The organism is Endozoicomonas sp. 2B-B (genome assembly GCF_053470045.1).
In genome coordinates, this window is record NZ_JBLZMU010000001.1 from 2,143,379 (window position 1) to 2,258,721 (window position 115,343).

The window sequence follows — 115,343 nt, forward strand, 5'->3', positions numbered from 1 at the left end:
ATTGGTATTGATACTCTGGTTGAGCAATTCGCAGTTCAGGCTCTTACTGCCAGAACCTTCAATAATGTAGCTTTTCAGGCCACCACCATGACGGATGATGGGTGTAACGCTTCTCACCCAGAAAGAAGGTTCGGGCCTAAAGGTGCGTATTACCGATAACAGGGTTTCACGTACCATGGGCAGGTGATGTACGTGCTGATGGCCATCAACAAAGTCGGGGGCTCTGCCGGTAGCGTCGATAAAATACTGATATTGTGCCGTGACTTCTTCCAGCAGGGCGGTCCGGTCCAATAAGTGAAGATGGCTCTTGATTAAAACCTGATTCAGGCTGGGGAGTCCGTCTACATAGGCGGAACTGAGGCCATTGCCTTCAGTTAAATTAAGATGCAGGCCAATATCAACCTTTTCCTGAATGGTCGTCAGGTGGCTTGCCTGCTTTATCCAGTCCGGACCAGTGACCAGACAACTGGTGGCCTGAATTCTGCCGAGAATGGCCAGCTCCAGAATAGCTTCCGATACCCTTGGGTGAATCCCGTAATCATCTGCGCACAGTGTTATTCTTTTCATTTAAAGGCCCAGTATTTGCTCAGGGTATAAGTGACCAGGGGAATCGTTGTCAGGACGATAAAGCTGGCCATTAGATAATTCAAACCGGTGTAGGTTAACAGCAGGGTATAAAGCCCCTGATTGAGCACAAAACTGCAGAGCAATTGAACCAACAGGAATTTCAGCAGAGTATTGCGAAGTACATGTTGCTTGTGATTAAAAGTCCACAATGAATGACCCAGGTAACTGACGACAAAGGCCAGAATAAAAGCGGCAGGGTTCGCCAGTAGCGGGTTTACTTGAGTCAGGTCTACCAGAAGCCAGAGTACAAAAAGGTGAACAGCTGCAGCAGTACTGCCGGTTATAATAAACTTAATCGGCTGCATTGCTATCCTTCTGATTCTTGAACCCCAGTTGTCGCTGTATCAAGTATCTGGGGCGTTTTTTTACTTCGCAGAAAATACCGGCAATGTACTCACCCAGTAACCAGAGAGACAATAGCTGTATGCCGCCAATAAAGGTGATGGCGACAATAACCGTGGGCCAGCCCGGCAGGGGGGCGCCGAGAACAAGAGTCCGAAAGATGATAAAGAGTGCGTAAAACACCGAGATGAATGAAATAATCAGTCCAAGCCCACCGACAATCCTCAGTGGCAAAGTAGTGAATGCTGTAATGCCCGAAAGAGCCAGACTGGTCAGTTTGCCATAACCCCAGCCGGATTGCCCCGCCAGCCGGTTTCTGACCTGAAAGGGAAGGCCGATGCTCTTGTAACCTACCCAGGCATAGATACCTTTCATAAAGCGACTGCGTTCAGGCATGGCTCTGAGGGCATCGACCACCACCTTGTCCAGTAGCCGAAAGTCGCCTGCGTGAGCCGGTACATCAATGCCTGTGCTGGAGTGCATGATTCGATAGAAAAATTGTGCGCCTTTCTTTTTCAGGAAAGATTCATTTTCCCTGTCCTGGCGGACGCCGTAGACCATCTGGTAACCTTGTCGCCAGTAATCAACAAAAACAGGGATCATTTCCAGAGGGTGCTGAAAGTCTGCGTCGATCAAAATCACAGCGTCACCGGAAGTGGCATCAATTCCGGCAGTCAGTGCGGTCTCCTTGCCGAAGTTTCTGGATAACTCAATCAGCTTGATCCTCTCGTCATTACAGAAGGATTCGACCAGTTCGACCGTTTTGTCGGTACTGCCATCATCCACCACAATAATTTCAAGATGCTCGGTGATCTCTTCAAGCTGTTTAATCAGTGCTTCCATGAACCGACCAATGACCTGGCTTTCATTGAAAACCGGCACCACACAGCTAAGTAAGAAGTTGTTAGAGGGCATTTTGTCTCCGGCTCGATAATTTATAGGGTCATGAGTTTCGCTTTCCATCCTTGAACAGGGAGCGATATATCGGGCTCATGGCTACATTTAATTGTTATTATTTATCGGCTTGGCACTCTTTACAGTGAGGCTCAATTCACTAAGCTGCAGGAAACGAACAAGGTTATTCATCAGTAAAATGCTTTTTTTCTTGGTGTTGACAGAGCATTCCTGACTCGCGCTTGTGACCAAAAATTGAGCAAAGTTCTACACCATAGTGGTATGGTGTCTCTGAAAAAGCAAGTTGCGGTCAGAGTTTTAAAGGACTGACTCAGGATTGCGTGAATCCTTGCCTTCATTAGAAGAATCTTTTAGCTGGGGCATTCTGTCAGTTCGGGCCACAGAAGCATGACCAATGTCCTGTCGTCTGATACGGTATAGTCCGGATTTTGAGATCATAAACAGACCCTGTGACGGAGTAGCTATGAGAAAGGAACATCTGATTGCCCTGGTATTTGGCTTTGGGATTCTGGCCGTTGCCGCAGGGCTTTATCTGATGCAACCCGCTGATGAACCTGGGCAGGTAGATAGTAACAATGTGCTTGTTGAGACTCCCTCTGAGCCTGAGGCAGAAATCAGGGCAGCTGAAGACGACGATGATTTCCCGTTGTCCAATAATGGTGATGTAACACGGATTATTATTGATGATGAGGCTGGGGATATCGGTGACATTTTGTCTGAAAAGGTTCTGATCAATGACGAAGTGGTAGACCAGAGCGAACTGGATGAGCTGGATCACTGAGATATAACGAGGCTTATTGATTGATTACAAGATTGTGGGAAATGTCTTACAAAGTCTGGTGCTTTCTTCCTGCATTCTGCCCTTCAGCAGCTTGATATGTTGAAGGTGCATGGACAGCAAATTCACACGGATGTGAACCCATCATGGACAGTCGGGTAGTAACCCTGAGTCTCCCCTCAGGGTTTTTACCCTGCCCCTGCCTCTGAATTGATCAGCAATAATCCAGAACCTCAGTGAAGTCTTCTTACCGAGATGTTTGAGCATCTCCCTGAAAGTTGGGATGGATTTATAGAATGTCACCCTTCATAGAACCCGAAACCCTGGCAGCCCTGCTAACCGTCCCTGGGGTTGTCGTGCTTGATGCTCGCTTCAGTCTTGCCGACCCCAAACTGGGACAGACTCTTTACCTTCAAGGATATATCCCCGGTTCTCGATACATCGATCTCGAGAAAGACCTGTCTGCTCCAGTGGTTCCCGGGAAAACTGGCAGGCATCCCCTGCCGGAGCCTGAGGTGTTTGCTGAACATTTGAGAACCCTGGGTATCAGCAAAACCACCCATGTGGTTGTTTATGATGACGGTAATCATGCTATGGCTGCCCGAGCATGGTGGCAATTGCGCTGGGTTGGCGTGGAACCTGTTCAGGTTTTGCATGGCGGTTTCAAAAGATGGTCTGCTGGCTGTTATCCTGTAACGACTGAAACGCCTGCTATCACCCCCTCTGACTTTATGGCTGATGTTAATCACGGCATGACAGTCTCTGCCAGTGAGGTTATGGAGCAGTTGCAAAGTCCGGTTTTTCGTTTAATAGATGCCCGTGCTCCTGAGCGTTTTGCCGGAGAATCAGAGCCTCTTGACAGTAAAGCAGGTCATATTCCCGGGGCGATCTGTTATCCATTCACTTCCAATATGGATAATTCAGGTTCTTTTCTTTCCATAGAACAGTTACGAAAACAGTTGGGAGTTCTGATGGTCGATGGACTGGAGCCCGTGTTTTACTGTGGCTCGGGTGTTACTGCCTGTCATAACCTTCTGGCTATGGAATACGCTGGTATGCCAGCTGCCAAACTCTTTCCGGGTTCATGGAGTGAGTGGATTACTGATGACAGCAGGCCGGTAGCAACCGGTTTGGGTTGAACCCTGTGTCTTTTGGACTGGATGTTATCATCACAAGCGGCTATTGACTGAACTCTGTATACTCTGCTCTTTTCAGTGAATGCGTTAAGGGCAGAGAGATGGGCAGCAGTTATAGATTCCCGATTGGCACGCCTGGTCAAGTATGGGGCAAGGAAGAACGTAAAGTCTGGTATGAACAAACCACCATCAAGCGTGAATACCAAAGGGAAGTCGTGCCCAAAATAATGGCTTTGAAAGAGCATTATGATGTTGAGCAGTATGGTGCCCTCTCCTACGATGTTGAGCGTTTTCCTTTGTATGCCATCAGGAGTCGAAACTGGAACACTGACAAGCCCGTTGTTCTGGTGACCGGTGGAGTCCACGGCTATGAAACCAGTGGTGTTCACGGTGCGTTAAAATTTCTGGAAGTTGAGGCTAAAAACTTTGTAAGCCACTTCAATATCCTGGTGGCGCCCTGCATCAGCCCCTGGGGTTATGAAACCATCAATCGCTGGAATCCCAATGCCATTGATCCTAATCGTTCCTTCTACAAAGACAGCCCGGCAGAAGAGTCCACCAACTTGATGAAACTGTTGGCAGGTTTGGAGCAGGAAGTATTGGTTCATATTGATCTGCATGAAACTACGGATACGGATGAAACTGAATTTCGTCCTGCTCTGGCAGCAAGGGATGGCAAAGGCTATGTGGAAGAGGGAATACCAGATGGTTTCTACACAGTGGCTGATACCGAAAACCCTGTTCCCGAATTCCAGAAGGCGGTGATTGATTCCGTCAGACAGGTGACGCACATTGCACCCGCAGACGATCAGGGAAAAATTATTGGCTCCCCGGTGATTCAGGAAGGTGTGATCCACTATCCTATGAAAAAGCTGGGTCTTTGTGGTGGTATAACAAACTGCAGGTTTGGCACCACGACTGAAGTTTATCCGGACAGCCCAAAAGTAACTGACGAAGAGTGCAATGATGCCCAGGTGGCGGCTATTGTCGGCAGTCTCAATTATGTAATGGGTCAGCTCTGACTATGAGCCTGCGTTTCCTGCAGCAGGCAATGACGGCAGGAAACATCAACCGCAAACAAGCTTCAAGACAGCTTCAGATTGACAGGCTACAGGATCACCGGCGCAGCGGCGTCAGCTCGCGAATGTCTTTTTCCATAGCCAGCTTACTGACGACCTGGTTCTGGCTGGTAAAGCCTGAGACAGACATTTTGACTTCGTAGTGGCCTCGCTCCGGAACCAGTTCAGCAGAAAAGTTGCTGATCTTGAGGCCCTCTTCTGCACTGGAGTTCAATACTTTCTCAAGGCTGTCGAGGCTACCTGTCGTGACCAGTCTGAGTTTGAGTTCGCTCACTGTCTTCTCCTTTTTTTCGTGACGCTTTATTTCGCAGTGGCAAAAAAAAGCCCCCGGACCTTCTCTTGGTGCGGGGGCTGTGTTTTCTGCTTTTAAGCTATCCACGACAGACCCCGCGACACATAATAATGCCGCGTTTCATAATGGTTTTGGTCATGGATCGTGTGGAATTCATGGTCGCTAATGCACCAGGCTAAATTTCAGTGCACTGTATACCAAATTTTTCAATTGTGTGTAAAGGCTTTTTGTTGAAAGGCTGAAAGTAAAAAACAGGCTATTCTTTTTGATACAAGTTCGATAGAGATTGGGCTTTGTCCAGTGATTTCATGTAAAATGGCCTGTTATGTTCATGAAGAAATACGACGCCTCGAGAGGAGTAAATGAAACAATGGCAAGTTGATAGCTGGAGAGAAATGCCTGTCATCCAGCTGCCGGAATACCCCGATCAAGATCATCTTAAACAGGTGGAGCAACAGTTACACCGCATGCCGCCGCTGGTCTTTGCCGGTGAGGTAAGAGCGTTGCGACAGAAGTTGACAGCTGCTACCGAGGGCAAAGCGTTTCTATTGCAGGGTGGTGACTGTGCCGAGAGCTTTCTGGAGTTCTCAGCAGATAATATTCGGGATACCTTCAAGGTCCTGATGCAGATGGCCGTCGTGCTGACATTTGGCGCCAGTTGTCCTGTCATCAAGGTGGGCAGGATGGCTGGACAATTTGCCAAGCCCCGTTCGTCTGGTACCGAAGTCATAGAAGGTGTTGAGCTGCCGATTTATCGCGGCGACATCATTAATGCTATGGACTCCACAGTAGAATCCAGAATTCCTGACCCCGAGAGAATGCTTAAGGCCTATCATCAGGCGTCATCGACTCTGAACCTGCTCAGGGCTTTTGCCCAGGGCGGGCTTGCGTCTCTGGAGCAGGTTCACGCCTGGAATCTGGATTTTGTCGCCAGCAGTCCACAGTCTGAGCAGTACAGTCATCTGGCTGATCGAATTGATGAAGCACTTGATTTCATGAGGGCCTGCGGTATTTCTTCCGAGCATTCCAGGGTGATCAGTGAAACGGACTTCTACACCTCCCATGAAGCTCTTTTGCTGCCTTATGAGCAGGCCATGACCCGTCAGGACAGTCTTTCCGGTCACTGGTACGACTGCTCGGCACACATGCTCTGGGTAGGCGACAGAACTCGTCAGGTTGAGGGGGGGCACGTTGAATTCGTTCGGGGTATTAGCAACCCGATTGGTCTGAAGGCGGGTCCAACCATGCCTCCTGAAGATCTGATTCGCCTGATTGATCTGATCAGCCCGGACAACGAAGCTGGTCGCCTGAATGTGATTGTGCGCATGGGCGCAGACAATGTTGAAAAACACCTGCCAGAACTGATTCGTGCTGTCGAGAGGGAAGGGCGTCAGGTGTTGTGGAGCTGTGATCCGATGCACGGCAACACATTCAAGGCCTCCAACGGTTATAAGACGCGTGAGGTCAGCCGAATTCTGCGTGAGGTGAAACAGTTCTTTGCGGTTCACCAGGCAGAAGGGACCTATGCGGGTGGTGTTCACTTTGAAATGACTGGTCAGAAGGTAACCGAGTGCATTGGTGGTTCCCGTGCCGTAACCGAAGACTCTCTGGGTAATCGCTATCATACTCACTGTGATCCAAGACTGAATGCTGATCAGGCGCTGGAACTTGCTTTCATGATTTCCGACACTCTGAAAGACTGTCGAAAACTGCGTGAAAGATGACCACGATGATGCAGTTGGACAGGATCCTTCGAGGGGGTAGTGAATGGCATTGTTACTGCTCAACTCAGCACTGAGGAATTGGAGTTGATAATATCTTTACAGGGCATCTATGCTTCGGAAGGAAATTTTCCCAGTCTGACTAAAAAAATAACCATGAGCGAAAAAACATTTTACATTAAAAAAAGGTCCTTCCTGTGCAAGTTCTTGGTTGTCTGTTTTTTAGCTGGTTGAAGTTTTGTGGCAAATACTTTTGTCAAAGGCGAATCATTTTGGTAGATTAGCCGCCGTTCCGTGGCGAGGCCTCAAAAGCCTGTCACGAGATAGAGACGGGGTATAGCGCAGTCTGGTAGCGCGCCTGCTTTGGGAGCAGGATGTCGGGAGTTCGAATCTCTCTACCCCGACCAGTTTCTTGCAGAAGTAACCTGACTTCTGGTCAGAACACGGGGTATAGCGCAGTCTGGTAGCGCGCCTGCTTTGGGAGCAGGATGTCGGGAGTTCGAATCTCTCTACCCCGACCAAATTCTTGCAGAAATTTCACGGTTTCTGGTCAAAACGCATCGGGGTATAGCGCAGTCTGGTAGCGCGCCTGCTTTGGGAGCAGGATGTCGGGAGTTCGAATCTCTCTACCCCGACCATTTTTTCCTCCTTTTTTTCTGTCTATAGTTGTTGTGTAACAACCAACAAAATATTCACAGAAGAAGCTCCATGGCGATTTTAAAACTGGTTCCGGAATCCAATCCTGCTTTAAGAACTCCCACTGCTCCTGTTACTGACTTTGGTCCGGCTTTTCAGAAAATCGTGGATGATATGTTCGAAACTATGTATGCCGTTAACGGTGCCGGGCTGGCTGCTACACAAGTTGGTCTGGGGATGAGAGTGGCGGTAATTGATGTCACGCCTGATAAAAGTCAGCCTCTGGTCATTGTAAATCCTGAGATTATTGAAAAGTCGGGTGAACAGAAAATGGAGATGGGCTGTCTTTCACTGCCGGGCTGCTGGGCAGCAGTTAAGCGGGCAGGCTGGGTCAAAGTCAGGGCTCAGGATCGTCATGGTGAATTTTTCGAGATGGAAGGTGAGGGTATCCTTTCAGAAGCTTTTCAGCATGAAATCGACCATCTGGACGGTGTATTATTTATTGACAAACTCTCGGCTCTGAAGCAAAAAATGGTACGTCAAAGAGCACGTAAGGCGCTGAAGAAGCATGAAAGAGGTAATAAATAAGGCCGCAGACAGATTTGAATCCAACATGTTTTTGACTCTTGATCCTATAGAAGGTTTGTAGGCTGGAAAATAGACGTGTTTTCATAGTAAACCGAGCCTTGTTCATTTCAGAGTGCATTTATTAATAAACTAAAAGCAGCTTCCTTTCGGCAGAATGAATCGCTTTAGTCTACTTTAGATAAGGTCGTGTTTATTGGCTTGGAGTTACTGTTTTGCTCATTAAAAAAATAAAGGAGTTTGCTCGAACGGGACGTCGTTCATTATTTATAGCTTTTATTGTTTCTATCCCCTGGACTACTGCTGAAGGATCAAACGGCTTGATTGTTCAAGCTCTGGCGATAAACGCTTTTCTTGATTATCTCTATAATCTGCAACAGGGTAATCTGGAAGGAGAAAATGATTCTTCCAGACCTTTTACTATTGGTCTGGATGGGCCTTCCGGAGCCGGTAAGTCTACTTTTCTTGATCAATTTACTCAGGAGCTTCGAACTTCTTCGGCACTTTATCAACGATCACATTCGGAGCTGTCAGGCAGGGTCTGCAGTCTGGAGACACTGGGGATTGATACCTTTCTTCATTCCCGTGCCGACCGACGTGAAATGTTCAGCCATCTGGGCGATGGCGCGTCAGGGAACAACAATGGTGAGGAGTATCGGGCAGAGCTTAGAGATAGCTGTCTGGCAGCGATAGCCCGGGGGGATTCTTTTCGGTATGCCCCTTATTGTCGCCATCTGGAAGGTCAGCTGGGTCCTGAAGAAGCCCGGCGTATCACCTGCGATATTCTTATTATCGAAGGTACTCATGTGAATGATCCGGGGGCTCGGGCTTCCATTGATCACGCCCTGTTTCTCGACAGTGATGATAATTTAATTACCTGGAATATGTGGAAACGGAACTATCTTCTGGGTAATCGAACGAAAAAAGAATTATTTGCAATCTTGCAGGTTTTGTTTGAGCAGTTTAAAACCTGGAGAAGAAGAAATGCTGACCTATCGGACATTCATTTTTATTGGCATACGAATAACGAAGTTCCTGAACTGACAGAAGAAACTATTGATTCAGAGCTGCCAGATCTGGCTCGACAGTTGCGACTTCATCATTTTAACTCAGGCTATGCCCTGACACGTCTTTTTCAACAGAATTCATTAGATTCGGAAGTATTAAGCAGTCGTATGCGTCATCACTTCCAACCTTTCATGTCCAGTAGAAGTCTTGTGGCGATGGAACATGAAAGCTTTCTTTCGTTTGCTAGAATGTTGTTGGAACCATTAAGGCTGACTCTTCACGAGGTCCATCATGGCAATGAGTGTTTATTTGTTTCACTGAACGCTATTCTACCAAACGATTATTTGAATCGGGAGCGTGTCATTGTCCTGTTGAGACAGTTATGGAAAACCTGGGAGCAGAATAATCTGACTGATGCCCAGAGAAGGCTTTTAAGCTGGATTGCTGCAGATATTGAAGCTGAAGCTGATTTTCTCTCAGAAGGGAATCTGGGCGGACTTCCTACTATTTTGATGACCTGGGCAGCCCTGCTGGGGTCGGATCATCCACCTGATAAACCTTTGTATCTTATGATCCGGTTGGGCGGTGTTATACAGGTCTGGAGCCTTAATCTGGACGGCACCATCAGTGAATTGGATGCTGTTCCTGAAGTTGAGCCGGTGCTGATCTACGATGGTGTTAATCGCTGGATGTTTGCAACGTCCGAACAGAATATCCTGAATAATGTGCCCGGTGTGCTTCCAACGACGCTCTCCACTGATGGTGGTACTTTTAATGATGATGGAGGTCATGACGATGACTCAGGCTTCTATTCTTCTTCCAGTTCCAGTTCATCCTCTTCCCTGTCATCATTCTTGAGCTCATCGGGCGGTCCTATCCGCCAGATTGATGACATGGTGATTGGGGGTAATTTAACCGAACCTGAGCCTGAGCCGTTGTCCAGTTATATTATTTCGCCAGGATTGATAATGCATTCTCGGTAGTAGCCTGTGCGATCTCTTTTGTAGAGCTGGAACGTAATTGTGCCAGATGCTCAAGGACAACAGGTAATAGGGTGGGAGTGTTCCTTTGACCCTGATAGCCTGACATCGGCATTTCCGGGGCATCGGTTTCCAGAACAATACTACTCAGGGGTAACGAGGTGGCCAGCTGGCGTGTTTTTCTGGCCCTCTGGTAGGTAATTGTACCGCCAAACCCCAGTTTGAAGCCCAGTTCAATATACTGTCGGGCCTGTTGTTCACTGCCAGAAAAAGCATGTACGATGCCACCTTTCTCCGGTTTAATTTGCCGGATTTCTTTAAGGATTTCATCGTGTGCTTTCCTGCAGTGCAGAATGACAGGTAGCTTAAATTGATCGGCAAGCTCAAGCTGCCTGATAAAATAGTAGTGCTGTTGCTGACGGTCCGAGTTGGTCAGCGAGTAGTCCAGGCCTATCTCACCCACAGCACAAACCGTCTCGGAATGACGTTCCAGGAATACTTTCAATTCATCAAGGTGTTGAGGTCTGTGGCTTTTCAGAAAATAAGGATGTAGTCCGAGTGAGACAAAGCGTCGCACAGAATCGGGCGAATCATTCACTTGTTTCAGAACTCTGGGCCAGTAACGCGCTTCCGTTGCCGGGATGCAGATTGAGCGGACACCTGCGAGCCAGCATTGTTCAAGGGTTTCATCCCGGTCCTGGTCGAACTCGGGAAAGTCCAGGTGACAATGGCTATCAAACAATTCTGGTATAGGGGACATAATGTTCATAAAGTTGGTCATGGGGCTTCAGTCTGTTATGTTACCCCGATGAAAATAAAGCAGTACATAGGGTTGGGTGTTTCGCTGGTGCTGATTGCAGTACTGGTTTTTATACCTCGCTACTTCAAGTCGGAATCTGAAACAGGGCTGACCGGGCAGAGCTTCCACAAGAGATGTCTGGTGGCTGAAGGCTGTCGACTGACAACAGCAGACAGCGAGATTGAGCTGAGAATAAAGCCGTCAGGTCTGCCGAAGCTGGAGCCGCTGGATGTTGAAGTTCTCCTGAGAGGCCTGTCAGCAGACAGGGTTACCATGGAGTTTTTTGGCCGGGATATGCCGATGGGGTTAGCTCCTTTTCCACTCTACAAGCAGTCCTCTTTTTTTGGGCCTTCGGTATTCAGTGGCGTAGGTAACCTGACTTTTTGCACGGTTGATAAAGATATGACCTGGCTGGCCAGACTGGTGATTGAATCAGGTTCCGAAGTGACAACAGTTGTTTTTGAACTGGAGACTTGAATTATGAAGCTATTGGCAATGGCTACGTTGGCCATTTTCGCAGGCATGTCACCTATAGCCCTTCAGGCGGCAGATGTTGAGATAAAGGATCAGTACGCAAGAGCGGTACCGGCTGTTTCCACAAACTCTGCGGCTTTTCTGACTATTACCAACAAAGGTAAAGAAGATATCAAGCTGGTCTCTGCCGACAGTGATAGTGCGGTTCATGTTGAGCTGCACGGTCACAGGCATGAAGGGAATATGATGAAAATGTTCGAGTTGAAAGATATTGATATACCGGCAGGTAAAACTGAATATCTCAAAAGTGGTGGCAATCATATCATGCTGATGGGTTTGAAGAGGCCATTGAAAGCCGGTAGTGAGGTTGATGTCACCCTGCATTTCTCTGACGGAGACGCTGTGGATATAAAAGTGCCGGTAAAGGATCTTAGTCACGAAACCAAAGATATGGCCCATGGCAGTGCCACGAAGCATGGCGAGATGGATCACGGCTCAGTGGATCACAGTACCATGGATCACTGATTCAGAAGTCATCGTGGCCTGATCCTGTCACTTCACTTTAAAGCGAAGTGGCAGGATTCAGGAGAGCTCAGTGCTCGCGGGTGGTCCTGAAGCTAATATCCGGGTAGCGTTCCTCTGCCAGAGAGAGATTGACACGGGTAGGAGCCAGGTAAGTCAGGTAGCCACCACCATCAATCGCCAGATTGTCAGCGCATTTGCGCTTGAATTCCTCCAATTTACGTTCGTCCGTACAATCCACCCAGCGGGCAGTATTGACATTGACCGGCTCGTACATAGCCTCCACCTTGTACTCATCCTTAAGGCGGCGCATAACGACATCAAACTGGAGTACGCCGACCGCACCCAGGATCAGGTCATTATTGTTCAGAGGCATGAACAACTGGGTTGCGCCTTCTTCTGAAAGTTGTTGCAAGCCTTTCTGGAGCTGCTTGAGCTTCAGAGGGTCTCTCAGGCGAACGCGCTTGAAAAGTTCGGGGGCGAAGTGTGGAATCCCGGTAAAGCGGATCTCTTCGCCCTGGCTGAAAGTATCGCCAATCTGGATAGTGCCGTGGTTGTGCAGACCGATAATGTCACCGGAGATAGCTTCCTCGACATGGGAGCGATCACCTGCAAGAAAAGTGACAGCGTCGGCAATTTTTACATCTTTGCCGATTCGCACATGCTTCATTTTCATATTACGGGTGTATTTTCCGGAACAGATGCGCAGGAAGGCAATGCGGTCACGATGTTTAGGGTCCATATTGGCCTGGATCTTGAATACAAAGCCAGAAAATTTGGCTTCGTCCGGCTCCACTGCCCTCTGATCTGTTATACGAGCCAGAGGCGCTGGAGCCCACTCGGCAAAGTCGTCCAGCATTTCACGGACGCCAAAGTTGGCTAGGGCAGTACCAAAGAAAACAGGCGTCATCTTGCCAGCATGATAGGCTTCCAGGTCAAACTCATGACTGCCGCCGCGAACCAGTTCCACCTCATCGACAAAGTCTTCATGAATATCACCCAGCAGCTCTTTGGCTTCGTCCGACTCAAGACCCTTGATACGAATATCGTCGGGTATAGTATGTCCCTGGCCGGGGGTGAAGACGTGAATAGTATCGGTGTAGAGGTTATAAACCCCCTTGAAATTCTTGCCCATGCTGATCGGCCAGGTAATGGGAGCACACTGAATTTTCAGGATGCTTTCCACTTCGTCCAGCACTTCAATCTGGTCCCGGACTTCACGGTCCATCTTATTAACAAAGGTAAAGATTGGAGTGTCTCTCAGACGACAGACCTCCATCAGTTTAATGGTCCGGTCTTCGACACCCTTGGCGCCGTCAATCACCATCAGGCAGCTATCCACTGCTGTCAGGGTTCGGTAGGTGTCTTCCGAGAAGTCTTCGTGTCCGGGAGTGTCCAGCAGGTTGACAGTGCAACCTTTGTAAGGGAACTGCATAACCGAGGTGGTGATCGAGATACCTCTTTCCTGTTCCATTTTCATCCAGTCAGAAGTAGCCATACGACCGCTTTTACGACCTTTTACAGTGCCGGCCATCTGGATAGCACCACCCAGAAGCAGCAGCTTTTCTGTGATGGTGGTTTTACCGGCGTCCGGGTGACTGATGATCGCAAAGGTTCGACGCTTTGCCACTTCGGGGGATAATCCACTCATTGATGTTTTGCCTGATTCCAGAGCTTGAAAAAATGGCGACATTATATCCGCTCTGTTGCGCAAAGCCAGAATCATCATAAAAGATTGAAATCGGATGTTGTGCTTGATAACACAGGACTTTTGGCGAAACCGGTCGATAAAGTTGCGAGGAGATTGATGATAAGGAAGTGAGTGTTTTGAATCCATCGCAACGGACTTTGCAATGCTTGCAACCCCTGCTGGACAGAGGGCAGGATGAATCCAGTGACATTTCTGTCAGAGGCAAGTGGCGAGGCCGGGAGGCCGAGTTGCTGCCGCTTCCTGTCAGAGAGCTGAGGGAAGGTGAAAAACTCAGTGCCAGTGAAGGTACTACGGCATTTGTTTTCAAGTACGGCAGTTTTGTGGAAAATCAGCTTCACAATGATCTCAAAAGCAAGCCGCTGAACCAAAGAACCATTAAAAAGCTGGAAACACGGGCCACAGAGCTGTTAAGGGATGTCAGGAAGCTGAATTGCAGCAGTATAGAGCTCTGGCTGGATTCCGGTATGGTGGCAAAAGCGTTTGAGACTGCGACACCTTTTAAGTGGCGATCTCTTCCTGCACACGAACAGGAGCATCTTAAGGAAGTCGTTCAGTTTCAGCTCTCTGGTCATACCGATTATCTGAGTCAATCAAAGGCTCTTGAGCTTGCGGTAAAAGTGGTCGGTCAGCATGAATCTATCTTCTCAGCCAATATTCCCGAAACAGCCCGCTTTCTCACCAGTGAAACAGAGGAGGGACATACTCTTTTTCCCGGTCAGCTCAGGCTCTGGGCCGAAGAGCACTTTGATAAGGACAAAGTCCCGGGAACTCCGATAGAAGGTGATGATCTCTATATCAGCCAATACGAGATGGAGCTGATAGGTAATGCCGAGTATTACACCAACCGTGTTTCTGGGCTTCTTTCCGGTTCCCCATTGGAGCGTTTGCAGAACACCAGTTATGCCGAACAGGCTGAAGAGGCCAGAGAGCTTGCCAAGCAGCTTATCAAGACGCTGGATGCACTGGAACGACATTCACAAAATTTGCCTGCCCAATTGCAGCAGGCTCTAATCCATGATCTGGTGGGGCAGCTCGATGGTGTGTTGGATTTTATCGATCAGCTGGAGGTCAGTGACCAGGAGAATCCACTGGGGCCGCAGCAGTGGAAAAAGTTTAAATGTCTGGAACTGATTTCCGCAATTAATGTTCTCAAGAATGAAATTGAGCATGAAAGTGCACTCATCAACAACTCAGGCAAGGAAGGTCTATTCAGCAGAAAGAAAACCAGCAAGCTGGCAAAGCTGGAGGTATTGCATCAGACGTGGAGTGACCATTTTGACCGTATTCAGGAAGGAACAGACAATGATCTTCCTCCAGCCAGAGCGAAGCTAACCGGAAGAGCTTCCCGCGCTGACACCCTTCCTGTGGTTGATGCAAAGGCTTATACCGCCTGTATATTGAAGCGGCTGGGAGAGGTGGGCCTGGATAATGCCAGCAAGAAACTGAAAGAATCACGCAGTCATGTGCTCTCAACACTTCAATGGGAAAAAATCACTACCCATCTGGATGTGAGGATTGAAGGGCGAACCCGGCATTATGAGAGTCAGCTGACCCCTGCTTCGCAAATGAAATGGGGAGAAGGTGCAAAAGATATCTTTGAGCATTCTTATGAGGGTATGGGCAGTCCTTCGACTGCAACCAGTGAACGCGTTCATGCCGTCAATATGGCGCAATCTGAGCTGTCCACTGCAGAAAAGGGGAACAAGAAAGTTCTGTTCAAAGGATTGCGTTCCGGAACTCTCTCTGCCTATGGGATAAAAGAAAAAGAGCCTCGACTTGAAGCAGCCAGAAACCGGGCCAGGGAGTTGGTGACGGCGGCTGTAAAACAGTTTCTGGATGATAATCCCGGCTATCTGACATCGGGGCAGCCTGTTCCTTTGAAGATGCTCTCCACGTCTATGCTCAGTGCCGACAAACTGAGGCACTATCTGCATATTCATGATGATGAACTGAAGATGCAGAGAGAGCAGATCGCTGCCCTTAAGGAAGTTCAGAAAGAACTCAACGATGGTAAGCCATTGGTTATTTCTGATGCCAAAGGCGAAAAATATCAACTCAGAGTCAATATGAAGCTGGCCAACACTAATTATGGTGTCAATTCACTTTCATTGGGTGGTCTGAAGTCCGTTGTCCGTCCCTGGGGTGAGGCCAAGCGGGTTAATAATGAGGGGCTTATTGAACTGATGGGCTCTTTAGACCAGTTCGATCCTGTTGGCGGTTGGGTAGGCGACTATCTGGCAGGCTCGGCCCCGGAGCAATCCAAGCAGATTGTTCGTATGCTGGTTGAACAGATCAGGGATCTTCATGTTTCAGGCGACTATCAAACAGAAGGCGAAGATGCCTATAAGATGGTTGAGCGAATTCAGTTGCTGGCATTCAAGATAGGCGCAGTGGGTCATATCAATTGTAAGAGTGGCAAGGATCGAACCGGAGAAGCCGACGCCTCGATCAAGCGCTTTGCTGCTGAAGTGGAGGCCAGAGGCTATGTCCCGGACCCCCGCAAACCCGTTAGCCGGGAGGATCGTAACCTCAGTCAGGCTTTCCAGTTTGGTTCAGGCAATCTTGAATTGCAGCAAATGAACATCAACATGCCCGGGTTCAAGACGCAGTTGAACAAAAAGCGTCTGGGCGAATTTGCTCATAAGCTTGCTCATAAGGCCCGGTTTAAAGTGAAATAAGTACTCAGCCATACGGAATCGAATATTTCTGGCTTATTGGGCAGGTGCTCTGCAAGGCGCAACGACGGGAACATAGCAAGCTATGTGACCAGAGTTGCAACGCAGCACGACTGCATGGATGCAGGAGCTAGAGCAACGCAGGAGCAGTTGCCGCGAGTGCCTGAACAATAAGTCAGAAAATATGATTTCGTATGGTTGAGTACTTAACCACCGAAAATCTTGCGGGTGTGAACTCTGCCCGCCTTGTTTTTCCCGGTGCTAAACAGCATGAGAGCCTCCAACTGCTAAGCCAGGTTTCAAAGCTTTCTCAAGTCTGTCATAGACAGAAAGTATTTTGGATCTGTCTTACGAGGCTTATAGGTTGACTAGTCCTTTACTGACATCTGCAAATAACCCTCTTTCTACAAACATGGTTGTCTGTTGTTTTAAAAAGCATATCAGTTAAGCCGAGTTTGGTAGCTGTTTTATATTGTGGTAAGTGGCCACCTCAGAAAATACTTACTAGAAACCTAAATCGAAACCGCCATCTAGATCGCTAAAATCGAGGTTGCCTAAATCGAGGTTGCCTAAATCGAGGTTGCCTAAATCGAGGTTGCCTAAATCGAGGTTGCCTAAATCGAGGTTGCCTAAATCGAGGTTGCCTAAATCGAGGTTGCCTAAATCGAGGTTGCCTAAATCGAGGTTGCCTAAATCGAGGTTGCCTAAATCGAGGTTGCCTAAATCGAGACTGTTACCCAGACCGCTTAAATCGATGCTGTCACCGATACCGCTTAAATCGAGACTGCCTTGATCAAGAACATCTCCAATGACTGAATCTGAAATTGATAAATTTCCTGTGACAGTAGACGGAGAAAGATCTCCGCGCACATCACCAGTATCAGATGAATATCTGCTACCCATATTGACGGGATATTCAGGGCTTAATAGGGCAGCATACACATAGGGCATCAAAAACCCATCTGTTGGAAAAAACCAGGCAGTGGGACTCATTTGAGCCAAGCTATGGTAATAACTGCCAAGCTTCTGATGGTGCAACGACAATGAGTTGTCTAATTCTTGCTTTTTCTGGCTCACAAGTTTATCGAACTCATGGGATTTAATTAAGACCTGAGCGTCAAGCTTGCGTTTGATATTTGCGATGGCAGTTTCTTTTAAATTCTGACATTTGTTTTCTGCGGTTGGATAAGCTTTGATCTTTTTAATCTCTGTATTTATTATTTTTGGTCTCCGTATATGTTTTTGGTAAGTCCGTGGGTTCATATGTGTTTCATTAAAAAATTTGTCGATTAGTTCTTCAGCGCTTTTTCTCATTTTGTCTGTGGGTGCTAGTATCATAGCTTCCAAGGAAAGCGTAATAGCCTTTTTTAAAGGTATTTTTAATCTATCTGTGTCATGACGACTTCTAATGTGGCGAAAACTAAGATCAGCTTTTTCAAATTTCTCGGTAGCTTCTTTAATTTTTTCATTGTAGCGTGTGAGAATACTTGGTTCTCTAATTAGAGTGCTAATTTGATTTTGATAATTAGCTTTGTGTGAGTCAATAATCTTTTTAATCTGTGACTGACTGTTTTTATTAAAAACTTTTCTTGATGCATCTACGGTTTTATAAAACTGTTGATGGATTTTTTGTTCAATAATGTTTTTATGAAGTTTCCTGAGGTCAACATGGTCTGGATTTATTGCTAAAGCTTTAAGGCAGAAGGTGCTCTTGTCTTTATCAAAAGCTGTATGTTTGGTGAGTCGGTAAAAGTGCTCGAAACTGACTGCCTGGGATACCACTTTTTTATACAAGATATCGAAATGTTTTGAGGAATGTGGATTTAAGGCAGTGACTTTATCAAATGTAAGAAGTGCATCATCAAAGTCTTTAATAAATGTACACATCTTATAGAATAATCTGTCGGCAACCTCATCTCTAGTAAATCCGCCCAGTCCAGCAAGACTTACTCTGATAAAAGCCTTTATCCCGGAAGCTAATGAGTCGACCTCGTTGGTTAGTAAAGAAGATGCCTTTTTGAGAATTATTTTTTTACTGTCTTCATGAATAGCTTCCATCTTCTTATTAAGTAAAAACAATGGTTCACTGGATACCTCTTCAGGTAAATCTTCTATTGTTTTTATCATATGCTGAATAAGAAGATTATGCTTTAAATCTGACAGGATTCTTATATTTTCTTCATGATTTTCAACGAATTCTATTAACGACTCCATAGTGTTGAGTGAATCAAGCTGACGGCACATATTAGCAACGGCTATGTCGTGCAGTGTTGCATTCAGATTTTTAAGAAGCTCTAAGTTGCTTTGTATTCTTTCTTGCCCCCACGTCTGCCGATTAGTGCGAAGATGATCCAGGCTTTTTTGCTCTTTCTGTATCTTTTCATCGACCAAACAAGAAACCCTGTATATCAACTGGAGAGTCTCGGTATTACCGGAGTGAGGGTGTTGAGCCTGGTCCTCGTCAAATAACCTCTTTAATGAGTCCTTTAGCGGACAGATCGTATCGGGGAATTCAATGAACTCAGATAGCTCTGAGTAAACGAGGTTCAGTAGGGGGCTGATACTGGAAAATGATTGGGTGGCACGCTTCAGATTATCTTCCAGGAGCGTATATATATTCTGTATTTGTTCATCAAGTCTATTCTGTAGCCTGACGTATCTTCTGTTATCGTGTCTGTGTATGGGCCACTTAAGATTCTCATCTATATTAGATTTCAGTGTTTCCAACGCCAATTTGTTGCGCTCATAAGCTTCCAAAGGCTTATCCTTATCGGCATAAGCTTGAAAGCTATTCCGATAGCTATCAATCTGGCGTTCAATTTCACTAAGGCCTGAATGCAACCGAACAAAATTGGGTAGCAGGCATCGAAAACATGATTGATCAATGGTTGCAATTCTGGAGCGTCTTTGCAGTCCGGTACTTTGTGGTCCACTTGTTAAGGCCGAAGAATCGATGTTCACAAGGGGCAATACTGAAGTAGTTTGTTCTCCATGATTCTGGGATGATTGCCATCTCGTATCAGTCTTTGTTAAGGAAAAATCATGTATCATAGTAATCTCCAATTTGAGCGTGAGTAGTCAGTTAGAAACAGACGCTGAGAAAAGTCGATTAATCAATTCTTGCTAAGTGGTTCCTCAGTTGTTTTCGAGTATTTCTGACCATAATGACGGGTTAGACTGTGATTTCATGAAAATGTTCCCTACATTTTTCTGTTATTTTCTCATTACGTGAAATCTTTGCTGCATTGCTGATGAAGCCTGTCCTCCAACCTCTGATCCTGCCATCGTTGCTTCACTCAAAAAAGGCATAAACTGCTCCCGACATCCTGCGACGGTAGATTCAGGTCAGGTAATTATCAAACCGATGGGTTCTGAGGTGCAGCTTGATCCAATAAGAGGTTGGGTGGCTGACCAACAGAAGGTGAATCTGCTTGTCAGCTGCTCATACCCGATGGTTTAGAGTGAAATAAAGGTTCAGTGCCTTGCAGGTGGATAGCATCCACCTGAAGAGAGAAGCTGTTCGGCAGGCTAGCAGCCTGTCGGACTTAAGACTGTCCTACTGCGGTTGCAATAAATTGGTCTAAAAATCTCTGTTTCTTCGTCAAATAGCTCGCTATTCTCCTCAGAAACAGAGATTTTTATCCTCAATTTCTTGCAATCCTCGCTACGGACGCTTAAGTCCGACAGGCTGCTAGTGTTCAGAATGTTCTGGCCACAGCAAAACGTGCCAGGTCTTCCGTAGCGTCACGATACTCGCAGCAGCATGCAGGTGCCATCCAGACCGATAGCGATTGTTTCCACGGGCTCGGTAAGTGATGGCAAGTCGTAGCGAGTGTCTTTCTGGTCTTCGACTAACGCACCTAATCTGTCGGATAAATGCTTGATGTACGAGTTTGACAGCACTCTTTGATGATTGGTTTCAAAATCTTCTTTTACAGCAGGAGCAGGCATCTGACTGTATTTCCAGGCAAGAGTTTTGGCAAATTTGGGTGTAGCAGAGCCAACAATCCCAGTGCGAAGATCAATCGGTGCCAAAGTACTTCCACCCCTGACCCCCTGATAAACAGAACGTTCCATGGGTACGCGCCCGTATAAGGTTTCGTAGTGCTTTAGCACTTTTCCCTTATAGCTGCTCCACTTCTGCTGGTTAACGACGATAGGTTCTTTATTAGGGGGCTCAAATAGCTTCAGTAACTCTTGAGTTCCGAGTTGCCCTGCTTCATTCAGTGCTCTCTGCAAACCATCTTCAAGATTCAGCATGTTCCCAGAATCGTTAGGCACCTCAATCTGCAGGACAATAGTTTTCTCTCGGCGGGCAATAATAGAAGCAGGCATGACAGGTTACTACTATGAAAAGGTGTTTCCATAATAGCTGTAAATTAAGTGTACATTTGTTTCAATCATTCAGAGAGAGCACCCAAAGCTTCCAGGAAAAAGGTGCTCTTGTCTTTATCAAAAGCTGTATGTTTGGTAAAAGCTGTATGTTTGGTGAGCCGGTAAAAGTGCTCGAAACTGACTACCTGGGATATCACTTTATCATACAAGATATCAGAATATTTTTTTGAGGTATGTGGATTTAAGGCAGTGACTTTATCAAATGTAAGAAGTGCATCATCAAAGTCTTTAATAAATGTACACATCTTATAGAATAATCTCTCGGCAGCCTCATCTTTGCTAAATCCACCCAGTCCAGCAAAACTTGCTCTGATAAAAGCCTTTATCCCGGCATCTAATGAGTCGATCTCGTTGATTAGTAAAGAAGATGCCTTTTTGAGAATTATTTTTTTACTGTCTTCACGAATAGCTTCCATCTTCTTATCAAGTAAAAACAGTGGTTCAGCGGATACCTTTTCAGGTAAATGCTCTATTGTTTTTATCATACGCTGAATAAGAGAGTTATGGTTTGAATCTGACAGGGTTCTTATATTTCCGCCATGATTTTCAACGAATTCTATTAACGACTCCATAGTGTTGAGTGAATCAAGGTGACGGCACATATTAGCAACGGCCATGTCATGCAGGGTTGCATTCAGATTTTTAAGAAGCTCTAAGTCTCTTTGTGTTCTTTCTTGCCGCCGCTTCTGCAGATTAATGCGAAAATAATTCAGGCTTTTTTGCTCTTCCTCTATCTTTTGATCGACCAAACAAGAAACCTTGTATATCAACTGGAGAGTCTCGGCATTACCAGAGTGAGGGTGCTGAGCCTGGTCCTCGTCAAATAACCTCTTTAATGAGTCCTTTAGCGGACAGATCGTATCGGGGAATTCAATGAACTCAGATAGCTCTGAGTAGACGAGGTTCAGTAGGGGGCTGATACTGGAAAATGATCGGGTGGCACGCTTCAAATTAGCTTTCAAAAGCGTATCTATATTCTGTATTTGTTCAGCAAGTCTATTCTGTAGCCTGACGTATCTTCTGTTATCGTGTCTGCGTATGGGCCACCTGAGATTCTCATCTATATTAGACTCCAGTGTTCTCAATGCCAATTTGTTGCGCTCATAAGCTTCCAAAGGCTTATCCTTATCGGTATAAGCTTGAAAGCTATTCCGATAGCTATCAATCTGGCGTTCAATTTCACTAAGGTCAAAATCCAACCGAAAAGATTTGGATAATTTGGGTAGCAGGCATCGAAGGCATGATTGATTAATTGCTTCAATTCTGGAGCGTCTTTGCAGCCCGGTACTTTGTGGTTCAGGTGTTAAGGGCAATGAATCGATGTTCACAACCGATGAATCGATGTTCACAAGGGGCAATACTGAAGAAGCGGTTTGTTCTCCATGATTCTGGGATGATTGCCATCTCGTATCAGTCTTTGTTAAGGAAAAATCATGTATCATAGCAATCTCCAATTTGAGCGTGAGTGGTCAGTTAGACACAGACGCTGAGATAAGCCGATTAATCAATTCTTGCTAAGTGGTTTCTCAGTTGTTTTCCAGTATTTCTGACCATAATGAAGGTTTAGACTGTGATTTCATGAAAATGTTCCCTACATTTTTCTGTTATTTTCTCATTATGTGTTTTGCCCCCTTCGATTCGGATGATAAGAAGTCGTAGATCAAAATCTGATAGATGAATAAAATGAAGGGCTTATCAAGCTGATGGGTTCTGAGGTGCAGCTTGGTCCCATAAGAGTTTGGGTGGCTAACCAACAGAAGGTGAATCTGCTTGTCAGCTGCTCACACCCGATGGTTTAGAGTGAAATAAAGGTTCAGTGCCTTGCAGGTGGATAGCATCCACCTGAAGAGAGAAGCTGTTCGGCAGGCTAGTGCTCAGAATGTTCTGGCCACAGCAAAACGTGCCAGGTCTTCCATAGCGTCACGATACTCGCTGTCAGGCAAGGCCTGCAGGCAGGCAATGGCCTTCTCAGACTGTTCTCTGGCTATGCGGGATGTGTAATTCAGCGCTCCACAGGTGCGAACCGCCTCAACAATTTGATCAATCTTATCCAGACCACCCTGTTCAATAGCTTCCCTGACCAGTGCTTTTTGCTCCGGGGTGCCCTGGGAGAGAGTGAATATCAGGGGCAGGGTGGGTTTGCCTTCTGCCAGGTCATCGCCGAGGTTTTTTCCCATGTCTTCGCTGTTGCCCTCATAGTCCAGCAGGTCATCTACCAGCTGGAATGCCATGCCCAGATGATTGCCAAAATCTCTCAGGGATTGTTCAACCCTGCTGTCCACATTAGACAGGATCGCTGCAGTATGGGTAGAGGCTTCAAAGAGCATGGCGGTCTTACATCGGATAACATCCATATACTGTTCTTCTGTCACGCTGGCATCGTTGATATTCATCAACTGCATGACTTCACCCTCAGCAATGATATTAGTGGCATCAGAGAGAATCTTGAGCAGCTTCATGTTGTCCAGACTGACCATCATCTGAAAGGCTCGGGAATAGAGAAAGTCGCCCACCAGAACACTGGGAGCATTACCCCAGAGCGCGTTGACCGTATCGCGACCTCGGCGGAGGTCCGACTGGTCCACGACATCATCGTGCAGCAGCGTTGCGGTATGGAGAAACTCGATGATAGCCGCCAGTGGGATATGGTCCTGTCCCCGGAAGCCTGTGGCGCCTGCGGTCAGCAGAACCAGAAGGGGTCTGAGCCGTTTGCCTCCGGACTGGATTATGTACTGGCCAATTTTGCTGACCATGACAACATCCGAGTGCAGTTGTTCGGCGATGTACTGGTTAACCAGAGCAAAATCTTCGCTGACAACGGTTTGAAAGGAGTGCTTGTTGCGTTCAGGCATAAGGCTGCTGCAGAGATAGGGAAATCGAGCATCGTAGGTAGAGACCACCCGGCTGTCAATAGCTGTATGACTTTGGTGCTTATTTCATGGGTATCATCCCCAGGGGTCATAAAGGATAAATCGGGGTTGCCAGTCGGATTGCAATTCCTTAGAATTTGCGCCCCTGTCTTACAATCTGACTGAGAATCCGGGCGGCGGTCCATTTTGTCATGCTTTTGAGCTCTGTTTTCAGAGTTGATCAGAAGTTTATGCGGCGCAGCCCACCTTGAAGTGATGATCAGATAGACGTAGATGGCATTGAAAATTCCGGTCTGAGTACCCTAGTCTTGTTTTCTTGAACCAAAGCCTGGATCTCGCCGGATGCCTTTGACAAAGAGGCTATTAAGGATTTTCGGAGATAAATATGTACGCAGTTATCAAAACTGGCGGCAAACAGTACCGTGTTGCTGAAGGCACAACCCTGAAGGTTGAAAAACTGGACGTAGCTGCAGGTGAAAGCCTGGATATTAACGACGTTCTGCTGGTAGCTAATGGTGAAGAAGTCAAGATCGGCGCTCCTGTTGTTGAAGGTGCCAAGGTGACTGCTGAAGTTGTAGCTCATGGTCGTGGTCCAAAGATCAAGATCATAAAGTTCAAGCGTCGTAAGCATCACCGCAAGCAGATGGGCCACCGTCAGTGGTTCACTGAGCTGAAAATTACCGGCATTGCTGGCTAATGATCAGGCCTTTTGATTGCTGAAGCCGCTCAAGGCTGATTAAAAGGGCATGGCTGATGGACTGGAAACAGTTCGTTAAATACTTCCAAGGTCTGCATCTGGTGTGGTAGCCGGCTGTTTGACCGAGCTAAAAGGAGAGCAGCATGGCTCACAAAAAAGCGGGTGGTTCTACTCGTAACGGTCGCGATTCAGAAAGTAAACGCCTTGGCGTTAAGCGTTTCGGCGGTCAGGTAGTCAACGCAGGTAATATCCTGGTTCGTCAGCGTGGCACCAAGTTCCACGCGGGTGAAAACGTCGGTATTGGCAGGGATCATACCCTGTTTGCCAAGGCTGACGGTAAGGTTGTTTTTGAGGTTAAAGGTCCTCAGAAGCGTAAGTACGTTCGCATCGAAGCTGCGTAACAGTACTTTTCTGGTGTTTACCCCCTGTTGAGGGTGGCGCCACGGGAAAGCCCTGCTTTTTGGCGGGGCTTTCTTGTATATGCGTAAAGTGATTTGAGTGGTGTAGACTCCTGAAGTTGAGTGTCTGGAGGTCAATGCTTTTCTTTTGCTGCAGGCATTTGGGTGAGTATTTATCTGCAGGCATTGGCCGTCTGAAGTCATTGCTGCGGGAGGTTTTGAATGAAGTTTGTCGATGAAGCCACCATCAGGGTTCAGGCTGGCAAAGGTGGCAATGGCTGCCTGAGTTTCAGGCGAGAAAAGTATGTTGCCAAAGGGGGGCCGGACGGTGGCGATGGTGGTGACGGAGGCAGCATCTATGTGGTTGCCGGGAACGACCTGAACACGCTGGTGGATTATCGCTATCAGCGCAGCTATCAGGCAGAAAGTGGTGAGTCGGGTCGTGGTCGCAATTGCTCCGGTGCCAAGGGTCAGGATCTGGAATTGCCAGTGCCTGTGGGTACTACGGTTGTGGATGATGAAACAGAAGAAGTGATTGGTGATCTGACACACGAGGGTCAGAAATTACTGGTGGCCCAGGGTGGCTGGCATGGTCTGGGTAACACCCGCTTTAAATCCAGCGTCAACCGTGCTCCGAGGCAGACAACCAAGGGTTCTCTGGGTGAAGAGCGTTCGCTCAGACTGGAGCTCAAGGTTATCGCTGACGTGGGGCTTCTGGGTATGCCCAATGCGGGTAAGTCTACCTTTATTCGCTCAGTCTCTCATGCCAGGCCGAAAGTAGCAGACTATCCCTTTACCACGCTGGTTCCTAATCTCGGTGTGGTGAGTGTGGAGAAGCATCGCAGTTTTGTTATCGCTGATATTCCCGGTCTGATTGAGGGGGCTGCCGATGGTGCGGGTCTGGGAATTCGATTCCTTAAGCATCTTTCACGTTGTCGTGTACTCCTGCATTTGGTCGATGTGGCTCCCTTCGACGAGAGCGATCCTGTGCATGTGGCAAATGCCATTGTCGATGAGTTGAAAAGTTTCAGTCCGGCTCTGGCTGAACGTGAGCGCTGGCTGGTGCTGAACAAGCTGGATTTGTTGCCCGAAGAGCAACAGCAGGAGATCTGTGATCGGGTGATTGCAGAGCTGGGCTGGGAAGGACCTGTATACAAGATTTCCGCAATCTCTTCCCGGGGTACAGAAAAGTTGGCCCAGGATCTGATGTCTTACATTGAAGAGCGTAATCTTCAGGAGAGCGAAGACGCTGAACTGGCTGCTCAGGAAGCAGAGGCCCGTCAGAAGCTGGAGCACGAAGCCAGGGGGCGTATGCGTGAGCTGGCGGAAGAGAGAAGGCAGCAGCGTCTTGCCAGAAAAGCTGAAAAAGCGGCTCGGGACGATGATGATCATGACGACGATGATGATGATGTTGAAGTCTTCTACGCACCTTAGAAGCTGTGGCAAGAGAAGCGAGCAAAGCTGAGCCACTTTATAACTCAGTATCAGCAAAGCGCTGCACTGTTGTGACAGCCTTCTCAGGTTCAGAAGGCAGTGCAGAAGAGAGTGCAGGAGAGCAACATGAGTGAGCGTAGCAGGCTGAAAACAGCCCGACGCTGGGTGGTCAAAATAGGTAGCGCCCTGTTAACGGATGAAGGGCGTGGTCTGGCTATTGATCAGATAGATGGTTGGGTCGATGAGTTGTGCGAACTGCGTAAGCAAGGTGTTGAGCTGGTTCTGGTGTCATCCGGAGCTGTCGCGGCTGGCATGGAAAAGCTTGGACAAAAGGAGCGACCGACCGCTCTGAACGAGCTTCAGGCTGCGGCTGCCGTGGGGCAAACGCGACTCGTTCAAACCTGGGAGAGCAGCTTTCAGAGGCATGGTATCCAGCCGGCTCAGGTGTTACTGACCCATGCGGACCACAGCAATCGTCAACGCTATCTGAATGCTCGCAGCGCCTTGAGAACACTGCTTGATATGGATGTGGTTCCCGTCGTTAATGAGAACGATACCGTTGTGACCGATGAGATTCGCTTTGGTGATAACGATACTCTCGGTGCTTTGGTGGCCAACCTGGTGGAGGCTGATGTCCTGGTGATTCTGACGGATCAGGAGGGTTTGTATACTGCTGATCCTCGTAAAGACCCCGGGGCGAGACTGGTGAGTGAGGCCAGGGCCTTTGATTCGTCCCTGGATGTTATGGCAGGTGGTTGTAGTGGTCGTTTGGGGCGCGGTGGTATGCAAACCAAGCTTCGGGCGGCTCGTCAGGCGGCGGCATCTGGTGCGGCAACGGTTATTGTGGGCGGCAAGATTGAGAGTGTCATCCGTCGCCTGTTTGAACAGGAAGCTTTGGGGACCTTGCTCACTCCGGATCATGAGCGATTGGCTGCTCGCAAGCAGTGGTTGCAGGGGCACATGAAGACCTCAGGAAAGCTGGTTCTGGATGCGGGTGCCGTTGATGTGCTTAAAAACCAGGGCAAAAGTCTTCTTGCCGTGGGGGTAAAGGCTGTAGAAGGTCACTTCCTTCGGGGCGAGATGGTGGCCTGCATTGATGAGTCGGGTCAGGAAGTGGCCCGTGGCTTGATCAATTACGGGGCTGATGATGCCCGGAAGATCATGGGCAAACCCAGTCACCAGATTGGTGAGTTGTTAGGTTATTCAGGTGAGCCCGAGCTTTTGCATCGAGATAATATGGTGCTTGCTGGGCATTGAGTCAGGTATGGGATCAGATCGCAACTCATTGAGGTATTCGTCTTTATGATCTGATCCCGGTTTCATGGACACCGGTATAATTATTGTCAATCCTGTTTCTTTTTCCACAAAAAGGATGCTGCTCTTCCCAGATGCCCACCAAGCCAGGCGGTTTTTCGAGCAATAAATCCTGAATGTTTGGCGGCCCAGTGAATCATGAAAAAATTAGTGGCGACAAATTTCTTGCCGTAGTAAGGCCAGTTTCTGGCGCTGATGGCGCTGTAATTTTTATCGTATTTGAAAATAGGGATGCAATCTTCCAGCGGGTAGCCTGTTATGCTTTCGAAGATGATGTTAAACGCTGCCTGACCAAATGAAACGCCCAGTGCCTGTGTTGTGCCCATGCTCAGATATTTGGCCGCTGCCAATTTGATAGCGCTGAATGTAAATGCAGTGGCTGCAACCTGCTGGGTCAGAATAGCCCATGAGGTTGTTGCCACCGTGTTATAATCTGCCTCCGAAGCACGTAGCTTCTCATACTCTTCTTTAACTGCCTCTGCGGAATAACCATTGGTGTCCCACTCATCTTGAAACTCGCCCCCTTTGTTTTGTTGAAAGAGCAGACCTGCCTGGGCGGCAATGCCGGCGGTATTCAGCGCCAGAATGGTGAGTGAATTCCAGATGCCTGTTTGCTGGAACGAAATTCCCAGGCCGAGTGCCAGGATGTAGTAAATGGTGTATTCAGAAGCACCACTTGCGGCGAATACCAGAGGTGGAAGCAGGAGAAGCGTGCCGCTATTTCTGTTCATATAATCACTGATTCCAGCGTTAGGTATGCCGGAATCTTTTTGATAGAGAGCCTGAGCCTTTCCGGGTTCCATCAGGATCTCTTTTGAATTCTCCGGGGAGACGGTGCGGTAATAAAACTCATGATCCCCTTTGCGGAATAAGTTGGACGACTTTTCAGTCTTCGCAACAGCGTCCGCGATCTTCCGGAAGGCTTCCTGATCGTTGTCGTTTGCAGCAGGCTGGCTGCCAATTTTGACTTTCTCCATGATTTTTGAAATTTCGCCGGTGCAAACGACCTTGGGATGCAAAGGGTGGTCGGATATCGTCTTTTGCACGAGTGCGGCAGCCTCGACGGGATTTATTTTGTAGTCAAATCTGGCTATCCCCATCTCGGTAATTAAATCGGTCGTTGTGCCTTTGGGGGCACAGAGCACCAGAGTGATTTCCGGAGGTAGGGCTGGCGTCGCGTAAGAGAACGTTGCTGCCAGGCTGGTGAAAGCGAGTAAGATTAACGAATAAAAATGCCGCATGGTTAAGGTCCTCGTTGAGAGGGGGTAGGAAGAAATAATGCGGAAGTATAGTTGTGAATTTTAAGTTTCAATTTGTAAAGGCATAAAAAAAGCCGGTGAAAACCGGCCTTTTTGTTATGCCCTTGCTATGCAAGGGCTGGCAATTATGCAGACAGAGCTTTGATCTGTGCATTCAGGCGGCTCTTGTGGCGAGCAGCCTTGTTTTTGTGGATGATGCCTTTGTCGGCCATGCGGTCGATCACTGGAACAGCCGCAGTGTATTCAGTTTTAGCCAGTTCAACGTCTTTGGCTTCGATGGCGCGAACTACTTTTTTGATGGAAGTGCGAACCATGGAGCGCAGGGAAGCATTGTGAGTACGACGCTTCTCAGCCTGACGGGCGCGCTTCTTGGCGGATGGAGAGTTAGCCATTTGTGGTGCTCCTAAGAATCTTAATTAACCATTTGCACTGTTTTTAAACAGGGCTGCTTCGGGCACCCTGTTGGGAGTATGGTGTTTGCCGCGTCACAAATGAATCCCCCGGGCAAGGGTCTCACCAGTGCCATACCCATACAGTCAAGTCGCGGAATCATGCCTATTTGGACAAGGGTTGTCAATAAGGCTTCCTGGCGCTATAGCGTGCAAACCCGAATGGTGAGGCTGTTAATAACTTTGACAACTCAGTACTATTATCGGTTTTTGATCGTTTGAGCGACCTGAATGTCCACAGAAAACTTATCAGACAGTCCTCAGAAGAGTGAAGCTGAGGATAAAACACCCAGTTTGCTGAGGTCGAGCCTGGTCGTGGGCATAATGACCATGCTTTCCCGGATTTTGGGGTTGGCCAGAGATGTGGTTATTGCTGGGTATTTTGGTTCCACATCGTCAGCAGATGCGTTTTTTGTTGCCTTCAAGATTCCAAATTTTCTTCGTCGACTGTTTGCTGAGGGTGCTTTCTCCCAGGCATTTGTGCCGGTGTTGTCAGAGTATCGTACTAAACGCAGCTTTGATGAGGTACGCTATCTGATCAGTCGGGTCAGTGGCACTCTGGCAGGTTTGCTGCTGTTGGTGACCCTGGTCTGCATGTTGGCCTCTCCCCTGTTAATCCGCCTGTTTGCTCCGGGTTTTATGGATTATCCCGAAAAACTGTTGTTGGCTCAGGAGATGTTGAGGATTACCTTTCCCTATCTTCTGTTGATCTCGCTGACGGCTCTGGCGGGCTCCATTCTGAATAGTTACAACCGCTTTGCAGTACCTGCGTTTACCCCGGTTCTGCTGAATCTCAGCATGATTGGCTCTACTGTATTGCTGTCGCAATGGTTTGATGAGCCTGTCATGGCTCTGGCCTGGGGTGTGGTGATTGCCGGCGTGTCACAGTTGTTATTGCAAATTCCTTTTTTATTGCAGATTCGCTTGCTGCCAGCTCCCGGGTGGGGACATAAGCATGAGGGTGTAAGGCGTATCATGAAACTGATGATTCCAGCGTTGTTTGGGGTGTCTGTCAGTCAGGTCAACTTATTACTGGATACGGTGCTGGCGTCTTTTCTGGAAACCGGGAGTGTCTCCTGGCTTTATTACTCAGACCGTTTGTCTGAACTGCCGCTAGGTGTTTTCGGTATTGCTATTGCCACAGTGATTCTTCCAAGCCTCTCTCGCAAGCATGCTGATGACCACGGAGATCAGTTTTCCAAAACCCTGGACTGGGCAATTCGTCTTGTCCTGTTGATTGGCGTTCCGGCGGGCATTGCGCTGTTCATTCTGTCAGAGCCTCTGTTGGCAACATTGTTCGACTACGGTGAGATGCAGAACCGGGACGTTATTATGGCGGGTATGAGTCTTCGGGCTTATTCCCTTGGATTGATTGCTTTTATGCTGATCAAGGTGCTTGCACCCGGCTACTTTGCCCGTCAGGACACCAAAACTCCGGTCAAGATTGCCATCATTGCGATGGTGGCCAATATGGCTTTTAATCTGATGTTGGTTTTCTGGCTTAAACATGCGGGTCTGGCTCTGGCTACTACCCTGTCTGCTTTCCTGAATGCCGGACTATTGTTCTGGGGGTTAAAGCGTTCCGGTGTATTCACTCCTGAATCGGGGTGGTGGTTGTTCTGCGGGCGACTGATCTTTGCCAATCTCGCAATGGCGGTGCTACTGCTCTGGATGGCGGGTGACGCTGCCTGGTGGCTGGATGCAACGCTCTGGCAGCGAGTGTTTGAAATGGCGAAAGTGGTTGCTGCCGGGCTTGCTGTTTACGCAACGGCCTTACTGGTTGTCGGTTTGCGCCCTGTTCACTTCAGGCATTAATGAGCAGTGTCTGGCGGGCAGTTTTTTACTGTCTGTCAGGCTTCCTTTCAGTACTTTTCCGGGCGACAGATTCAACCCGGGAAAAAAGAGCGGTGATTTGATGAACATGGCTCTTAAGTACAAAACGCTCCTGAGATATAATCCCTGCCTTTGCCAGCCTAACAGAGAATAGACCGCCTAATGCAGTTGATTCGCGGAATGCACAATATCAGACCGGAGCATCGCGCCTGTGTTGCGACTATTGGTAATTTTGATGGTGTTCATCTTGGACACCGGACTATCCTGGAGACACTGCGGCAGCAGGCTTTCGAGTTGGATGTCAGGATTTGTGTGATCACTTTTGAACCTCAGCCCCGGGAATATTTTCAGGGCGATCAGGCACCGGCAAGACTGACTAACCTGAGAGAGAAACTGACACTTCTGGAAGAAGCCGGTGTAGATCAGGTACTGTGCCTGCCTTTCAATCAGAAACTGCAAAACCTGACACCGGATGATTTTGTTATGAAGGTGCTGGTGGATGGACTGGATATACGCTATCTGATAGTGGGAGATGATTTCCGTTACGGATTGAAGCGGCAGGGAAATTTTGCGCACCTGAGAAAGATGGGCGATCAATTCGGGTTTGAGGTGTGCGACACCCGAACGGTATCTATGGATATGGACCGTATCAGCAGTACCCGGATTCGTGAGCAGTTGGCGAGTGTGAGTCTGGATGCGGCAGAGAAATTGTTAGGACGTCCCTTCACCATGATGGGGCGTGTTACAAAAGGCCAGCAGTTGGGCAGGCAGTTGGGCTTTCCAACTGCGAATATACGTGTCTGCAGGCGGACACTGCCTATACAGGGAGTGTTTGCAGTCAGGGCATGGTTCGATGGCCGAAGCTATGATGCGCTGGCTAACCTGGGTGTCAGGCCAACCGTGAATGCCACCCGTGCCATGCTGGAAGTGCACCTTCTGGACTATCAGGGTGACCTGTATGGCCACACCCTGCGGGTAGAATTTATCAAGAAGATCCGCAGTGAGAAAAAGTTTGAATCGCTGGATGCTCTCAAGGCAGCGATTGCTGATGATGTGGAAGCCGCAAGAAGCTTCTTTCATCAATGAGCCGGATTCAAAAAAGCTGTTTCACGAATACTCAGAAAAACAGCTTGTGAGAAGATTGCTGAGAAACATCGTCTGGAACTTCCGGGCGGGTTTCTTGAAACAGTTTGGGATGACGAGCTTTGGGCCTGTTTGTCTGGCCCGCAAGACGTGTGATGATGAGATCCAACTATGACCGACTATAAGCATACATTGAACTTGCCGGAGACTGATTTCCCAATGCGTGGAAATCTGGCCAAGCGTGAGCCTGAAATGCTCAAGCGCTGGTACGACGAAGCGCTTTACGAAGAGATTCGCAAGGTGTCCGAAGGTCGTGACAAGTTCATTCTGCATGATGGCCCTCCTTATGCCAATGGCGACATCCATATCGGTCACGCGGTCAATAAAATCATTAAGGACATGATCATCAAGTCCAAAACCCTGAGCGGTTTTGATGCTCCCTACGTGCCGGGCTGGGACTGCCACGGCCTGCCGATTGAACATAAAGTGGAAGGCATGTTGGGCAAGGCGGGCGATAAGGTTGATTTTAAAACCTTCCGTGCCAAGTGCCGGGAGTATGCCGCCAAGCAGGTCAATGGTCAGCGTGAAGATTTCAAACGCATGGGCATCCTGGGTAGCTGGGATAAGCCTTACCTGACCATGGACTTCCAGACCGAAGCCGACATTATCCGGGCCTTGGGTAAAATAGCCGACAACGGTCATCTGGTGAAAGGTTATAAGCCTGTTTATTGGAGTGTGGTTGGGGGGTCTGCATTGGCTGAGGCTGAAGTGGAATACCAGGAAAAAACCTCTACCCAGGTTGATGTGCGTTACGCCGTTCTGGACGAAGCTGATCTACTGTCTGCTTTTGATTTTGACAATGATGGCAAAGGTAATGAGCAGGGTGAAGGCGAAGTAGCCGTTGTTATCTGGACCACAACGCCATGGACTCTGCCATCCTCCCAGGCAGTAACACTGGGTGCAGAATTGGGTTATGCACTGATTCAGTGTCAGGTCAACGGTCAGCCTGCACGACTGATTCTGGGCGAACAGTTGGTTGAGTCTGCCATGCAACGCTACGGTATTGAAGACTACACTATCATTGCCCGTAGTCTGGGAGCCCGGCTTGAAGGCAAAAAAGTAGCCCATCCATTCTATCATCGTGAAATCCCTCTGATTCTGGGTGATCATGTCACCACCGACGCCGGTACCGGTTCTGTACATACTGCACCTGACCATGGTGTCGATGACTTTAACGTTGGTAAAAAGTACGGCATTGGCACACTGAACTATCTGGATGATGCCGGTCTCTATCGCAGTCATGTTGAACGTTTTGCCGGAGAGCATGTTTACAAGGTTGATCCAAAGGTTGTTGAAACGTTAGAAGAAAATGGTCGTCTTTTGGCTCAGGCCAAAATGGTGCACAGCTATCCACACTGCTGGAGAACCAAAACGCCCCTGATTTTCCGTGCTACACCGCAATGGTTTATCAGTATGGAAAAAGAAGGCCTGCTAAACACAGCCATGAAATCTCTGGATAATGTCAGGTTCACTCCAGACTGGGGTCGTAACCGTATGGAGTCCATGCTGGGCCAGAGCCCTGACTGGTGTATCTCTCGTCAGCGTACCTGGGGTGTGCCCATTGCTCTGTTTATTCACAAGGAAACCGAAGAGCTGCATCCTGATACCTCTGCACTCATTGAAAAAGTGGCCTTGAAAGTCGAGCAGAAAGGTATGGATGCCTGGTTTGATCTGGAGCCTGCTGATCTGTTATCAGCAGAAGATGCTGAGCAGTATGTGAAGGTGACAGACACTCTGGATGTATGGTTTGACTCCGGTGTCACCCACTACTCTGTGTTGGATCGTCGCGAAGGTTTGCAGTCCCCTGCAGATATCTACGTAGAAGGATCTGACCAGCACCGTGGCTGGTTTCAGTCTTCCCTGAAGACCGGCATTGCTACTAAAGGTGTGCCACCCTACAAGCAGCTTCTGACCCATGGCTTCACGGTGGATGCCAATGGTCGCAAGATGTCCAAGTCTTTGGGCAATGTTATCGCTCCCCAGAAGGTATTCAAGTCACTGGGTGCAGATATTTTACGTCTCTGGGTGTCTGCAACAGACTACACCGCAGAAATGACCGTGTCTGATGAAATCCTCAAGCGCACGGCAGACAGCTATCGTCGTATTCGTAATACGGCTCGTTTCCTGCTGTCTAACCTAAACGGCTTCAACCCTGAAACCGACAGTGTAGCCTGGGATGATATGCTGTCTCTTGATCGCTGGGCCGTTGACCGTGCCATGGGTCTGCAGAAGGAAGTCATTGACGCCTATGACAGCTATAACTTCCTTAATGTTTACCAGAAAGTTCATAATTTCTGCTCTCTGGATTTGGGTGGTTTCTATCTGGACATCATCAAGGATCGTCAGTATACAACCCGGTCAGATAGTCTGGCGCGTCGCAGCTGTCAGACGGCTATGTTCCATATTGTTGAAGCCTTTGCCCGGTGGATTGCTCCCATCACCAGCTTTACGGCCGATGAGATCTGGCAGTCTATTCCTGGCTCGCGCAGCAAGTCTGTTCTGCTGGAAACCTGGTATGAAGACCTGAAAAGCCTGGAAGGTGATGAATTGGGTGCAGATTACTGGAACTCTGTCATGGCCGTAAAACACGCCGTCAATAAGGCGCTTGAAGATGCTCGTAAAGAAAGTGTGATCGGTGGCGGATTGGAAGCAGAAGTGACCTTGTTTGCCAGTGATGAGCTGTTGGAAACGCTGGGCAAACTAGGCGATGAACTGCGCTTTGTCCTGATTACTTCCAAGGCTGAACTCAAGCCTCTGCCTGAAGCTGTGAAGGCTGTGGATACCGAAGTTGAGGGTTTGAAGGTTGCTGTTCGCAAGTCAGTGCATGAGAAGTGTGTTCGTTGCTGGCACCGTCGTGAAGACGTTGGCACTATTGAAGCACACACTTCACTCTGCGGGCGTTGTGTTGAAAATGTTGACGGTGAAGGTGAGGCCAGAAGGTTTGCCTGATTGATCGTCATGAATCAGAAATGCCCGATAGCGTTCGGGCATTTTTTTCATTCACTGGTGCTCTATTTTTTGACTGCATGAACAGTCAGACGGACAAGGAAAAGTCACCTTCTCCGGTTATAGACATAGAGCTTTATCTTCTATTTCGGTTTGTAACCATATCGACATTTATACGACTCGGCATAAGATTTAACTGGGACTCACTAAAACAGATTAAAAGGGCCTCAACAGTATGAGAAAAAAATCATGGGGAATGCTCCACTGGTTGTGGATAAGTGGAGTGGTTCTGATTCTGGATCAGGTGGTCAAGCATCGCATTGTGGACAGCTTATACCTTTATGAGCAGGTGCCTGTCATTCCTTCCTTTTTCTCGCTGACTCTGGCCTATAATACTGGCGCCGCATTCAGTTTTCTGAGTGATCAGGGTGGCTGGCAACGGTGGCTTTTTGTGGGGGTAGCATCCGTCGTCAGCCTGATGTTGGTCGTCTGGCTTGCCCGAATGAAGAGAGAAGAAAGTTGGCAGGCCTGCTCAATGGCTCTGATACTGGGAGGTGCACTGGGCAATCTTTATGATCGAGTCATGAATGGTTACGTGGTGGATTTTCTGCTGGTGTATCATGACGGTTGGTATTTCCCGTCCTTCAACCTGGCGGATATGGCCATAACCTCCGGTGCAGCCATGTTGGTTCTGGATATCTTCCGGCCTCAGCATAACAGTCATAGCTGAGATTATGCTGGACTATGGGGCGCCTGGAGTCTTTAAGATGGCGGCAATCGTTGTCTGTGTATGAATGGATTTTTCGAAAGCGGGTATAGAAAAACAATGTCTGATGTTGTGGTAGGACCGGGAAGGCAGGTAACACTGCACTTTGCCCTGAAACTGGAAGACGGGCAGGTGGTAGACAGTAATTTTGATGGCCAGCCTGCTACATTTGTCGTGGGGGATGGGAACCTGCCTCAGGGTTTTGAGCAGGTGATTTATGGCTTGTCCGAGGGTGACCAGGGCAGCTTCAGAATCCCACCCGTCGGTGCTTTTGGTATGCCAAATCCCGAGAACATCAGGGAGTTTACCAGAGACACATTCTCTGATGATATGGAGTTGCAGGTAGGTTTAGTCGTTTCTTTTGCTGATGCCGCCAACTCTGAGCTGGCTGGCGTCATCACCGGTTTGACAGAGAGCCATGTTGAAGTGGACTTTAATCATCCACTGGCGGGTAAAGAACTGTTGTTTGAAGTGAAGGTTCTGAATATCACTCAAGCGATTCATACACCAGAAACTCATACACCAGACAAGAGCGCAGAGGCATGAAAATCAAGCTGGCAAATCCCCGGGGATTCTGTGCAGGCGTTGACCGGGCTATCGACATCGTAAACCGGGCTCTGGATGTTTTTGAGCCTCCTGTTTATGTGCGTCACGAAGTCGTTCACAACAAGTTTGTGGTAGAAAACCTCAAACAGCGTGGTGCCATATTTGTCGAGGAGCTCCATCAGATACCGGATGATTCTATTGTTATTTTCAGTGCTCACGGTGTCTCCAAAGCGGTCGAAACAGAGGCTGCGCGTCGTGGTTTGAAAGTCTTTGATGCCTCTTGTCCTCTGGTCAAAAAAGTCCATATGGAAGTTGTGCGTTACTCCCGGGATAGTATGGAGTGTATTCTGATTGGTCACGATGGACACCCTGAGGTGGAAGGTACCATGGGCCAGTACGACGACTCTAAAGGCGGGAAGATGTACCTCGTTGAAACAGAAGACGATGTTCGGAAACTGACAGTGAAAGATCCGAAACATCTTGCTTATGTTACACAGACGACACTGTCTATGGATGATACCGCCAGGGTGATTGATGCACTGAGGGTCAAGTTCCCTGAAATTAATGGGCCGCGCAAAGACGATATCTGCTACGCCACTCAAAATCGTCAAGATGCCGTGAGGGCTCTGGCATCCGAATGCGATGCAGTCTTTGTGGTAGGTTCGGTGAACAGTTCTAACTCCAACCGCCTTAGAGAATTAGCCGAAAGAACAGGCGCATCAGCTTATCTTGTTGACGGAGCCCAGGATATTCAGCCTGAATGGTTGGAAGGCAAACAGAGTCTGGGCATTACCGCAGGCGCTTCAGCCCCTGAAGTGCTGGTAAAAGGTGTCATCAATCGGTTGATTGAATTAGGCGCCGAAGAGCCCGAAGAACTGGAAGGGGAACAAGAGAATATTGTTTTTAGCATGCCCAAAGAGCTCCGGATGGTAGAAGTCTGACACATCCAATTGGTCAGGCATCAGGCATTTGCATCGATTTCGTTTCCGGAACAGCTGGCTGGTTCTGAATGCTAAACCCGTTCCTCAATGCTCTGGTACAGCCCTTGCTTAAAAATAGCCTGTGAATAGTTATCTTTTCAGGGATATAGAGTGTTACAGGCTATGGATTCAGTGTTGTTGATTGGAGACCGTTCGGCTCGACTGTCTGTTTTAAACCAGGCACTGAATGAGTTTGGCTACCAAGTCATTAAACGACAGGGGCAGAATGAGGACCTGCTGACCCTTGTGCCCGACCTCTCGCCCGATATTCTGGTGATTGGTCTGGATAAGCCTGCCCCCTCACTTCTGGAAAAGCTGGCTCTGATCAACAAGACCTCTCCACTCCCTGTCGTAATGTTTGTAGAGCAAACCACTGACAACATCGTCCAGCAAGCCACACGATCCGGCGTTAATGCCTATATCGTGGCTGATCTGCAGCCTCAGCGCCTCAAAACCATTATTGATGTGGCCGTTGCCCGTTTTCAGGAATACCAGTCATTGAAAGATGAGCTGGAGCGGACCCGGAGTCGTCTGGAAGATCGAAAGTTACTGGACAAGGCCAAGGGGTTGCTGATGTCCAGACAGGGGATCAGTGAAGACCGGGCTTATAAAAAGTTAAGAAAGATGGCTATGGATAACGGTAAAACTCTGGCAGCTGTGGCCAGAAATGTTATTGATGTTTTCAACATGCTGGAAGAAAAAGCGTCATGATCGGAAGATTGCTCGTTGTTGGTGCGCAATTTCAGTGTCGTGCACCAAACCGAAATAACAATGAAACAAAATTGAAAAAAGATCAGAGTTAGAGGCCGAAATTAGTTGGCACGAAGAATGCTTTAACTCAGCTACAACAATAAAAAATGTTTCTGCCAAGGGCGGCAGGAGCAGGCATTCGCAACAAAGACGTTGTGAAAGAGAGCAAAGGCGCTCATCGCTATCCGGAAAAATTTCCAGGTAGCGGTGGGCGCCTTTTTTTTTACATGGATGTACCGAACCCCTGAAATGCGTGATGACAAGGTGATGGAGCGATGTATGAGCCAGAGCCGAAAAGGCATTTCAGGGGGCGGTGCAGAATAATAAATCTTTAGGTAGCAGGGCAGTGAGCTATCAGTAGAGATATTTGGAGTGACAAATGAAGTGGTTCAGACCCTTTAAGTCGGTGGCAATGAGTGCCCTGATTAGCGTCAGTGGTCTTGTGTCAATGCAGGTAAATGCCGAGTTGGGTTATCCAGAAAAAGAAGAACTGAGGTTTGGTTTTATCAAACTGACGGACATGGCACCTATAGCCATTGCGTACGAAAAAGGCTACTTCGAAGATGAAGGCTTGTACGTCACCATAGAAGCTCAGGCAAACTGGAAAGTATTGCTCGATGGCGTCATCGATGGACGGCTCGATGGCGCGCACATGCTGGCCGGTCAGCCTATTGCTGCGACCATGGGTTATGGTACAAAAGCGGAAATCATCACTCCGTTTTCCATGGATCTGAACGGTAATGGTATCACTGTTTCCAATGAAATCTGGAAACAGATGAAACCGAATATTCCCAAACGGGCAGACGGCAAGCCTCAGCATCCTATCAAGGCGGATGCTCTGAAACCCGTTGTTGAAAAGTACAAAGACGACGGCAAACCATTCAACATGGGTATGGTCTTCCCGGTCTCCACACACAACTATGAATTAAGATATTGGTTGGCAGCGGGTGGCATTCACCCCGGATATTATGCTCCGCACAAGGGGGATACCTCAGGTCAGATTAATGCTGACGCACTGCTATCGGTGACTCCGCCACCTCAGATGCCAGCCACTATGGAGGCGGGTACTATCTATGGTTACTGTGTAGGTGAGCCCTGGAACCAGCAGGCTGTCTTCAAAAACATCGGTGTTCCTGTTGTAACGGATTACGAAATCTGGAAAGACAATCCGGAAAAAGTGTTCGGTATTACCAAAGCCTTTGCCGAAAAATATCCCAACACCACTATTCGTCTGACTCGCGCACTGATCCGTGCTGCCAAATGGCTGGATGAAAACAACAACGCCAACCGTCCTGAGGCTGTGAAAATACTTTCCCAGTCCAATTATGTAGGTGCTGACTACGACGTGATTGCCAACAGCATGACCGGTACTTTCGAATATGAGAAAGGTGACAAACGTGAAGTACCTGATTTCAACGTCTTCTTCCGTTACAACGCTACTTATCCCTACTACTCTGATGCGATCTGGTATCTGACCCAGATGCGTCGCTGGGGACAGATTTCTGAAGATAAACCCGATTCATGGTACGTCGACATTGCCAAGAAAGTTTATCGCCCGGATATCTATGAAGCAGCTGCCAGGTCCCTGATCGAAGACAAATTGGCCAAGGTTAGCGACTTCCCGAACTTTGCAGAAGAAGACGGGTTCAGAAATCCACAGACCCACTTTATTGACGGCATCGTCTACAACGGCAAGAAGCCTAATGAGTACATCAACAAGTTCAGTATTGGTCTGAAGCAGGGCGACAAGATTTGATTTTGTTGTGAATGGATCAGCCTTGTGGTTGATCCATTCAAGCTCGGGCTGATGATTTTGAAAATACAGCCCCATCACGATTTGTGCACTGTTTTATGTTCTGGGATGGGCTGAATTTTCCGCTCAAGGCTGTTTGGGGGAGAGAACCAACATGACAACTGAAACTGCGTTGGCCAATAACAATACTAACAAGCCAATTATTTCTGAAAATCTTAAAACAACAATAATAATAACTTTTAAAACCCTGTTGATTCCTTTTGCCGGCATCCTGGTCTTTCTGATGATTTGGTCAGGGGTCGCCAGCAAAATTGATACATCACTGGGCCAATTTCCCGGACCCTCGGCAGTCTGGGAGCAAATGGGGTCGCTCTATGAAGAACACAGCGCCGAACGATTCAAAGAGCAGGCCTTCTATGAGCGACAAGAGAAGCGTATCGAAGCCAGACTGGCCAAGGACCCGGATTACGTACCCAAAATTCGTGCCTACACCGGTAAAGAAACGTTTCTGGACCAGATCTTCACCAGCCTTATCACTGTGCTGAGTGGATTTGTCCTGGCAGCAGTCATCGCCATACCCCTGGGGATTGCCATAGGACTGAATAAAACCCTGAATGCGGCAGTGAATCCTGTTATTCAGATTTTTAAACCGGTTTCTCCCCTGGCTTGGCTACCTTTGGTGACCATGGTCGTCAGTGCTGTGTATGTCAGTCCTGACCCTTTGGTAGCCAAGTCCTTTTTAAATTCCATGATTACCGTCACGCTCTGTTGTCTGTGGCCCATGGTAATCAACACTTCAGTGGGCGTTTCTTCCATTGAGAAGGATCTGGTGAATGTCAGCCGTGTGCTGAGACTGCCAGCCCTGAAGCATGTGCAGAAAATTGTTCTGCCCGCTTCCATACCGATGATTTTCACCGGTATGAGATTGTCGTTAGGGGTTGCCTGGATGGTTCTGATCGCTGCGGAAATGTTGGCTCAGAACCCCGGTCTTGGAAAGTTCGTCTGGGATGAGTTCCAGAATGGCAGCTCCAACTCTCTGGCCCGGATTATGGTGGCCGTTATCGTCATCGGGTTTATCGGTTTTCTGCTGGATCGCACCATGCTTCAGCTGCAGCGCTTTGTCTCCTGGGACAAGGCCGGCATAGTCAGTTAATTCACGGAGGTGACGGACATGAACTCTCAAAAAGCAGCGGGCACTCTATTAGATATAAGCCACATCGACATGGTGTTTGATACACCAAAAGGACCTTTCACGGCACTCAAAGGCGTGGACCTGAAGATCAGTAAAGGAGAATTTGTTTCGCTGATTGGTCATTCGGGGTGTGGTAAGTCAACCGTATTGAACATTGTTGCCGGGCTTTACCAGGCCACTACCGGGGGTGTAGTCCTTAACGGTAAGGAGGTCAGGGAACCGGGACCGGAAAGAGCCGTGGTGTTCCAGAATCATTCTCTGCTGCCCTGGCTGACAGCCTATCAGAACGTTGAACTGGCGGTTAAGCAGGTATTTGGACGCTCAAAAAGCAAGTCTGAAACAAAAGAATGGATAGAGCACAACCTGGAATTGGTGCACATGGAGCATGCCATGCACAAGCGACCTGATGAAATTTCCGGAGGTATGAAGCAGCGTGTCGGCATTGCCAGGGCACTCTCCATGCAGCCGGAAATTTTGTTGATGGATGAACCCTTCGGTGCTCTTGATGCCCTGACCCGGGCTCATATGCAGGACTCTTTGATGGAGATCCAGCAGGAGCTGAATAACACCGTCATCATGATTACCCATGATGTGGATGAAGCCGTACTGCTCTCGGATCGTATCGTCATGATGACCAATGGGCCAGAAGCCACTATTGGCGAAATTCTTGACATCAATCTGGAACGTCCCAGAGATCGTCTGGCTCTGGCAGAAGACCTTGAGTATACCCGCCTGCGCTCTGAAGTATTGAAGTTCCTCTATGAGAAACAGCGCAAGGTGGAAAACATCAGCAAGCATAAAAAGAAAAAAGAAGCTTCCAGCAGTAAGGAAAGCTTTCAGGCCGCGTAGTATCCGGGGGGATATAACGCAGCTCAATCAACAATAACAACAATAAATCAGCAATGAGCGAGAAAAATAATTTTTTGTCGTCCATGCGATAAAAGGCTTTTCACAACAAAAAAACGGAGTTTAAGTCCTTGAAACACACAAAGGTAACATTACTGGCAGCGGCTATTGCGGGGGCAGCTGCTGTCTCAACAACTCAGGTTCAGGCTGACGAATTTATAGAAGCGCTTACCGGCGGAGAGGCGTATGGTGACTTCAGGCTCAGATACGAGAGTGTTAATCAGGACAATACCCTTAAAGATGGCAAAGCACTGACCCTTCGCTCTCGACTGGGATACAAGACAGGGGATTACTACGGTTTCTCTGGCCTTTTGGAATTTGAAGATTCAAGGTCTATAGCGGGTATCGAAGATTACAATGATGCGGTTGGCAATGGTGCTGACTATTCCGTGATTGCTGATCCTGAAGTGACTGAAGTCGATCAGGCATTTATTCAATATAAAATGGAAGGGCTGACAGCCAGGCTCGGAAGACAGGTTATCGCTTATGATAATCAACGTTTTGTTGGGCATGTGGGCTGGCGACAGGATCGACAAACCTTTAATGCATTCAGCGCTGATTATATGCCGGTTGAAGGACTGTCACTGAAATACGCCTACATCAACAAACGCAACCGGATTTTTGCGGAAGAAAAGGATCTGAGATCCAAGGATCATTTGCTCAATGCTTCTTATGCCACACCCTTAGGAAAACTGACCGGCTATGCATACTTGCTTGAGTTGGATGATGATACCGACAACAGTAGGGATACCTACGGCGTGAGACTTTCAGGTTCCACAGATGTCAGTGACCTGAAACTCCTCTACACCGGAGAGTTTGCCACTCAGGAGTACGAATCAGGTTCAGATAAATACGATGCCAATTTCTACTTTGTCGAGGGTGGAGTAGCGATATTCGGTATTACCACCAAAGTGGGTTATGAAGTTCTGGGCTCCGATGGTGGCAATTATGGCTTCTCGACGCCACTGGCTACTGCTCATAAGTTCAATGGTTGGGCGGATCAGTTCCTGAGCACTCCTGCTCAGGGTCTTAAAGATCTTTATGCCACAGTTGGTGGCAAGCTGTTTGGTGGTAAGTGGTCGGCCACCTATCACGATTTCAGTGCTGATGAAGAGACCTCCACTATTGAAGATCTGGGTAAAGAGATCGACCTGGTCTACAGCAAGAAGTTTGGTAAGCACTATAACGCGGGTGTGAAATATGCCACCTATACTGCAGGCGATGATGCTGCTGGTAAGGTAGATACCGATAAACTCTGGTTGTGGGTGGGTTTAAGTTTCTGATAATAACGAAAAGGGAAGCCTGAGCTTCCCTTTCATAAAATAGTTATTGATCCCACATTCAATCCAGCGTATCGGATGTCCAAAATACGATATTTATCGTCTACTTACCCAATTCTCTATCTGAAGTTTTGATACTCTTTCATAGTCTTGTAAATTTTTGGTTGCCACAATAAGTCCAGACTGACCGCATACCCTGCTATCAGTGTATCTGCAGGTATAGATGTAAATGCATGTGTCGATGAGGTGTCTGATCATGTCACAGAAATGTGGGTCTGTTATTTTGGTGTTACAACTCAGGAAGTTTCGCTATGACTTTTCAAACGAATTCTGCTTTCAAACCCAGAATGATAGGCGCTGTGCCTGTTCTTGAAATCGACAACCCTTTTGCCAAAGCTATGATTTCCCTGCAGGGAGGGCAGGTTTTAAGTTATCAGCCAAAAGGTCAGGAGAAGGTCCTCTGGATGAGCCCATTGGCAGACATGCTTGAGGGAAAAGCGATTCGTGGTGGCGTGCCCGTTTGCTGGCCATGGTTTGGTCCTCGACAGGAAGGAGGCCCCAATCACGGTTTTGCCCGTACAGAGCTTTGGAAATTTGAGTTGACTGACACGCTGGAGACTGGCGAGACTCGAGTTGTTTTGTCATTACCCATTGACAGTATTCCGGAATGGGATGGTAAAGCAGGCCTGACTATAGAGATTATTGTTGGCAAAACACTAAGAATCAGTCTGACCACGAGAAACACTGGAGCAGGAAAAGTTGAAATCAGTCAGGCGTTGCATACTTATTTCACCGTATCAAACACGGACCTGATCTGGATTGAAGGACTGGATGGCAAGCGTTACCTGGATGAGACCGACGACAGCAGAGCCTGCATTCAGGAAGGGGATGTGATCATTCAGGGTGAAGTCGACAGAACCTATATTGATGATAGCGAAGCCTGCATCCTTCACGATCCTGGTTTGGGAAGAAAAATCACCATCAAAAAATCCGGCAGCAACGGCACAGTCGTCTGGAACCCGGGACCTGTTCGGGCAGAAAAAATGCATGATGTGCCTACTTTTGATCATAAGTCTATGGTTTGTGTGGAAACGATAACGTTGCCCCAGGTTTCTGTTGGGCTGGAACCGGGGGGGAGTCATGTTATGGTGGCTGAGATTTTTGTGGGGTGATTGTTTTTTTTGGAATGGAGCCCTCAGGTTTAGAGGGCTTTTTCAGAATTAGTTATCCCAGTTTGCGTTTCTTCTACCCAGTGAATCAAGCGTCAGGTTTCCATCAGCGGCCTGTGCACCTTGGGGTATGGCAGTCAGTGTGTATCCATTTTGACAGCCACCCACAGCACAGGCGGCAGAAACAGAATACCACCCATCCTCAGTCATAAATGGACTAGTGGCATGGCCAAGTGCCGTCATATCGGTTGTATAGACTTTATTGTCTAAAAAAAACTGCTCCTGTTGACCTGCTGCTTGCAACAAAGCCGTTTGACCTTCTGATCTTCTTCCATCGGTGAGAAAGGCTTGATAACTGGGAAATGCTATTGCAGCCAAAACGCCTACGATTGCAACTACAATCATAAGTTCTATTAGTGTAAAGCCATTATATCTGTTCATTGTATTTTGATTATTGATCATAGTGAGTGCTTCTTTACTGCTGCTCTACCCAACCGTAACGGTATAATCCTATTTCGCTTGGGATACCATTATATCCGGTATTTAAGTCAACAAGATTTTTTCCGGCACCCGGTGAAAAGATAGTGGCATCACCGGGTGTACCGATGACGGATAAGGCTGTTTTTCTGACCCAGCTATCATCTTCTTGTCGGATTGCACTGGCAGTGTGTAAATTTAGAACATAAAAATAACTACTCCCTACACCAGGAGTACAAATATTAGCTCCGGGATTGCTGGATGGTGAGTAGGTACTGAATAGAAGCTGTCCTCCATACACTTGTCCCGTTGTTGTTGTTTTCTCTCCAGTAGATTCAAGCTGAATATACCAACCATAGGAGCCTGCCAGTTGACTCAGAGCCTCCTGCTGCTCAATAGCTGTGCCTGTCTGAATGGTATTGGCTGTTGCATTATACAAATCGGAATGCCTTATTGTTGCTGGAGGCGTGGTGCACCCATTGCAGTCTCCGGACTTGTAGTAACGATAAAACAGGTTTTTATCTCTGAGAACATAATAGTGATCAAGATTTGTTTCTGTAAGTGGGTTGGCACGGTTACCAGTTCCAAGAACGACAGCATCATAGGCTGTGCCTCTATGAACAGTTCTAACTATCTCAGGCTGATACATAAACCTCTTGTCATCAGTTGAATCGGGTGAAGGCTTAAAGCTCGAGGCATCAGCTCCCAGCTCTGCAAATTTAAAGATTGACCAGATCGCCAGTTCATCACCCTCATCATTGTAGTCTTTTCCGATATCAATTCGGAAAACATTCCCTCCTGAATCAGGTACATAAACCCTGTCAACCAGACCATCACCATTGCTGTCGAGGACTGCGGGTGGGGAAGGTACACTCCATTTTAAATCACTGTATTCAAAACGGGTTGCGTCGTTGTCATTGGTATCATCTGTATCGGGTGCAGTGAACGACTTTATAAGGCTGCCGGTTGCAGCATCAACAAAGTAAATGCCACGACCTCTGGTTGAGTAATAGCGTTCATATCTGGTCTCACCATTTGAGTCGACAATTTCCTCTCCTGTGCGATCATCATCTTTACCGTTAATTTCGTCACCGTCGTATCCTGCGCCAATAGCTAATGCGTATTTATAATATATGGTTTTTGCAGCTGTACTTCCGGAAACTGTCTCTTCCACGAATCGGTGGCCAGGTAAGATAACAGGTACTGGAGGTGCCCAGCTTTGGCCCATTTCTTCAAAGCCAGGGGTTGAATTATCAATTCTCCACAAGAGTATTGGAGGGGCTTCCGGGTCAGTCACATCAATAGCATAGTAACTTGTACCTCCTCGCCTCATGCCAAAGAACAGGATCATTCGGTCTTTGTCAGTTTTCTTGATGCTACCGTCGTTGTTTACATCAAGACGCAATAAACTTATCTGACCATCCAGTCCGTAAGGGTGAGGTACATCATCAAGATTTTCATAGAGTGACGGAACGATAGGAGCACTTTCTTTGGCAAAGAATGACCAATTTTCTCTGACAGTATTTCCTTGATCTTCTATAAAATGGAGCTGACCAAAGTTGGTACCAAACACTATTCGTATATCAGGATTGGTTTGTGTATAGGCATTGGTTCTCGCTCCATAGTTCAATGTTACAGGTCTGGAGTGGAGAATATCTCCTAATACCCACTCTCTGTTAGATCCACTGGCATCACTTCCACCCTTTAGCCAGCTTATCAGATTTTGCGCGCTATAGGTCTTGCCTGAAGCAATGTTAAAACTTGAAGCGGGAATGTTATCAAGAGAGCTAATTTGCTCGGAGCCATCGGAGTCAGCAATATTTGTATAGAATGTACCCCGGCTGGTGAGCAGTTGTTCACCCAGACCACCACTTTCCACCTGATCACCATCATTGATTGTTCCCCAGTAGGTAGAAGCGCCATCATCAATTTGACTGGAACCTTCTTTCAAAGCCTGATCACATCCACGATCAACGACAGTGCCCACGTCATAGTCATCGCCATTTCCACATCCGGGAGTTTCTGTCTGGGACTTGAAAACTTTCAGTTTTTTGATGTTACCCGTCCAGCGAGATGATTCTGAAGGCAGGAACATCGAATAATAGGCGTTATCAAGAGTTTCTGTTCTATTAAAGCTGTTAACAGCGACAGCGGGTGAAACAAATGTACTGCTTCGTTTCAAAATTTCTTTGATTGCTCCTTGAAAAGCCGAGGCTATATCATCAACGGCTATACAGCCAGATTCTGAGTCTGTATTACTTCCAACGGTAGTGTAACAAACACCATTGCCCTCTCTGGCAGTGTCATAGAGTAAGCTTTGGTCTGTAGCAAAACCAATAGTATAAGTGTAAGCTTTCTGACTACCTGTAGATGAGTTTCCGTCTAAGCCTGATTCTCCTGGATTGGCGAGATACTTTGCAAGTTTAGGTAAACAGTTCTCATGGTCGTTTCCTTGATAATCTTTATAGACATCACAGCTCCCGATTCGATCTGTCCCATTGATTCTCAAATTTTTTATAGCATTGTTTCTGGAACCGTCCTGCGAAGGTTCTCCATCAGTCATGTAGATAACATACAAATTCTGGCAGCTTCTGATAGGAGAAATGTAATTGCCGTTGGACTCTACTGAGGTATCTCTATTTGAAGAGTTTTGGCCAAAATAAATAGATCCCCCGGTAAGGTATCGATAAACCTCATAAAAAGCATCACAGAGCGGGGTCCATGTCTCAGGTTGAATGCTTCCTATTAAATTGACCAAATTCTGAGTTTGGCTTGAGTTACGTTCTCTTACACCACTATATATGTTTCCACCATAGTTGCCAATAGAGCCAGTACTTGAATTAAAAACAGATAGACCAAAATCGATTTCGGTGTTTTCATTGATCAAGTCCTTAATAGCTTCACGAGCGAGATCAATTTTTTTATTATTAGGATGATTGTACCAGTTAAGAAAATTTCCTTTGCAAGAGTAAGCCCAATACCAATATGAATCTGCTTCGTAGCCATTACACTGAGTTTGATCAACCTCACTTATTGGTATCCAGTCTTCCACCGTATAGTATTGTTCGGGGTTAGAATATCCATGGTCTGGATATATGACTGAAGAGTCAAATGGTACTTTGTTATCCATACTTCCTGAATTATCAAAAATGACAAGCACTTGAGGGCGTTCATTATTATTTATGTTGCCGCCAATAAATATATCAGTGTCATCAGCACCAGCAGTGAAACTCAGCAGCAAAGAACTCAGGATTGTGATTTTTCTCACTATAGAAGATATGTACTTCTTGGTTTTAAAGAGGATCATGCGTCTAATACTTTTATTTTAATTTGACCTAGTTTGACTGAAAGTTGTCACCTACCGTGACAGTACGACCTTCATCAAGGCCAAATGTTGAGCCGCTTTGGTCGCCCAGTAATCCCTTGTAGCTATTCATCGCAATCGAAGTTCGAATCCCGGACTGCTCCCTTTCAGCTTCCAGACGATAATATTCAACCGAATAATTACCAACGCCGCTGGCATCTTCTTTTCTGGGAGTATTTGCAGTTGTTGTTAGATAATTAGCAGAGGTATCAGAAGCAGTATTGCAACGATGATTCTGGATTTCAGCGCTGGTTGAGCCCGCAGGCGCTTCCGTTGGATTATAAGTATTTTTGGGGCTTTCTCCGGGACACTGATTTGGCGTTAATTGATCCATACCGAGTGCATTGACTTCATTCAATTCTCCTTGAGCTTGATTAAATGTCAGCGTTTTAAGTTCCGCATTAGCCAACTTCCTCGGTGACAGGTTCGAATAGTTTACAGAGGTGACAGCCACTGCAGTCAGCATAAGCAGGAATAATAGTGAGGTAAGCAGAATCATACCTTTTTGCGACAATGAATAACTTCTATGCATGGGTAAATTACCTGTATGCCTGATTGTATAGGTAGACAGTGGTACTGGCTAAGATACGGTGACGGTTGTCATTAGGTGCTGCAACAGTGATATCCCCCATCAAATAAGAACGTGTATCTTGATAGCCCGGATCATTGTCACTCGTGGTAAGAATATAAATGGTGGCTGAAATAACACTATTCCATTGATCTGCAGTCCAATTTTGTGTATTGGTCGGTACACCAACATACCGATTTACCTGACCATCCTCGTTATCGTCAATACCTAAAACTACCCTCATGCTTTCTACATTGTTTGCAACAGTATCTGTGACAAGGCTATCGTTGATGAGTCTTGTCAACTGAAGATTGTTGTTAAAAAGATAAAAAAGACTGAACTGATATTCCCTGATTATTTCGTCTTCCGGAGTCGCAGGTGGATTAGTTCCTCTGAAGAGTTGGCCTTGTTGAGTATTGGAAAAAATATAATTGGTGTTTGCCTGAAGCTGGTTGACGCCATTGGCAGGATCGAACTCCAGTGCCGGGCCTACTGCACCTTTGAATAAAATCCAGTCAGACGGAGAGCCGGCATTTACGGTGTAATTCCCAACTTGGCCAACTGCACATCCAAGAATATCGGCAGAGGAACGACCTGCAAGAAAAGGGGTCAGCGAGTTATAAACAGCACCGAGGTTATCACAGTCACTATTTGCGGGGTTTATAGAAAGGCCGTTGGTATCCAGACTTCCTATTCCAAGACCGTTGCCGTATCCAGCTGATCTCAGGTGTTTTGATATTACCGTAAGAGCCGTTCTACTGTTGTCATTAAGATCAACTCTCTGATTACTGTCTCTTTGTATTGTGAATGTATTGATATATAAAATACCAACACCTGCTAAAAGAAAAAGAGATAGCGTCATGGCTACCATGATTTCTATCAGGGATAAGCCAGATTGGTTATGGAGCGAATTTAGTTGGCTTCTCATGAGCACTATCCCTTAGCTTATAGTTGTATCAACAACCATCAATCTGCGTAAATCATTTGCATTGCCGCCGTTATAATTTGGACTATTTGTGCCACAGGTCTGCGCAGCATTACTATCCGCTCTCTGAAACTTGCCTCTCCAGGCAATCACAAGAGTGACATCATCATCGTTGTTGACTGTTATACAGGCTGTGGGAGAAATAAGACCACCTGCGTCGTTATTGTTCAGTTGTATAGAGCTACCGAAAAGATAGGTGCTCCACTCCCAGAGGTCATAGGCTGCAAGTTGAGCGGGAGTGCAGTCGGAATTGTTCTGATTGCAGAGTGTTCCCGGCTGGTTCAAGGCGGCAGCAATATTGCCCTGGTAGTTAGCAAGTCCTTGGGGATTGGCAGTCATTCTGGCCAGAAGGTCGTTTGTGAGCTGAAGGGCTATTGATCTTTGCTGTACTTCCTGAACATTCTTCTGGGATTCACTGACCAGACCGGCAACACCAAGAAGGCCCACAGAGATAATGATTAATGCCACTAAGGTTTCAATCATAGTGAAACCTTTTTTCTGATGCTTGCTGTTGCCTCTTCCCTGATAAGTTGTCATCACTTTGGTCCCTCACTAACAGTAATTGCGCCGCCTGCTGATATATTTATGTTTACTTCGTTGTCTGAGTCATTGTGGTTGACGACAATAGCTGTGTTATTAATCGTTAAGCCTCTTGGGTCAAAGGTGTAGCTTGCTGAATTGTTAGTAATATTTGTAGAGCCCACGAGAGCGGGTAACTCTTGGATAGCGGCGCCATTAGCAGAAACACTTGCTCCTCCAAGCCAACTATTGACTGGTGTAACAACGACAGGAATTCCGCGGCTAATGGCTTCAGAACGAGCAAAACTAAGAATACTGGCAATATCCTGACCATGGGAGCGAACTCGATTATTAGCAATGGACGATTGCATGGATGGAAACGCAACAGTCGCCAATATGGCCACAATGGCTAATGTGATCATCAGCTCCACCAGTGTGAAGCCATTCGTCTTGGTTTTGGGCTGAACATCCATGAAAAAGCATTTCTTCTTGTATTTATTTTTCTTCTTTTCGCAAGCCGCAGGTAGTGTGATGATCCCTGCATGGCCGAGTTGAACACAATGTTTTTCCAGTTGGCAGTAGATACCGATAAGCGGTATTTCATCTGGATGAGCTGTTATAAGTACCTGCCACTTTACGTCCAGCCGCAATCTTTTATCCCTGAAAACCAAGCGGTTTTTGCCATTGGTCGGTTGAAGCGATCTTGCTATCCGAGTTTCTTACAGTGCTTCTACGGTTTGATATCAGAGACAACTAAAGTGCAGTTAAACGATGAGAAACCTTCTTCCCAAAGTATCGAAGCAGAGAACTGATTATGGTGTTCGGGTCGGGCCAAAAATGGAAAAGCAGGGCAGGGATGACGCTTCCTGAAATGCTGGTCACACTGTCTGTTTTTGCGATTCTTATCACTGTTGCAGCTCCCTCTTTCAAAGATGTACTGGCAGATCGTCGTGTTGCTGCTAATACCCAGACACTGTTCGGCAGTACGTTGCTGGCCCGAAGTGAGGCGATTAAACGACGAAGTCCTGTTTCGATTTGCAAGTCCAGTAATGGGTCTGGGTGTGATAACTCACTGACGAACTGGAGCACAGGGTGGCTGGTGTTTGCAGATGAAGATGCTGATGGTGCTCTCGACTCGGAAGATCAGTTAATCAGGGTCTTTGGAGAAACGGATAATCTGATTTCCATACAGTGGAATAATGGCAACACGCTGGGTTTTAACCCTCATGGACAAGCCCGGCTGGCAGGTACATTTACTCTTTGCGAAGCCAATTCGAGTGGCTTTGAAGTCAGGCAGATAGTTCTGAGTCTCACCGGGAGAGCAAGGGTGTCAGAGTCGGGAACCTGCAACTGAATAGACTGTGAAATCTACTGAGGTGCGTATGAAAGGAAGTACACGCAACCTGATCAACCAGCTGTATCAGAAGGGTATTGGCCTGATCGAGGTCATGGTGGCTCTGCTGGTGATCTCCGTCGGTGTGTTGGGCATGGCTGGCCTGCAAACCAAAAGCCTCCAGCATAACCAGTTGGCTTATCTCCGCTCCCAGGCTGTCATTGTTGTCAACGATATGATGGATCGTATTCGTGCGAATAAAACAGTCGCAGCTACGGGCAGTGATTACATTACTTTGGAAACAGAGCATGTTGCCGCTGCCTGTACGACTCAGGAATTTATTAATAGCTGTGAATCTGCAACCTGCAGTGAGTCACAGTTAGCAACCTATGATGTTCAGCAATGGAAATTTCAGCTGGCCTGTCAGCTACCCGATGCTACAGGCTCTATTGCCATAGAAGATACTTCCTCAGGCCGTGTTTATGTCATCACTCTGAAATTCAATGATTCCCGAAGTGCCCAGGCAGCACGTGAAGTGGTGTTGAGGAGTGCACTATGAATAGAGAGGGGGTGAAGCAGGCAGGGTTATCACTGGTAGAGATGATGGTCGCCCTGCTGTTGGGGTTGATTCTTATCGCGGGTATTGGACACCTTTTTTTGAGTGCCAATCGCACTTACATGCTACAGGATGAACTTTCCCGTATTCAGGAAAATGCGCGCTTTGCCATTGATTTGATGGCGCGGGACATTCGCATGGCTGGTTCTACAGGATGCCCTGTCAGTGCAGATCTTGCCAATGCCCTATTTACCAGCACGGATGATCGCACCTGGATGGCACACTTTGATAAGGGCATTCTGGGTGTCCCCCAGGCCAATCATTCCTCAGTCGACAGCAATGCTATTTCAGAGAGTGTTGTCATTCACAGGATTGATCAGGAAAGCGGGCTGAGTGTTATCAGTCACAATACCTCAACGGCCAGAATGACGCTGGCGGCTCCTCATAGTTTTAATTCGGGAGATCTTCTGGTTGCGGTTCGCTCTGACTGTCAGGGGGTCTCCGTTTTTCGTGCCGGAGCCAATACCAGTGGCTCAACGGTCTCTCACGAATCAGCTTCCAGTGGCAACTTGTATAACTGCACCAGCCAATTGGGTGGAAGCTATAACTGTCTGACATCCGCTGCGGACGCCAAAGCTGAGAGTCATACCGGTTCACAGGTTTTTCCTCTGTCTTCTGTCGTTTACTACCTCCGGGACAGTAACGGTGTCCCGAATCTCTATCGCAGGTTTGCCGGAGAAACTTCCTCTGGAGCGATTAATTCAGCTGAAGCGCTTCTTGAAGGTGTAGAAGGTTTAAGTCTGCTTTATGGCTATGACAGTGATGACGATGGCATTGCCAATCAATATCGAACCGCTTCAGAGATAGGGTTGTTCAGTCTTGATTGGCAAAGTGTGACCAGCGTTCGTATGGAGATGCTGTTTAGAAGTTTTCAGGAGGTGACGGACACCCCTCAGTCCTATTTTTTTGCCGGAAACCGCATAACACCCTCGGATAATTTTTTACGTCGATCTTTTGTGATCACTATGGAGTTGCGGAATCGAATTCCGCAGTGAGGATCGTTCAATGAAAAGCACAATGAAGTCTCAGCAGGGAAGCGTTTTAATGGTCAGTCTGGTGCTGCTATTGATTCTCACAGTAGCCGGTATTACTTCGATCAGGTTGACCAGCCTGGAAGAGAAAATGACCGGTAACTTTCGAAATGAACAATTAGCCTTTCACTCTGCAGAAGTGGCAGTGCTCGAAGCTGAAAATTACATTGCCAATTCCGTTTTTTCCCTTTCCAGTTTTAATTCAGGCTGCAGCAATGGGCTTTGTTTCAGTGGCACTGAAATTACCGATGCAGGAACCTGTGAAAATGGCAGTGACAGGCCCTGGGAAGATGAGTCTGTCTGGTCTTCCTCTTCAAGACATCGAACGACGGTCATTAATCTGGAAGGTATATCTGCTCAGGCTAAATACATCGTTGAGTTCCGGTGCTATCTACCCAAGGAAAGTGATGGCCCTGTCCCCGACCCGGGCAGTTTTACTGACTGGGCGCAGTTTTATCGGATTACCGTATTGGCAACGGGTGGTTCTACAGATGCCCGGGTCATGCTGCAGACTACTTATAAAAAAAATGACTAGCAGAGGCTATAGCTCAAGGAGTGCAGTCATGAAGATGAAGCAAATACTGATAAACAGCCTGTCTGTTTTGTCAGTCTGGTCCACTTTGGTATCAGCAGATCCCTCATCGAATCTCTATTCATCGGTGCCACCTCTGTTAAGTCGAAGCTCGGAACCTCTGGTTATGTTGGTGATGTCGGTTGATCACGAGCTGTTTAAAAAAGCCTACCCGGATTACTCGGATCTGGATGGTGATGGTCAGTTGGATGTGACCTATAAAGACGACTTCGAATACCTGGGGTACTTCGACAGTCAGTGGTGCTATTCGTACAGTTCGTCGAATGGGCGATTTTCACCGGTTGCACTGGCAACCGGTACCCATAGTCACTTCTGTGATACAGCAAATGCACCATGGAGTGGTAATTTTCTGAATTGGGCGACCATGAGTCGAATGGATGTTTTGAGAAGGGTGCTCTTTGGAGGTAAACGGTCTTCTGATAGTTCATCTCTGACCGTTCTGGAAAGAGCCTATTTGCCCAGAGATATTCATGCTTTTGTCAAAGTATACAATGGCAGTGATCTTGCCAGTCTGACTCCTTACAGTGGTTCTGTGAGTTTTTGTAATCTGGCGACCAGTGAACTTGGTGAACCAAAGGTTCGTATTGCCAGTGGTCAATGGCCGCGCTGGGCGTCTACTGAAGTGATTCAGTGCCAGTGGAGTGCGTCTAACAGTCCTTCCAGCAGCTATGAGTTAGCAGAAAAAACGGTTCGGGTTGAATCCTGTGTAGCAGGTAAAGATGCATCAACGTCGGTTCGTTGCAGAGAGTATTCTAATGGCAACGCCAAACCGGTGGGATTGCTGCAACGCTATGGTGAAGATGGCAGTCTCCGGTTTGGCTTGATCAGCGGCAGTTACGACAAGAATATTTCTGGTGGCTTGCTGCGAAGAAATATCTCCAAAATTGGTGGTAACTCGTCGTCTTCTGATGATGAGGTCAATGTATCTACCGGTATTTTTAACGGCTCTGTCAATGGCATCATACAGCACATCAACAGCTTCAGAATTGCCAGATACAGCTACAGTCAGAATAAATATACCGACTGCAGCACTTATGGCATTTCCATTGATACCTTTAAATCAGGGCGTTCAACTTATTCAAATCGTCATTGCAGCAACTGGGGGAATCCACTGGCTGAAATGTATCTGGAGGCTCTAAGATACTTTGCCGGTCAGTCATCACCCAGCAGTGCTTTTGATACCAGTGTTGATGATCAATTTGTGTCAGGACTGTCGACCGAGTCCTGGATTGCCCCCGTCACTTCAGCCAACGCCTGTGCCAACTGTTCAATTATCCTGTTGTCCAGCGGACTGAACTCTTTTGATTCCGACGAACTCTCCAGTAGTGCCGATTTGCCTGGCTTGTCGGGTACTGCCAGTGTGAATAGCAAAACCGATGAAGTGGGTGAGCTTGAATATAACAATAACTTTGCTGGTAACTATCTGGTTGGAGGTACAGGTAGCACACGACAGTGTACAGCCAAGTATCTTAATGGGTTGTCAGAAGCCAAAGGCCTGTGTCCTGAGTTGCCTCAGCTGGAGGGGAGTTATCAGGCGTCCGGATTGGCGTTCTATGGCAACCAGACCGATTTGAACACTACTCTTGATGGTGTGCAGAAAGTCAAAACCTATGCCGTTCAATTGGCAGAGAGTATGCCTAGCTTTACCCTGAATGCGGGTGGTAAGCCTGTCACTTTCCAACCGGTTTGTCATACCAGCTCCAACTTTGGTTCTGGAACGAATTTCTCTGGCAGTGGTAGTGACTGCACACTCACTGATGTAGTGGTAGAGAATACAGTACTGAACTCTGATGGTGAGGTCGTGGAAGGCAGCTTGCTGTTTACCTGGGAGGACTCTCTCTGGGGTAATGATTTTGATTATGACGCTTCCTCACGCATTAAGTTTTGCGTTGGAGCCCAGTGCTCAGACACTTCAGATTCAACCCTGCGTGTGGGTAGTTTTGGCAGTGACCAGGTGCGAATGGCTGTCCAAGTAGATGGTGTTTATGCCGGATTGAACCTGAGGTTCAGTTACACAATGACTGGTACTTACGACGATGGATTACAAAACGATTTTGTCTACAAAGGGCAGACGGATTATGAAGTGAGTAACTTTACGGCCAGCGGCAACTCAGCAGGTCGGCTTGAAAAACCGCTCTGGTTTGCGGCCAAGTACGGTGGCTTTGTTGATCTTGATGGTGATGGTACGCCCAGGTATGACGAAAATGGCGATGGGATTTCAGATGATGACCGGGAGTGGGATAGTCGGAATAATACCACCGGCTCAATAGGCGCAGATGGTTTACCTGACAATTATTATTTCGCTCGTAACCCCAGCCAGTTAGAAGCTCAGCTGGGGCAAGTGTTGCAGGATATCGTCAGCAGGGTGTCCTCCGCCACCAACGCGGCACTTTTTTCGAACAGTCAGACCGGCGCAGGTGTTCTCTATCAGGCGCTGTTTCAACCCGTTATGGAGTACAACGGTAAGACCATTTCCTGGGGTGGTATGCTTCACGCGCTCTTTGTCGACAGTAAGGGTTTACTTCGCGAAGACAGCAATGGTAATGACAAGCTTGATGATTATACGGTCGATAAAGTCGTGAAGCTGATTTTTGACCCCAACTCCAACCAGACTCTGCTTCAGAGATATTCCACTTCAGATTCTGGGGTAACACTGACGCCCGACGGCGCTCTTCAGTCCCTGAATCAGCTGGATGCAATCTGGGATGCCAGAGATCAATTATCTAGTCTCTCCAACGTCACCAGTCAGCGTACCTTCAGTTCCCTCGCTTCAGGTGGCCGCCATATTCTGACCTGGCTGGATGAAGATAATGATGGTGTTGTTGATATCGGTGAAACTCTGCCACTGACGCCTGATACATTCAGCACAAGCGAGGGTTATCTGGGGGTTTCAGCTTCTGAGGTTGCCAATGTCATCAACTATGTTCGCGGTGAGGAGATCTCCGGAACCCGTCCTAGAACCATTGACTACGATGAAGACGGAGACGATGATGTCTGGCGACTGGGTGATATTATTCATTCAACACCACAGCTGGTGTCTTCTCCAGAAAGTCGGTTTGATGCCCTCTATTCCGATACCACCTATACCTCCTTCTACAACCAATACAAAAACCGTCGGCACATGCTTTACGTAGGGGCTAATGACGGCATGATCCACGCTTTTAACGGTGGCTTCTGGGATGACAGTCAATACGGCTATAACACAACGGGGGATAACAGCGAAGTCAGCCATCCACTGGGTTCTGAACTTTGGGCTTATACGCCCATGAATCTGTTGCCTCATCTGCAATGGTTGAGAGAGCCGGACTATCCCCATGTTTACTACATGGATGCAGAGCCCGTAACTTTCGATGCCAACATTTTTGACAGTAATGACAGTGATTATCCCGGCGGCTGGGGAACCGTGCTGGTGATGGGTATGCGTCTTGGTGGCGGTGATTATGAGGTGACTTTGGGTGGGAATAACAAAACACTTCGCTCTGCCTATGTAGTGCTGGATATCACTAATCCAGAGGAGCCCCCTAAACTGCTGGCGGAAATAACCCATCCGGAACTGGGCTTTACCACTTCTCGCCCTGCTCTGGTAAAACGTCGTGTGGCCGCCAAAGACAGCCAGGGTGAAGATGATTGGAGTCAAACACCTACGACGAATGAATGGTATCTGGTTTTTGCATCAGGACCCATCGGTACAGGGGAGTCTGGCATACGAACGGCACTGGATGACGGGTCGAGTAATCAGAATCTGAAACTCTTTGTCTATGATCTGAAAAGTAAAGCTTTTGTGTCGGGCATGGCGCCGATGGATTCAGGGTTTTCTCAGGCGTACGGAGGTAATATTACAGCCGTGGATTGGGATCGGGATTATAAAGACGATGCTGTTTATCTCGGAGCAGTTGCAACAGGTGCATCGACTTTGGCTGGCAAACTTATGAGATTGCGTCTGCAAAACACTATGGCCGACTCAACACTGACAACACTTCTTGATACCGGGAAGCCGATTTCAGCCGCCCCTGTTGTGGCCTCAGACAAGCGTGATCATTGGCTTTATGTAGGGAGTGGAAGACTACTGACGTATGATGACAATCGCACAACACAAGCACAGTCCTTCTATGGTTTCAGGGAACCAAAAGATAGCAGCGGTGCTTTAACCTACAATGCGGTGTCTTTATCAGATCTGGTCAATACGACGGACGTTCAGGTCTACACCAATGGTAACATCAATAAAAAAACCAGCAGCGGCAATGTGGCTTATACAGTGGACTCCTCAATCGTCAGCAGCTTTACTGCGCTTCAGTCAGTGATTGCGGCCAAGAGTGGCTGGATGATTGATTTAGAGGGTGATGGTGTTATTCCCGCCGGGCGGTCAATCACCTCGGCTTCCCGATTGTTTTCTCTGATTCTGTTCACTGAATACAAGCCATCAGCAGACAGTTGCCGTGTGGATGGTTCCAGTACTCTGGTCGGCTTGCATTACCAGACGGGGACAGCATCACCCGATCCCGTTCTGGGTGAGCAGGATCAGGGCGATCAGGCCAGCGCTGATCTTTCCATAAAAAGAGTCAATCTGGGGCTGGGCTATGCATCGTCTCCCGTTATCCATCAGGGGGCTGGTGGCAGTCGATCTGCGGTAACCCAGGGCGCCGGGGGGAGTATCAGTAGTCACGAACTGAATTACCGTTTCCAGACTTCTGGCAGAATGTCATGGCGACAGATCTTGAGCATTCCCTGGGGAAGCGAATGATTCCATCGATCTCTGGTCTTGCCTTTCTTTTCGATTGGATAAAGCCATTATTCTGCATCCATAAAGACCAGATAACGTCGTGAATCCAGACCTATTTTTTCGAGATAGGCAAGACCATAGCTTCGCACTTCTTCAGGGGAATAATCTTTGGATGCCTTGATGTCAGCAGGAACGGGTTCCAGAGGTATATTGTCACGCCGACACTGGTGGATATATTGAAACCAGGCCTGCAAGAATTCATTGACCAGTTGTACCTCTTCAGCTGTTTTCGGACAGCGGAAAAAACGGAATTCCATTGTTGGAAGTGCATTGATGGCAGCTGTTCCGTTGATATGTAATAACGAGATCGCCATGTACTTTTCTGCAGCACCTGCAAGTGCATCATCTTCTTCACATGGCATACACCTCCATTTCCCGGTCATATGCTGAAAGTCGGTCATCTGAACAAATCGACTGTAAAAACCAGTAAACTGTTTCAGGTTTTCCATTTTTTCTTCATCGGTTGCTCCTTGCAAATTGCTGCTGCAATAATCCCCATCCATTAGTCTCGTATTGTAATGGGCAATCATTTGATTCATCCTGACTATCGCGATATCCTTCAGCTTCTCAAAATCACTGAATGTTTTATGCCATTGCGCCTCGCTATCTGAGACAATCCGTTTTTCATTACCGAAAAATCTGAGTAAATAGGGGTTGTTTTGTAATTCACATTCGATTGCCATGATAATTGCGGGATCACCGCCCGTTGCGCTCAACACATCAACATGTTTGTGCCCGGAGCTATAACTGATGACCCTATTGTTGCGCATGAAGTTAATCGCACTAATCACCTTTTTAAAGCAGTCATGGGCTTGTTTATCATCTAAGTGGTATGGCTTGCAGTTTATCTCAAGACACTCAACTGTATCCACAAACGAGGTAATCTCAAAATCACTGTTCAGGGTATACCGCCTCTTGTATGGTTCAATCCAACCAAGGAACTTAAAGCCCTGCTCTTCAAGGTGCTCTCCAAGAGGAAACAGGGCTTTACGCCTCGCTTCACTTTTTGAGCCCGATAAAGTGTTAATATAGTATTCGAACTCTTTTCCAAATTTAAGGCATGGACTCATCAATGGATACCCGCTGCTCCCCACGAATTCAGACTTTTTGGCAAACAGGTTGTCAATAACATGCATATAGCGTCGTTCAAATATTTCTTTCATTATCGATTTGTTGAATGTTTCGCGCAGGTCATCATCGATGCGTAAAACACACGACAACAAATTATTATTGAGACTGTCAGCAGAAGCTTTGGCAATCTCAATAAAATGGGATTCATGTTTGTAAATAAAACCAAATATAGCGATTAGCTCGGAAAACTTGCCGTAATGTGACAGGATAGTTTCAAAAAATTCAAACAGTTCCCTGCGAAGAGCCCAGGGTATATTATCGCAATTCTTCCAGACTGGGATATAACCGGTTTCCGCAAGATAATCAATCAGCATTTCAGAGAGATCATAATTAAGACCTTCATGTTTAAAATAGTTCTCGTTAGATTTTACTCCTTCTGAATGCTCTTGAAATATTTTCTTCAGGACATCACAGATCTCAGTAACCCGTCTGGCTTCGATTGTCTGGTCTGGCAAATATCGATTTTGTTCTCTTGCAAAAAAACCACGGTCTTCCTGGAGGCCCTCCTTGTATAATATAAAACCGATAAAAATATTGAGTGCCTCATCGGTTTTATCATCCTCCTTCGTTTCTTCAATCTGGTTTTCCGGTTCTTTAACGTCAGACTTTTCGATGGTTATTTTTTGATAATGCAATGTTTTGATAAGGTTCTGCAGCGTTTCCCGAAGATGTACAGCTGTGGACAGTGGCGTCAGGTAAATATCATGACCTGAAGCGGATACTGGGCCAGGCCCGTCAAAGAGGGCAAGGTTAGAAACCTTGCGCTGTACAACAGGTTGCTCTGAACCCGTGTAGTGATGTTCGCGATTAGCTGGTAAATAAACCTCTGCCGCGTTGTTGCTGCCAGGCAGTCTGGCAACGCTGTCCTGTAGCGAGTAGGGCTCATTTCCGATGGTGGGGCCATTGAAGGCTCCAGACTGCGATATATTCATATACTTAATCCCTGAAGTATTGTGTTCCTTGAGTATATTTTGACCTTTAAATCCAAAAAAAGTTCAAAGAAAGACAATAAAGACTGATGAGCTAGCTGCTTGAGAAAATCAGGAAAAGTGAGTCGGCGGCATATGCCGATTATTAATGACTGATTGCTAAATTCTGGTCGCAGTGATAAAAATAGCCTCACAATACTGCATATAAAAATCATCACAATAATAATAAGGAAAGAAGATGAAGCGGAAAATTCTATCTGCGGCTGTGGCTGCAGTCGTATCTTTTGGTGCTCAGGCCGAGCAGCCCTTCAGTGACTTTTACGTGTTTGGTGACAGCTTGCTGGATACAGGCAACCTGTCTTATGCGACAAATGATGGCGGAGTCATAGCGACTGAATTGCTGGCTAAGGCCCTGGGATTGGATATTGATACTCTTGCCAATGGCGGTAATAACTATGCAGTCGGGGGCTATCAAACCGCCGATGTTCTGGATTCTATTGTTGGTGGGGTTGCCCTTCAGGATGATGCAAATACTGTTACGGTCAGTGGAGGAAGCAATTTTAATTCTTACTTGATTGATAACCCTTCGGCCTCTGGAAATGCACTTTACTTGCTCGATGGTGGGGGGAATGATTTACGGGGAACATGGTCGAGCGCGCCCGATCAAGCGGCTGCGATTCAGGCATCAGCCCAGAATATGGCTACAGCGGTGGGTGCTCTGAGTGCTGCTGGTGCCAACTATATTATGTTGGCAAATTTGCCTGATATGGGGCGGATTCCGCTTACACAACTGGCTGCTCTGAGTGATCCGGCTCAGGCCACTGCGGCAAGTACTGCCGCTGCCGGTTACAATCAGGCGCTTGAAATTTTTGTCAACCAAACCGGTGCCAATGTCATACCGGTAGATTTTCAGGGTTTCATTAATCTTATTGTCAGGGATGCTGATCAATTTGGCTTTGCCTCAGGCGTGGATGCAGCTGTTACCGGCGCTGCAATCGATCAGGTGTACACCTGTTATGACAATGGTTTGGCGGGCAGTACTGGTCTTTCAACCTCATGCTTCGAGCATCCGGTCTATGGGGTTGATGGCACTGCTCCGGACCCTGACAGCCTGATTTTTAATGATTTTTTGCACCCCACCGGCAAAACCCATGCTCTGGCTGCAGATTACATGGCGGATATCATTATAGCCCCCAGAAAAGTGGGGTTGTTACCGCAGATGGGCTTGAGTGCAGCTCGCAGTCAATTCAGTGCAGTTACCAATGAAATGCGTCAGTCCCGCTGGAAGGATGTAAAAAGTGGCTGGTTTATCAGTGGCGCTGCGGGTGCCAATGAGCTGGATGGCGGCTTAAGTCCTGACGATGATCGTTATTCATCCACTGTGGGATTGATCAAAGGCCTGGATGACAACCATTTTTTGGGTATTGCTGTTACTCTGGGACAGAATGAGCTGGACGTCGATGGTTCATCGTTTGAGGCAAACAATTATGGTCTGAATATTCTTTATGGTTATCGTGAAGGTGCCTGGTTTTTAGAAGGTGCACTGGGTTATACCAATATGGACTATGCAGATCTTGCGCGTGATTTCAATATAGGTTCGCAGTCTTATACTGCCAAAGGGGATACCGAAGGCCATGCTGTTGGTCTGGATCTTCTGGCTGGCTATAACCTGCTTGATGAATCGTCGCAGTTTGTTTTTGGTCCCGTTCTCGGATTACAAGCCATTCATGCTTCTGTTAACGGTTATACCGAGAGTGGCGGAGAAATTTCCAATTACAAATGGGGGAATCAATCCACAGAAAGCATGCAGCTGCGTGCCGGTTTTATGGGTAGTATGCAGCTCACGGATACTATTGCCTTCAACGCCGAGATGTATCATACCGATGAGCAGGAAGGTGGCTTTGAGAGCATTAACGTCACCAATACCAATCTGAATTTTGGGCAGTACAACTTGCCTGGAGCCTATGTGGATGAAGGTGGCTTTGCTACGGCTAATCTGGGCGCCGTTATGGAATTGGGCAATGGCAAGTTGGGGCTGAATTATAACTATAGCGGTCAGGGTGATGGCTCTGAGCTGGTCAGTTTGACGTATTCGGCTGCTTTCTAATCCGGGACGTGACCTTTCCATAAAAAGAGTCAAACTGGAGCTGGGTTACATCGTCTTTCGTTATCCATCAGGAAGCCGGAGGCGGTATCAGCAATCACGAACTGAATTCACAAACCTCGGGCAGAATGTCATGGAGACAGATCTTTGGCATTCCCCGGGGAAGCCCTTAATCTCCCGATTCGTGTCAATTCTTTGAAGCCTTTTTTATCAGGTGCTATCCGGCTCACACCTGGATAAGCCGACTGTCATTCCCTGAATCTCTGGTCTTGCTTTTTTTCCTATAGTTGGAGTGTCATTCAGCAAAGGAAGTAGGTTGTGTTCAGGCATCGCTTCGCAATTACCCGGCCCGGGCTTGTGAAAGGGCTGACCCTTATCGAGATGATGATCACCATTCTTTTGGTCGGCATCATTAGTTCCATAACGGTGTCCCTGGATTCGCTTGTGCAATCGTTTCGATTGGATTTTTACAATCAACGTATTTTCAGTAGTGTGGTGGTGGCTCGCAGTGAGGCGATAAAAAGAGGCGTGAATATCAGTCTCTGTCGAAGCAAAAACGGCACAAGTTGCGATACTTCAGGCAGCAACTGGAAAGCAGGCTGGATGGTTTTCACTAATCCCAACAATAACAGTTCGGTTGATACGGGTGAGGACGTTATCAGGGTATACGGAGAAATTGACAGTGATGTCACGATTAATCTGAATGCCGGTAACACATTGACATTTACCCCCAGGGGCAGCCCTTCAGTGGTGCGAACTATCAGAGTTTGTCCCACGGGAGGATTGGGCACTCCAATTAAAACCGTATCGGTCACAACGACTGGACAAATTCGAAAATCTTCTTCCACAGGTAATTGTTGATGGAAGCACACTTAAAAGCACATACAAAGACGTACAGAAAGGTTCCACAGAGCAAAGAGAAAGGCTTTGGTCTCATAGAAGTGTTGATAAGTGTGGTGATTTTTATGGTAGGCATTCTTGGGATGGCGGGAATGCAGGCTCAGGCCACCAGAGCAACTCAAGACAGCCTGCAACGTTCTCAGGCGCTCTGGCTGGCGAATGAGATGTCTGAACGTATGAAGGTGAATGTTCAGGGGGTGCAGTCAGGCCGTTACCAGAGTAGAGCCCAGACCGCCAGCAGTAATCTCTCATCCTATTGTGCCGGGCCTGCTCCCAGACAATGCCTTGCCAACACCTGCACGGCTGATGAAATGGCTGATTTTGATGTTCATGATCTCATGTGCCGAAATGCCAGACTATCCGACCAGCAGATGACTGTCAGCTGTTCAGCCAGCCCCTGTAATTCTGGTGCAACGGTGTCGATAACCCTTGAATGGGAAGCCAGAGGCGGCATTGGTAGTTTGTTTCTGGCTCAGAAATCACTGACTCTGAAATATCTACGGTAATGATCAGAAAATCCTTATTCCGACAGCAAGGACTGTCGCTGATTGAACTGATGCTGGCACTTGTGATTGGTTTGTTAGTCAGCAGCACCTTTTTAAAACTGATGTTGAACAGCAGTCGTTCTACTTATTTTCAGGAAGATCTTGCCCTGGCACAGGAAAATGGGCGGCATACACTGTATTTGCTGGGTCGTGCTGTAAGACAGGCAGGCTACAGCGATGAAGTGAATAGTCTGGTGCTGCCATTCTTTACTGGCAGATGTGGCAGCGCTGCGCAATGTACATTTGATGGTGGCGGTAACAACAGTGATCAGGTGGCTGTCCAGTTTCTACCTCAGAACAGTGAAGATTGTGCAGGCAACACCGTTCCGGCGAACGAGCTGACGGCCAATGTTTACTATGTGGCTCCTGATCCGGCAAATAATAATATTGATACCCTGTTCTGCCGGGGCTACAACCCGGCAAACTCTATAGCCAGAGGTGCAGCCAGGGCTGTGATCACTGGTGTTGAACGCCTCCAGGCTCTTTATGGCGTTACCCACAATAATACAAATAATGTACATCAGTATCTGTCGGCCAGTACGGTCAGCGACTGGCGGGATGTCAGAAGTATCAGATTGGGTGTACTTGTGAATTCTGGTCAGCAGACTCGGTCATTTGAAAAGCGAACACGGACGTATAACATCCTGGAGAGTGGCACTTTGACCCTTAACGATGGACGCCCCCGATATGTCTTTACCACAGCCTATAAACTTAACAACGCCGGATTCTAGTATGAGGTCTATTCACAGAGCCAGGCAGCAAGGTGCGATCATGCTTATGACCATGATCATTATGCTGGTGATGCTATTTTCGGGTTTGTTTGTTATGGAAATGGCTATTTTTGAAGAAATGGCGGTCAGCAATGAGCAGAAAGGATTACAGGTCTATCAGGTAGCGTACAGTGAGTTGGATGGACAATATAAATACCTTATCGACAACCCCAGTGTTTTAATGGATGCCAGGGCCGCTGATGTCAGCCTTACCATTGTACAGGATCAGACAGGTTGTTCTAACCACACTCAAATCTGCCAGACTGCCACGCTCCGATATATCGGTGAGGTACCACCACCTCCGGGTTACAGCCTGGGGAAATACATGGGGTTAATGTTCGAAATTGATAGTGTCGCTACTTTGGTCAAGGCAGGCGCACAATCCAGTCAGACTCTGGGCTTCATCTACGTGACCACACTTTGAATCAATCTGAAGGCTGTGCTGCCGATGGAGAAGTAAGAGCGCGTGACAGAGGATTTCCCCTTTGATGCATCATCTACTTCTTACATTGTTTCTCAGTCTGCTGTGTCTTTCAGAGGTAAACTCTGACGACACGGATCTTCTGATCAATGCATACAATAATGGCCAGATTGATACTCTGGGGTTTGCGGCACCCGCATCGGTCAGTGATGCTGCAAACGCTCTCCAAAGCTCTGATGAGCTCTATTATATCGTGCTGCGATCTGTTAATGGCCCCAGCTGGCGCGGCAACCTCAAACGTTACCGGGTGGGTTCGGATAATAAGGTTTATGATGCCAATGGTAATCTGGCTATCGATTCATCCACCGGGTTTTTTACCAGCGCTTCCAAAAGCTTTTGGGGAAACGCTAATGATGGCAGCAATGTTACTAATGGCGGGATGGCTGCTCATTTGAGTCAAAATCGGCTGGTGGTTTCCAATATTATCACTGGTAACAATCTCATCCTGAGTGTTTCGGGTAATCGTGTCAGTGAGAATAATTCAAGGATTACCACCGGGCTTCTGGCTTTGTCCGGGAGTGGGTCGGCAACGAACCGCACCAATGTTCTCAAGTGGGCCAGAGGGGTTGATGTTGACGACGAAGACAGTGACGGTTCCATTACGGACAATCGAACCAGTATTGGTGATCCACTTCATACCCAGCCAAAAGTGATCACCTATTATAAGAACAGTGTTGGCTCAGTGGTGGATCGAACTGTCTATTTCACCACCAACGACGGCTTTTTACACGGTGTAAATACCGCTAATGGCAGCACCGAGTTCTCATTTATTCCTAAAGAGTTGCTCGTTAACCTTAAACTCTACAAAGATAATCTGGTAGGGGGGGGGGACCACTATAGCGGCCCATCTTCCGATGCGGGTTGTGTCTGGGACTACCAAATACCCGGTAAATGCATTCCCGAGTATTGGTGCAGTTATCAGTATCGTTTTTTAGATCTTCATCATACACAGAGTTGCCGTCTTAAAAATAGCATACCAAAGTCGGACGGTGACTGTTACTATAATTATTCTCTTTCTGTGCCCCCGCAAACCTGTTTAGAGCCTGAGTTTTGTGAGTATCGCTTTAAGTTTGGTGATGTCCTCCTTGATCAGAGCTGCAGGCTCAGGAGCACCCCTCAGATACCGCCTCCCCCTGTGAGTAAGCCGCCCAAGCCCTATGGCATGGATGGCCCGATGACGGTATGGATCGATGATGCCAACGGTGATGGCGATGTGCTTCAGACTAATAATGGCAGTCCCGATTCTGGAGAGCATGTCTATCTTTATCTCACCATGAGGCGCGGCGGCAGTAATATCTACGCTCTTGATGTTACTGAAAGGAACAGTCCGGTATTGAAATGGGTGATTCGAGGGGACCAGGACAGGGACAATCAGGCAGATAGCATTGCAAATAACCCTGATTTTCCTGAATTGGGCCAGACCTGGTCAGCCCCAACGCTGGCAAAGGTTCGTTTTAATGGTTCTGACAGACAAGTGCTGTTATTTGGTGCTGGCTACGATCAGGATGCTGATGAACAGACGACGATCGGCAATAATGACATCGGCCGGGCCATCTATATGGTGGATGCCGAAACAGGCCAGAAGCTCTGGTCTGCCGGTAACAGCGGTACCAACCTGAACCTGTCGGATATGGATTACAGTATTCCTGCTGATCTTGCGGTCATTGACATCGACAACGATGGGCTGACGGATTACTTTTTTGCGGTGGACATTGGCGGTCAGGTCTGGCGATTCGATGTTAACCAGAATAACAGCGGAGCCTGGAACTTCGCCACGGGAGGGCGAATTGCCAACTTCTCTGGCAGCTCCAGTGCCGATGCCCGACGGTTTTATGAAAGGCCGGATGTTTCGCTGTCAAGATCGGTTGATCATTTGAACATTGTCGTAGGCAGTGGTTTCAGGGCGAAACCTCTGGGGACTCAGGTCAATGATCGGCTTTATGTATTCAGGGATCCCAACATTTACGACGCTCCTGCCAGTTATAACTACAACAATGGTTCAGTCATTGATGAATCAGCGCTCTACGATGCCACGGCCAACCTTGTACAGCAGGGGAATGGGGTTCAGCGGGCAACGGCCCGCAGTTCTTTGGGTAGCTTGAAAGGCTGGTATATCCGCTTTGAGGTGTCTGGAGAAAAGCTGCTGGGCAGGCCCACTGTGTTCAATAATGTCCTGACCCTGACTACCTATGCGCCTGGTGGCGGGGGTAGCAGCTTTCTTTATGTGTTGAACATTGATAATGCCAGTGCAGTGGTTGATCTTGATGGCAATAGTCAGGTTGTTAAAGGCGACCGCAAGAGACAGCTACGCTATGATACCTTGACGCCAGCGCCCGTCATTCTTAACCGTAGCAGTCAAGGCGCAGATATCTGTGTGGGTGGGGAGTGTTTTCAGGATATTCTCAGGGAAGCGGGTTCGATACCTTTCCACAAAACGTTCTGGAGGGAAAAACAGTGAGAAAGGTAAAGGGATTTACACTACTGGAAATTATTATCGTGGTGGCCATCATCGGTATTCTCGCTGCAATCATTGTCCCGTCGTACAACGAACATGTCATGCATTCCCGACGCAGCGAAGGCATATCGTCCCTGTTGACGATTATGCAGCAGCAGGAACGCTATTTTACCGAACAACTGGCTTATACTACTGATCTCTCAAAATTGGGCTATGCCATCAATGGTGCCAATGAAGTGGTGTCCGAGAATGGTCATTACTTAATCAGTGCAGCTGCGTGTTCTTCTATGACTATTTCACAGTGTGTATTACTGACTGCGACCCCTCAGGGTGTTCAGGCCCCGGACGGTAACCTGACCATCAATAGTCGTGGTACACGAACGCCACTCGGTTCCTGGCAATAGCTCTTTCCGGTTCACCAACATTCTGAAAACGCTGTCCCGGCACTGTCAAAACCGGCTTTGACCCCAAGTTGATTTAAGGTGATGGTTCGACAGTCTGCATCTTCAAATTGGTTGCTGCTGCTGTTTGCTGTGGCTGTCAGGGTATAGGTGGTATTGGTGGCCGTTACGGCGATGGTGTAGTGCCCGTCCGGAGAAGTAGCTCCACCAAGATTGTTGATATCAGTAGTATAAGCATTGTCGTAGGTGTAGAACTTCTCCTGTTCTGCGGCCGCCGTCGTCAGGGCGATATGGGCGTCTGTCCTGCGACTTTCAAAGACATATTGCTGATAGGATGGAATGGCAACCGCAACAATAATGCCGATGATAGCAACGACGATCATCAGCTCGATCAGACTGAATCCATTGCCTATAGTAGGCACTGGCTCGTTATTCATAACTCAGCTCCTTAGAATTATTTCTTCTGGCACATGGCCGTTTACGCTATAGCCTTCCTACTTGGGGATATTAAATATCTGTCGCCAGGATTGTCGGCCATCATCTGTCAGTGTGTATTCCAGATCGGTGCTGGAAATATTACCGGCACCGCCCTGGATAATAATGCTGGTTTTGCCATCAATGCCCTGGTGGACTAACGGAGCCGGTGCCAGACCTGCTCCCAGGCTGATTTTCTTTTCCGATACCGTATCGTCAGTGAAACCACCCGGAGTCAGCACTTGCTGGATACTGGCGGGTATTGCCGTGCCGGTCTGATAGTGCAAAGCATTTAGAAAGCTGGTGCCATCCACCAGACACTGATCAGCAGGTGGTTGGTATTCGGTGAACAGCAGCAGGGCAAAAGCATTGGCCGGCGAGCTAACACTTTTACCGCTGGGATCTTTGCCGTCATGGATCAGTCGGTTTTTCCAACCGGCTTCGGTGGTCAGGGTGTTGCGCAGGGACTCAAAGTTACTCACTGTCGTACCCGGCGATACGGTAAAGCCGGATTTCAGGTCACCATCGGCTTCCACTTGAATATCCGTGGTATCAATCAGGCTGGCAAAAGGCACTGTGCCATAAGAGAATACATCACCGAGCCTGGGCTCTTTTACGCCAAAAAAGAATTCCTGCTGAGTATCCTGACTGTCTGCCCGGGTCAACTCACGACCCGTACCGACAAAGACCCAACGCTCATTATCGCTGTTGGTTACTGCCGTAGGGCGGGCGGTAACAGGGCGCTGTGGGCGGGTTAAGGTGCCCAGTGTCCAATTAGCAGCCAGTGGGTCTGCCAGGTTGATCCTTAGCAGTTCGCCACTGAGATTGCCTGCGGTTTCTACACTGCCAAAGTAGATGGCATCGTCATAGTAATCCTGATCCCAGTCCACGGTGGCCATGTTGCCGGCATAAGCCTGTGCGATACCACTGTCCATCGGGTTAAAAGCGCTGAGAAAGTTTTTGTTTTTCAGGTCATAGACAAACACTTTCATATTCTGGTCACTGGTGGCATCGCCCAGAGCTTGTCGTATACCGCTGGATCCTGTGCCCGTCGGACCTGAGCCAAAGGCCAGATACCAGTTGTTTTCGGTGGGGAAATTATAGTCTCCGGAAGCGTTGGGTTTTCGCCGTTGTATCACCACGGGTCGGCCTGTGGTAAAACCCAGCTCCGGATGAGTAATTTCTGCCATCAGTTTGGGAGGCTTTTCCGGATTAGTAATATCCAGCATGACGTAGGCAGAACGCATGGTCCGGGTCACACTATTGACTGAAGCGTCAATCGGCCCGCCGCCCAGTCGCATTCCCATGATCAGTACGGTTCCCCAACCTTTGGGGTGGTCAACATCCGGGGTGAAAATATTGGCATCAAAAATCAAAGGTTCGCCATCCATGTAATAAACATGGGGATAATCCGGTTCTGACAGCCAGCGAAGATGGGGCAATAAATTCATCGGTGTGTATGCCCAGAGTTCTCCACCCAGAGGGTGCTGAGTTTCTGAGGGATCATGATTCAGGTCAAAGCGCTGATTGTCTTTGTCCCAGAAACCGGCATTGAAGGCATGGATCATGCCATCGTTGGCACCGAGATACACGACCTGGCGGCGGTTTTCGTAGTGTTTCAGAAAATCGATAAAGGTTGAGTCGTTGCCGTTGAAAGGTTTGCTGTCAGAGTAATATCCTTCCGGTTTCGACACGGCGACAGGATTGGAGTGAATGATGTCGCCCAGACGCCATACTTCCAGGTCGCCATCATTGTCGATATCCACAGAGCGGGAGCGATAACCCGTCTGGTCTTCGCCACGAATGAATTTAACCAGCTTATCCGATTCCGATGCGTTCACACCCAAATAGTCGCCGTTGCTGCCTGTGAAGGTGGCAGAGACAAAAGGCTGTTCCTCACCGACATCGACACGGCCATTATTATTGGCATCCAGCCAGGTCAGGATATGACGGCCAGTGTTGGTCAGCGCCGTATAGTTTCTTTGACTGGTAATGTTGTTGATTTCCGTCAAACGTTCACGAGCATCCCAGACAGGTTTCAGTGAAGTCAAATCCGCGGTACTGCCATCAGGCGTCAGTGTTACACCGTTATCAGAAGAGGTATAACGTTGAATAACAGTAGAATTTCTGATGGGGTCAAAAGACAAGGTCACAACCCGGTCAGTCGAATAGTCATCCAGCGTCCGGTTACCATTGGAGTCTTCCCGGAAGTGACCTCTGGTATCAACAAATAAACTGTGCAGCAGTCCAACCCAACTGATTTCAAGGTTATTGACCGTTATTTTGGGGCGGAATAGCCCCTGAATAGCCGAGCCTGCACCGCTGGCACTGTTAGAAACCAGCGCAGCACTGGCACCGGAAGATATACGGCTGGCGATGTCCTTAAAAACCAGCTCCAGCTGGGTTCGTAACAAAGATGGATTGCTCGCCAGAAAAAAATTGTCGGGAATATTGTCGGCGCCCAGTTCACCTGTTGCGTTATTTCTGATATCCCACTCTCTGGAATCATTGTCAGGCACTCCATCACCATTGGCATCATGATTGGGTGTACCGTCATTATCCAGGTCGTTGAAGCCTCCATATTTTGCTGCCAGCCTCAGTGGCTTGGGCAAAATACCCGATGCCGTGCCAGTCGCCACATAGGTGTGAGTCACTGGCGTTCCGGGACCCTGGGCAGCTCCACCACCGGGGCCAAAGGCGTAGGGTGACGCTATACCATCATCATTGGTACCAAAAATACTGTGGGAAAAAGTGTAACCTCCATTAGAAAACTTCCCTTCGAAACGGGACGTGACCTGAATCTGATTGCCGGTGATGGCGGGTGAGCAGGCATTACCAAGGCAATAGGCAATACTGGAGCTGGCGTCATAATCATTGTCACAGCCTTCCTGGCAATCTTCCCAGATAAACGTGTATTTTCCTTTTTTGCCGTCTGCCGTCTGCTCATCAACCACAAGGTCACGGAAAGAGCCGCTGGAACTGATCGGTTGGAAGCTGACGGTCCTGTTGTTGACACTGGCGCTAAGGGAGGGAAGGCTGTCAGCCAGTTGAATGGTATAGGTCTTAATATTCTGGATACCATCAAGATCGGTTCTCAGGTCTGTTGTTTGAGCGTGATAAGCCAGACCCGAAACTGCGTAACCCCCTTCTTTGTTCGGAGCTTCAGGGCAGATACCGACGGCATCTGAAAGATTAGACAGGGACTTTGCTGTGCAAAGGTTGTTACTGCCACCGTAATAATAATTACCTGAGAGGTTGCCATTGTATTCAATGTCACCGAGATCGTCGGTTATGTTAATCAGGTCATTGATATTGCTCATGCCTGTGACATCAGAGATGCTATTGTCTAAATCATCCAGGTCATACACATTGGTGCCACTGGATATAAGAATGATGGCACAGCTGGCGCAGTCATTGGCCTGAGTCATGGGTGTCACCCAGGCTTCGTTGGTCATGCCCCGTCCGGCGTCTGAGGTGCTGAAGTCAGAAGAACCTGCGTTGCTTCCCGAGAAATACCTGATGGCCTCAAGATAAATTTCTGAAATCGGGTTACGCCATGCGGTCAAACCAATGGCATCGATATTGTGAATAATACCCTGAACACTGGTATTAAAGGTGCCATTGGATAGATTGATCTCATCCTCATTTGGATCGGTATTACCTGCAAATTGTCTGATATTGCGCCGCAACAGACCACCTGAGCTGTTGCGACCATAACTTCCGGTAATAAGACCAAATTGAATCTGATTTTCTTCGCCATAGCCTTGGAGCAGGCCAACGGGCTTGGGAACACCGCTGGAGTACTGTTTGCAACGCCCGGTATTATTGCCATCTTTGCCCGAGACACAAGCTTCTACCTGGACAGTGTGGGTCGCCAGTTCAGCACTTCTGGCAGGACTGAATGCATTTCCCCACTGACATTGGTTGATTTCTGTAGTGGCCCAGCGAGGAAACTGACCCGCTGCGATTCTCAGTGACGGTGCTCCAGCCCAGAGACTGCAAAAAGAAACCGGCGATGAATACGGAGTGTATTTATCAATGTCTGCACCGGAATAAACTTTGGCAAAAGCACCACTGAGGTTTGTAGAGAGGGAAGACCTTCTAAGCACTGTCTGTGTGGCAGAGTCCGTTGACCGATGTCCACCGTAGAGAATGACTCTCAGTATTTCCATTCTGGACATGGACACCCAGTTCATAAAGTTACCACTCCATGGGGCTGAGGCGTCCTGGCAGAAATGTTGATTGCTACCCGTAGCTGGCAATACGGGTTGGTACATCTTGTCCGAGCTGCTGTATGCGTAGCACCAGTTACTGTCAAAGTAACCGATGTAATCAAAGTCGTCCTTGTAAGTTGAATCGATCAGGCCATCGTCATCGAGATCGATGTAGTCTGAATAAGCTCTTTGAAAGAGTTGCTGATCCACTGGCATCGCCAGCATAACCAGAGGCGGTGAAAAGGTGCTGCCCTGGTTGGGCGTTGCAGCATAGTCCGAGGCGGCTGCGATGGCCTGTTGCAGGAAAAGGGGCTGGAGCAGGAATGTCAATAAACAGATTTTTAGCGAAAACAGAGATAAAGGCTGTTTTCTGGCTGCAAAAAGCGCAGACGGACTGATCCCTTTTAACACGAACACTGTGAAATCCTTATCCCTTTTAACACGAACACTGTGAAATCCTTTTTCTTCTGGTTCACCGTTTGTAGGTGGACTGCAACATGACCTGACTATTGAGGTTATCGACCGAAGAAAGCACGGTTACACGGTAAAGCTTTGACCAGTCGGAAGGGTTGGCGGGGTTGGGGGTGACCCCAAACAAGACTCTTGGAATGTAGCAGAGGAATTCCACCGTATAGCGGGCTGAGGTTCCTGAAGGCAAACTGGTGGCAGCAATGGTTTTGCTGGCATCAGCCCAGAGGGCGGCACTTTTCCAGGGGCTGGCATTCCCGGCCCGACAGCTGATAATGCTGTTACGGTCAGAGCCATTGAAGCACAGGCCATTACTGCAATCGCTGGCGAACGTGTTGATATCGTTGCAACTGCTCTGGCTTTTGATACAGCGTTCGGCTTCCAGCAGTGCGGTTTCCGCAGCGATAAAAGCGGTCTGATGAGTCCGGTAGCTGGCTGACATTCTTTGCTCAAGGCTTGAGAATTGAACCGCCGTCAGAGTCGCCATCACCATGAGTGTAAAAAAAATCATGGTGTAGAGCAGAGCGGTTCCGTCTTCATCGTGACGTCGTCTGATATGACTCATGATTATCCACTGTTTCTCAGGGCCATGGTCATGACATATTCCTTGCGTAAGAAGCGATCCGACTGAGTGACTTGTTGACCATCGAAAAGATAGGTTCTCGGGGGCGCAGGCGGAGGTGCTGGAACAGGGAGGATTTCGGTTTCACTGCGCGTCAGCAGATGAATTCGGATGGCGGTGGTTTGCAGCCAGTCAGCATGGCGAAAACTGCGATCACCGGCGCTGATATAGCGATTAGTGACCCCGTCGTTATCTGTGTCCAGGCCGTAATGAATTCGAATATCCTCAATGCCGTCCACTATGGCCAGTGCTGAGGCATTGCCTGCTTCTTTTCGGAACAGGGTAGGCAGGCCGTTATCCGGTTTCACAAAATAACCCACAGATTCCAGAGGCTTCAAATAACCGGGATTGAATGACAGAGCGCCGGAAGGCGTCGAGCCGTCATAGCAGCGAAAACTGCCCTTGAGTTGAGCGACACAATTCTTGAAATCGCCGACACCGCTGGTGGTATGGGTTACGGTACTGCCGCCGATGGAACTCAGGGCTATCAGGGCTACCTGAGAGCAGTCCTGACGGGTTATCACCGCAGCACCGCCGGCCGACAGGGTCGAACCAATGTTGCGGTCCAGTGTCAGGGTGGATGTGGATGTGTCATGGTTGGTTATAGCAAAAACAGTGTCGGGATTGGCTTTGAAGATCAACAGGCTTTCTGAAGTGGCCTGAGCGTCCATCTTTGACTGCGTGTCAGAAAGATTCATCCCCTGTGTCGGTTGTTCAGCAGTCAGCCATTCATGGGTAGCGCTGTTTTGAAGCAGGGCATTACCGATTGAAGCATCGGTATTACAGCCTGTGTAGCCAGCGACACGGACGTCATTGGAGATGGAGTTGACAGCAATTCTGGCCGCTTCCTGCATTAGCCCCAACTGAAAGTTCAAGCGATTGGAGTTATTGCTGCTAAGAAAAACCTGAGTGACCGAGGTAATGATGAAAATACCCAATAACATCGAAATCATCAGTTCAATCAGGCTGAGTCCTTTTTGCCTGGGGCTGTTCATGGTTTATAGCGTGCTCCTGAGAATTACCTGACGGCGGGGCTGTTGACCTTTGCTGTCATCAAAAAAAACTGTGATGGTGTAGTTCCGACCCTCTGGTGTATCGGTTTTGACAATTGAGCCATCTGAATCAGGGAGCTGAGTGTCGAGAATGAACTTCCACTGGGCTACGTCATAGCGGGCCAGCTCTGCAGGTGTGCAATTTGCTGTGTCGCAATCATCGGGATAGGCTGCGGGCACATTGCCGACACTGGCCGAATAACCGGGCCCATTCAGGGCATAGACCGGGTTGGCTTTGATCCTGTCGAGCATGTCGTAAGCAAGAATGTTGGACAGAGAGTTGAAGTAGGCAATATTGTTGTAACTGATGCTTCGGGTTTGTAAAGCAGCCATTCCCAAAAGGCCAGAGGCCAGAATGACCACTGTGATCAGAACTTCCACCAGAGTCATACCTGCCTGAGAGCGATTTGAACTCATGGACAGACCACCGAGTCAGTTGAGCGCACCCGACCAGACAGGTTAATGGTGATACCTCTGGCGACCTTCGATGTTGTCAGGCTGTCGCAAATAAGAAAGCTGCCTGAACTGGTGTTATTGACAGTGCCATCTCCCTCAAACACGATTGGAGTGCTGTTGCTCCAGGTGATTGAGGCGATGGAATCTGTTGTCTGGGAACGTCTCAAGGTATCGACTCCTGCATCAAATAGGCCGTTACTGTTTTCATCGGTGAAAATGATCCAGCCTTGACTCCAGAGGGTTGGGTCTGCTGCGCAGGTGGTCCCGTCGGTGGATGCACAGGCAATGGTATCGCTGCCGGTTTTAACGGCTTCACTGCGGGTGTAAAGCAGGTTTGACAGCAGGTTTTGCTGAATGTTTGAGAAACGGATGGAGTTAGACATTTCTCTCAGTTGTGGCAGTCCCATGGCAACAATAATCGCAGCGATCAACAGAGTGATCATCAGTTCAATTAATGAAAATCCCTGTTCTCCAGGCTCAGGGCTGTTTATTGCTCTGGCTTTATGATTGTTTGACTGCTCCATCGCACCTAACCGGTTTTTAGCGCTTATCTGATCAGTCTAGAAGTGCATTTTCATGATCTGAGTATAGGGTCAGAGAACCTGTAGAATTATTTACAAAGAAGCCAGACGGATAAAAACAAGGTGTTTTTTTGGCAGGGGCTAATGATTTCAGGCGTATGGCAGTTATAAGAATGAGATAAGCCTTAAACTCTCGTTGAATCAGGTCAATGCCATGGAGCAGGAAAAAAGGGATACTGTCCGGCTGTTGATAGTGGATGCTTCTTCTGAAGAAGCCGAGGCACTGCTGAATGTCTATCGGGATGCCGGATACCCGACCCGTGCTCATCATGTCAACGCTATGGAAAGTCTGGATGAAGCCCTGTCCTCTCATCAGAAATGGGATTTGCTGATTATCTCATCAGCAGACTTGCCAGAAGGATTAACAATCAGTTCAGTGCTTGATCGGGTTGACCAGCAGGGCAGGGATATTCCTGCCATCGTGTTGTCAGAAGAACAGGAAGAAGAGCAGGAAGAAGAACAGCTGGAATGGCTTAAGCTGGGAGTAAGAAGTGTCATTACCCAGGATAATGATGAACTGCTTCTGCTGACTTCTGATCGGGAAATTGCCGACCTTAATACCCGGCGTCACTATCGACGCATGAGTGTTGCCCTGAATGAATCAGAGAAGCAGAGGCGTCACCTGTTGGATGATCAGATCGATGCCATCATCTACATCAGTGAAGGTCAGATTAAATACTCAAACCCGGCATTTAATGAGCTGGTAGGGATTGATGGCAACGCCAGTCTTGTCGGTAAACCCTTTACTGATCTGGTTGCAGACAAAGATCGCAGGGATGTGGGTGACTTCCTGAACAGTATCGAAGACAGTGGCCGGGCACTGGCAGCCATTCAATGTCCACTGCTGGCTGATCGGGATAAGGAAGTGCCGGTCAGGGCTATAGTCAGTCCTACTTCCTATGAGGGGCGTTATACACTGAGCGTTTTGGTGAGAACCCGGGAATCCGAAGGAACTTCGGAAGTTGGCCAGAAAGACGTTGGAGTCGCACGTCCCGACACTGAAACCCATCTTTATGATAAAGAAGCTTTCAAGGAGCAGATGGATGTTGCCATGCAGAGAGTGGTCGCAGGCAAAGACCAATTTGCCTTGCTCTGTATTACTCTCGATTCACTGCGGGCACTTCATGCCAAAGGAGGCAAAAGAGTCAGCCAGCCTTACTACAAGGAAGTTAGTTCACGTCTCGGGTTGGTGTTGATAGAACATCAGGCTGCCAGTTGGAGCGGCGACTGTATTATGGCTCTGGTTAAGGCCAGTGATGAAAAGGCAGTGCGGGAGCTGGCCGATCAAGTTATTAAGGGCGTTACACAAGAGAGAGTCACACTGGGAAGAAATGAGCTTCCAGTCAAGCTGAGTCTGGGGAGTGTCATACTGACCGATTCCTGCAGCGATCTTAATACTCAGCTGGTCAGAGCCCGTCATGCTGCCACACAGGCTCAAAAAGAAGGTGGCGGAAAGATTTGTTTCTTCCAGAGACGTAAGGTTAATACGGTCAGTTCTGTGGAGAAGCATCTGGCAGGCATGGTCAGTCAGGCGTTGAAAAATGACAATTTCAAATTGAAGTACCAGCCTGTGGTCAGTCTGAAAGGTTCTTCTGAAAAGCACTTTGAAGTTCAGCTGCATATGTTGGATGCCAGAGGTCGTGAACATGACTCACTGGCATTCCGAAACAAGCTCGATAAAAATGCGCTCTGGAGCAAAGTCGATCGTTGGCAGGTCATAGAAGCAGGAAAAGCGCTTCTGAGCCGAACCCGCACAAAGGATAAAATCCGACTCTTTATGCACCTCGGCGGTAACGCCATACTTGAGAAGGAGTTCCTGCCCTGGATGGGCGTTGCACTTAAGGCAGCAGGTATTCCTGCTTCATCAGTGGTTGTGGAAGTCAGTGAGCAGAATATTGTCCGCTTCAATAAACAGGCACCGGACTTTTTCAAGGCGGTCAAGGAGTTGGGTTGCAGTACTGGAGTGAGTGAGTTTGGCTGTAGTTTGAACCCTATGGAAACCATTGCCTCAATGACCCTGGACTATATCAAGGTTGATCCGTCTTTCACCAAAGATCTGACCAGCGAAAATCAGGGCGAAGAACTCAAGAAAATGGTTCAGGCGCTGTCGCAAAAAGGTCAGAAAGTGATTGTTCCCCAGGTCCAGAGTGCTGTTGAAATGGCACCACTGTGGCATACCGGTGTTGATTTCATCCAGGGCGACTTTCTTCAGGAGCCTGCAGAACATATGGACTTTGATTTTGAGGGTGATTTCTAGGCCATAATCATGGATCATTTTGAGTTTTACACCGGCTGCAACATCGTCGAAAATAGCCTGCTCTCAAATTCAAGATTAAGGCATCAGGCTTTTCAATGTCAGCGAAGCTCAATATCGTCATGGCTCAGCTTAACCTCAAGGTGGGCGACATCGACGGCAACACCCAACGGGTGATCGAATCGGCTGAAGAAGCCCGTGATCAGCATCATGCCGATCTGGTGGTTTTTCCTGAATTGACACTTTGTGGGTATCCTCCTGAAGATCTGTTACTCAGGCCCAGTATGGTGTTAAGAATTGAGCAGGCCATCAGCAAGCTCAGTGTGATTAAAGGCGTTGACCTGGTGATTGGACTGCCCGCCATGGGGGCTCATGGTTTGGAAAATCAGGCCGTGGTGTTGAGAGACGGTCAGGTGGTGGCCCGATACGCCAAACAACATCTGCCGAATTACCAGGTTTTCGATGAAAAACGCTATTTCATGCCGGGACAGAAACCCTGCGTCTTTGAGTGTAAAGGGGTAACGCTGGCACTGACTGTCTGTGAAGATCTATGGTATCCCTCTTCAGCCCAGCAGGCTGCGGATGCCGGGGCCGAGCTGATTTTGAGTCTCAATGCGTCTCCCTTTCACAAAGATAAGCAATCTATCCGTTACCAAACCATCCGCAGCCGTTGTCTGGAAACGGGTCTTCCTGTGCTTTATGTCAACCTGCTGGGTGGTCAGGATGAACTGGTGTTTGACGGTGGCTCTTTTGCTATGAACGGCAATGGGCAGGTTGCTGTCAGGGCCGATTACTTTGCTGAAGGTCTCTACACAACCCGTTTCGACATAGTAGACAAGGCTTTTGATCAGGAAGACGTCGCAGAACTGCCAGGCCTTCATGAAAGGGTTTACAAAGCTCTGGTTACAGGTGTTCGTGATTATGTGAATAAAAATGGCTTCAAAGGCGTTGTTTTAGGTTTATCTGGTGGTATTGATTCCGCTCTGACTCTGGCCATTGCCTCTGACGCCCTGGGCGCTGAGCGGGTGCAGGCGGTTATGATGCCATTCCGTTATACCTCAAACATGAGTCTGGAAGATGCCCGTGAAGAAGCCGATATTCTGGGTGTCGATTACTCCGTCATGCCCATTGCACCGATGTTTGATGCGTTTATGGAAACGCTGAGTGCCCAGTTTGAGAATACCCAAAAGGACACTACAGAAGAAAACCTTCAGTCCCGTTGCCGGGGCGTTATGCTGATGGCTATTTCCAACAAAAAAGGTTACATGGTCCTCACTACCGGTAACAAGAGTGAAATGGCGGTAGGCTATGCCACGCTCTATGGTGATATGTGCGGTGGTTACAATGCCCTGAAAGATGTGCCAAAAACGCTTGTTTTTGAATTGTCCGAGTACCGAAATTCTTTGGGCTATGTGATTCCGCAACGAGTGATCGATCGCCCGCCTTCCGCCGAACTGGCACCGGATCAGGTGGATGAAGACAGCCTGCCTCCCTACGATGAACTGGATCGAATCATCGAAATGTATGTGGAAGAAGATAAAAGCGCGGAAGCCATTATCGAATCCGGTTTTGACCGGGATACTGTCTATCGGGTGCTGCGCCTGATTGACGTTAATGAGTTCAAGCGTCGGCAGGCGGTGGTCGGGGTTCGCATTACTCCCCGTGGTTTTGGGCGAGACCGCCGATACCCGATTACCAACGGATGGCGTCCGGGCATTTGAGGGTCCGGGCAAAACCAGGCTTCCCCAATAGGGCTCATGCGTTTGCCAAAGCCATGTAAGTCTTGTGAACCTCATCCAGCTGTTGAAACAGCTGCTCCAGAGAGCCGCTGTTATCAACTACGTCGCTGGCTTTCTCCAGCCTCTGTTGCCGGGAGGCTTGCCTGGCCATAATGGCCCGGGTTTGTTCTTTGCCCATGCCGTCCCGACTCATGGTTCTTGAAAGCTGAATGTCTTCAGGGACATCGACAACCAGAATGCGATCGGTGAGCGCATGTTGATCGGTTTCCACCAGAAGCGGTGAAACGATGATGGTGTAAGGAGACTCAGACGCTGCCAGTTCCTGAATAATTTGATGACGGATCAAAGGGTGCAGCAGCTGTTCCAGCCATACACGTTCGCTGTCGTCATTGAAAATAATATCCCTGAGTTTTCTTCGATCCAGTGTACCTTCATCAGTAAGAATATCCTGACCATGTCGTTCTGCAATTTTTTGCAGAGCTGGCCGACCGGGTTCCACCACTTCTCTTGAAGCCTGGTCTGCGTCCACCACGGTAATACCGAGACTGGAAAAGTAGTCGGTAACGGCTGTTTTACCACTGCCGATGCCGCCCGTTACGCCAATAACCAACTTACTCATGCTCAGCTCACAGCCCCATAATCTGCAGATAAGATTGAACCAGTGTTTCCCCCCAAAGCAGGGCAATAAAACCGGCAGCGGCCAGATAAGGTCCAAAAGGAACAGGTTTGCTCCGTTCCTGTTTTTTGAGAATGATCAGTACCACTGAGACAATGGTTCCTACCAGTGAAGACAGCAGAATAATCAGTGGCAGCATTTGCCAACCTATCCAGGCACCGAGCGCAGCGAGTAGTTTAAAGTCACCATAGCCCATACCTTCTTTGCCCGTCAGCAGTTTGAATAACCAGTAAACAGACCAGAGCGAAAGATAACCGGCAGCAGCACCCAGCACTGCGTCCTGCAACGGAATAAATAATTCAAAGCTGTTGGCCAGTAAGCCCAGCCAGAGTAAGGGCAGGGTAATGCTGTCTGGCAGCAGTTGGGTGTCCAGGTCAATCATGGTCAATGCCAGCAGGGACCAGACTAAAAAGCAAAGTAAAACTGTCTGGAGAGTGGCGCCAAAGTAGATACCAACAGCAACGGTCAGCAGGGCAGAGATCATCTCAATGATCGGATAGCGGGCAGAAATAGAGGTTTTGCAGGAAGAACAACGACCTTTCAAAAACAGGTAGCTGATAACCGGAATATTTTCCCAGGCCCGAATCTTGTGACCACAGCCTGGACAGGTGGAGTCGGGCTTGATCAGGTTATAAGGCTCCATCTCAGTGGGCACCTTGTCCGGATGAAGTGTTTCCAGACAATCCAGCTTCCACTGACGTTCCATCATCACCGGCAGGCGCAAAATAACAACATTGAGAAAACTACCGACCAGAAGGCCGACCAGAGTCAGGGTCAGGTAGAAGTAAGTGGGCGAAGATTGCAGTAATTCTATGAGTGCCATTAGTCAATAAATCCGGTTTTCTTAGTATTAAAGTGCCACTCGTTCAGGTTCAGAGGCGCATTATAATTCGATAGCAGCGACACTTTGGCTCATGGCTGTTTCTGGGGTTACTCTACTTGATTTTTGGCGTCAGTGCATTCTTGGGTGCAGTCTCAATTGAGCTGTCGGGCTATCCTCTGAAAGTCTTTACGGCCTGCCAGCGACTCAGACCATAATGACAATGTATTAAAAATACTGACAGGTGCCGGAAACTGTTACCAGCCAAGGCACCCAATATAGTCAGTGTGGATTTGTCTAGAGTTCTGCAGCAATCGCTTCAAATGCTGCCAGTCGCTCACTAATGCCTTCTTTTTAGTCAACCCAGGGAACAGAGCGATTAACGGATGGTAAAAGCTTTTTCAATAATAAGTATCTAACCAGTTGGTTTCGCATATTCTGGACGGCGGCTTTTTCCACCCTTCTGCGTTCCAACTCTGGTTGCGTAGCTATGGCTACGCGCCCGTCGTTGCGCCTTGAAGGATGAAAAAATCCACTCGCCAGAATATGCGAAACCAACTGGCCAGGTACTTATAGCGGCTTTCCGTTCTTCAGAATAACGAGGAACGATAAACTGTCTACCGCCGACGGTTTTATTAGTAGATTAATTAATAACCGGGACAATAATCATGACACAGCGGGTCCGCCTTCAACCGCACGCCTGAGGTGCGTCGGTTGGAAGGCTTTGTTAGTTGCATCCCATCCTGTTTAAAATATCATGATGATGCCGAAAATATATGAATATTAAATGGAATTCTAAGCGTTATGAAAAAATATAGATACATTTCTCTATCATTAATCCCTTTATGGCTTTCAGCTGACAGCACAATTCCAAGCGATGGTGATAATAGATTCTGGAAAAGCCCATATGAGCAAAGTATCACTGAAATAGAAAATGAGGATAAAAAGCATAATTTAAATAAATATATTTATACAGAGCTTTCTAAAGAGAGTTATTTATATGTGAATGTTAAAAATAACCTTGAATTAGAAATCAGTAATAAAGCTGATTTTGAAGGACAATCTAAATCATATCGAGATAATTATTCTAGATATTCCAAGACAAATTTCAACAAGCCAAATATTCTTAAAGCAGCTCTTTCTTCTGTTCCAAATGCCTCTGAAATTGATGGCAATGCAATACATGGATTGAAAAATATAGACTTTATTCTATCGGGAGGAACCTGGAAACCCTATTCGCTGGCCGTTGCAAAAAATCATTTGGCATTTTCAAAAGCAAGACGCACTAACTATAAGTTTGTATTGTTTAGCCAGAATAGTCAGGATGATGACTCAGTAGATTTGATGAATTGGATGCAAGGTATGCAGCCTTATTGGGGGAAAATATTTTTAATTAAGAAATTCCTGAAAGAGGGTCGGGTAAAACCTGGGAAATGGATTGCCTGGATTGATGATGACATTGTGATCAATGATTTCAAGAATGATCAAAGCCATCTTGATAAAATAATAGATTCAGTTGAAGAGAAAGTTTGCATTATAACTTCTCGGGACTACTGGTACTATGAAGAGTCAGATTTCTTAGATGGTGGTCATTTACCGAATACAGGCATTATTATGGTTAAGAATACAAGTTATTGCTCTGATATTGTAGGGCAATGGCTTAATTATGGAGATGACCCGGCTTTGGGAAAAAACACTCAAGAATATACGCTCCACGAACAAGAAGCCTTAGCTAAGCTTAAAAGAAATTTCGGTCGAGGATCTTCAGTTATCAAATTTATTAGAAACAGGACTAGAGATTGGGATTTTAATACATTTAAAAGATTTAACCATTTTTACAATGGTAGCCAGGCAAATTACAATTCAGATACAGAAAATGAAAGAGCCATAGCTGCACTTATTAATGATGCATATATTCATCACACTGGCATGGCTTCTCTTTATAGGCTTGCACTTATAGCTCACTCACTCTTTGAAATTTCAGGTAACTACCCCCGTATCCAAAATGCTGACGATGACAGCTAACTCCCCGCACAGCGGCTACGCATAAGCGCAGGCCACGACCTGCTTTACATGCGCTCATTTTATCTGGCTTTTGTAAACTGGAACGCAGTGCGTTCCAAATTGAGCAGGATCCACTATTTTCGTGTCGGTAGTTTAATCCACCATAAGTACTCAGCCATACGGAATCGAATATTTCTGGCTTATTGGGCAGGTGCTCTGCAAGGCGCAACAACGGGAACATAGCAAGCTATGTGACCAGAGTAGCAACGCAGTCAGAGTGCCTGAACAATAAGTCAGAAAATATGATTTCGTATGGTTGAGTACTTAACATGCTGTAGCTGCCTTTCATCACCCCGATTGATATTTACCTAAAATCTGTTGTCAAAGAAATAAACAGACATTCAGGTACACCAACATGTCTCAAGCTCAATACCAGTCTAAGAACCTCAACCACCTTGGCTTGGTTGCCGCTATGTGTCGGAAGTTAAGATAGCCGAATATATTGATGCCCGTATCACAAATGACTCCGATGTTCGTAATGTCACTATTGGACAAGCTGTAGTTGCAATGATCATCAATGGCATGGGCTTTACGGGGCAAACTCTGTACATGCTCCCTGAGTTTTTTGAGGATAAACCGATTGACCTCCTTATCGGGGAAGGTATACAGGCTGAACACTTGAACGACAAGGTACTTGGTCGGGCTCTCGACAGTTTGTACGACGCTGGTGTTAGCGACTTGTATCTCAATCTGGCCGTCAAGGTCGTCAATCATCTGAAACTTCCTTGCAAGGCATTAAATCTGGATGGCACCAGCTTTCATGTGGATGGAGTTCATGACAATCCAGACCAGAAAAAAAAGCCCTGCCAGAACCCAGCAGCAAGATAGGTATTTTTCTGTTTCCAGGGGCTTAGTGTATTAACGGTCAATAATCAGGAGGAACATGTGGTTGGCTCGAAGGAAAGGCAGTGGACGATCTATGTCCTCACTGCCAGCCGTTGGTTAGACCACAGACCCCAACTGGAAGATAGGCAAGTACATGGCAATAATAAGACCACCAACCAGCACACCAAGAACCGACATGATCAAAGGTTCCATCAAACTGGTCAGTCCATCTACCATGTTGTCGACTTCGTCTTCGTAAAAGGTAGCAACCTTATCGAGCATTTCATCCAGAGCGCCGGATTCTTCACCAATCGACACCATCTGAACGGCCATGGCAGGGAATATGCCGGAGTTTCTCATGGCAAATTGGAGTTGCTGACCGCTGGATACGTCTTCCTTGATCCGTTGGGTAGCATCGAAATAGACGACGTTACCTGCAGCACCGGCAACCGAATCGAGGGCGTCCACCAGGGGGACACCGGCGGCAAACGTCGTCGATAAAGTCCTGGCAAATCGGGCTACCGCTGATTTATCAAGAATAACACCAATCACCGGGATCTTGAGGGTGATTCGATCCATTTTGTCTCTGGTTGCTTTGGACTTCTGCAACAGTTTTTTGAACAGGAATCCGAAGGCGACAAGAACGGCTATCGCCAGATGCCATGAACTCTGAACCACTTCAGAGATACCGATAACCAGCTGGGTAAAGGCAGGCAACTCGGCTCCAAACCCCTGGAATACTTCCTCAAACTGAGGCACTACATAGACCAGCAGAATACCGGTTACGATCATCGCAACACCCACGACTGCGATGGGGTATTTCATTGCTTTTTTGATTTTTGCCTTGAGGGCCTCGGTCTTCTCTTTGTAGGTGGCGATTCTGTCCAGCAGTGACTCCAGAGAGCCTGACTGCTCACCGGAAGCGACCAGGTTGCAATAGAGGTCATCAAAATGAATGGGATGGTTTCTCAGAGCGTCGGCCAGGGTGGAACCACCGGCAACATCATTCTTGATTTTGCCAATGAGATCTTTCATGGCAGGCTTTTCGATGCCGTCAGAGGTAATATCAAAAGCCTGAAGCAGGGGTACACCTGCTTTCATCATGGTAGCGAGCTGGCGGGTAAACAGGGCAATGTCCATGGGCTTGATCTTGCCGCCCTTTGTGCCCAGTGACATACCTTTTTTTCTGACTTTTGTGGTGCTGATTCCCTGCTTACGGAGTTCGGCCTTGACCAGGGCAATACTACCACTCTGGATTTCTCCCTTGACCTTCCGTCCACTCTTGTCCTTACCTTCCCAGACGAATGTGGCTGTTTTTGTTGGTTTTCGTGCCATATCTAGCCAGTTCCGTAGCTTCTTTTATCATTCTTGTTGAGCCACCGCGATGCAATGGCGCTGAACCGCTGTTAACGGAGTTCGCTATAGGGGGTTCATTATAGCGCTAATGGCTTTGTCGGCGAGTATTGTACGAGACCTTAGGGAAACTTTATAGGAAGTAGAAAACAAAATCACAAAAAGATGACAGAAGTCTTCAGAACGGTTGTAAAAAGCCGGTGACTATTCTGCTGTAGCGGGTTTGCCGCAGAGGTTTTTTTTACCAGTGAAACCTTTGGTTTTTGACAGAAAAATACGCTTGCTTTCTTGAACTATCACTTTCTTTGTCTACTTTTCCAATCTAATAAATCAAAAACACAAGACAGAAGACATAAAACACAAAACAGATGTAAGGAAAAAATTTTGAAAAAACCACTCTCTTTGGCACTGCTGTTGCTGATGCTCTCTCTGTCTGTGATTTGTCAGGCCAGATCATTGAAAGGAAGTTTTGTTGTCGAGTTTGAACAGAGTGGCGTTTATCCGGGCGAGAGCTTTTCCATAGAGTCTGGCGAGCATGGATTGTCTGACAAGCCGTCATACGGTGTCGACGCCGATTCAGGATCAAATTTGCCAACTGATAACGAAGCATTCAGTCTTGGCGGTTACGGAGTGAAAACGTCTTTTATTGAGTCGATTTCGTGGCAACTGATTTACGCTACTAATCTGCTGGTTGCTTACGAACTGGTTCTGACCACCAATGGCACCCCTGACTCTAAACCCTACTCACGGCTGACTGCAGAAGCACTTGCTGCTGTAGGCGCGCTTTTGAAAAGCTGTTGGAACGCCGATTCACCGTTCTATAAATCGTTGGGTCAACTGGAGGCAACTCAGGGTGACCCGTTTGCGGTCACCACTATGATGCTTCCTGGTCACAGTCAACAACAAAAAGCGCCATCAGCAGAAGCATCGTCCTCCAGTCAGCAAGCCTCAGGAACAGCAACCCCCCAAGCTTTTTCCAGCTTTTGGTCTTCAGGCTCAGGCGGCGGTAACGAAGGCCCTGGACAACCCCAGCATACTTTGGGTTTAAATTGTTTTGTCGATTCCTGCGCAGGCGTCTGTAAACTCCCTCAAATAATCGATATTAGCGAGCCAGCTGATTGGTCGCTGGGTCCTCTGGAGAATTCGACGACCCACACTTGTTATGATCATGAGATGGCAGAAACACAACCCTTTGAGCAACCTCATACATTTAAATTTACGTTTACGATGGATGACCCAACAAATAGCTGCACGCTGCATCCAGAGGCAATCTTTACAGGTGATGCCTGGGGGGCAGACGACTACGATCCAGTAACCTGTGGATGCGGGGTAGTCTGTATGAATCATGAGGCTCTTTTGAAGCACCAAAAAAGAGAACACAATACCGGGCGTTCCGAGCAAAGTCAGAATTTCAAAAGAAGGCGCTAAGTACTCAGTCATACGGAATCGAATATTTCTGGCTTACTGGGCAGGTGCTCTGCAAGGCGCAACGACGGGAACATAGCAAGCTATGTGACCAGAGTTGCAACGCATCACGACTGCATGGATGCAGGAGCTAGAGCAACGCAGGAGCAGTTGCCGCGAGTGCCTGAACAAAAAGTCAGAAAATATGACTTCGTATGGTTGAGTACTTAAGGGCCCAAAGTGTTCAACAAACTTCTCTTAGCCATTTCATTCATCCTCATAGCAGCAGTCTACTGAGGTGGTAGTGTAGTCGTCCAGGTTCAGGGCAGTGAGGCAGCGTCCCCAGACGCAACCGGTATCAAGAGCATGGATTTTTTTTCGCTGACTGTTGCCTTCCAGGGCGGCCCAGTGACCAAAAATAATACGTTCCTTGTAGACCGGGCTGTCAGGAAAGCTGTACCAGGGGGCGAATGTCTCTGTGGCAGATGCTGTCTTGTTATCGAGGTCAAGCCGACCGTATTGGTCACAAAAACGCATCCGTGTCAGGTAGGCTGCGGTCAGTTTGAGACGAGCTCGACGGGTATAGGCCTCTTCCATAGAGCTGATGGAGTCTGATTTGAATAAAAACTGAAGAAACTCCTGATAGTTTTCTCCCTGAAGGGCTTTTTCCAGCTTGCCTGCATAAAGGCAGGCCTGCTTCAGAGTCCAGATCGGGGGAATTCCGGCATGCACCATGGTGACTTTGCGTTTTTTATCATGATGAATCAGTGGGCGGTACCTTAACCAATCAAGCAGTGAGTCCCGGTCAGGGGCGCTGAGTAGAGGGGCTAATGTGTCTTTCCTTTTAGATCGGCGAACGCGTGCAGCAACAGCTAGCAGGTGCAGGTCATGGTTCCCCAGAACAGCAGTACAATGGCTACCGAGACTTTTCAGGTAGCGAAGCGTGGCCAGTGAGTCGGGGCCACGGTTTACCATATCTCCCGCCACCCACAATTGGTCACGGCCAGGCTTGAAACGGACTTTGTCAAGCAGGCGTCTGAGAGGTTCGTAACATCCCTGGATATCACCTACGGCGTAAACGGTCATTAACTATAATCTCCTGAACCTTTCAATGTGGAACAGCAATACATGACTTATAAAGGTTGCTGATTTTTAACATCAAATTGAGGAATGCCTGGTGGAAATGCCCAAAGGCTTTTCCTGATCAGGTGTCTGTTTCAGGATAAGCTTCTGACCGACTCGAAAAAATATCCTTTTCTTCGTTGGCCGGATGGAGGTTCTTCTCCACACTACTGAAAACTGTATTTCCCTGCTAATAGTAGTAACTCAGTGAGCAGCGGGCATGCAAGCTGTCTTGCTGTTTAGCATTTAATAGCAGCTTCTCACGGTGAAAAATTGTTCATCCCCGAGGGTGATGAACAATTGTTTCAGTCGTTCATGGCAGATGTATGCAGATAGTTGGCGATGGCAACAAACTCGGGCAGCGTCACCGTTTCAGGGCGACTCGCTGGGTCAATACCCAGTTCAGTGAGTGCGTCGGCAGAGATCAGCTTTTTCAGAGTGTTTCGCATGGTTTTACGGCGTTGCTGGAAAGCTTCCCGAACAATCCTTTCCAAAAGGTTTACGTCATCCGCCGGGCAAGGTAACTCATTATAAGGCTCAAGTCGTACAATGGCTGAGTCAACTTTGGGGGCTGGTTTGAAACAGCCCGGGCCCACAACGAACAGATTGTCTACCTTGCAGTAGTACTGGGCCATGATGCCCAAACGCCCATAGTGCTTTTCACCGGGCTGCGCTGCCAGTCTTTCCACAACCTCTTTTTGCAACATAAAGTACATATCGCTGATCAGCCCCTGGAACTCAAGCAGGTGGAAAATCAGGGGGGTGGATATGTTGTAGGGCAGGTTGCCTACCAGTCTAAGTGTTTGACCCTCTTTAATGAGAGAGGAGAAATCAAACTTTAGGGCGTCTCCTTCGTGAATTCTGAACTCAGGATTCAGGCCAAACCTGAGCTTCAGAGTCGGGATCAGATCTCTGTCCAGTTCAACCACGTCCAGTTGCCCGGCAGCGTCCAGCAGAAATTCGGTCAGTGCACCCTGACCTGGGCCAATTTCCACAATTCGGTCGCCCGCCTTTGGGTGTATGGAACGGATAATCCGTTGAATGACACCGTGATCGTGCAGAAAGTTCTGACCAAATCGTTTACGGGCCTTGTGGTAGGGAATTTCAGCCATGCTTTTGACAAACTAAACCAGCAACAGAGGGGGCGCTATAATAGCGGCAGATAAGCCATTTGGCTAGGAGCCTGACCGAGAACAGACTGCCCTACGCGGCAACTGCTCCTGCGTTGCTCTAGCTCCTGCATCCATGCAGTCGTGCGGCGGCAGCAAATTGGTCTGAAAATCCGCTTTTGTTCGTCAAATAGCTCGCTATTCTCCTCACAAAACCGAATTTTCATCCTCAATTTTCTGCCGTCCTCGCTACGGGCGCTATTCTCGGTCAGGCTCCTAGCAGCCTGTCGGACTTAAGACTGTCCTACTGCGGTTGCAATAAATTGGTCTAAAAATCTCTGTTTCTTCGTCAAATAGCTCGCTATTCTCCTCAGAAACAGAGATTTTTATCCTCAATTTCTTGCAATCCTCGCTACGGACGCTTAAGTCCGACAGGCTGCTAGTGAACCATATCGAGAGCATAGCGGATAGCGGTAAACAGGCTGCCCGAATCGGCTTTTCCAGTCCCGGCCAGATCCAGAGCCGTGCCGTGATCGACAGAGGTACGAATAACGGGAAGCCCCAGGGTAATATTGACGGCATTACCAAAGCCTTTGTATTTCAGAACCGGCAAACCCTGATCATGGTACATCGCCAGAACAGCGTCAGCATTTTCAAGATATCTCGGGTTAAAGAGCGTGTCGGCTGGCAGAGGACCTATCAGATTCATACCTTCATGGTTTAACTGATCCAGTACCGGAATAATGGTTTCTATTTCTTCCATGCCAAGGTGACCCCCTTCTCCAGCGTGAGGGTTAAGACCGCAGACCAGAATTCTGGGGTTCTCGATGGTAAATTTTGTCAGCATATCCCTGTGAAGAATTCTGATGACTTCTTCCAGAGAAGATTGTGTGATAGCAGACGAGACATCCTTAAGTGGCAGGTGGGTGGTGGCCAGAGCGACCCTGAGGCCTTCGGTTGCCAGCATCATAACGACTTTTTGAGTGTTGGTTTTTTCGGCTAGAAATTCGGTATGGCCACTGAAAGGAACACCTGCGTTATTGATCACTTCCTTGCTGACAGGAGCGGTGACCATGGCATCGAACAAACCGTTTTGACAGCCTTCAATGGCATAGCTCAGCATTTCCAGAACGTAGGGGCTGTTGGCTTCATCCAGCTGTCCGGCTGAGCAGGGTTTGGTCAGGGATACAGGGGCAACCAGAAGAGTTCCTTCTCTGGCAGGTTCTTTTTCATCAGGGTTGAATAATTCAAAGGTTATATCCATTCCCAGAGTGTCTGCACGCTGCGCCAGAAGCTCAGGATCGGCAGCGACCACTGTTTGCACTGGCAAATTCTGGTAAGCCAGTTGCAGGCAGAGGTCGGGTCCGATGCCCGCAGGCTCGCCGGAGGTAATGATCAGTCTGGGCAGTGTGTTGCGTGTCATAAGTCAGCCATGAGCCATGAAAAATAGAGTGTGTGCCACAAAAGAGAGTCTACAAAAAAAACAACGCCCCGGAAAACCGGGGCGTTATTCTTCTCGGGATGTCTCAGAGTCGTATGTCTATGTAGCTCTGATCTCTGATTTCACGTAGCCACACCTGAAGCTCTTCTTCAAACTTGCGGTTGCCCAGAATTTCACGCACTTTGTTTCTGCGGACCTTGTCGCTGATGTCTGAATTACGTTTACCCAATACCTGCAGAACGTGCCAGCCGTATGAACTCTTGAAGGGGTCGCTGACTACTTTTTCAGGCGTTTCTTTCATGGCTTTCTGGAATTCCGGAACCAGAGTCTTGGGAGAAACCCAGTTCAGGTCTCCGCCATTGAGAGCTGAGCCAGTGTCGTCAGAATAAGCCTTGGCCAGCTCAGAAAAATCTTCACCTTTCTCAATTCGGTCATAGAGGCTCTTGGCAAGCATCTGCGCTTCAAGATCGCTGCGAATTTCGTTGGGCTTGATCAGAATATGACGAACGTGTATCTGATGTTCCATATGCTTCTCGTTACCACGAGTGTCGATCAGTTTGAAGATATGAAAGCCACCAGGGCTGCGAATTGGTGCAGATACTTCTCCGTCTGTCATCTTCAACGCCTGTTCAGCAAAAAGAGTTGGCAGCTGATCAGCAGAGCGCCAGCCCAGATCGCCACCATTTAAAGCGTTCTGGCCGCCGGAGTAGCTGAGCGCCATTTCGGAAAAGTTGGCACCCCTGTCAAGCTGAATAGCAATATTGTTGGCTTTCTTTTCAGCTTCCCGAACCTGATCAGGTGTCGGATTGTCTGGCGTGGCAATGAGAATATGGCCCAGACGATATTCAACTTGCATGCTGGCCTGTCCTTCCGGCGACTTGAGGAAGTTGTCCACTTCCTGCTCGCTGATCTGGATACGCTCGGCAATCTGGCGTTGACGCACCCGGTTGATGATCATCTCGCGACGAATTTCTTCCCGGGCAGCGGCGTAAGACAGGCCGCCTGATTCAAGATTTTTCTTGAAGGCTTCAACAGACATACCGTTTCGCTTGGCGATTTTACTGATGGCGTCATTCAAAGCCCAGTCATCAATTCGGATTCCACCGCGCTGACCCATCTGCAGTTGCAGGTTTTCAAGAATCAGCTGGTCGAGCACCTGCTTCTTGAGGATGTTGTCAGGAGGCATGGGAATATCCCGACTGTTCAACTGACGCTGAACAGCTTCGATACGGTTGTTCAGCTCGCTTTCCATCACCACGTCTTTGTCGACGACGGCAACAATGCGATCCAATGGTAGCGACTTGGCGTTAGCCGTACCGCCGACTACTGCAAGGGTGCAGCAGGCGGCAAAGAATAGACTCTTCAATCCCGTCATCATTACTTCTCGTGAATCTCGTAACCTTGGATACCTTGCAAGTATTCCGTTCCGGAGCTGCCAGTGATATTACCCAGTCCACGCAAGATGAACTGGAAGAAAACACCGCTCTTCGGATCAGGGTGGTCGATATTATCGTCTGTTTCGATCCATGAACGCCAGAAAAATCGAACCTGATAACAGCAACTGTTGTATTCGACGCCCGCAAGACTCTCCAGGTTCCTTTTGTTGGTTAAATCATATTGCCAGCGACCCAGACCAACCCAACTAGTGGTTGCGGGGATCGGCCAGGCAAAGGACAGGTCGGTCTGCTTCACGTTGTTATCAGCAGTTTCAAAGATTGGATTGCCATTCTGGTCGGTGCCGATCTGAATATTTTGTCCATCTTTGTCTTGAACATAGCGATCAACCTGATCCCTGAAACGGAAACCGAGGTTCAGAGTCTTGCGCTGTTCAGGCTGCCAACGATAGTAGAGACCATAGTTGTCCAGACGATTTTCGTTGGTATTCCAGGAGAAATCCTGTCTCACACTCATTGTGCGATTGAAATTGTAGATGAATTCCGATGCCAGGGGAGAGGTTGGATCGGTCAGTTCACTTTTGAGTCTTTCATCCATGGCGACAAAGTTTTCATCAATGTCCTCAGCCGGAACTTTCTCGTAGCCTAAATTGTTGGCTATGTAGACTTTGCGATCCTGGAAATAGACAATCTGGCCAATACCAAAACGCATCCGTTCAAAACCATCGTCTTCAATCAGGCGGGTGGTAACACCCAGAGAGAGCTGGTTGGCATCGCCAATACGATCATAGCCACTGAAGCGGTTATCGAGCCACAGAGAACCGTAGGTGAAGCCCATGGCGGCGGTGTCGAAAATCGGGTTGTATTCCTGATTCTCGACATAAGGCACATAAAGGTACTTGGCCCTGGGCTCCAGAGTGTTTGTGAAGTCAGTACCGAACAGGTTGGTAAAGCGCTCAAAGTAGAGGCCACTATCCAGGCTGAAGGAAGCCGCTGTGGTATTCGGAGATTTGGTAAAATCATTCGGGTCGATGACAGATTGACCATAGGCTCCCTGAAGGTCGTTGATCACTTCACTTGCCACCAGATTGCTGAGGCTGTAGTTAACACTTCGAACCTTTACTTCAGGTGTCAGGAAGCCCCAAATGGTCTTCATTGGGTAGCTGACACCTGCCTGACCGAAGGCCCGACCCCCTTCGGCTTTTTTGATACCGTAGCCTTCGTCGTAAACACTTTCTCTGATATCCGGATCACCAAAGTCCGGATGCTGAATCTCTCTGACGAAGCGCCAGTCTTTATCCCGACTGAACTGGGTGTAATCCGCCAGGTAATTGACCTGCAATGTTTCTCCTGCTTGCCAGTTACCACTGAAGACCAGCTGTGGAAGTTTGTTATAGGGGTCATCAGCCGTCTGACTCATGTTCTTGAACTGGTGAGCATTGAGACTGAAGGTCCAGTTATTGTAAGTACTGCCGCCCAGGTATTGGGTGCCTATCTTCTGATTCAACGGACCAGAACTGGACAGGTTTAGATTGGTACCAAAGTCTTCAATATAATTTTTGTCACTGGCGTCGGCATAGTCGAGCTCTGCCGTCCAACGTTCAGAAAAACGCTGTTTATAACGCACATTGGCCAGCCAGCGTTCCTGATCGTAATAGGGGTTTTCTTTTTCCAGCTTGTCCTTACTGGTTAGCCCGGCAATACCTGCTTCACCTTCTCCGCTTGCATTCATATAGCGGAATTGGTTTTCCAGCAGCAGGCCACGCCTGGACAAAATGCGAGGCGTGATGGTGGCATCGTAATTCGGGGCAATATTCCAGTAATAGGGCAGGGTAAAGTCGATGCCGTTTTCACTGTCTGAGCCTATTGTCGGGTACAGAAAGCCGGATTGACGACGATCATCAATGGGGAAGTACATGTAGGGGGCATAGAAAATGGGTAGCCCTTCGACCCGAATAACAGCATTTCGCGCTGAACCAAAACCGGTATTGGGGTCAAGAGTGACATTACTGCCAGTTAGCAGCCAGCTTTCATCACCGGGGCGGCAGGTGGTGTAAGAGGCATCTTCGAGCACCAGTGTAGAGTCTTCGTTGCGAATGATTTGTTCGGAGTTCCCTCTGGCATGGGCTCCATGCATGGCGTAACTGGCATTCCTGATGGTAGCCCGGCCACTATCGAGCAGCATATCAGCGTAATCACCTACCAGCAGGGTGCCAGGCTCACGGTAGACCACGTTGCCTTCGAACTCGGCATAGTTGGTAGCGCGATTCATTCTGGCCGTATCACTCTGGATCTGACGATTGCCCTGTCTGATAGAGACGTTGCCGGTAAGAGTTCCTATGTCATTTTGACCAAAAGAGGATTCATCTGATTCGGCAATGATGGGTGCTGTATCAGAGTTGCCCGTGAAGTTTTTACCAGGACGGGCAGGCTCTGAATAGTCACCTGTGCACCAGGGCGTTGCCTGATCCAATGCTTTTCGTTCATTCTCGCTGAGCTGGGATTCAGGCACCCAGTCTAGCGTTTCCCTGAGGTTGGCGCGGCTGTTGCCGGTTACGACAGTCGCTGTTTCACTGCTGGCTTTCTTTCGAGCGGATTGGGTCACAGCCGGCGCAATGGGGCGAGACGCCCGATTCATAACACCAGGCTCCATCGGCTCGGCAGAACAGTGCCAGCCGGACCCATCCGGGCTGGCTTTACAGCTCCAATGATCATCTGCTGATAGTGTGGATTCGGCATAAACCCTGACAGTCGGTTGGCTGGCAAGCAGCACGGAAGCAATCGCCAGAGTTAATGTTGCCGGTTTGAAAGGTAGAGGGTATTTCTCCATGAGCTCAACTTTCCCGTGCCGTTCTTGTTACCATGGTTTGAAGGTTTTTTGCACAACTCCGGTTTATGTCGGAGCGTGACAAAACGGCGTGCCATGGTTGATGGCGGTTTAAATCTGCTCTGTCATGCGTACAGAGAACCTTGTTACTCAACCTGCTGCCGGAAGCAGCATTTCCTATCAATAAGGGCATCTGTAAAGCAGTGTTTCGGGTCTTGTGTGTGGTTATCATGATCGCCAGCTGTTCTGAAAACATGAAAGTTCAGGTCAGTCTCTGTCAATTGCTGGCAGACCTCTGGAAATCGTAGAGCGAACATCTGCTTTTTACCATGAGCTATTGTCCGGCTGATTGTTTCAGGCGGACAGTGATTTTGCCCGAAGACTTTGCATTCCATGGCTTGTTGACAATTTATGACTGAGCCCGATTGCTCATGCAGTAAACAATCAGTAGGGTCAGTTATATCACTGTTACTAGTCTGTGTTACTCTGTCTTTCAGTGCAATACATTTCAACACCTTGATGTTAAACCTTCAGTTGTTCAGTCCGAATATTGCATAGACATTCAAGAGTAAAAGAGGCATAAGCAATGGAGCCTCTGAATCTGTAGGTGGCCTCTCAATCAACACAGGACATGTAAAGCAAGTGACACCCTCTCCAAACGATCGTCTGCAGCAATTAAAGCATTGGGCGTACAAGGCTTTAACGCCGGTCCAGGCTACACTCGACCGGGCTGCCCAAATGATTCCTGTGGGTGGTGATGCCGGCTTCAGAAATTATTATCGATTGCAACTCCCTGAAGGCTCATTGCTGGCAGTAGACGCTCCACCAGAGACTGAAGACTCCCGTGCTTTTGTTGCCGTTGCGGGTTTGCTCAAGGCTCAGGGAGTCTCTGTGCCAGATGTACACTCGGTTGATTATCAGTCAGGCTTTATGCTGGTGGATGACTTTGGCGACACCCTGTTGCTTCAGGCCCTCAATGATAGCAGTGCTGACGAGTTTTATGGAAAAGCGCTGGATATTATTTTGCAAATCCAGACCTGTAAGCCTGACACACTCCCCCCTTATAGCCGTGAACTGTTGATGACAGAGCTGGAAATCTATCCCCAATGGTTTCTGAAAGAATTGCTGGGGTTGGATATTGAAGGCACTACCGGCAGGCAACTCAACCAGCTGTTTGAACTGCTTACCGAGACAGCTTTGCAACAACCCAAAGGGGTCGTTCACCGTGACTTTCATTCCAGAAACCTGATGGTGCTCTCGCAAGGGAACCTGGGGGTCATTGATTTTCAGGGAGCCCTTCATGGTCCCGTGTTGTATGACGCTGTTTCTTTGCTGAAAGATTGTTATATCAGCTGGCCCAGAGACAAGGTGGAGAGTTGGTTAAAGATGTTTATCAAGTCTCACCCTCAGTTGAAAGATGTGAATTTTGAAACCAGCCTTAAATGGTTTGACTGGATTGGATTGCAGCGACACCTCAAGTGTCTCGGAATATTCTCCCGACTCTGGTTCCGGGATAACAAGCCTCAGTACCTGCCAGAGATACCAATGACCTTTGCTTATGTCATGGATGTTTGTGAACGTTATCAGGAGCTGGATTTTCATGCCAAATGGCTCAAGCAGTCTGTGGCACCGATTCTTAAAGATTGTATTACAGCTACACGGAAAGAGACTGAACAGTGAAAGCAATGATTCTGGCTGCCGGCCTGGGAAAAAGACTCAGGCCACTGACTTTGGAAAAACCCAAGCCACTGGTGGAAGTGGCAGGTAAACCACTGATAGTACATCATCTGGAAAAGCTCTCGGAGACTGGCTTCACAGACATAGTAATCAATCATGCCTGGCTGGGAGAAAAACTGGTTGCGGCTTTGGGCAAAGGCAGCCAATGGGGCTTGAATATTGAATATTCAGCGGAGTCTGAGCCTCTGGAAACAGGTGGTGGCGTGTTCAAGGCGTTGCCGCTGCTGGGGGATGATCCTTTCCTGCTGGTCAATGGCGATGTTTATACTGACTTTGATTTCCAGTCTTTACCAGATACACCCAAGGACTTAGCTCACCTGGTGTTGGTGGATAATCCTGACTTCAAGAAAGTCGGTGATTTTGCCCTGGACAGTCTTGGACGGGTTCATAAGGATGGTAAGAACAAGCTGACTTTCAGTGGGCTGAGTGTATTGTCACCCGAACTCTTTGCACATTGTAAATCCGGCGTCTTTAAACTCGCACCCCTGTTGATTGATGCAATGGCCTCGGGCAAAGTGGCGGGAGAACATTATCACGGACTCTGGACTGATGTCGGCACAGTGGAACGCTTGCAGAGTCTGGAAGGACATTTAAATCAGAGCAGGGCAACATGACGGCAATTCTGATCGGTGTATTCATCGGTTTTGTGTTTGGAGGACCTTTCGGGGCGTTTTTGGGTGGCTTGGTGGGCGCCTGGTTGAACCGTAATTATATTAATCCCAATCAACGCCACGGTGGCGGTCCCGGGGGGCATTTTAATCGTCAGCGCGCCCAGAGTGCGTTTTTTCAGGCCACTTTTCTGGTGATGGGCAAGTTGGCCAAGGCTGACGGTAGAGTCAGTGAGCATGAGATTGAAATGGCATCGGCCATTATGAATCAGATGCGTCTCTCACCGGATCAGCGTGAGGCTGCAATCAATCTTTTTAACCAGGGTAAGCAGCCTTCGGCAGATATCAGTGCCGCCCTGGCTGAGTTTCGCAAAGTCGCAGGTTCAAGTACCCTGCTTCCCCTGTTTCTTGAAATTCAGCTGCAGGCTGCATACGCTGATGGCAGCCTGACTCAGGCTGAGCGGGTTGTTTTCAAACAGGTATGTGATCAACTGGGTGTCAGCAAGATCAGTTTTGAGTTGCTTCACAAAAGGTTTCAGGCTCAGAGAGCTTATTATCATGCCGGGGGGCATCAGGGTGGCGGCTGGGCACGTCCAGACAGTGGGAAAAGTCTCTCCAAAGCTTATGAAGTGCTGGGGGTTGAGTCTTCTGCGACAGACAGTGAAGTGAAAAGAGCCTACCGCAAGCTGATGAGTCAGCACCATCCAGACAAGCTGGTGGCCAAAGGTCTGCCCGAAGAGATGATGGAAGTTGCCAAGCAGAAAACCCAGGAAATCCAGGCGGCTTACGACCAGATTCGAGAGCACCGGAAAAGTAAGTAATTCTGGTGTATTTTTGTAGGGAACTTCCTTAAGAGGGAGAGGGCTAATGTTTCTCTCAAGTGCAGAGCATGGATTGCCTACAGTGTCGGAAGGGACGCCACCTCTCTCAGGAGATTCTTCCATTTTTATCACCGAGTTGGTCGACCATGAAAGAAAGTAAAAATGAAACAAATGTGCAAAAGAGGTTGCTGAGTGAGATAAAGCAAGTACCTCCTGAATTCCTGCCGGCACTGTTGACTATTGTTCATAGTTTTCGTGAGAGTGTTGCCTTCGATAGTGCAGAAAATTCGTTTGAAAAAGGCTGGAAAGAAATAACTGAAAACGACCTCAAGCCCATAGAGGACCTGTGGCAAGGTCTTGAGCATTGATAAAGCTCCAATACACACCAGAATTCAAACGCTCACTGAGCAGGTTATTAAAAAAATACCGCAGTCTTCGAGAAGACCTGGAACCGCTTCTTCATAAGTTGGCAGCGGGTCAAACACCCGGCGACAGACTTCAGGTGTCCGGAGCCGTTTTGTATAAAGTCAGGATAAGAAACAAGGATACGAAGCGAGGCAAAAGCGGTGGTTATCGAGTCATTTACTATCTGAAAGCCCAAAAAGATATTATTTTGGTAACCCTCTATAGCAAAACGGAGCAGTCAGATATTCAAGTCAGTGAGATTCAGAATATAATTGACCGTTACCTGCGATAGTTCAGACTAGTGTCTGTCGATTAAATAAGTCACTTGGAAATATTATGAGATACCTTTTGACTGCCTTGTAAGCTCTACTCGAAGATTCGAGAGCACCGAAAAAGTAAATAATTCGGGAGCATTTTGTCAGGAACTTTCCCAATAGGGAGAAGAGGACTAATGTTTCTTTCAAACGCAGAACACGGAATGCCTGTTGCATTGGAAGGGACGCCTTCTCTCTCTCAGGAGATTCTTCCATGAATATTGTCAGACAACGATTCATGTACTGGCACATTCCATCCACGACCCGGGTTGTTTTGAAAAGAGAGCGTACTGAAGGCTACTGCTTTTATCCGCTCAAACGGGTAAAGCAAGTACGGAGTTCTGTGAGGTATATTCGCTGTCTGATTTATGAACCTTTTGCAAAAACCATATGGGATCGAAGAGTCACTCTGAGCTAAGCTTCAGCAAACTGGCAGGTGCAGCCATTGCAACCTGCCAGAAACTTTTCACCATGAAATCAGGCTTTGCTCCCTTTGAGACCAAACCATGTGAGGTAAGTAAATCCGATCAGCGGAATAATAAAGGCCCAGCCAATCCCCGCCATATCTGAAATCCGCCCCATTATCGCGGTGAGCACCGCGCCACCAAGAATGGCCATAATCAGGCAGCTGCCACCTAGCTGAGTGTCCTTACCCAGCCCAGCTACAGAGAGGCCGTAAATGGTAGGAAACATCAGTGACATGCATCCGGAGATCACCACCAGAGCGTAAATGCCAGCATAGCCAGCGCTCATCATTACAACGATAGTCATAACTGCCGCAACAGTGGCAAGCCCCCCCAGTAAATTGGCAGGTTCGATATAGCGCATCAGAGAGGTACAAAGGAAGCGACTGCCACTGAATAACAGGATTGAATAGAGGTAATAGGTTGATGCTTCTGCCTCGGTGCCTCCGACATTATTCATGACATAACGAATTGTCCATGACCAGCAGCCAATTTGCGCCCCCATGTAAAGAAACTGCCCCAGTACTCCACGGATAAATATTTTCTTTTTGAAGAGACGGCTAAAGGATTTTGAATAGCTGTATGCTTCGCAAGCATCTGCCGCTTTTGGCATTTTACAGAGCGCTATAGACAGACAGCCTCCCAGAATGATGGCAGCCGTCACTATGTATGGCTCCATAACAGCCATTAATTCCCGGGACTGGATGGCCTCCAGCTGGGCAACCGGCATTGCTACCCGCTCTGCGACTGAAGCCGGGTTGAGCTGGCTCAGGATATAGAATTTCCCGATCAGGACCCCGACAATTGAACCTAAAGGGTTGAAGGACTGGGCGAGGTTCAATCTCTGGGTAGCGGTCTCTTGTGGCCCCATGGCAATAATGTAAGGGTTGGCACTGGTCTCCAGAATGGAAAGTCCGCCAGCCAGTACAAACAGGGCTGCCAGAAAGTGGGAATATTGCATAGTCTGGCTGGCTGGGTAAAACAGCAAGGCGCCAAATGCAAACAGACCCATTCCAAGCAGCACACCGGATTTGTAAGAAAACTTTTTTATGTAGATGGCGGCAGGAAGGGCCAGGCAAAAGTAAGCACCGTAGAAGGCGGTCTGCACCAGGCTGGATTGAGCATCGCTTAAGGTGAAGACCTTACGGAACTGGGCGATGAGAACATCGGTCATGTTATGTGCCAGCCCCCATAAGGCAAAACAACTGACCAGCAATACAAAGGGAATCATTAATTCTTTTGGGACAAAAGGCGACCTTGCCCCGGTTGCCGATTTGCCATCGATAGACCGGGTTGTAGATAATTCACTCACAACATTTCTTCCCCTGACAAAAAATAAATCAAACCTCCACCCGGTAATCAGCAATCAATGCTCTCGCAAATCTCACGTTGCTTTTCCGGGAACAGGTCGTGGCGCTAATAAAAAGCTTGCATGGTGTATGTGTAAGAAAGACATCTGATGCATTGTTGTAGCGTATTAAATTAATACATTCCTTCACGTTATGGCTGTCCTGATCGCATTCAAAACCAGACAGAAGACAACATAGATGGCAGCTTGCTATCTGTTGCCTCAGTGGCTTTTCGATGTCTTTCCGGGAGGGGAGTATAGTCAGGAAATTCAGTTATGCATGACAGCTATGCCCGGACTGGTTTCAGGCTCAAAATGCATGGCTCGGGGGCATGCTCGTTTGAGCCCAATACTCTGTTTTATGACAAAATCGGGTCGTGCGGTTGCGACAGGTATTCTCTGGATTGCATCTCTTGCAGACGACTGATGGTGCGCTGGAATTCAAAGTTCAGCCTGCCGGAGGTATAGAGTTCAGGCAAGGGCGTTGCAGCGGTCAGAATGAGCTTGACGTTGCGGTCATAGAATTCGTCCACCAGATTGATGAAACGTCTGGCCTGATCGTCTTTCTTCTCGCCCATCTGGGGTACATTTTCGAGAATGACGGTTTGGTAAAGGCAGGCCAGCTCTATGTAGTCGTTCTGGCTTCTTGGACCGTCACAGAGTGCCCCGAAACTAAACCAGCCTATGTCTTCGCAGGTGCGTTCGCTGTTGATGGCTCGGCCCGCTATCTCAATGACGTCGGCTTCCCTGCAGTGGCTGATGTCTGGTGCAAGGTCATCGAATGTTTTCTGCAAGTGCAGATCAGCTTCCGCTCCCAGAGGGCTGAAGTAAGTGTCTGCCTTTTCCAGCAGGCGCAGGCGATAGTCGGTGCCACCATCAACGTTGATCACCAGGGTATGCTCTTTTATCTGGTCAATGGCTGGCAGGAATCGGGCTCTTTGTAAGCCGTCTTTATAGAGTTGATCGGGTACCACGTTGGAAGTGGCCACCAGTGTAATGCCCCTTTGAAAAAGTTGCTCAAAGAGTCCACCCAGAAGCATAGCGTCGGTGATGTCTGAGACAAAGAACTCGTCAAAGCAGATGACCCGTGTTTCGGCAGCCAGTATTTCTGCCACTTTATCCAGGGGGTTTTTTTCTCCGGACAGCTTTTTCAGTTCACCGTGAACCCAGCGCATGAAGTGGTGAAAGTGCATGCGTTTTTTCTCGGAGAACGGGAGGCAGTCATAAAAGGTGTCCATCAGATAGGTTTTGCCCCGGCCAACGCCTCCCCAGAAGTAGAGTCCACGAACAGTATGGAATTCTTTGCCGGCAAAAGGGTTGATGCGCCTGAGCAGGGAGTTGCGGGGAGCTTCAGCGGTCAGCTGATCAAAAAGACGCTGGAGATGCTGAACCGCTGCTTCCTGAGCCGGGTCATAGCTGAAGCTGTCTTTCTTTAAGTCCTGCTGGTAACGAGATTCCGGGGTCATGCTAGTCATACAGTTGTTATTTCACCAGGTCCGTTGTTTACGGGTGTCATATCCAGGGTTGTTGAAACAGTTCCGGCCCATTCCTGTATCGGCAGGCATAAGTCGAGCTGCCATCATTACCGCAGTCTGGAATAACGGAGCACAATGTATCCTTCCGGCTTCAGCAGGACAAGGTATGTTTTGGCATCCCGATGTTACACAACCGCTCTATACTTTGCGCATAAAAGATTATAACTTTGACAGCAATAAAGGACGTGAAATGTTCCACCCAATGAGGCGATGCTGTGGAAAATGTGAATGTACTTTGGTTTTTAGGCAGTTTGGCATTTCTGGCGGGTATGACCGGTGGCGCACTTTTGTATCATCTGTTGGCAGGCCCCCGTTCGGATCGAGGCAAAATGGAAGCTCAGCTGATCGAACTGGAAGCTGATTTCAAGCAGTATCAGGATAACGTAGCCGATCATTTCAACACAACGGCTCACCTGATCAACAAGCTGACGGACAGCTATAAAGATGTCTATGAGCATATGGCTAACGGAGCCGATTCACTGTGTAACGATGACAGAGTCAAGAACAAGCTCAGTGATTCTCTGATCAGCAGCACAGCTCTGTCGTCGGGTCAGATTCCCAAGCGTCATAGCGAACGTGCGAAGCCTTTGGAGCAGCCTCTGGACTATGCACCCAAGACGACAGCTCCGGATGAGAAAGGCACCTTGTCTGAAGACTTCATGGTAACAACTGAAGCTCAAGAGGCGGTGAGTAGCCAGAAAACCTCCTGATCTCTCTTAAGCCTGCAAGCCGACAACAGAAGCCGACGCAAGACTCCACCCTCCGCTCCCGGGCCGCGACCCAAACGGCCTGAGAGTACGGCAGAGCTTTACGACAGCCTCAATGGCGGGGCACTGTGATCAGGACAGAGAGTCAAGGTATTTTTCAGCATCCAGGGCAGCCATACAGCCAGTGCCGGCAGAGGTAATAGCCTGACGGTAAACGTGATCCATAACGTCACCCGCAGCGAATACGCCTTCTTTGGAAGTCAGTGTTGCGTTGCCTTCTGAACCACTGTTGACTTTAATGTAGCCGTCTTTCATTTCCAGCTGGCCTTCAAAAATACCGGTATTCGGTGTATGGCCGATGGCAATGAAGCAGCCTTCAGCGTTGATTTCGCGGGTCTCGCCAGTATTCACATCCTTGATGCGAACGCCTGTCACGCCCATGCTATCTCCCAGTACCTCATCCAATGTGGCATCAAGGGCCAGCTCCATGTTGCCGTTTTCTACCCGGTCGATCATCTTGTCCTGCAGAATTTTTTCTGCACGGAAACCCTTGCGACGGTGAATGAGTGTCACTTTCTTTGCAATGTTGGAAAGATAGAGGGCCTCCTCGACAGCAGTATTACCGCCACCCACTACCACGACGTCCTTGTTTTTGTAGAAGAATCCATCACAGGTGGCACAGGCAGAAACCCCTCTGCCCTTGAAGGCTTCTTCACTGTCCAGGCCCAAGTAGCGGGCGCTGGCACCCGTGCTGATAATCAGGGAATCACAGGTGTAGGTATCGCTACCTTTCAGGGTGTATGGCTTCTTGCTCAGATCGACTTCTTCGATATGATCAAAGATGATTTCGGTACCAAAGCGTTCTGCATGGATGCGCATATCTTCCATCAGGCCGGGTCCCTGAAGACCTTCGGGGCCTCCTGGCCAGTTGTCCACGTCGGTAGTGGTTGTCAACTGCCCGCCCTGTTGCATACCAGTGATCATAACCGGCTTCAGGTTTGCCCTGGCAGCGTAAACCGCAGCTGTATATCCTGCAGGACCGGAACCCAGAATCAGCAGCTGGACGTGCTTGGCTTCACTCACATTTTACTCCTCGTTCAGGAATGACTGTCAGAGACAAAGAAAATCTCTGACGGTAAAGGATTCATAATTCGTTAAACTGTGTGAATAATAACGGCTTGTGCTGACGAGAACCAGAATCTCTTCAGCGATTGGCCTTTGTTCGTCATCAACTTCACTGCCAATTGTCAGCAGTTGTGTAACATCAATAAAAGGAACTCTGCTATGCCATCGCCTGCACCGGGAAGTGGACCCGGTTATTTCCTCAAGGGTCTATCCTATCTTCCCGATCCGGCCATCCGCCTGTTTGTGTTGATTCCCCTGACCGTTAATATTCTGGTGTTTGGATTCCTGATCTATTTCGGTCTTCAGCAAATGAGCGTGCTGATGGAGCAGCTGCTTAACTGGTTGCCTGACTGGCTGTCTTTCCTTGAATTCCTGCTCTGGCCCCTGTTATTCCTGGCCATGCTGGGAGTGGTCTTTTTTACTTTTACCATCGTCGGGAATTTTATCGCGGCACCCTTCAATGGGCTTCTTGCCGAAAAAGTTCAGAACCTTCATGGCAAGTCAGACCTGCCGGAATACGAGTTGAAAGACTGGCTGACCCTGTTACCCAGAGCCGTAGGCCGGGAGGTCAGAAAACTCATCTACTACCTGCCCAAGGCTGTGGTTCTGTTAATTTTATCCTTTATTCCCGTGGTGAACCTCGTCACCCCTGTGCTCTGGTTTCTGTTCAACAGCTGGATGATGTCGATCCAATACTGTGACTATGCTGCGGACAACAGGGGGGTGTCGTTTAATGATATGCTGGAACGTCTGAAGCAGGATCGAAATTACGTCTGGGGTTTTGGTACAGCCGTCACTCTGGTTATGCTGATTCCTTTTGTCAACTTGCTGGTCATGCCAGCTGCTGTCGTAGGATCGACGCTGCTTTGGGAAGACAGGATTGAGTAGTGCAACAGGAGCCTTTCGGGCTAAGGAATCTGATGATAGGCTTAATTCAGTTTTTCGACTCAAAGGCCCGGAGGTCAATTAATGAGCTGTCTTTTCTGCAAGATAGTCGAAGGGGAGATCCCCGTCGACAAGGTCTACGAAGACGACGATGTTCTTGCGTTCAGGGATATCAATCCCCAGGGCCCCGTTCATGTTCAGGTCATTCCCAGGAAGCATATCGCAACACTTAACGATGCCACTCCGGAAGATCAGGCAGTTTTGGGGAATATGGCGCTGGTGGCCAGCCAGATCGCTAAAGATGAAGGTTTTGCCGAAGACGGCTACAGAACGGTGATGAACTGTAATAGTCATGGCTGTCAGTCGGTTTACCACATTCATCTCCACCTGATTGGTGGTCGTCAGATGAGCTGGCCTCCGGGCTGACGAGCCATGCCTGTGACTCAGGCTTCAATAATCTCAAAGCTGTGGGTGATTTCTACATCACCCTTACCCAGCATCTTGGCAACCGAGCAATACTTATCTGCAGACAGTTCTATTGCACGCTCAACATGGGATTCTTTTACTGCAGTGCCTTTAACGACAAAGTTGAGGTGAATTTTGGTAAACACAGCAGGTACTGCATCGGCACGTTCAGCCTGAATATCGACGTGGCAGTCAACGACCTTCTGGCGAGCTTTTTTCAGAATACCGATCACATCAACAGATGAGCAGCCACCCAGGCCCATCAGGATCAGTTCCATTGGGCTGGGTGCGGATTTAACCGCTCTATCTGCGTCCATGACAACGGAGTTATTACTGTCAGTCAGTCCCAGAAAACGTTCCTGATCCACCCATTTGACTTGTGCTTTCATTACAGCGTCTTTCCTTTCTTGAAGAGGGCTCTCAGTCTCAAACCCACAAGCTGTGAAGGTCGGGAGCTTGGGATGGAGGCTTCATAAGAGCAGCCAGAAAAATATCCCCATCGTCTTTTATCCAAATCCAATGGGTATCAAGCCGCTATCTTACCTCAGCAGCAGGATGTCAGGCTAACCATCCTGTTAATGTACGCTCTGTGAGCAGGAGCCATAACGGCTCTGGCTGATAAGAAACGTGATGCTGGTGAGTCGGAAGCAACATAATAACGGTCGGGAATGTCAATGAGTTTTTTTGGAATAAAACCATAAAAAGCCTGTTTTTTAAGGCACTGTATTAAGTAAACCCGAATAAGCATGGCTATATTGCTGTTTTACAATCCCATTTCTCCTGGAGTTGGCAATCATGTTCAATAAAGTCAGTGCGCTATCGGGTGTAGTAGTCGTGGCAGCTACGCTTTCTGCCTGTACCTCCAATGAAAGCTATACGGTCATGGTGAATCAGGTTTCTCCTTCCGGTGTAGGAGCAGAACTGGGAACAGTGACTGTTTCTGAAGCCTCCGGAGGAGGGGTGCAGTTGACACCCAATCTTTATGACCTGCCGCCCGGAGAGCATGGTTTCCGTGTTCATGAAAACCCCAGCTGCGAACCGGGCTCCAAAAATGACGTGATGCAGGCGGCCCTGGCAGCCGGAGGTGCTCTTGATGATCTGCCCATGCTTGATGTAGACGACAAGGGCTTCGCCACAGTTCCGGTGGTTGCCAAGAATTTGAAACTGACTGATCTGAAAGAGCGCTCGCTGGTTATCCACTCCGGCACTGCTGTCATTGGCAATAACACGCCAGAAGGCGCCGATTCAAGGATTGCCTGCGGGGTCATCAAGTAGTTATCCGTTGGGCATTGAGAGCTTCTGCTTGAGCAGACGAAACCCGGGCCAGGAGCCTGTCGGACTTAAGCGTCCGTAGCGAGGATTGCAAGAAATTGAGGATAAAAATTTCTGTTTCTGAGGGGAATAGCGAGCTATTTGACGAAGAAACAAGGATTTTTAGACCAATTTATCGCAACCGCACGACTGCATGGATGCAGGAGCTAGAGCAACGCAGGAGCAGTTGCCGTGTAGGACAGTCTTAAGTCCGACAGGCTCTTGGGGGCTGGAGGCAGTATTGCGACAGCCTCTGATGCCTGGGTAGAAAACAGTTTGATCTTGGCTGCTGGTCCTCAATCTAAGGCGTTAAAGGTATTGACTAAACAGTTTTTTCAACCCGTCACCCGGATCTTCCTGACGCATAAATGCTTCACCGACCAGGAAGCTGTTTACACCCTTCGAAAACATACTATCCACGTCTTCTGTTGTATGGATGCCGCTTTCTGTAATCACTTTTCTGCCTTCCGGAATCTCAGTAAGCAGAGAGAACGTATTGTCCAATGTGACTTCAAAAGTATGCAGGTTTCGGTTATTGATGCCCAGCAATGTACCTTCCAGAGGTAAAGCACGTTCCAGCTCATCGGCACCATGGACCTCTACCAGAACATCCATCCCCAGGTCCAGGGCAGTACTGCTGAACTCCTGAAGTTCACCGTCTGTGAGACAGGCAGCGATCAGCAGGATGCAGTCTGCACCAATCATGCGGGATTCATAAATCTGCCATGGATCGATCATAAAGTCTTTGCGCAAAACTGGCAGGGCACAGGCTGAGCGGGCTTCCTGAAGGTAGCTTTCAGCACCCTGGAAAAAGTCCCTGTCAGTCAATACGGACAGGCAGCTGGCGCCCGCTTTTTCATAGCTCCGGGCAATGCTGGCCGGATCAAAATTTTCGCGAATCACCCCCTTGCTGGGAGACGCTTTTTTGATTTCGGCAATGATCGATGCCTGCCGGGCTTCTGTCCGGGCTTCCAGGCTTTTGGCAAAGCCACGGGACTCTTCAGTGTGACGGGCTCTGGTAATAACCTCCTGCATGGACAGTGTTGCCTGACGCTCTGCGACTTCTTCACGTTTTCTCTCAACAATTGTGTTGAGGATGGTTGGCATAGACATTGTTACCCCTCCGCAATCACTTGTGTGAAGCTGGCCAGCTCACGCATTTTTTCCAGGCCCAGCCCGCTGGCAATAGCATCCTGTGCCATGGCTATCCCTTCCTGCAGACTGGTGGCGACACCGGAAACATAAATGGCCGCACCAGCGTTCAGCGCGATCATGTCTGCCGCTTTGCTGGCGTATTCGCCTTCCCGTTTACCCAGGGCGTCCCTGATTAGCGCCAGTGAGTCCCCGGAACCTTCTACACTCAACCCGATCAGGCTCCGGGATTCAATGCCAAAGTTCTCTGGCTTGATCACGTATTCATGAATTTCGCCATCTTTCAGCTCAGCTATAAAAGTTTCGCTGGCGATACTGATTTCGTCCAGACCATCCATAGAGTGTACGACCATGATGTGCTTGTTGCCCAGCTCGCGCAGAACCTCGGCCATAGGGCGGCAGAGTTCACGGGTAAACACACCGATGACAAGGTTTTTTACACTGGCGGGGTTGGACATAGGTCCCAGGATGTTGAAGAAGGTTCTTATGCCAAGCTCTCTGCGGACACCGACAACGTTTTTCATGGCGGAGTGGTGAGCCGGAGCAAACATGAAGCCTACGCCCACATGTTCAATACAGCGTGCTACCTGTTCAGGACTGATGTCCAACTGAATGCCTGCTCTTTCCAGCAGGTCAGCACTGCCGCTGGAACTGGATACTCCCCGGTTGCCGTGCTTGGCAACAGAGGCACCGGCGGCGGCGGCGACAAACGAGGAAGCTGTTGATACATTGAACAGGTGTGCACCATCTCCACCGGTGCCGACAATATCCACCAGGTGGTCAGCGTTAACTTCAACCGCAGTAACCATTTCTCTGAGTACCTGGGTAGCCCCGGTAATTTCTTCAATGCTTTCGCTTTTCATGCGCATGGCGGTCAGGAATGAGCCGATCTGGGTATTGGTGCACTGGCCTGTCATGATGTCGCGCATGATGCTCATCATCTCGTCACGGCTCAGGTCAAGATGGCTGACAGCGCGGGAAATGCCCTCTTTAATATTCATGTAATCTGGCTCCAGTCGGTGTTCTCAATCGTTCGTCTGAATGTCTGTTGTCTATGGCCTGGCTTCTGTCACCAAAGGCTTTATTGCTTCAGGATTGCTTCAGAAAATTTTCCAGCATGTCGTGGCCTCGTTCGGTCATGATGGATTCCGGATGGAACTGGACACCTTCCAGGGGTAGAGTCTTGTGGCGAATCCCCATGATCTCATCCATGCTGCCATCTTCGTGCTGGGTCCAGGCGGTAATTTCAAAACAGTCTGGCAAGCTCTCTTTTTCAACAACCAGTGAGTGGTAGCGGGTCGTTGTGACCGGGTTGGGAAGGCCTGTGAACACCCCCAGCCCCTTATGATAAACAGGTGAGACCTTTCCATGCATGACTTGCCGGGCCCGGACTACTTTGCCACCAAAGACCTGGCCTATGCTCTGGTGTCCCAGACAGACACCAAGAATAGGCTTTTTGCCACTGAAGTGAGCAATAGCTTTCATGGAGATACCGGCCTCATTGGGTGTGCAGGGGCCGGGTGAAATAATTATACGTTCCGGGTTGAGGGTTTGGATCTGTTCCAGAGTTATGTGGTCGTTACGATGCACTGCCACTTCCTGACCCAGTTCGCCAAAGTACTGAACCAGATTCCAGGTGAACGAATCGTAGTTGTCGATCATTAAAAGCATCTTAGTTTCGCTCCCCTGTCTGCTTCTGGCTGCTGGAAGCAGCAGACAAACCTGTCTGAGCCATGGCAACGGCTTTGAAAAGGGCTCGCCCCTTATTCATGGTTTCTTTCCATTCCATTTCGGGAACTGAGTCGGCGACAATGCCCGCACCAGCCTGAACGTGGAGTTTGCGGTCTTTGATCACGGCAGTGCGAATGGCAATGGCAGTATCCATGTTGCCGTTCCATGCCAGATAACCCACTGCTCCGCCGTAAACCCCGCGCTTGACAGGTTCCAGTTCATCAATAATTTCCATGGCTCGTACTTTCGGTGCGCCACTGAGTGTACCTGCTGGTAGTGTCGCTTTGAGCACGTCCATGGCATCCATACCGTCTTTTAAACGACAGGTGACATTCGATACGATATGCATAACGTGAGAGTAACGTTCAATGATCATCTTGTCGGTCAGGCTGACACTGCCTGTTTTAGCTACACGCCCAACGTCGTTTCTTCCCAGGTCGATGAGCATCAGGTGTTCTGCCAGTTCTTTGGGGTCATTCAGCAGTTCTTGTTCCAGTGCCTTATCCCGCTCTTCGGTGGCACCGCGTTTGCGAGTACCGGCAATAGGTCTGACGGTGACTTCACCGTCTTCAAGACGGGCAAGAATCTCAGGTGATGAGCCTACGACATGAAAATCACCCAGATCCATGTAATACATATAGGGGGATGGGTTAGTACTGCGCAGAGCCCGGTAAAGGTTAAGGGGTGAGCTGTCAAAAGGAATGGTCATGCGCTGGGATGGAACCACCTGCATAGCGTCTCCAGCCAGAATGTATTCTTTGATGGTTTCTACTGCAGCTTCAAAGGCATCCTGACCGAAACCGGATTTGAAATCATTTTCCCGGGCAGGGTTCAGTGAAGCCTGTGCCGGTGGCAGTACATTGGTCGTTTGCAGTCTCCGCACCAGGTCGTCCAGTCGAAACTCTGCTTTTTCCAGGGCAGCAGATTCTGCCGGGTCAGCATGGGTCACCAGAATCAACTTGCCACTGAGGTTGTCAAATACCACCAGTTCGTGAGAAACCATCAACATGATGTCCGGGTTGTTTAGCTCATCTTTTGGTGCTGTTCGTTTCAGTCGTTCTTCAATATAACGGATCGTGTCGTAAGCAAAGTAGCCTACCAGTCCGCCGCTAAAGCGAGGCAGGTCAGGCAGCTCGGCCACTTTGTAGCCCTGTTGAAACTGCTTAATAAAGGTCAGAGGATCTTCCGGGTTATGCTCTTCAACAATCTGGCCATCGGTTTCCAGTGTGACCTTGCAGTCGGGGTTGTAGCCTGACACCCGGAGTATGGTTCTGCACGGTAGTCCAATCATTGAGTAGCGTCCCCACTTTTCTCCGCCTTCCACGGACTCAAGCAGGTATGAGTAGCGACCATTGGCCAGCTTCAGGTAAGTGGTCAAGGGTGTGTCCAGATCCGCCAGGATTTCCCGGGTTACAGGAATACGGTTATATCCTTCGCGGGCCAGACGAGAAAAAGCTTCAGGCGTCATACTGGCCTCTTTATTATCAGGCTGTTTAAAAAGTACTAAAAACGCAGGGTTTTGGCTGAGTTGGGGCTTTTTAATCAGGCGCAGGGCCAGCCAAGCCATCGCCGGGAGGAAAGCTTTGAGGTAGGGGTGGAAGGTCTCACTGACCGTTCAGTGTCTCTTGTATTGATGTATGTCTCTGAATGACTTGCTATCACTGCTGGCTCCGCAATTATTCTGGGCGCAGTCGTATGAGTAAGAGTTGAAGACTATATGACTGCAAGGGTTAATGCAAACACTGGGACTACTGAATTGTGTAGTTTATTGCCTCTCCCCTGAGTCTTTGCAGTTTGGCAGTCTGTCAGGCTCAGGGTCAGATTTCATAGCAAATCCGTCAGACTATCGATAACAAGGTCGGGGTGTGCAGACTCAATCGGCTCTCCATGGTTATAGCCGTAGCGAAGGCCCACCACATTTACATCTGCAGCTCTGGCCGCTTTTACGTCACTGCTGGAGTCCCCGATCATGAGGCTGTTCTGCAACCAAAGTGCTTCATGGTGTGCTGAAGGGGCAGCGGGTGGGGCTTTTGCTCGTTCAGGCTGTCACCACCTATGCTGAGTTCAAAGAAGTGGTCAATGCCCATATGCTTTAACAGTGAGTCGGTGAAGATTTCGGATTTGTTGGTTACTACAGCCTGTTTGACGCCCGCCTTGTGGATCTGGCTGAGGAAGGTGAATACGCCGGGGTAAAGAGCGCTGTGCTGGCCAACTTCAATGGCGTAGTGGTGTTTGAACCGTTCCATAGCTTTGGTAAAGGTGCCTTCTTCAACAACACCGGGTTGGTCACCCATCATGTCATCAGCCAGAGCCCTTTTGACCAGTGATGGAATACCATTGCCTACCCAGAGCCTGGCTTTTTCATCACCAGCTTCAGGCCGGTTGAGTTCTGTCAGCATTTTATCCAGGGCTATAGCCAGATCGGGAACACTATCAACCAGTGTGCCATCGAGATCGTACATGATTAATCGAACGGGACTGCTCAACAATTCAAACAACTTCATTGTTTTCAAATACCCAGAGGGAGGGAGTAATAGAGGCTGAGGTTTTAGAGGGGATAGAGTCAGCAGGCGACTCTACTCCCTGAGATCAGCTTCAGAGGGATTCTGCCATGGAAAGCTCTGTCCGCATTTGGCTGATAACATCATGATAGTCCTCAGCATTGAAGATGGCTGAGCCGGCAACAAAAGCATCTGCTCCGGCTTCAGCGATCTGGCGAATGTTCTGTACACCGACGCCGCCGTCTACCTCCAGACGAATGTCCAGTCCACTGTCGTCAATCATTTTGCGAGCATGGCGCAGTTTGCGCAGAGTCGAAGGAATGAATTTCTGGCCACCAAAGCCCGGGTTTACGGACATAAGCAGAATCATATCCAGTTTGTCGATCACATATTCAATCACGTCGGGAGAGGTTGCCGGATTTAATACCAGACCGGCTTTACAGCCACCTTCACGAATCATCTGCAGGCTGCGATCAATATGATCAGAGGCTTCAGGGTGGAAGGTGATCATACTGGCCCCGGCTTCAATAAAATCTCCAATTATGCGGTCTACCGGGTTGACCATCAGGTGGACATCGATGGGAGCAGTAACGCCATGCTTTCGCAGGGCCTTGCAAACCATGGGGCCAATGGTCAGGTTGGGTACGTAGTGGTTATCCATGACATCAAAGTGTACCCAGTCAGCTCCGGCAGCAATGACGTTGTCCACCTCTTCTCCAAGGCGGGCAAAGTCAGCCGAAAGTATGCTGGGGGCGATAATAAAGTCACGCATGTTTTGGTTTCCGGTGAGTTCCGATCAGAAATGTGGGGGATTTTAGACTTTTGCCCAGCCGATGTCAGTTCTTAACAAAAAAGTATTTACCTTCAAGTAGGTGGACTGACTAGATTGAGTCGTGCTTTCAGAAAGTGCCTGAAGCTTTGCGGTGTTTTGACCTTTTGCTCACTGGAAGAGGCTCGTTGTTTCAGGGGTGTTGGGTGTCATTGAGGCTGACACCCGATGAACAAGGGTGTAATAAATCAGGGGGCAGGGTTCGGCTGCAGGGTGTGAATGCTTTCAATCTCTTCCAGCAGGGGTTCTGACAGCTGCAATTCACTGGAAGCGAGGTTGCTCTCCAGTTGCTCCAGGTTGGTAGCTCCAATGATGTTGCTGGTCAGGAAAGGGCGGGATGTGACAAATGCCAGTGCCATCTGAGCAGGGTCCAGACCTGAATCTTTTGCCAGCTGTACATAGGCCTTGATGGCCCTGCGAGATTGGGGTGAGTCATAGCGCTGGTAGTGAGGGAATAACGTTAATCGAGCGTTTTCAGGTCGCGCACCGCCAATGTATTTGCCCGAAAGAGCGCCAAACCCCAATGGTGAGTATGCCAGAAGACCGACCTGCTCACGGTGGGCTATTTCAGCAAGACCTACCTCGAAAGAACGGTTCAGCAAATTATAGGGGTTTTGAATACTGACGGCTCTTGGCAGGTGCTTTTCGCTGCTGATACGGAGGTGCTCCATGACGCCCCAGGGGGTTTCGTTGGAGAGGCCGTAGTGTTTGATCTTGCCGACCTTAACCAGTTCATCCAGGGCTGAAAGTGTTTCTTCTACCGGCGTCCCGTCAAAGCCGTGCTGGTGAGCGTAACCGAGCTTTCCGAAGAAGTTGGTGTTACGATCAGGCCAGTGCAGCTGATAAAGGTCAATAGCTTCAACGCCCAGTCGTTTCAGGCTGCCGTCAATGGCTTTATGGATATGATTCGGTGTCATCATTCGGCCACCATCTATATATGTCAGGCCGGGACCGCAGACTTTGGTGGCAATGACCAGATCATTGCTTTTACCGCGCTGCTTTATCCAGTTGCCAATGATAGATTCTGTAAGGGAATAAGTTTCTTCCCTGGCCGGTACCGGATACATTTCTGCAGTGTCAATGAAATTGACACCATAGTCCACAGCTCGATCCAGCTGAGCAAATGCTTCCTGTTCGGTATTTTGCTTGCCCCAGGTCATAGTGCCGAGACAAAGGACACTGACATTAATATCGGTGCGCCCCAGTTTTCTGTATTCCATTGAAATCAAGCTCCAAAGGTTTCAGCCTGATGGCAGAATAACTCCGGATTTACAATGTTCACAAGGGTATTTGCAGATTATTTGTATCAGCGGATACGTAGGAATCCTCTAATGTGTCGGAAGGGGGTTTCATTCCTGTGAACAGACGATATAATACCGCTCCCGTTTCCCAATTGAGCGCCCATGTTTGAACAGGTCGTTGCCGAAGCTATTAGCCTTGCTTCGATCCCTGATCAGTTCCCTGAGAAGGGCGGCCAAGTAAGAACAGGTATTGCGAGAGCAATACTACTGAGGCGAATTTAATGAAAACTTTTAGTGCAAAGCCAGAAACCGTAAAACGTGACTGGTTCGTGGTCGACGCTGAAGGCAAGACCCTGGGGCGACTGGCTACCGAAATTGCAACCCGTCTGCGCGGCAAGCATAAGCCAGAATACACTCCTCACGTTGACACTGGCGATTACATCGTTGTTGTTAATGCCGAGAAGGTCCATGTTACTGGTCGTAAAGCGTCTGACAAAATGTATTACCGTCACACTGGCTTCCCTGGTGGCCTGCGTTCAGCCAGTTTTGAAAAGCTGATTGCGCACAAGCCAGAAATGGTCATTGAAAAAGCTGTTAAAGGTATGCTGCCAAAAGGCCCTCTGGGTCGCGACATGTACCGTAAGCTGAAAGTTTACGCCGGTACTGAGCATCCGCATGCTGCTCAACAGCCACAGAAACTGGACATTTAATCGGGGGTAGCCATGTCAGTGACTCAATACTACGGTACCGGACGTCGTAAGTCTTCTACCGCTCGCGTTTTCCTGAAATCTGGTTCTGGCAGTATTTCTGTCAATGGCCGTAGCCTGGACGAATACTTCGGTCGTGAGACTGCTCGTATGGTTGTTCGCCAGCCTCTGGAACTGACCGAATTGCTGGAAAAATTCGACATTAAAATCACCGTTAACGG

The 115,343-nt window shown here is 48.3% G+C and carries 97 protein-coding genes, 3 tRNA genes and 1 pseudogene (2 of these 101 running past the window's edge); 56 read left to right on the forward strand and 45 right to left on the reverse strand.

The window, feature by feature from the left end; all coding sequences use genetic code 11:
- The 3 genes in view from ACOMHB_RS08695 to ACOMHB_RS08705 are tightly spaced (each overlapping or abutting the next) and all read right to left on the reverse strand, a layout consistent with a single transcriptional unit that may run on beyond the window.
- Positions 1–567: the 5' portion of a ChbG/HpnK family deacetylase gene (locus ACOMHB_RS08695; RefSeq protein WP_448216309.1), read on the reverse strand. The gene continues 240 nt to the left of window position 1, outside the view; only the first 567 of its 807 coding nucleotides appear in the window; the start codon lies at positions 565–567; its stop codon lies off the left edge, out of view.
- A complete protein-coding gene (locus tag ACOMHB_RS08700) occupies positions 564–932 on the reverse strand; it encodes a GtrA family protein (RefSeq protein WP_448216310.1) in 369 nt (122 codons plus the stop codon). The genes ACOMHB_RS08695 and ACOMHB_RS08700 overlap by 4 nt, the downstream gene beginning before the upstream one ends.
- Positions 919–1,884, reverse strand: coding sequence for a glycosyltransferase family 2 protein (locus ACOMHB_RS08705; RefSeq protein WP_448216311.1), 966 nt, complete (start codon positions 1,882–1,884; stop codon positions 919–921). Before ACOMHB_RS08705 ends, ACOMHB_RS08700 begins: the two co-directional genes overlap by 14 nt.
- 463 nt (positions 1,885–2,347) lie before the next feature.
- On the opposite strand from ACOMHB_RS08705, the gene ACOMHB_RS08710 reads away from it, so the two are divergent.
- The 3 genes from ACOMHB_RS08710 (at position 2,348) to ACOMHB_RS08720 (ending at position 4,820) form a co-directional block, all read left to right on the forward strand.
- A complete protein-coding gene (locus ACOMHB_RS08710; protein ID WP_448216312.1) occupies positions 2,348–2,665 on the forward strand; it encodes a hypothetical protein in 318 nt (105 codons plus the stop codon).
- Positions 2,666–2,958: 293 nt separating this feature from the next.
- A complete protein-coding gene (locus ACOMHB_RS08715) occupies positions 2,959–3,801 on the forward strand; it encodes a sulfurtransferase (RefSeq protein WP_448216313.1) in 843 nt (280 codons plus the stop codon).
- 98 nt (positions 3,802–3,899) lie between these two features.
- A complete protein-coding gene (locus ACOMHB_RS08720; protein ID WP_448216314.1) occupies positions 3,900–4,820 on the forward strand; it encodes a M14 family metallopeptidase in 921 nt (306 codons plus the stop codon).
- A 94-nt stretch (positions 4,821–4,914) separates the two neighbouring features.
- On the opposite strand, the gene ACOMHB_RS08725 is transcribed toward ACOMHB_RS08720, so the two are convergent.
- On the reverse strand, positions 4,915–5,151 hold the full coding sequence (locus ACOMHB_RS08725) for a hypothetical protein (RefSeq protein WP_422132911.1): 237 nt from the start codon (positions 5,149–5,151) through the stop codon (positions 4,915–4,917).
- A 380-nt stretch (positions 5,152–5,531) separates the two neighbouring features.
- Here ACOMHB_RS08725 and ACOMHB_RS08730 point away from each other — a divergent pair, with 380 nt between their 5' ends.
- The 6 genes from ACOMHB_RS08730 to ACOMHB_RS08755 all read left to right on the forward strand — a co-directional run bounded on the left by ACOMHB_RS08730 (position 5,532) and on the right by ACOMHB_RS08755 (position 10,102).
- A complete protein-coding gene (locus ACOMHB_RS08730; RefSeq protein WP_448216315.1) occupies positions 5,532–6,893 on the forward strand; it encodes a class II 3-deoxy-7-phosphoheptulonate synthase in 1,362 nt (453 codons plus the stop codon).
- Between the two features lie 327 nt (positions 6,894–7,220).
- Positions 7,221–7,297 (forward strand) — tRNA-Pro (locus tag ACOMHB_RS08735).
- 37 nt (positions 7,298–7,334) lie between these two features.
- Positions 7,335–7,411 (forward strand) — tRNA-Pro (locus ACOMHB_RS08740).
- Positions 7,412–7,451: 40 nt separating this feature from the next.
- Positions 7,452–7,528, forward strand: a tRNA-Pro gene (locus ACOMHB_RS08745).
- A gap of 70 nt (positions 7,529–7,598) precedes the next feature.
- Positions 7,599–8,114: a peptide deformylase gene (gene def, locus ACOMHB_RS08750; RefSeq protein WP_448216316.1), complete on the forward strand. Its 516-nt coding sequence runs from the start codon at positions 7,599–7,601 to the stop codon at positions 8,112–8,114.
- A gap of 212 nt (positions 8,115–8,326) precedes the next feature.
- Entirely contained in the window at positions 8,327–10,102 is a 1,776-nt protein-coding gene (locus tag ACOMHB_RS08755; RefSeq protein WP_448216317.1) for a hypothetical protein, read from the forward strand.
- Here ACOMHB_RS08755 and ACOMHB_RS08760 read toward each other — a convergent pair.
- Positions 10,068–10,859, reverse strand: a complete 792-nt coding sequence (locus tag ACOMHB_RS08760) for a TatD family hydrolase (RefSeq protein WP_448216318.1) — start codon at positions 10,857–10,859, stop codon at positions 10,068–10,070. The two genes, ACOMHB_RS08755 and ACOMHB_RS08760, sit on opposite strands and share 35 nt — an antisense overlap.
- A gap of 48 nt (positions 10,860–10,907) precedes the next feature.
- Here ACOMHB_RS08760 and ACOMHB_RS08765 point away from each other — a divergent pair, with 48 nt between their 5' ends.
- A complete protein-coding gene (locus tag ACOMHB_RS08765; RefSeq protein ID WP_422132916.1) occupies positions 10,908–11,375 on the forward strand; it encodes a hypothetical protein in 468 nt (155 codons plus the stop codon).
- A gap of 3 nt (positions 11,376–11,378) precedes the next feature.
- Entirely contained in the window at positions 11,379–11,897 is a 519-nt protein-coding gene (locus ACOMHB_RS08770; protein WP_448216319.1) for a copper chaperone PCu(A)C, read from the forward strand.
- A gap of 67 nt (positions 11,898–11,964) precedes the next feature.
- Here the strand turns inward: ACOMHB_RS08770 and ACOMHB_RS08775 are convergent, their stop codons facing one another.
- A complete protein-coding gene (locus ACOMHB_RS08775) occupies positions 11,965–13,545 on the reverse strand; it encodes a peptide chain release factor 3 (RefSeq protein WP_422137439.1) in 1,581 nt (526 codons plus the stop codon).
- A 176-nt stretch (positions 13,546–13,721) separates the two neighbouring features.
- Between ACOMHB_RS08775 and ACOMHB_RS08780 the strand changes: the two genes are divergently transcribed.
- On the forward strand, positions 13,722–16,283 hold the full coding sequence (locus tag ACOMHB_RS08780; RefSeq protein WP_448216320.1) for an inositol phosphate phosphatase SopB: 2,562 nt from the start codon (positions 13,722–13,724) through the stop codon (positions 16,281–16,283).
- A gap of 501 nt (positions 16,284–16,784) precedes the next feature.
- On the opposite strand, the gene ACOMHB_RS08785 is transcribed toward ACOMHB_RS08780, so the two are convergent.
- From ACOMHB_RS08785 to ispB, 4 genes are all read right to left on the reverse strand, one after another.
- The gene (locus ACOMHB_RS08785) at positions 16,785–19,331 is read right to left on the reverse strand and encodes a hypothetical protein (RefSeq protein ID WP_448216321.1); all 2,547 of its coding nucleotides are present in this window, start codon (positions 19,329–19,331) and stop codon (positions 16,785–16,787) included.
- 693 nt (positions 19,332–20,024) lie between these two features.
- Positions 20,025–20,615 carry a hypothetical protein gene (locus ACOMHB_RS08790; RefSeq protein ID WP_448216322.1) on the reverse strand — a complete coding sequence of 197 codons (591 nt, stop codon included), beginning with the start codon at positions 20,613–20,615 and terminating at the stop codon, positions 20,025–20,027.
- A gap of 65 nt (positions 20,616–20,680) precedes the next feature.
- Positions 20,681–21,424 (reverse strand): hypothetical protein, encoded by a 744-nt coding sequence (locus tag ACOMHB_RS08795; RefSeq protein ID WP_448216323.1) that lies wholly within the window; start codon positions 21,422–21,424, stop codon positions 20,681–20,683.
- A 1,125-nt stretch (positions 21,425–22,549) separates the two neighbouring features.
- Entirely contained in the window at positions 22,550–23,527 is a 978-nt protein-coding gene (gene ispB, locus ACOMHB_RS08800) for an octaprenyl diphosphate synthase (RefSeq protein WP_448216324.1), read from the reverse strand.
- 403 nt (positions 23,528–23,930) lie between these two features.
- On the opposite strand from ispB, the gene rplU reads away from it, so the two are divergent.
- The 4 genes from rplU (at position 23,931) to proB (ending at position 27,331) form a co-directional block, all read left to right on the forward strand.
- A complete protein-coding gene (rplU, locus tag ACOMHB_RS08805; protein WP_422132925.1) occupies positions 23,931–24,242 on the forward strand; it encodes a 50S ribosomal protein L21 in 312 nt (103 codons plus the stop codon).
- A gap of 143 nt (positions 24,243–24,385) precedes the next feature.
- The gene (gene rpmA, locus ACOMHB_RS08810) at positions 24,386–24,643 is read left to right on the forward strand and encodes a 50S ribosomal protein L27 (protein WP_422132926.1); all 258 of its coding nucleotides are present in this window, start codon (positions 24,386–24,388) and stop codon (positions 24,641–24,643) included.
- Between the two features lie 219 nt (positions 24,644–24,862).
- On the forward strand, positions 24,863–26,074 hold the full coding sequence (cgtA, locus tag ACOMHB_RS08815) for an Obg family GTPase CgtA (protein ID WP_422412569.1): 1,212 nt from the start codon (positions 24,863–24,865) through the stop codon (positions 26,072–26,074).
- Positions 26,075–26,200: 126 nt separating this feature from the next.
- Positions 26,201–27,331 carry a glutamate 5-kinase gene (proB, locus tag ACOMHB_RS08820; RefSeq protein ID WP_448216325.1) on the forward strand — a complete coding sequence of 377 codons (1,131 nt, stop codon included), beginning with the start codon at positions 26,201–26,203 and terminating at the stop codon, positions 27,329–27,331.
- Between the two features lie 86 nt (positions 27,332–27,417).
- On the opposite strand, the gene ACOMHB_RS08825 is transcribed toward proB, so the two are convergent.
- Positions 27,418–28,629 (reverse strand): hypothetical protein, encoded by a 1,212-nt coding sequence (locus ACOMHB_RS08825; RefSeq protein ID WP_448216326.1) that lies wholly within the window; start codon positions 28,627–28,629, stop codon positions 27,418–27,420.
- Positions 28,630–28,772: 143 nt separating this feature from the next.
- Complete coding sequence (rpsT, locus tag ACOMHB_RS08830; RefSeq protein WP_317142656.1) at positions 28,773–29,039, reverse strand: 30S ribosomal protein S20; 267 nt, start codon at positions 29,037–29,039, stop codon at positions 28,773–28,775.
- Positions 29,040–29,327: 288 nt separating this feature from the next.
- On the opposite strand from rpsT, the gene murJ reads away from it, so the two are divergent.
- From murJ to ACOMHB_RS08890, 12 genes are all read left to right on the forward strand, one after another.
- On the forward strand, positions 29,328–30,911 hold the full coding sequence (murJ, locus tag ACOMHB_RS08835) for a murein biosynthesis integral membrane protein MurJ (RefSeq protein WP_448216327.1): 1,584 nt from the start codon (positions 29,328–29,330) through the stop codon (positions 30,909–30,911).
- Between the two features lie 180 nt (positions 30,912–31,091).
- Positions 31,092–32,015 carry a bifunctional riboflavin kinase/FAD synthetase gene (ribF, locus tag ACOMHB_RS08840; protein WP_448216328.1) on the forward strand — a complete coding sequence of 308 codons (924 nt, stop codon included), beginning with the start codon at positions 31,092–31,094 and terminating at the stop codon, positions 32,013–32,015.
- Positions 32,016–32,183: 168 nt separating this feature from the next.
- Positions 32,184–35,021, forward strand: coding sequence for an isoleucine--tRNA ligase (ileS, locus tag ACOMHB_RS08845; RefSeq protein ID WP_448216329.1), 2,838 nt, complete (start codon positions 32,184–32,186; stop codon positions 35,019–35,021).
- A gap of 232 nt (positions 35,022–35,253) precedes the next feature.
- Entirely contained in the window at positions 35,254–35,748 is a 495-nt protein-coding gene (lspA, locus tag ACOMHB_RS08850) for a signal peptidase II (RefSeq protein ID WP_448216330.1), read from the forward strand.
- Positions 35,749–35,844: 96 nt separating this feature from the next.
- Positions 35,845–36,330 (forward strand): FKBP-type peptidyl-prolyl cis-trans isomerase, encoded by a 486-nt coding sequence (locus tag ACOMHB_RS08855; protein ID WP_448216331.1) that lies wholly within the window; start codon positions 35,845–35,847, stop codon positions 36,328–36,330.
- Positions 36,327–37,271 carry a 4-hydroxy-3-methylbut-2-enyl diphosphate reductase gene (gene ispH / locus ACOMHB_RS08860; protein ID WP_448216332.1) on the forward strand — a complete coding sequence of 315 codons (945 nt, stop codon included), beginning with the start codon at positions 36,327–36,329 and terminating at the stop codon, positions 37,269–37,271. Before ACOMHB_RS08855 ends, ispH begins: the two co-directional genes overlap by 4 nt.
- A 162-nt stretch (positions 37,272–37,433) precedes the next feature.
- Positions 37,434–38,021, forward strand: a complete 588-nt coding sequence (locus ACOMHB_RS08865) for an ANTAR domain-containing response regulator (protein WP_422132936.1) — start codon at positions 37,434–37,436, stop codon at positions 38,019–38,021.
- Between the two features lie 451 nt (positions 38,022–38,472).
- Positions 38,473–39,816 (forward strand): CmpA/NrtA family ABC transporter substrate-binding protein, encoded by a 1,344-nt coding sequence (locus ACOMHB_RS08870; RefSeq protein WP_448218619.1) that lies wholly within the window; start codon positions 38,473–38,475, stop codon positions 39,814–39,816.
- A 151-nt stretch (positions 39,817–39,967) separates the two neighbouring features.
- Positions 39,968–40,966: an ABC transporter permease gene (locus tag ACOMHB_RS08875; protein ID WP_422132937.1), complete on the forward strand. Its 999-nt coding sequence runs from the start codon at positions 39,968–39,970 to the stop codon at positions 40,964–40,966.
- Between the two features lie 18 nt (positions 40,967–40,984).
- Positions 40,985–41,854 carry an ABC transporter ATP-binding protein gene (locus tag ACOMHB_RS08880; protein WP_422132938.1) on the forward strand — a complete coding sequence of 290 codons (870 nt, stop codon included), beginning with the start codon at positions 40,985–40,987 and terminating at the stop codon, positions 41,852–41,854.
- 128 nt (positions 41,855–41,982) lie between these two features.
- On the forward strand, positions 41,983–43,194 hold the full coding sequence (locus ACOMHB_RS08885) for an alginate export family protein (protein WP_448216333.1): 1,212 nt from the start codon (positions 41,983–41,985) through the stop codon (positions 43,192–43,194).
- Between the two features lie 308 nt (positions 43,195–43,502).
- A complete protein-coding gene (locus ACOMHB_RS08890) occupies positions 43,503–44,363 on the forward strand; it encodes a D-hexose-6-phosphate mutarotase (RefSeq protein WP_448216334.1) in 861 nt (286 codons plus the stop codon).
- Positions 44,364–44,411: 48 nt separating this feature from the next.
- On the opposite strand, the gene ACOMHB_RS08895 is transcribed toward ACOMHB_RS08890, so the two are convergent.
- The 6 genes from ACOMHB_RS08895 to ACOMHB_RS08920 are packed head-to-tail and all read right to left on the reverse strand — an operon-like array spanning position 44,412 to position 50,923.
- Entirely contained in the window at positions 44,412–44,822 is a 411-nt protein-coding gene (locus tag ACOMHB_RS08895) for a type IV pilin protein (protein ID WP_448216335.1), read from the reverse strand.
- Positions 44,823–44,835: 13 nt separating this feature from the next.
- On the reverse strand, positions 44,836–48,144 hold the full coding sequence (locus tag ACOMHB_RS08900) for a pilus assembly protein (RefSeq protein ID WP_448216336.1): 3,309 nt from the start codon (positions 48,142–48,144) through the stop codon (positions 44,836–44,838).
- 28 nt (positions 48,145–48,172) lie between these two features.
- Entirely contained in the window at positions 48,173–48,733 is a 561-nt protein-coding gene (locus ACOMHB_RS08905) for a hypothetical protein (RefSeq protein ID WP_448216337.1), read from the reverse strand.
- A gap of 7 nt (positions 48,734–48,740) precedes the next feature.
- The gene (locus ACOMHB_RS08910; protein WP_422132944.1) at positions 48,741–49,697 is read right to left on the reverse strand and encodes a PilW family protein; all 957 of its coding nucleotides are present in this window, start codon (positions 49,695–49,697) and stop codon (positions 48,741–48,743) included.
- Positions 49,698–49,709: 12 nt separating this feature from the next.
- A complete protein-coding gene (pilV, locus tag ACOMHB_RS08915; RefSeq protein WP_448216338.1) occupies positions 49,710–50,291 on the reverse strand; it encodes a type IV pilus modification protein PilV in 582 nt (193 codons plus the stop codon).
- A complete protein-coding gene (locus ACOMHB_RS08920) occupies positions 50,291–50,923 on the reverse strand; it encodes a GspH/FimT family pseudopilin (RefSeq protein WP_448216339.1) in 633 nt (210 codons plus the stop codon). Before ACOMHB_RS08920 ends, pilV (ACOMHB_RS08915) begins: the two co-directional genes overlap by 1 nt.
- Positions 50,924–51,087: 164 nt before the next feature.
- Here ACOMHB_RS08920 and ACOMHB_RS08925 point away from each other — a divergent pair, with 164 nt between their 5' ends.
- The 5 genes from ACOMHB_RS08925 to ACOMHB_RS08945 are packed head-to-tail and all read left to right on the forward strand — an operon-like array spanning position 51,088 to position 58,586.
- A complete protein-coding gene (locus ACOMHB_RS08925; RefSeq protein ID WP_448216340.1) occupies positions 51,088–51,627 on the forward strand; it encodes a GspH/FimT family pseudopilin in 540 nt (179 codons plus the stop codon).
- Between the two features lie 28 nt (positions 51,628–51,655).
- Complete coding sequence (pilV, locus tag ACOMHB_RS08930; protein ID WP_448216341.1) at positions 51,656–52,165, forward strand: type IV pilus modification protein PilV; 510 nt, start codon at positions 51,656–51,658, stop codon at positions 52,163–52,165.
- Complete coding sequence (locus ACOMHB_RS08935; RefSeq protein WP_448216342.1) at positions 52,162–53,217, forward strand: PilW family protein; 1,056 nt, start codon at positions 52,162–52,164, stop codon at positions 53,215–53,217. Before pilV (ACOMHB_RS08930) ends, ACOMHB_RS08935 begins: the two co-directional genes overlap by 4 nt.
- Positions 53,218–53,227: 10 nt before the next feature.
- Positions 53,228–53,788, forward strand: a complete 561-nt coding sequence (locus ACOMHB_RS08940) for a pilus assembly PilX family protein (RefSeq protein WP_448216343.1) — start codon at positions 53,228–53,230, stop codon at positions 53,786–53,788.
- A gap of 28 nt (positions 53,789–53,816) precedes the next feature.
- On the forward strand, positions 53,817–58,586 hold the full coding sequence (locus ACOMHB_RS08945) for a pilus assembly protein (protein WP_448216344.1): 4,770 nt from the start codon (positions 53,817–53,819) through the stop codon (positions 58,584–58,586).
- Positions 58,587–58,633: 47 nt separating this feature from the next.
- Here ACOMHB_RS08945 and ACOMHB_RS08950 read toward each other — a convergent pair whose 3' ends face one another.
- Positions 58,634–60,688: a hypothetical protein gene (locus ACOMHB_RS08950; protein ID WP_448216345.1), complete on the reverse strand. Its 2,055-nt coding sequence runs from the start codon at positions 60,686–60,688 to the stop codon at positions 58,634–58,636.
- Positions 60,689–60,923: 235 nt separating this feature from the next.
- Between ACOMHB_RS08950 and ACOMHB_RS08955 the strand changes: the two genes are divergently transcribed.
- From ACOMHB_RS08955 to ACOMHB_RS08985, 7 genes are all read left to right on the forward strand, one after another.
- Positions 60,924–62,792: an autotransporter domain-containing protein gene (locus ACOMHB_RS08955; protein ID WP_448216346.1), complete on the forward strand. Its 1,869-nt coding sequence runs from the start codon at positions 60,924–60,926 to the stop codon at positions 62,790–62,792.
- A 315-nt stretch (positions 62,793–63,107) separates the two neighbouring features.
- On the forward strand, positions 63,108–63,650 hold the full coding sequence (locus ACOMHB_RS08960; protein ID WP_422132954.1) for a GspH/FimT family pseudopilin: 543 nt from the start codon (positions 63,108–63,110) through the stop codon (positions 63,648–63,650).
- Positions 63,650–64,195 carry a type IV pilus modification protein PilV gene (gene pilV / locus ACOMHB_RS08965; RefSeq protein WP_422132955.1) on the forward strand — a complete coding sequence of 182 codons (546 nt, stop codon included), beginning with the start codon at positions 63,650–63,652 and terminating at the stop codon, positions 64,193–64,195. Before ACOMHB_RS08960 ends, pilV (ACOMHB_RS08965) begins: the two co-directional genes overlap by 1 nt.
- Positions 64,195–64,965 carry a PilW family protein gene (locus ACOMHB_RS08970; protein ID WP_448216347.1) on the forward strand — a complete coding sequence of 257 codons (771 nt, stop codon included), beginning with the start codon at positions 64,195–64,197 and terminating at the stop codon, positions 64,963–64,965. The genes pilV (ACOMHB_RS08965) and ACOMHB_RS08970 overlap by 1 nt, the downstream gene beginning before the upstream one ends.
- A gap of 1 nt (position 64,966) precedes the next feature.
- On the forward strand, positions 64,967–65,428 hold the full coding sequence (locus ACOMHB_RS08975; RefSeq protein WP_448216348.1) for a hypothetical protein: 462 nt from the start codon (positions 64,967–64,969) through the stop codon (positions 65,426–65,428).
- A 64-nt stretch (positions 65,429–65,492) separates the two neighbouring features.
- Entirely contained in the window at positions 65,493–67,943 is a 2,451-nt protein-coding gene (locus tag ACOMHB_RS08980; protein WP_448216349.1) for a pilus assembly protein, read from the forward strand.
- Positions 67,940–68,344, forward strand: coding sequence for a type IV pilin protein (locus ACOMHB_RS08985; protein WP_422132959.1), 405 nt, complete (start codon positions 67,940–67,942; stop codon positions 68,342–68,344). Before ACOMHB_RS08980 ends, ACOMHB_RS08985 begins: the two co-directional genes overlap by 4 nt.
- Before the next feature lie 11 nt (positions 68,345–68,355).
- Here ACOMHB_RS08985 and ACOMHB_RS08990 read toward each other — a convergent pair whose 3' ends face one another.
- From ACOMHB_RS08990 to ACOMHB_RS09015, 6 genes are read right to left on the reverse strand one after another with little or no spacing between them, the layout of a single operon-like run.
- Positions 68,356–68,778 carry a type IV pilin protein gene (locus ACOMHB_RS08990; RefSeq protein WP_448216350.1) on the reverse strand — a complete coding sequence of 141 codons (423 nt, stop codon included), beginning with the start codon at positions 68,776–68,778 and terminating at the stop codon, positions 68,356–68,358.
- A 57-nt stretch (positions 68,779–68,835) separates the two neighbouring features.
- On the reverse strand, positions 68,836–73,446 hold the full coding sequence (locus ACOMHB_RS08995) for a pilus assembly protein (RefSeq protein WP_448216351.1): 4,611 nt from the start codon (positions 73,444–73,446) through the stop codon (positions 68,836–68,838).
- Positions 73,447–73,501: 55 nt separating this feature from the next.
- A complete protein-coding gene (locus ACOMHB_RS09000) occupies positions 73,502–74,062 on the reverse strand; it encodes a pilus assembly PilX family protein (protein ID WP_448216352.1) in 561 nt (186 codons plus the stop codon).
- Between the two features lie 2 nt (positions 74,063–74,064).
- The gene (locus ACOMHB_RS09005; RefSeq protein WP_448216353.1) at positions 74,065–75,114 is read right to left on the reverse strand and encodes a PilW family protein; all 1,050 of its coding nucleotides are present in this window, start codon (positions 75,112–75,114) and stop codon (positions 74,065–74,067) included.
- Between the two features lie 3 nt (positions 75,115–75,117).
- Positions 75,118–75,588, reverse strand: a complete 471-nt coding sequence (gene pilV, locus ACOMHB_RS09010) for a type IV pilus modification protein PilV (protein ID WP_448216354.1) — start codon at positions 75,586–75,588, stop codon at positions 75,118–75,120.
- Positions 75,585–76,151, reverse strand: coding sequence for a GspH/FimT family pseudopilin (locus ACOMHB_RS09015; protein WP_448216355.1), 567 nt, complete (start codon positions 76,149–76,151; stop codon positions 75,585–75,587). The genes pilV (ACOMHB_RS09010) and ACOMHB_RS09015 overlap by 4 nt, the downstream gene beginning before the upstream one ends.
- A gap of 211 nt (positions 76,152–76,362) precedes the next feature.
- On the opposite strand from ACOMHB_RS09015, the gene ACOMHB_RS09020 reads away from it, so the two are divergent.
- Positions 76,363–78,465, forward strand: coding sequence for an EAL domain-containing protein (locus ACOMHB_RS09020; protein WP_448216356.1), 2,103 nt, complete (start codon positions 76,363–76,365; stop codon positions 78,463–78,465).
- Between the two features lie 95 nt (positions 78,466–78,560).
- Positions 78,561–80,183, forward strand: coding sequence for an NAD+ synthase (locus ACOMHB_RS09025; protein ID WP_448216357.1), 1,623 nt, complete (start codon positions 78,561–78,563; stop codon positions 80,181–80,183).
- A gap of 34 nt (positions 80,184–80,217) precedes the next feature.
- On the opposite strand, the gene coaE is transcribed toward ACOMHB_RS09025, so the two are convergent.
- Both coaE and ACOMHB_RS09035 read right to left on the reverse strand, forming a co-directional pair.
- Positions 80,218–80,820, reverse strand: a complete 603-nt coding sequence (coaE, locus tag ACOMHB_RS09030) for a dephospho-CoA kinase (protein WP_448216358.1) — start codon at positions 80,818–80,820, stop codon at positions 80,218–80,220.
- 7 nt (positions 80,821–80,827) lie between these two features.
- Complete coding sequence (locus tag ACOMHB_RS09035) at positions 80,828–81,700, reverse strand: prepilin peptidase (protein WP_448216359.1); 873 nt, start codon at positions 81,698–81,700, stop codon at positions 80,828–80,830.
- A gap of 801 nt (positions 81,701–82,501) precedes the next feature.
- On the opposite strand from ACOMHB_RS09035, the gene ACOMHB_RS09040 reads away from it, so the two are divergent.
- Positions 82,502–83,722, forward strand: coding sequence for a hypothetical protein (locus ACOMHB_RS09040; protein ID WP_448216360.1), 1,221 nt, complete (start codon positions 82,502–82,504; stop codon positions 83,720–83,722).
- Between the two features lie 394 nt (positions 83,723–84,116).
- Positions 84,117–84,544: pseudogene (locus tag ACOMHB_RS09045) on the forward strand (DUF4277 domain-containing protein); the annotation flags it as partial.
- Between the two features lie 159 nt (positions 84,545–84,703).
- On the opposite strand, the gene ACOMHB_RS09050 reads toward ACOMHB_RS09045, so the two are convergent.
- A complete protein-coding gene (locus tag ACOMHB_RS09050; protein WP_422132974.1) occupies positions 84,704–85,921 on the reverse strand; it encodes a type II secretion system F family protein in 1,218 nt (405 codons plus the stop codon).
- Positions 85,922–86,323: 402 nt separating this feature from the next.
- Between ACOMHB_RS09050 and ACOMHB_RS09055 the strand changes: the two genes are divergently transcribed.
- Complete coding sequence (locus ACOMHB_RS09055; protein ID WP_448216361.1) at positions 86,324–87,367, forward strand: hypothetical protein; 1,044 nt, start codon at positions 86,324–86,326, stop codon at positions 87,365–87,367.
- A gap of 243 nt (positions 87,368–87,610) precedes the next feature.
- On the opposite strand, the gene ACOMHB_RS09060 is transcribed toward ACOMHB_RS09055, so the two are convergent.
- From ACOMHB_RS09060 to ACOMHB_RS09080, 5 genes are all read right to left on the reverse strand, one after another.
- Positions 87,611–88,429, reverse strand: a complete 819-nt coding sequence (locus ACOMHB_RS09060; protein WP_448216362.1) for a symmetrical bis(5'-nucleosyl)-tetraphosphatase — start codon at positions 88,427–88,429, stop codon at positions 87,611–87,613.
- 341 nt (positions 88,430–88,770) lie between these two features.
- On the reverse strand, positions 88,771–89,577 hold the full coding sequence (gene rsmA / locus ACOMHB_RS09065; protein WP_422412621.1) for a 16S rRNA (adenine(1518)-N(6)/adenine(1519)-N(6))-dimethyltransferase RsmA: 807 nt from the start codon (positions 89,575–89,577) through the stop codon (positions 88,771–88,773).
- Positions 89,578–90,013: 436 nt separating this feature from the next.
- The gene (gene pdxA / locus ACOMHB_RS09070; protein WP_448216363.1) at positions 90,014–90,997 is read right to left on the reverse strand and encodes a 4-hydroxythreonine-4-phosphate dehydrogenase PdxA; all 984 of its coding nucleotides are present in this window, start codon (positions 90,995–90,997) and stop codon (positions 90,014–90,016) included.
- A gap of 103 nt (positions 90,998–91,100) precedes the next feature.
- Positions 91,101–92,393, reverse strand: a complete 1,293-nt coding sequence (locus tag ACOMHB_RS09075) for a peptidylprolyl isomerase (RefSeq protein ID WP_422412617.1) — start codon at positions 92,391–92,393, stop codon at positions 91,101–91,103.
- Positions 92,393–95,239: an LPS-assembly protein LptD gene (locus ACOMHB_RS09080; RefSeq protein ID WP_448216364.1), complete on the reverse strand. Its 2,847-nt coding sequence runs from the start codon at positions 95,237–95,239 to the stop codon at positions 92,393–92,395. Before ACOMHB_RS09080 ends, ACOMHB_RS09075 begins: the two co-directional genes overlap by 1 nt.
- 639 nt (positions 95,240–95,878) lie before the next feature.
- Between ACOMHB_RS09080 and ACOMHB_RS09085 the strand changes: the two genes are divergently transcribed.
- From ACOMHB_RS09085 to ACOMHB_RS09105, 5 genes are all read left to right on the forward strand, one after another.
- Positions 95,879–96,916, forward strand: coding sequence for an aminoglycoside phosphotransferase family protein (locus ACOMHB_RS09085; RefSeq protein WP_448216365.1), 1,038 nt, complete (start codon positions 95,879–95,881; stop codon positions 96,914–96,916).
- 5 nt (positions 96,917–96,921) lie between these two features.
- Positions 96,922–97,587 (forward strand): N-acetylmuramate alpha-1-phosphate uridylyltransferase MurU, encoded by a 666-nt coding sequence (gene murU, locus ACOMHB_RS09090; RefSeq protein WP_448218620.1) that lies wholly within the window; start codon positions 96,922–96,924, stop codon positions 97,585–97,587.
- Entirely contained in the window at positions 97,584–98,402 is an 819-nt protein-coding gene (djlA, locus tag ACOMHB_RS09095) for a co-chaperone DjlA (protein WP_448216366.1), read from the forward strand. Before murU ends, djlA begins: the two co-directional genes overlap by 4 nt.
- Positions 98,403–98,548: 146 nt before the next feature.
- On the forward strand, positions 98,549–98,770 hold the full coding sequence (locus tag ACOMHB_RS09100; RefSeq protein ID WP_448216367.1) for a hypothetical protein: 222 nt from the start codon (positions 98,549–98,551) through the stop codon (positions 98,768–98,770).
- Positions 98,767–99,099 (forward strand): type II toxin-antitoxin system RelE/ParE family toxin, encoded by a 333-nt coding sequence (locus tag ACOMHB_RS09105; RefSeq protein WP_448216368.1) that lies wholly within the window; start codon positions 98,767–98,769, stop codon positions 99,097–99,099. The genes ACOMHB_RS09100 and ACOMHB_RS09105 overlap by 4 nt, the downstream gene beginning before the upstream one ends.
- A 499-nt stretch (positions 99,100–99,598) precedes the next feature.
- On the opposite strand, the gene fucP is transcribed toward ACOMHB_RS09105, so the two are convergent.
- Both fucP and zapE read right to left on the reverse strand, forming a co-directional pair.
- Entirely contained in the window at positions 99,599–100,897 is a 1,299-nt protein-coding gene (gene fucP, locus ACOMHB_RS09110) for an L-fucose:H+ symporter permease (protein ID WP_448216369.1), read from the reverse strand.
- 395 nt (positions 100,898–101,292) lie between these two features.
- On the reverse strand, positions 101,293–102,399 hold the full coding sequence (gene zapE / locus ACOMHB_RS09115) for a cell division protein ZapE (protein WP_448218621.1): 1,107 nt from the start codon (positions 102,397–102,399) through the stop codon (positions 101,293–101,295).
- Between the two features lie 284 nt (positions 102,400–102,683).
- Between zapE and ACOMHB_RS09120 the strand changes: the two genes are divergently transcribed.
- Positions 102,684–103,178 carry a Z-ring associated ZapG family protein gene (locus tag ACOMHB_RS09120; RefSeq protein WP_448216370.1) on the forward strand — a complete coding sequence of 165 codons (495 nt, stop codon included), beginning with the start codon at positions 102,684–102,686 and terminating at the stop codon, positions 103,176–103,178.
- 129 nt (positions 103,179–103,307) lie between these two features.
- Here ACOMHB_RS09120 and trxB read toward each other — a convergent pair whose 3' ends face one another.
- Entirely contained in the window at positions 103,308–104,258 is a 951-nt protein-coding gene (trxB, locus tag ACOMHB_RS09125) for a thioredoxin-disulfide reductase (RefSeq protein WP_422132986.1), read from the reverse strand.
- Positions 104,259–104,459: 201 nt separating this feature from the next.
- Between trxB and cysZ the strand changes: the two genes are divergently transcribed.
- Together cysZ and ACOMHB_RS09135 are read left to right on the forward strand one after the other, a co-directional pair.
- On the forward strand, positions 104,460–105,188 hold the full coding sequence (gene cysZ / locus ACOMHB_RS09130) for a sulfate transporter CysZ (RefSeq protein ID WP_422132987.1): 729 nt from the start codon (positions 104,460–104,462) through the stop codon (positions 105,186–105,188).
- 81 nt (positions 105,189–105,269) lie between these two features.
- The gene (locus ACOMHB_RS09135; RefSeq protein WP_448216371.1) at positions 105,270–105,611 is read left to right on the forward strand and encodes a histidine triad nucleotide-binding protein; all 342 of its coding nucleotides are present in this window, start codon (positions 105,270–105,272) and stop codon (positions 105,609–105,611) included.
- 17 nt (positions 105,612–105,628) lie between these two features.
- Here the strand turns inward: ACOMHB_RS09135 and ACOMHB_RS09140 are convergent, their stop codons facing one another.
- Positions 105,629–106,039: an OsmC family protein gene (locus ACOMHB_RS09140; RefSeq protein WP_448216372.1), complete on the reverse strand. Its 411-nt coding sequence runs from the start codon at positions 106,037–106,039 to the stop codon at positions 105,629–105,631.
- A gap of 406 nt (positions 106,040–106,445) precedes the next feature.
- Here ACOMHB_RS09140 and ACOMHB_RS09145 point away from each other — a divergent pair, with 406 nt between their 5' ends.
- Entirely contained in the window at positions 106,446–106,925 is a 480-nt protein-coding gene (locus ACOMHB_RS09145; RefSeq protein WP_448216373.1) for a superoxide dismutase family protein, read from the forward strand.
- Between the two features lie 345 nt (positions 106,926–107,270).
- Here ACOMHB_RS09145 and trpC read toward each other — a convergent pair whose 3' ends face one another.
- The 8 genes from trpC to ACOMHB_RS09185 all read right to left on the reverse strand — a co-directional run bounded on the left by trpC (position 107,271) and on the right by ACOMHB_RS09185 (position 114,394).
- The gene (trpC, locus tag ACOMHB_RS09150) at positions 107,271–108,074 is read right to left on the reverse strand and encodes an indole-3-glycerol phosphate synthase TrpC (RefSeq protein ID WP_448216374.1); all 804 of its coding nucleotides are present in this window, start codon (positions 108,072–108,074) and stop codon (positions 107,271–107,273) included.
- A gap of 2 nt (positions 108,075–108,076) precedes the next feature.
- Entirely contained in the window at positions 108,077–109,114 is a 1,038-nt protein-coding gene (gene trpD / locus ACOMHB_RS09155) for an anthranilate phosphoribosyltransferase (protein ID WP_448216375.1), read from the reverse strand.
- An 88-nt stretch (positions 109,115–109,202) separates the two neighbouring features.
- The gene (locus ACOMHB_RS09160) at positions 109,203–109,784 is read right to left on the reverse strand and encodes an aminodeoxychorismate/anthranilate synthase component II (protein WP_422132993.1); all 582 of its coding nucleotides are present in this window, start codon (positions 109,782–109,784) and stop codon (positions 109,203–109,205) included.
- Position 109,785: 1 nt separating this feature from the next.
- A complete protein-coding gene (trpE, locus tag ACOMHB_RS09165; protein WP_448216376.1) occupies positions 109,786–111,312 on the reverse strand; it encodes an anthranilate synthase component I in 1,527 nt (508 codons plus the stop codon).
- A gap of 356 nt (positions 111,313–111,668) precedes the next feature.
- Positions 111,669–111,815 carry an HAD hydrolase-like protein gene (locus tag ACOMHB_RS09170; RefSeq protein ID WP_448216377.1) on the reverse strand — a complete coding sequence of 49 codons (147 nt, stop codon included), beginning with the start codon at positions 111,813–111,815 and terminating at the stop codon, positions 111,669–111,671.
- Positions 111,812–112,348 (reverse strand): HAD hydrolase-like protein, encoded by a 537-nt coding sequence (locus ACOMHB_RS09175; RefSeq protein WP_448216378.1) that lies wholly within the window; start codon positions 112,346–112,348, stop codon positions 111,812–111,814. Before ACOMHB_RS09175 ends, ACOMHB_RS09170 begins: the two co-directional genes overlap by 4 nt.
- 91 nt (positions 112,349–112,439) lie before the next feature.
- Positions 112,440–113,117, reverse strand: a complete 678-nt coding sequence (rpe, locus tag ACOMHB_RS09180) for a ribulose-phosphate 3-epimerase (RefSeq protein WP_448216379.1) — start codon at positions 113,115–113,117, stop codon at positions 112,440–112,442.
- A 245-nt stretch (positions 113,118–113,362) separates the two neighbouring features.
- A complete protein-coding gene (locus ACOMHB_RS09185) occupies positions 113,363–114,394 on the reverse strand; it encodes an NADP(H)-dependent aldo-keto reductase (protein ID WP_448216380.1) in 1,032 nt (343 codons plus the stop codon).
- Positions 114,395–114,696: 302 nt separating this feature from the next.
- Between ACOMHB_RS09185 and rplM the strand changes: the two genes are divergently transcribed.
- Together rplM and rpsI are read left to right on the forward strand one after the other, a co-directional pair.
- Positions 114,697–115,125 carry a 50S ribosomal protein L13 gene (gene rplM / locus ACOMHB_RS09190; RefSeq protein ID WP_252176280.1) on the forward strand — a complete coding sequence of 143 codons (429 nt, stop codon included), beginning with the start codon at positions 114,697–114,699 and terminating at the stop codon, positions 115,123–115,125.
- A gap of 12 nt (positions 115,126–115,137) precedes the next feature.
- Positions 115,138–115,343, forward strand: the 5' portion of a protein-coding gene (gene rpsI / locus ACOMHB_RS09195) for a 30S ribosomal protein S9 (protein ID WP_252176279.1). Its footprint extends 187 nt past the window's final position; the window shows 206 of its 393 coding nt (coding positions 1–206); it begins with the start codon at positions 115,138–115,140; its stop codon lies beyond the right edge, outside the window.

Bases quoted from the DNA above. Each gene is read 5' to 3' on its own strand.
- ACOMHB_RS08880 (WP_422132938.1), top strand. From the start codon at position 40,985: ATGAACTCTCAAAAAGCAGCGGGCACTCTATTAGATATAAGCCACATC.
- ACOMHB_RS08700 (WP_448216310.1), bottom strand. From the start codon at position 932: ATGCAGCCGATTAAGTTTATTATAACCGGCAGTACTGCTGCAGCTGTT.
- ACOMHB_RS09160 (WP_422132993.1), bottom strand. From the start codon at position 109,784: ATGCTTTTAATGATCGACAACTACGATTCGTTCACCTGGAATCTGGTT.
- ACOMHB_RS09100 (WP_448216367.1), top strand. From the start codon at position 98,549: ATGAAAGAAAGTAAAAATGAAACAAATGTGCAAAAGAGGTTGCTGAGT.
- pilV (WP_448216341.1), top strand. From the start codon at position 51,656: ATGAAAGGAAGTACACGCAACCTGATCAACCAGCTGTATCAGAAGGGT.
- pilV (WP_448216338.1), bottom strand. From the start codon at position 50,291: ATGACAACTTATCAGGGAAGAGGCAACAGCAAGCATCAGAAAAAAGGT.
- ACOMHB_RS08705 (WP_448216311.1), bottom strand. From the start codon at position 1,884: ATGCCCTCTAACAACTTCTTACTTAGCTGTGTGGTGCCGGTTTTCAAT.
- ACOMHB_RS09050 (WP_422132974.1), bottom strand. From the start codon at position 85,921: ATGGCACGAAAACCAACAAAAACAGCCACATTCGTCTGGGAAGGTAAG.
- ACOMHB_RS08890 (WP_448216334.1), top strand. From the start codon at position 43,503: ATGACTTTTCAAACGAATTCTGCTTTCAAACCCAGAATGATAGGCGCT.
- ACOMHB_RS09040 (WP_448216360.1), top strand. From the start codon at position 82,502: ATGAAAAAATATAGATACATTTCTCTATCATTAATCCCTTTATGGCTT.
- ACOMHB_RS08900 (WP_448216336.1), bottom strand. From the start codon at position 48,144: ATGATCCTCTTTAAAACCAAGAAGTACATATCTTCTATAGTGAGAAAA.
- rpe (WP_448216379.1), bottom strand. From the start codon at position 113,117: ATGCGTGACTTTATTATCGCCCCCAGCATACTTTCGGCTGACTTTGCC.
- ispB (WP_448216324.1), bottom strand. From the start codon at position 23,527: ATGCCTGAACGCAACAAGCACTCCTTTCAAACCGTTGTCAGCGAAGAT.
- lspA (WP_448216330.1), top strand. From the start codon at position 35,254: ATGAGAAAAAAATCATGGGGAATGCTCCACTGGTTGTGGATAAGTGGA.
- ACOMHB_RS09060 (WP_448216362.1), bottom strand. From the start codon at position 88,429: ATGACCGTTTACGCCGTAGGTGATATCCAGGGATGTTACGAACCTCTC.
- ACOMHB_RS08760 (WP_448216318.1), bottom strand. From the start codon at position 10,859: ATGTCCCCTATACCAGAATTGTTTGATAGCCATTGTCACCTGGACTTT.
- rpsT (WP_317142656.1), bottom strand. From the start codon at position 29,039: ATGGCTAACTCTCCATCCGCCAAGAAGCGCGCCCGTCAGGCTGAGAAG.
- ACOMHB_RS08875 (WP_422132937.1), top strand. From the start codon at position 39,968: ATGACAACTGAAACTGCGTTGGCCAATAACAATACTAACAAGCCAATT.
- trpD (WP_448216375.1), bottom strand. From the start codon at position 109,114: ATGAATATTAAAGAGGGCATTTCCCGCGCTGTCAGCCATCTTGACCTG.
- ACOMHB_RS09020 (WP_448216356.1), top strand. From the start codon at position 76,363: ATGGAGCAGGAAAAAAGGGATACTGTCCGGCTGTTGATAGTGGATGCT.
- pilV (WP_422132955.1), top strand. From the start codon at position 63,650: ATGGAAGCACACTTAAAAGCACATACAAAGACGTACAGAAAGGTTCCA.
- ACOMHB_RS08950 (WP_448216345.1), bottom strand. From the start codon at position 60,688: ATGAATATATCGCAGTCTGGAGCCTTCAATGGCCCCACCATCGGAAAT.
- rpmA (WP_422132926.1), top strand. From the start codon at position 24,386: ATGGCTCACAAAAAAGCGGGTGGTTCTACTCGTAACGGTCGCGATTCA.
- ACOMHB_RS09145 (WP_448216373.1), top strand. From the start codon at position 106,446: ATGTTCAATAAAGTCAGTGCGCTATCGGGTGTAGTAGTCGTGGCAGCT.
- rplU (WP_422132925.1), top strand. From the start codon at position 23,931: ATGTACGCAGTTATCAAAACTGGCGGCAAACAGTACCGTGTTGCTGAA.
- ACOMHB_RS08825 (WP_448216326.1), bottom strand. From the start codon at position 28,629: ATGCGGCATTTTTATTCGTTAATCTTACTCGCTTTCACCAGCCTGGCA.
- ACOMHB_RS08710 (WP_448216312.1), top strand. From the start codon at position 2,348: ATGAGAAAGGAACATCTGATTGCCCTGGTATTTGGCTTTGGGATTCTG.
- ACOMHB_RS08910 (WP_422132944.1), bottom strand. From the start codon at position 49,697: ATGAGAAGCCAACTAAATTCGCTCCATAACCAATCTGGCTTATCCCTG.
- ACOMHB_RS09080 (WP_448216364.1), bottom strand. From the start codon at position 95,239: ATGGAGAAATACCCTCTACCTTTCAAACCGGCAACATTAACTCTGGCG.
- zapE (WP_448218621.1), bottom strand. From the start codon at position 102,399: ATGACCCCGGAATCTCGTTACCAGCAGGACTTAAAGAAAGACAGCTTC.
- proB (WP_448216325.1), top strand. From the start codon at position 26,201: ATGAGTGAGCGTAGCAGGCTGAAAACAGCCCGACGCTGGGTGGTCAAA.
- ACOMHB_RS09000 (WP_448216352.1), bottom strand. From the start codon at position 74,062: ATGAGTCATATCAGACGACGTCACGATGAAGACGGAACCGCTCTGCTC.
- ACOMHB_RS08730 (WP_448216315.1), top strand. From the start codon at position 5,532: ATGAAACAATGGCAAGTTGATAGCTGGAGAGAAATGCCTGTCATCCAG.
- trpC (WP_448216374.1), bottom strand. From the start codon at position 108,074: ATGTCTATGCCAACCATCCTCAACACAATTGTTGAGAGAAAACGTGAA.
- ACOMHB_RS08945 (WP_448216344.1), top strand. From the start codon at position 53,817: ATGAAGATGAAGCAAATACTGATAAACAGCCTGTCTGTTTTGTCAGTC.
- ACOMHB_RS08905 (WP_448216337.1), bottom strand. From the start codon at position 48,733: ATGCATAGAAGTTATTCATTGTCGCAAAAAGGTATGATTCTGCTTACC.
- ACOMHB_RS08870 (WP_448218619.1), top strand. From the start codon at position 38,473: ATGAGTGCCCTGATTAGCGTCAGTGGTCTTGTGTCAATGCAGGTAAAT.
- ACOMHB_RS08775 (WP_422137439.1), bottom strand. From the start codon at position 13,545: ATGAGTGGATTATCCCCCGAAGTGGCAAAGCGTCGAACCTTTGCGATC.
- cysZ (WP_422132987.1), top strand. From the start codon at position 104,460: ATGCCATCGCCTGCACCGGGAAGTGGACCCGGTTATTTCCTCAAGGGT.
- ACOMHB_RS09025 (WP_448216357.1), top strand. From the start codon at position 78,561: ATGTCAGCGAAGCTCAATATCGTCATGGCTCAGCTTAACCTCAAGGTG.
- ispH (WP_448216332.1), top strand. From the start codon at position 36,327: ATGAAAATCAAGCTGGCAAATCCCCGGGGATTCTGTGCAGGCGTTGAC.
- pilV (WP_448216354.1), bottom strand. From the start codon at position 75,588: ATGAGTTCAAATCGCTCTCAGGCAGGTATGACTCTGGTGGAAGTTCTG.
- ACOMHB_RS08970 (WP_448216347.1), top strand. From the start codon at position 64,195: ATGATCAGAAAATCCTTATTCCGACAGCAAGGACTGTCGCTGATTGAA.
- ACOMHB_RS08980 (WP_448216349.1), top strand. From the start codon at position 65,493: ATGCATCATCTACTTCTTACATTGTTTCTCAGTCTGCTGTGTCTTTCA.
- murJ (WP_448216327.1), top strand. From the start codon at position 29,328: ATGTCCACAGAAAACTTATCAGACAGTCCTCAGAAGAGTGAAGCTGAG.
- rplM (WP_252176280.1), top strand. From the start codon at position 114,697: ATGAAAACTTTTAGTGCAAAGCCAGAAACCGTAAAACGTGACTGGTTC.
- ACOMHB_RS08940 (WP_448216343.1), top strand. From the start codon at position 53,228: ATGAAAAGCACAATGAAGTCTCAGCAGGGAAGCGTTTTAATGGTCAGT.
- cgtA (WP_422412569.1), top strand. From the start codon at position 24,863: ATGAAGTTTGTCGATGAAGCCACCATCAGGGTTCAGGCTGGCAAAGGT.
- ACOMHB_RS09075 (WP_422412617.1), bottom strand. From the start codon at position 92,393: ATGATGACGGGATTGAAGAGTCTATTCTTTGCCGCCTGCTGCACCCTT.
- ribF (WP_448216328.1), top strand. From the start codon at position 31,092: ATGCAGTTGATTCGCGGAATGCACAATATCAGACCGGAGCATCGCGCC.
- ACOMHB_RS09175 (WP_448216378.1), bottom strand. From the start codon at position 112,348: ATGAAGTTGTTTGAATTGTTGAGCAGTCCCGTTCGATTAATCATGTAC.
- ACOMHB_RS09170 (WP_448216377.1), bottom strand. From the start codon at position 111,815: ATGATCGGGGACTCCAGCAGTGACGTAAAAGCGGCCAGAGCTGCAGAT.
- ACOMHB_RS08790 (WP_448216322.1), bottom strand. From the start codon at position 20,615: ATGCCTGCTTCTATTATTGCCCGCCGAGAGAAAACTATTGTCCTGCAG.
- ACOMHB_RS09035 (WP_448216359.1), bottom strand. From the start codon at position 81,700: ATGGCACTCATAGAATTACTGCAATCTTCGCCCACTTACTTCTACCTG.
- murU (WP_448218620.1), top strand. From the start codon at position 96,922: ATGATTCTGGCTGCCGGCCTGGGAAAAAGACTCAGGCCACTGACTTTG.
- ACOMHB_RS09135 (WP_448216371.1), top strand. From the start codon at position 105,270: ATGAGCTGTCTTTTCTGCAAGATAGTCGAAGGGGAGATCCCCGTCGAC.
- ACOMHB_RS08925 (WP_448216340.1), top strand. From the start codon at position 51,088: ATGGTGTTCGGGTCGGGCCAAAAATGGAAAAGCAGGGCAGGGATGACG.
- ACOMHB_RS08715 (WP_448216313.1), top strand. From the start codon at position 2,959: ATGTCACCCTTCATAGAACCCGAAACCCTGGCAGCCCTGCTAACCGTC.
- ACOMHB_RS08935 (WP_448216342.1), top strand. From the start codon at position 52,162: ATGAATAGAGAGGGGGTGAAGCAGGCAGGGTTATCACTGGTAGAGATG.
- ACOMHB_RS09015 (WP_448216355.1), bottom strand. From the start codon at position 76,151: ATGGAGCAGTCAAACAATCATAAAGCCAGAGCAATAAACAGCCCTGAG.
- ACOMHB_RS09185 (WP_448216380.1), bottom strand. From the start codon at position 114,394: ATGGAATACAGAAAACTGGGGCGCACCGATATTAATGTCAGTGTCCTT.
- rsmA (WP_422412621.1), bottom strand. From the start codon at position 89,577: ATGGCTGAAATTCCCTACCACAAGGCCCGTAAACGATTTGGTCAGAAC.
- coaE (WP_448216358.1), bottom strand. From the start codon at position 80,820: ATGAGTAAGTTGGTTATTGGCGTAACGGGCGGCATCGGCAGTGGTAAA.
- ileS (WP_448216329.1), top strand. From the start codon at position 32,184: ATGACCGACTATAAGCATACATTGAACTTGCCGGAGACTGATTTCCCA.
- ACOMHB_RS08895 (WP_448216335.1), bottom strand. From the start codon at position 44,822: ATGATCAATAATCAAAATACAATGAACAGATATAATGGCTTTACACTA.
- ACOMHB_RS08990 (WP_448216350.1), bottom strand. From the start codon at position 68,778: ATGAATAACGAGCCAGTGCCTACTATAGGCAATGGATTCAGTCTGATC.
- ACOMHB_RS08955 (WP_448216346.1), top strand. From the start codon at position 60,924: ATGAAGCGGAAAATTCTATCTGCGGCTGTGGCTGCAGTCGTATCTTTT.
- ACOMHB_RS09005 (WP_448216353.1), bottom strand. From the start codon at position 75,114: ATGAACAGCCCCAGGCAAAAAGGACTCAGCCTGATTGAACTGATGATT.
- djlA (WP_448216366.1), top strand. From the start codon at position 97,584: ATGACGGCAATTCTGATCGGTGTATTCATCGGTTTTGTGTTTGGAGGA.
- trpE (WP_448216376.1), bottom strand. From the start codon at position 111,312: ATGACGCCTGAAGCTTTTTCTCGTCTGGCCCGCGAAGGATATAACCGT.
- ACOMHB_RS08865 (WP_422132936.1), top strand. From the start codon at position 37,434: ATGGATTCAGTGTTGTTGATTGGAGACCGTTCGGCTCGACTGTCTGTT.
- ACOMHB_RS08975 (WP_448216348.1), top strand. From the start codon at position 64,967: ATGAGGTCTATTCACAGAGCCAGGCAGCAAGGTGCGATCATGCTTATG.
- ACOMHB_RS08785 (WP_448216321.1), bottom strand. From the start codon at position 19,331: ATGATACATGATTTTTCCTTAACAAAGACTGATACGAGATGGCAATCA.
- pdxA (WP_448216363.1), bottom strand. From the start codon at position 90,997: ATGACACGCAACACACTGCCCAGACTGATCATTACCTCCGGCGAGCCT.
- ACOMHB_RS08855 (WP_448216331.1), top strand. From the start codon at position 35,845: ATGTCTGATGTTGTGGTAGGACCGGGAAGGCAGGTAACACTGCACTTT.
- ACOMHB_RS08765 (WP_422132916.1), top strand. From the start codon at position 10,908: ATGAAAATAAAGCAGTACATAGGGTTGGGTGTTTCGCTGGTGCTGATT.
- ACOMHB_RS09140 (WP_448216372.1), bottom strand. From the start codon at position 106,039: ATGAAAGCACAAGTCAAATGGGTGGATCAGGAACGTTTTCTGGGACTG.
- ACOMHB_RS08720 (WP_448216314.1), top strand. From the start codon at position 3,900: ATGGGCAGCAGTTATAGATTCCCGATTGGCACGCCTGGTCAAGTATGG.
- def (WP_448216316.1), top strand. From the start codon at position 7,599: ATGGCGATTTTAAAACTGGTTCCGGAATCCAATCCTGCTTTAAGAACT.
- ACOMHB_RS08770 (WP_448216319.1), top strand. From the start codon at position 11,379: ATGAAGCTATTGGCAATGGCTACGTTGGCCATTTTCGCAGGCATGTCA.